Source organism: Xanthobacter sp. 126 (genome assembly GCF_000526175.1).
Classification (GTDB): Bacteria; Pseudomonadota; Alphaproteobacteria; order Rhizobiales; family Xanthobacteraceae; genus Xanthobacter; species Xanthobacter aminoxidans.
Window position 1 is genome coordinate 5377501 of sequence record NZ_JAFO01000001.1, and the last position, 94764, is coordinate 5472264.

At 68.0% G+C, this 94764-nt stretch carries 91 protein-coding genes and 1 pseudogene (1 of these 92 only partly in view); 51 read left to right on the forward strand and 41 right to left on the reverse strand.

Translation table 11 applies throughout. The features are described from left to right. From XAN126_RS0125430 to XAN126_RS28050, 6 genes are all read left to right on the forward strand, one after another. Positions 1–828: the 3' end of a M23 family metallopeptidase gene (locus XAN126_RS0125430; RefSeq protein WP_038192833.1), read on the forward strand. 1149 nt of this gene lie to the left of the window's left edge; the window shows 828 of its 1977 coding nt (coding positions 1150–1977); the start codon falls outside the window, past its left edge; it ends in the stop codon at positions 826–828. A 191-nt stretch (positions 829–1019) separates the two neighbouring features. Further along, positions 1020–1946, forward strand: coding sequence for a hypothetical protein (locus tag XAN126_RS0125435; RefSeq protein WP_024281361.1), 927 nt, complete (start codon positions 1020–1022; stop codon positions 1944–1946). A 177-nt stretch (positions 1947–2123) separates the two neighbouring features. Next, positions 2124–2915, forward strand: coding sequence for a hypothetical protein (locus XAN126_RS0125440; RefSeq protein ID WP_155982407.1), 792 nt, complete (start codon positions 2124–2126; stop codon positions 2913–2915). A gap of 118 nt (positions 2916–3033) precedes the next feature. Further along, complete coding sequence (locus tag XAN126_RS0125445) at positions 3034–3960, forward strand: hypothetical protein (protein ID WP_024281363.1); 927 nt, start codon at positions 3034–3036, stop codon at positions 3958–3960. 164 nt (positions 3961–4124) lie between these two features. Beyond that, entirely contained in the window at positions 4125–5402 is a 1278-nt protein-coding gene (locus XAN126_RS28045) for an ATP-binding protein (RefSeq protein WP_081762780.1), read from the forward strand. 2 nt (positions 5403–5404) lie between these two features. Continuing rightward, positions 5405–6046: an RloB family protein gene (locus XAN126_RS28050; RefSeq protein ID WP_081762781.1), complete on the forward strand. Its 642-nt coding sequence runs from the start codon at positions 5405–5407 to the stop codon at positions 6044–6046. Between the two features lie 147 nt (positions 6047–6193). Here XAN126_RS28050 and clpB read toward each other — a convergent pair whose 3' ends face one another. Then, positions 6194–8836, reverse strand: a complete 2643-nt coding sequence (gene clpB / locus XAN126_RS0125450) for an ATP-dependent chaperone ClpB (protein ID WP_024281364.1) — start codon at positions 8834–8836, stop codon at positions 6194–6196. A gap of 326 nt (positions 8837–9162) precedes the next feature. On the opposite strand from clpB, the gene XAN126_RS0125455 reads away from it, so the two are divergent. The 4 genes from XAN126_RS0125455 to XAN126_RS0125470 are packed head-to-tail and all read left to right on the forward strand — an operon-like array spanning position 9163 to position 11972. Beyond that, positions 9163–9984: an MOSC domain-containing protein gene (locus XAN126_RS0125455; RefSeq protein WP_024281365.1), complete on the forward strand. Its 822-nt coding sequence runs from the start codon at positions 9163–9165 to the stop codon at positions 9982–9984. A gap of 24 nt (positions 9985–10008) precedes the next feature. After that, a complete protein-coding gene (locus tag XAN126_RS0125460) occupies positions 10009–10356 on the forward strand; it encodes a hypothetical protein (RefSeq protein ID WP_029877743.1) in 348 nt (115 codons plus the stop codon). Positions 10357–10370: 14 nt separating this feature from the next. Continuing rightward, positions 10371–11114, forward strand: coding sequence for a pyrimidine 5'-nucleotidase (locus XAN126_RS0125465; protein ID WP_029877744.1), 744 nt, complete (start codon positions 10371–10373; stop codon positions 11112–11114). 15 nt (positions 11115–11129) lie between these two features. After that, a complete protein-coding gene (locus tag XAN126_RS0125470; RefSeq protein ID WP_024281368.1) occupies positions 11130–11972 on the forward strand; it encodes a hypothetical protein in 843 nt (280 codons plus the stop codon). A 195-nt stretch (positions 11973–12167) separates the two neighbouring features. Here the strand turns inward: XAN126_RS0125470 and XAN126_RS0125475 are convergent, their stop codons facing one another. Then, on the reverse strand, positions 12168–13526 hold the full coding sequence (locus XAN126_RS0125475; protein WP_029877745.1) for a sigma-54 dependent transcriptional regulator: 1359 nt from the start codon (positions 13524–13526) through the stop codon (positions 12168–12170). Next, positions 13523–15391 (reverse strand): ATP-binding protein, encoded by a 1869-nt coding sequence (locus XAN126_RS0125480; protein ID WP_024281370.1) that lies wholly within the window; start codon positions 15389–15391, stop codon positions 13523–13525. The genes XAN126_RS0125475 and XAN126_RS0125480 overlap by 4 nt, the downstream gene beginning before the upstream one ends. Positions 15392–15672: 281 nt before the next feature. Here XAN126_RS0125480 and XAN126_RS0125485 point away from each other — a divergent pair, with 281 nt between their 5' ends. From XAN126_RS0125485 to XAN126_RS0125495, 3 genes are all read left to right on the forward strand, one after another. After that, complete coding sequence (locus XAN126_RS0125485) at positions 15673–17037, forward strand: dicarboxylate/amino acid:cation symporter (protein WP_024281371.1); 1365 nt, start codon at positions 15673–15675, stop codon at positions 17035–17037. A 135-nt stretch (positions 17038–17172) separates the two neighbouring features. After that, the gene (gene chrA, locus XAN126_RS0125490; protein ID WP_024281372.1) at positions 17173–18432 is read left to right on the forward strand and encodes a chromate efflux transporter; all 1260 of its coding nucleotides are present in this window, start codon (positions 17173–17175) and stop codon (positions 18430–18432) included. Positions 18433–18579: 147 nt separating this feature from the next. Further along, positions 18580–19851, forward strand: a complete 1272-nt coding sequence (locus XAN126_RS0125495; RefSeq protein ID WP_024281373.1) for a methyl-accepting chemotaxis protein — start codon at positions 18580–18582, stop codon at positions 19849–19851. A gap of 24 nt (positions 19852–19875) precedes the next feature. On the opposite strand, the gene XAN126_RS0125500 is transcribed toward XAN126_RS0125495, so the two are convergent. Further along, the gene (locus XAN126_RS0125500) at positions 19876–20355 is read right to left on the reverse strand and encodes a cyclic nucleotide-binding domain-containing protein (RefSeq protein ID WP_024281374.1); all 480 of its coding nucleotides are present in this window, start codon (positions 20353–20355) and stop codon (positions 19876–19878) included. A gap of 47 nt (positions 20356–20402) precedes the next feature. Then, positions 20403–21089, reverse strand: a complete 687-nt coding sequence (locus XAN126_RS0125505; protein ID WP_024281375.1) for a response regulator transcription factor — start codon at positions 21087–21089, stop codon at positions 20403–20405. A 110-nt stretch (positions 21090–21199) separates the two neighbouring features. Between XAN126_RS0125505 and XAN126_RS0125510 the strand changes: the two genes are divergently transcribed. From XAN126_RS0125510 to XAN126_RS0125525, 4 genes are all read left to right on the forward strand, one after another. Then, on the forward strand, positions 21200–21751 hold the full coding sequence (locus XAN126_RS0125510; protein ID WP_029877746.1) for a L,D-transpeptidase family protein: 552 nt from the start codon (positions 21200–21202) through the stop codon (positions 21749–21751). A gap of 133 nt (positions 21752–21884) precedes the next feature. Next, positions 21885–22685 (forward strand): (Fe-S)-binding protein, encoded by an 801-nt coding sequence (locus XAN126_RS0125515; protein WP_024281377.1) that lies wholly within the window; start codon positions 21885–21887, stop codon positions 22683–22685. After that, complete coding sequence (locus XAN126_RS0125520) at positions 22682–24136, forward strand: LutB/LldF family L-lactate oxidation iron-sulfur protein (protein ID WP_024281378.1); 1455 nt, start codon at positions 22682–22684, stop codon at positions 24134–24136. Before XAN126_RS0125515 ends, XAN126_RS0125520 begins: the two co-directional genes overlap by 4 nt. Next, positions 24136–24819 carry a lactate utilization protein gene (locus tag XAN126_RS0125525; RefSeq protein WP_024281379.1) on the forward strand — a complete coding sequence of 228 codons (684 nt, stop codon included), beginning with the start codon at positions 24136–24138 and terminating at the stop codon, positions 24817–24819. Before XAN126_RS0125520 ends, XAN126_RS0125525 begins: the two co-directional genes overlap by 1 nt. A 43-nt stretch (positions 24820–24862) precedes the next feature. Here XAN126_RS0125525 and XAN126_RS28585 read toward each other — a convergent pair whose 3' ends face one another. Next, a complete protein-coding gene (locus XAN126_RS28585) occupies positions 24863–25000 on the reverse strand; it encodes a hypothetical protein (protein WP_155982408.1) in 138 nt (45 codons plus the stop codon). A gap of 424 nt (positions 25001–25424) precedes the next feature. On the opposite strand from XAN126_RS28585, the gene XAN126_RS0125535 reads away from it, so the two are divergent. Further along, positions 25425–26102, forward strand: coding sequence for a thioesterase domain-containing protein (locus tag XAN126_RS0125535; RefSeq protein ID WP_024281380.1), 678 nt, complete (start codon positions 25425–25427; stop codon positions 26100–26102). A gap of 103 nt (positions 26103–26205) precedes the next feature. Here the strand turns inward: XAN126_RS0125535 and XAN126_RS0125540 are convergent, their stop codons facing one another. The 3 genes from XAN126_RS0125540 to XAN126_RS0125550 form a co-directional block, all read right to left on the reverse strand. Next, positions 26206–26523: an AzlD domain-containing protein gene (locus XAN126_RS0125540; RefSeq protein WP_024281381.1), complete on the reverse strand. Its 318-nt coding sequence runs from the start codon at positions 26521–26523 to the stop codon at positions 26206–26208. Next, a complete protein-coding gene (locus XAN126_RS0125545; protein ID WP_024281382.1) occupies positions 26513–27223 on the reverse strand; it encodes an AzlC family ABC transporter permease in 711 nt (236 codons plus the stop codon). The genes XAN126_RS0125540 and XAN126_RS0125545 overlap by 11 nt, the downstream gene beginning before the upstream one ends. Before the next feature lie 146 nt (positions 27224–27369). Continuing rightward, the gene (locus tag XAN126_RS0125550) at positions 27370–28317 is read right to left on the reverse strand and encodes a LysR family transcriptional regulator (RefSeq protein WP_029877748.1); all 948 of its coding nucleotides are present in this window, start codon (positions 28315–28317) and stop codon (positions 27370–27372) included. Between the two features lie 154 nt (positions 28318–28471). Here XAN126_RS0125550 and XAN126_RS0125555 point away from each other — a divergent pair, with 154 nt between their 5' ends. The 11 genes from XAN126_RS0125555 (at position 28472) to XAN126_RS0125600 (ending at position 40950) form a co-directional block, all read left to right on the forward strand. Continuing rightward, positions 28472–29980 carry an FAD-linked oxidase C-terminal domain-containing protein gene (locus XAN126_RS0125555; RefSeq protein ID WP_024281384.1) on the forward strand — a complete coding sequence of 503 codons (1509 nt, stop codon included), beginning with the start codon at positions 28472–28474 and terminating at the stop codon, positions 29978–29980. A gap of 31 nt (positions 29981–30011) precedes the next feature. Next, complete coding sequence (glcE, locus tag XAN126_RS0125560) at positions 30012–31223, forward strand: glycolate oxidase subunit GlcE (RefSeq protein WP_024281385.1); 1212 nt, start codon at positions 30012–30014, stop codon at positions 31221–31223. 1 nt (position 31224) lies between these two features. Next, complete coding sequence (locus XAN126_RS28590; protein ID WP_155982409.1) at positions 31225–31929, forward strand: hypothetical protein; 705 nt, start codon at positions 31225–31227, stop codon at positions 31927–31929. Continuing rightward, positions 31929–33248 (forward strand): glycolate oxidase subunit GlcF, encoded by a 1320-nt coding sequence (glcF, locus tag XAN126_RS0125565; protein WP_024281386.1) that lies wholly within the window; start codon positions 31929–31931, stop codon positions 33246–33248. Before XAN126_RS28590 ends, glcF begins: the two co-directional genes overlap by 1 nt. 146 nt (positions 33249–33394) lie before the next feature. Next, positions 33395–34030 carry a thiamine phosphate synthase gene (gene thiE / locus XAN126_RS0125570; RefSeq protein WP_024281387.1) on the forward strand — a complete coding sequence of 212 codons (636 nt, stop codon included), beginning with the start codon at positions 33395–33397 and terminating at the stop codon, positions 34028–34030. 98 nt (positions 34031–34128) lie between these two features. Beyond that, complete coding sequence (gene aceB, locus XAN126_RS0125575) at positions 34129–35739, forward strand: malate synthase A (RefSeq protein WP_029877749.1); 1611 nt, start codon at positions 34129–34131, stop codon at positions 35737–35739. Positions 35740–36077: 338 nt separating this feature from the next. Beyond that, complete coding sequence (locus XAN126_RS0125580) at positions 36078–36980, forward strand: NAD(P)-dependent methylenetetrahydromethanopterin dehydrogenase (RefSeq protein ID WP_024281389.1); 903 nt, start codon at positions 36078–36080, stop codon at positions 36978–36980. Between the two features lie 91 nt (positions 36981–37071). Continuing rightward, positions 37072–38067, forward strand: coding sequence for a methenyltetrahydromethanopterin cyclohydrolase (mch, locus tag XAN126_RS0125585; RefSeq protein ID WP_024281390.1), 996 nt, complete (start codon positions 37072–37074; stop codon positions 38065–38067). A 1-nt stretch (position 38068) separates the two neighbouring features. Further along, a complete protein-coding gene (locus XAN126_RS0125590) occupies positions 38069–38965 on the forward strand; it encodes a RimK family alpha-L-glutamate ligase (protein ID WP_024281391.1) in 897 nt (298 codons plus the stop codon). Positions 38966–38983: 18 nt separating this feature from the next. Continuing rightward, on the forward strand, positions 38984–39934 hold the full coding sequence (locus tag XAN126_RS0125595) for an ATP-grasp domain-containing protein (protein ID WP_024281392.1): 951 nt from the start codon (positions 38984–38986) through the stop codon (positions 39932–39934). After that, positions 39931–40950 carry a hydantoinase/oxoprolinase family protein gene (locus XAN126_RS0125600; RefSeq protein ID WP_024281393.1) on the forward strand — a complete coding sequence of 340 codons (1020 nt, stop codon included), beginning with the start codon at positions 39931–39933 and terminating at the stop codon, positions 40948–40950. The genes XAN126_RS0125595 and XAN126_RS0125600 overlap by 4 nt, the downstream gene beginning before the upstream one ends. A 12-nt stretch (positions 40951–40962) precedes the next feature. Here XAN126_RS0125600 and XAN126_RS0125605 read toward each other — a convergent pair whose 3' ends face one another. From XAN126_RS0125605 to secB, 14 genes are all read right to left on the reverse strand, one after another. Next, positions 40963–41355, reverse strand: a complete 393-nt coding sequence (locus XAN126_RS0125605) for a cytochrome c family protein (protein WP_024281394.1) — start codon at positions 41353–41355, stop codon at positions 40963–40965. A 44-nt stretch (positions 41356–41399) separates the two neighbouring features. After that, complete coding sequence (locus tag XAN126_RS0125610) at positions 41400–42206, reverse strand: formylmethanofuran dehydrogenase subunit C (protein ID WP_024281395.1); 807 nt, start codon at positions 42204–42206, stop codon at positions 41400–41402. Further along, complete coding sequence (fhcD, locus tag XAN126_RS0125615; RefSeq protein WP_029877751.1) at positions 42203–43135, reverse strand: formylmethanofuran--tetrahydromethanopterin N-formyltransferase; 933 nt, start codon at positions 43133–43135, stop codon at positions 42203–42205. Before fhcD ends, XAN126_RS0125610 begins: the two co-directional genes overlap by 4 nt. Continuing rightward, positions 43132–44781, reverse strand: a complete 1650-nt coding sequence (locus XAN126_RS0125620) for a formylmethanofuran dehydrogenase subunit A (protein WP_024281398.1) — start codon at positions 44779–44781, stop codon at positions 43132–43134. Before XAN126_RS0125620 ends, fhcD begins: the two co-directional genes overlap by 4 nt. Next, on the reverse strand, positions 44778–46091 hold the full coding sequence (locus XAN126_RS0125625) for a hypothetical protein (protein ID WP_024281399.1): 1314 nt from the start codon (positions 46089–46091) through the stop codon (positions 44778–44780). The genes XAN126_RS0125620 and XAN126_RS0125625 overlap by 4 nt, the downstream gene beginning before the upstream one ends. A gap of 324 nt (positions 46092–46415) precedes the next feature. Next, positions 46416–46769, reverse strand: a complete 354-nt coding sequence (locus XAN126_RS0125630) for a hypothetical protein (RefSeq protein ID WP_024281400.1) — start codon at positions 46767–46769, stop codon at positions 46416–46418. Then, complete coding sequence (locus XAN126_RS0125635) at positions 46750–47460, reverse strand: hypothetical protein (protein WP_051460694.1); 711 nt, start codon at positions 47458–47460, stop codon at positions 46750–46752. Before XAN126_RS0125635 ends, XAN126_RS0125630 begins: the two co-directional genes overlap by 20 nt. Beyond that, positions 47457–48611, reverse strand: coding sequence for a pyrroloquinoline quinone biosynthesis protein PqqE (gene pqqE, locus XAN126_RS0125640; RefSeq protein WP_024281402.1), 1155 nt, complete (start codon positions 48609–48611; stop codon positions 47457–47459). Before pqqE ends, XAN126_RS0125635 begins: the two co-directional genes overlap by 4 nt. 17 nt (positions 48612–48628) lie before the next feature. After that, positions 48629–48904: a pyrroloquinoline quinone biosynthesis peptide chaperone PqqD gene (gene pqqD, locus XAN126_RS0125645; protein WP_024281403.1), complete on the reverse strand. Its 276-nt coding sequence runs from the start codon at positions 48902–48904 to the stop codon at positions 48629–48631. 1 nt (position 48905) lies between these two features. Then, complete coding sequence (gene pqqC / locus XAN126_RS0125650) at positions 48906–49727, reverse strand: pyrroloquinoline-quinone synthase PqqC (RefSeq protein ID WP_024281404.1); 822 nt, start codon at positions 49725–49727, stop codon at positions 48906–48908. After that, entirely contained in the window at positions 49724–50623 is a 900-nt protein-coding gene (gene pqqB / locus XAN126_RS0125655; protein ID WP_024281405.1) for a pyrroloquinoline quinone biosynthesis protein PqqB, read from the reverse strand. Before pqqB ends, pqqC begins: the two co-directional genes overlap by 4 nt. Positions 50624–50906: 283 nt before the next feature. Continuing rightward, entirely contained in the window at positions 50907–51602 is a 696-nt protein-coding gene (locus XAN126_RS0125660) for a response regulator transcription factor (protein WP_024281406.1), read from the reverse strand. A gap of 84 nt (positions 51603–51686) precedes the next feature. Beyond that, positions 51687–53297, reverse strand: coding sequence for a HAMP domain-containing sensor histidine kinase (locus tag XAN126_RS0125665; protein ID WP_024281407.1), 1611 nt, complete (start codon positions 53295–53297; stop codon positions 51687–51689). 182 nt (positions 53298–53479) lie between these two features. Then, positions 53480–53959: a protein-export chaperone SecB gene (secB, locus tag XAN126_RS0125670; RefSeq protein ID WP_024281408.1), complete on the reverse strand. Its 480-nt coding sequence runs from the start codon at positions 53957–53959 to the stop codon at positions 53480–53482. A 161-nt stretch (positions 53960–54120) separates the two neighbouring features. On the opposite strand from secB, the gene XAN126_RS0125675 reads away from it, so the two are divergent. Further along, positions 54121–54315 (forward strand): DUF1674 domain-containing protein, encoded by a 195-nt coding sequence (locus tag XAN126_RS0125675; RefSeq protein ID WP_024281409.1) that lies wholly within the window; start codon positions 54121–54123, stop codon positions 54313–54315. Positions 54316–54322: 7 nt separating this feature from the next. Here the strand turns inward: XAN126_RS0125675 and XAN126_RS0125680 are convergent, their stop codons facing one another. Then, positions 54323–55129: an undecaprenyl-diphosphate phosphatase gene (locus XAN126_RS0125680; RefSeq protein ID WP_024281410.1), complete on the reverse strand. Its 807-nt coding sequence runs from the start codon at positions 55127–55129 to the stop codon at positions 54323–54325. A gap of 352 nt (positions 55130–55481) precedes the next feature. Here XAN126_RS0125680 and XAN126_RS0125685 point away from each other — a divergent pair, with 352 nt between their 5' ends. The 10 genes from XAN126_RS0125685 (at position 55482) to XAN126_RS0125730 (ending at position 65793) form a co-directional block, all read left to right on the forward strand. Beyond that, a complete protein-coding gene (locus XAN126_RS0125685) occupies positions 55482–56171 on the forward strand; it encodes a glutathione S-transferase family protein (RefSeq protein ID WP_024281411.1) in 690 nt (229 codons plus the stop codon). Next, a complete protein-coding gene (gene queG / locus XAN126_RS0125690; RefSeq protein ID WP_029877756.1) occupies positions 56168–57316 on the forward strand; it encodes a tRNA epoxyqueuosine(34) reductase QueG in 1149 nt (382 codons plus the stop codon). The genes XAN126_RS0125685 and queG overlap by 4 nt, the downstream gene beginning before the upstream one ends. Positions 57317–57453: 137 nt before the next feature. Next, positions 57454–58842, forward strand: coding sequence for a tRNA (N6-isopentenyl adenosine(37)-C2)-methylthiotransferase MiaB (gene miaB, locus XAN126_RS0125695; protein ID WP_024281413.1), 1389 nt, complete (start codon positions 57454–57456; stop codon positions 58840–58842). A 131-nt stretch (positions 58843–58973) separates the two neighbouring features. Further along, a complete protein-coding gene (locus XAN126_RS0125700) occupies positions 58974–59972 on the forward strand; it encodes a PhoH family protein (protein ID WP_024281414.1) in 999 nt (332 codons plus the stop codon). A 3-nt stretch (positions 59973–59975) separates the two neighbouring features. Then, entirely contained in the window at positions 59976–60497 is a 522-nt protein-coding gene (gene ybeY / locus XAN126_RS0125705; RefSeq protein WP_024281415.1) for an rRNA maturation RNase YbeY, read from the forward strand. A gap of 24 nt (positions 60498–60521) precedes the next feature. Then, the gene (locus XAN126_RS0125710) at positions 60522–61490 is read left to right on the forward strand and encodes a hemolysin family protein (protein ID WP_024281416.1); all 969 of its coding nucleotides are present in this window, start codon (positions 60522–60524) and stop codon (positions 61488–61490) included. 83 nt (positions 61491–61573) lie between these two features. After that, positions 61574–63148: an apolipoprotein N-acyltransferase gene (gene lnt / locus XAN126_RS0125715; RefSeq protein ID WP_051460695.1), complete on the forward strand. Its 1575-nt coding sequence runs from the start codon at positions 61574–61576 to the stop codon at positions 63146–63148. A 99-nt stretch (positions 63149–63247) separates the two neighbouring features. Then, the gene (locus XAN126_RS0125720; RefSeq protein WP_024281418.1) at positions 63248–63655 is read left to right on the forward strand and encodes a helix-turn-helix transcriptional regulator; all 408 of its coding nucleotides are present in this window, start codon (positions 63248–63250) and stop codon (positions 63653–63655) included. Positions 63656–63762: 107 nt separating this feature from the next. Next, positions 63763–64956 carry a methionine adenosyltransferase gene (gene metK, locus XAN126_RS0125725; protein ID WP_024281419.1) on the forward strand — a complete coding sequence of 398 codons (1194 nt, stop codon included), beginning with the start codon at positions 63763–63765 and terminating at the stop codon, positions 64954–64956. Between the two features lie 90 nt (positions 64957–65046). Further along, on the forward strand, positions 65047–65793 hold the full coding sequence (locus XAN126_RS0125730) for a tRNA (guanosine(46)-N(7))-methyltransferase TrmB (protein ID WP_024281420.1): 747 nt from the start codon (positions 65047–65049) through the stop codon (positions 65791–65793). Positions 65794–65802: 9 nt separating this feature from the next. Here the strand turns inward: XAN126_RS0125730 and XAN126_RS0125735 are convergent, their stop codons facing one another. The 9 genes from XAN126_RS0125735 to hemE all read right to left on the reverse strand — a co-directional run bounded on the left by XAN126_RS0125735 (position 65803) and on the right by hemE (position 73315). After that, positions 65803–66669 (reverse strand): NAD-dependent epimerase/dehydratase family protein, encoded by an 867-nt coding sequence (locus XAN126_RS0125735; protein WP_155982410.1) that lies wholly within the window; start codon positions 66667–66669, stop codon positions 65803–65805. After that, positions 66666–67553, reverse strand: coding sequence for a lysophospholipid acyltransferase family protein (locus XAN126_RS0125740; protein ID WP_245272339.1), 888 nt, complete (start codon positions 67551–67553; stop codon positions 66666–66668). Before XAN126_RS0125740 ends, XAN126_RS0125735 begins: the two co-directional genes overlap by 4 nt. A 47-nt stretch (positions 67554–67600) precedes the next feature. Continuing rightward, on the reverse strand, positions 67601–68032 hold the full coding sequence (locus XAN126_RS0125745) for a Fur family transcriptional regulator (RefSeq protein WP_024281423.1): 432 nt from the start codon (positions 68030–68032) through the stop codon (positions 67601–67603). 106 nt (positions 68033–68138) lie between these two features. Further along, positions 68139–68615: a GNAT family N-acetyltransferase gene (locus XAN126_RS0125750; protein WP_024281424.1), complete on the reverse strand. Its 477-nt coding sequence runs from the start codon at positions 68613–68615 to the stop codon at positions 68139–68141. Next, positions 68612–69295 (reverse strand): tRNA (adenosine(37)-N6)-threonylcarbamoyltransferase complex dimerization subunit type 1 TsaB, encoded by a 684-nt coding sequence (tsaB, locus tag XAN126_RS0125755; RefSeq protein ID WP_024281425.1) that lies wholly within the window; start codon positions 69293–69295, stop codon positions 68612–68614. Before tsaB ends, XAN126_RS0125750 begins: the two co-directional genes overlap by 4 nt. A gap of 128 nt (positions 69296–69423) precedes the next feature. After that, the gene (locus tag XAN126_RS0125760; RefSeq protein WP_024281426.1) at positions 69424–69984 is read right to left on the reverse strand and encodes a NifU family protein; all 561 of its coding nucleotides are present in this window, start codon (positions 69982–69984) and stop codon (positions 69424–69426) included. 268 nt (positions 69985–70252) lie between these two features. Then, on the reverse strand, positions 70253–71524 hold the full coding sequence (gene rho / locus XAN126_RS0125765; protein WP_024281427.1) for a transcription termination factor Rho: 1272 nt from the start codon (positions 71522–71524) through the stop codon (positions 70253–70255). Between the two features lie 292 nt (positions 71525–71816). Then, on the reverse strand, positions 71817–72242 hold the full coding sequence (hemJ, locus tag XAN126_RS0125770) for a protoporphyrinogen oxidase HemJ (protein WP_024281428.1): 426 nt from the start codon (positions 72240–72242) through the stop codon (positions 71817–71819). Between the two features lie 26 nt (positions 72243–72268). Beyond that, positions 72269–73315, reverse strand: coding sequence for a uroporphyrinogen decarboxylase (hemE, locus tag XAN126_RS0125775; protein WP_024281429.1), 1047 nt, complete (start codon positions 73313–73315; stop codon positions 72269–72271). Between the two features lie 337 nt (positions 73316–73652). Here hemE and XAN126_RS0125780 point away from each other — a divergent pair, with 337 nt between their 5' ends. The 5 genes from XAN126_RS0125780 to dnaQ all read left to right on the forward strand — a co-directional run bounded on the left by XAN126_RS0125780 (position 73653) and on the right by dnaQ (position 77410). Further along, positions 73653–74507 carry a pyruvate, water dikinase regulatory protein gene (locus XAN126_RS0125780; protein ID WP_029877762.1) on the forward strand — a complete coding sequence of 285 codons (855 nt, stop codon included), beginning with the start codon at positions 73653–73655 and terminating at the stop codon, positions 74505–74507. A 123-nt stretch (positions 74508–74630) separates the two neighbouring features. Continuing rightward, positions 74631–75230, forward strand: a complete 600-nt coding sequence (locus XAN126_RS0125785; protein ID WP_024281431.1) for a Maf family protein — start codon at positions 74631–74633, stop codon at positions 75228–75230. Further along, entirely contained in the window at positions 75227–76075 is an 849-nt protein-coding gene (locus XAN126_RS0125790) for a shikimate dehydrogenase (protein WP_024281432.1), read from the forward strand. Before XAN126_RS0125785 ends, XAN126_RS0125790 begins: the two co-directional genes overlap by 4 nt. Positions 76076–76078: 3 nt before the next feature. After that, complete coding sequence (gene coaE / locus XAN126_RS0125795; RefSeq protein ID WP_024281433.1) at positions 76079–76678, forward strand: dephospho-CoA kinase; 600 nt, start codon at positions 76079–76081, stop codon at positions 76676–76678. A gap of 9 nt (positions 76679–76687) precedes the next feature. Continuing rightward, positions 76688–77410 carry a DNA polymerase III subunit epsilon gene (gene dnaQ / locus XAN126_RS0125800; RefSeq protein ID WP_024281434.1) on the forward strand — a complete coding sequence of 241 codons (723 nt, stop codon included), beginning with the start codon at positions 76688–76690 and terminating at the stop codon, positions 77408–77410. Positions 77411–77604: 194 nt separating this feature from the next. Here dnaQ and XAN126_RS0125805 read toward each other — a convergent pair whose 3' ends face one another. Continuing rightward, complete coding sequence (locus XAN126_RS0125805) at positions 77605–79617, reverse strand: thioredoxin domain-containing protein (RefSeq protein ID WP_024281435.1); 2013 nt, start codon at positions 79615–79617, stop codon at positions 77605–77607. Between the two features lie 138 nt (positions 79618–79755). Here XAN126_RS0125805 and mnmE point away from each other — a divergent pair, with 138 nt between their 5' ends. The 5 genes from mnmE to XAN126_RS0125830 all read left to right on the forward strand — a co-directional run bounded on the left by mnmE (position 79756) and on the right by XAN126_RS0125830 (position 85626). Continuing rightward, on the forward strand, positions 79756–81066 hold the full coding sequence (gene mnmE, locus XAN126_RS0125810) for a tRNA uridine-5-carboxymethylaminomethyl(34) synthesis GTPase MnmE (protein WP_024281436.1): 1311 nt from the start codon (positions 79756–79758) through the stop codon (positions 81064–81066). A gap of 102 nt (positions 81067–81168) precedes the next feature. Then, entirely contained in the window at positions 81169–83046 is a 1878-nt protein-coding gene (gene mnmG, locus XAN126_RS0125815; RefSeq protein WP_024281437.1) for a tRNA uridine-5-carboxymethylaminomethyl(34) synthesis enzyme MnmG, read from the forward strand. Between the two features lie 43 nt (positions 83047–83089). After that, entirely contained in the window at positions 83090–83746 is a 657-nt protein-coding gene (gene rsmG, locus XAN126_RS0125820) for a 16S rRNA (guanine(527)-N(7))-methyltransferase RsmG (protein ID WP_024281438.1), read from the forward strand. A 105-nt stretch (positions 83747–83851) separates the two neighbouring features. Next, positions 83852–84706: a ParA family protein gene (locus XAN126_RS0125825; protein ID WP_024281439.1), complete on the forward strand. Its 855-nt coding sequence runs from the start codon at positions 83852–83854 to the stop codon at positions 84704–84706. Between the two features lie 26 nt (positions 84707–84732). Then, complete coding sequence (locus XAN126_RS0125830; protein ID WP_024281440.1) at positions 84733–85626, forward strand: ParB/RepB/Spo0J family partition protein; 894 nt, start codon at positions 84733–84735, stop codon at positions 85624–85626. A gap of 105 nt (positions 85627–85731) precedes the next feature. Here XAN126_RS0125830 and XAN126_RS0125835 read toward each other — a convergent pair whose 3' ends face one another. Beyond that, positions 85732–86196 (reverse strand): MucR family transcriptional regulator, encoded by a 465-nt coding sequence (locus XAN126_RS0125835; RefSeq protein WP_024281441.1) that lies wholly within the window; start codon positions 86194–86196, stop codon positions 85732–85734. A 695-nt stretch (positions 86197–86891) separates the two neighbouring features. On the opposite strand from XAN126_RS0125835, the gene recR reads away from it, so the two are divergent. After that, positions 86892–87497 carry a recombination mediator RecR gene (gene recR / locus XAN126_RS0125840; RefSeq protein ID WP_024281442.1) on the forward strand — a complete coding sequence of 202 codons (606 nt, stop codon included), beginning with the start codon at positions 86892–86894 and terminating at the stop codon, positions 87495–87497. 28 nt (positions 87498–87525) lie between these two features. Here recR and XAN126_RS0125845 read toward each other — a convergent pair whose 3' ends face one another. The 6 genes and pseudogenes from XAN126_RS0125845 to XAN126_RS28835 form a co-directional block, all read right to left on the reverse strand. Then, positions 87526–88338, reverse strand: a complete 813-nt coding sequence (locus XAN126_RS0125845; RefSeq protein ID WP_245272340.1) for an outer-membrane lipoprotein carrier protein LolA — start codon at positions 88336–88338, stop codon at positions 87526–87528. 196 nt (positions 88339–88534) lie between these two features. After that, entirely contained in the window at positions 88535–90955 is a 2421-nt protein-coding gene (locus tag XAN126_RS0125850; RefSeq protein WP_024281444.1) for a DNA translocase FtsK, read from the reverse strand. A gap of 77 nt (positions 90956–91032) precedes the next feature. Further along, on the reverse strand, positions 91033–92262 hold the full coding sequence (locus XAN126_RS0125855; RefSeq protein ID WP_024281445.1) for an aminotransferase class I/II-fold pyridoxal phosphate-dependent enzyme: 1230 nt from the start codon (positions 92260–92262) through the stop codon (positions 91033–91035). 155 nt (positions 92263–92417) lie between these two features. Next, positions 92418–93419, reverse strand: coding sequence for a bifunctional riboflavin kinase/FAD synthetase (locus tag XAN126_RS0125860; RefSeq protein WP_024281446.1), 1002 nt, complete (start codon positions 93417–93419; stop codon positions 92418–92420). Positions 93420–93552: 133 nt separating this feature from the next. After that, positions 93553–94446, reverse strand: coding sequence for a TIGR01459 family HAD-type hydrolase (locus XAN126_RS0125865; RefSeq protein WP_024281447.1), 894 nt, complete (start codon positions 94444–94446; stop codon positions 93553–93555). A 108-nt stretch (positions 94447–94554) separates the two neighbouring features. Beyond that, a pseudogene (locus XAN126_RS28835) lies at positions 94555–94764 on the reverse strand (hypothetical protein); the annotation flags it as partial.

The following is a 94764-nucleotide window of genomic DNA, read 5'->3' on the forward strand; positions in this document are numbered from 1 at the left end:
GGCCCCGGCATCCGGCTCTATGAGAGCATCTACGAGACCGCGCTGCGCAACGACGTGCCGCGCAGCGTCATCGCCGACATCATCCGCGTCTATTCCTTCGACGTGGACTTCCAGCGCCGGGTGAAGCCGGGCGACAATTTCGAGGTGCTGTTCTCGGATGATCCGGGCGCCTCCAACGACGTGCTCTACGCCGCCCTCACCGTGAACAAGGAGACGCGGCGCTACTACCGCTTCCAGACCACGGATGACGGGCTCGTCGACTATTACGACGAGGACGGAAAGAGCGCGAAGAAGTTCCTGGTGAGAAAGCCCATGACAGGCGGCATCATGCGCTCGCCTTTCGGCTATCGCCGCCACCCCATCCTCGGCTATTCCAAGCTGCACACGGGCGTGGACTGGGCGGACGCCATCGGCTCGCCCATCTATGCCGCGGGCAACGGCACCATCATCTACGCCAACTGGAAATCCGGCTACGGCAAGCACACGGAAATCCAGCACGCCAACGGCTACGTCACCACCTATTCGCACCAGTCGGGCTTCGCCCGCGGCATCCGCGAGGGCGTGACGGTGCGCCAGGGCCAGCTCATCGGCTATCTCGGCAATACCGGCCTCTCCACCGGCCCGCATCTGCACTACGAAGTGAAGATCAACGGCAACTTCGTCGATCCCATGCGCATCCGCCTGCCGCGCGGCCGGGCGCTGGACGGCAAGTTCCTCGCCGAGTTCAGGAAGGAGCGGGAGCGCATCGAGGCCCTGCTCAGCCACGCCCCGGTCCCGCCGAAGGTGGCGAACGCCGGCTCTTCCAAGACGCGCGCCGCCAGCAACTGACCCGCCCTGTTCCGGGCCGCCGCCTCTGCGCGCGGGCCGGAACGCGCTTCATCAAAAGACCGCTGGACACACGAAATGGCGCCGCAGGCGGGGCCGCACTTCGCCACAAACAAAGCTTGACCTTGGGAACGGTTCAGCTACCGCTGCGACCGGTTGAAAGCCAAACCTTTCTCTCCCAGAGGACTGCCCCCATGAGCGGCCCCTTCCGTGGTTCGGTTCGTTCCCTCGCCTGCGCCCTCATCCTCTCCACCGCGCTGCCCGCGCTCGCCGCCGCCGACCCGCTGAGCGACTATGTCGCCGCGCGCGACAAGGCCACGGCCGACGCCCTCGCCGCCGCCAAGGCCGACAAGAGCGGCGACCCCGCCGTCATCAAGCGCGAAGAGGCCGCGCTCAAGGATCTCGGCAAGCGCATGACGGCCCTTGTCGGCCCGGTGAAGTTCAAGGGCCTCGGCTCGCCGGAATATACGCTGCGCGTGCTGACCTACGACGAGAACACCCCCGCGCACGATCTGGGCGGCATCCACTTCGCCGACAAGGATTTCAACACCCGCCTGGTGGTGGCGCCCGAAAGCATCTTCACCGCCTGGCTCGCCACCCGCGCCAAGGATCCGGATGCCCCGAAGGCCTTCGCCTCCGGCGTGAAGGCGGCGGCGGGCACGCCTGAATTCTACACCAACGCCGTTGGCTTCGACGGCGGCTTCTACCAGCCCTATGTCGAACTGCCCGTCGCCGCCGTGCCGGGAGAAACCGCCGTCGCCTGGCTCGGCCTCCAGACCGAGGAGCCCTCCGGCAACACCGCCCCCAACGAGGTCGCCATCGTGCGCATCGGCGGCGGCATGGCCATGGTGGGCGTCGCCATGGTGAAGCTCGGCGACAAGCCGATCCCCGCCTGCGACGCCATCTGGCAGCCCTTCAAGACCAAGGCCGACGCTCTCCAGAAGCAGGTGGAGAAGGACAACAAGGACCAGGACCCGCGCTGGGAGCAGATCACCAAGATCCAGGACGAGGGCTCCAACGCCTATCGCGACTGCTTCATCAAGGAGGCGCCGAGCCAGCCCTTCTTCGCCGCCGCGGTGAAGAAGGCGGAAGCCTTCCTCGCCACCGCGCGCGGGCAGTGAGACCCTCCCGCCCGCATCTGAGCGATCCCCATCATCCGAGGACCTGACATGAGCCGCCCCGACCGCTGCCGCCCGGCCGCAAGTGCCCTTCTTCTTGCAATGGGTTTCGCGATGGGTTTGGCCGGCAGCGCCGGGGCGGCGCCTGCGGATGACTATATCGCAGCACGGGACAAGGCCGTGGCGGCTCTGGCCGCCGCGGAGAAGGGGGGCGCGACCCCCGAGGATCTGGAGAAGCGCGATGCCGCCGCCCGCAAGGCGCTGGAGCAGAAGATGAGCGCGCTCCTCGGCCCGCTTCAGCTCAAGGGGCTCACGGCCAGCTTCTCCCCCTCCACTCTGCTGGATGGCAACATCGAATCCGGCGGGCCGGACGGCCTCCTGTTCGCCGACAAGGATTTCACCACCCGCGTGCTGGTCTCCCCGGAGCCGGTGTTCGCCAACTGGCTGGCGGCGCAGGCGAAGCACGAGAACGCCGCCCCGGCCCTCGGACAGGGGATCGCGGCGGCGACGGGCAGCGAGGAATTCTACACGCTCGCCATCGGCGCCGAGGCGGCCTTCTCCCGCTACATGGAGCTGCCGGTGACGGCCGCCGCGGGCGAGACCGCCTCGGCCGCCCTCGGCCTGTTCAGCCAGGACATATCGGCCAACACGCTGCCCGATGCCGTGGTCGTCACCCGGGTGGCGAACGGCCGGGTCGCCGTGGCCACCACCAATGTGAAGCTGGGCATCAAGTCCCTGCCCGTCTGCGACAAGGCCTGGAAGGCGACCACCGCGAAGGCCGAGGCGCTGCGCGCCGCCGCGGAAAAATCCAAGAAGCAGGACGATCCGCGCTGGGAAGAGGCGAACAAGGCCGACGTGGACGCCTCCAACGCCTTCCGCGCCTGCTTCGCCAAGGAGGCCCAGGGCCAGCCGGTCCTCGCCGCCGCGGTGAAGCGCGCCGAAACCCTGCTCGCCACCGCCCGGGGCCAGTGAGCGCATAGCCCGCGCGGTGCCGGTGGAAGACCGGGGACGCGGCGGGGCCATCCATTGATTTTTACCAATGGCGGCGCAGATTGCGCCGCCATTGTCGTTTCAGCACACGAGAGTCCCCATGACGCGCTCCGATCGCCGCCGCCCCCTCCTCCGGCTGGCTTCGGCCCTGCTCGCGGCGGGACTTCTCGCCGGCGGGCCGGCGCATGCGGGGCCGGCGGAGGACTATATGGCCGCCCATGCCAAGGCCCTGGCGGACGTGGCCGCGGCGGCGAAGGCGGGCAAGAGCGACGGCGAGCTGGACGCGCTCGGCGCTCCGCTGCTGAAAGATCTGGAAAAGCGGATGGTCGCCCTCATCGGGCCCATCGCCTTCAAGGGCACGCAGAAGAAGCCCATCTTCATGCCCTCCTCGCTCAACGCCGAATATCTGGAATCCAAGGAGCCGGACGGCCTGCTGTTCTCCGGCACCAACCTCACCACCCGCTATTTCGTCTCCCCCGAGCCGGTCTTCACCGACTGGCTCGCCGCCCGCGCCAAGGAGGAGGACGCCGACCCCGCGCTGCGCCTCGGCCTCAAGGGGGCCATGGGGACGGAGCCGTTCTATTTCGCCGTGCTGGGCACGGATGCCGCCTTCATCAAATACATGGACCTGCCGGTGACGGCCGGCGCGGGCGAGAGCGTCACTGCCGCGCTCGGGCTCTTCACCCAGTCGGGCCAGCAGAACGACCCGCCCAGCAGCATCGTCCTCACCCGCATCGGCGACGGCCGCGTGGTGGTGGGCACGGCGGACCTCAAAGCCGCCATCAAGCCCCTGCCGGCCTGCGAGAAGATCTGGACCGAGGCCAACACCAAGGCCACCAAGCTCGAGGACGCCGCCGGCAAGACCCGCAACGACGAGGACCCGCGCTGGAAGGAAGCCGAGCAGGTCCGCGAAGCCGGCGGCGACGCCTTCCGCGCCTGCTTCGTCAAGGCCGCCCCAAGCCTGCCGTTCTTCCCGGCGGCGGTGAAGCGCGCGGAGGAGCTGGTGCAGGCGGCACGGGGGAAGTAGGGGGGCGTCAGGCTTTCCAGTAGTCGGCCGCGCCTTGGGGCAGCGTCGCGACGACGCGATGGACTGATAAAAGCCGGACTGGCCCATTTTAAGTCTGGATTACGCGTCAAATTCGCATATAATTGGCTGAAATTTGATATGACCTCCATTTTAGGAGAAATTCCATGCTGCTACGGCTGAGCGCATCAAACTTCCTCTCTTTCTCCGAAGGACAGGAATTGTCCCTAGTGGCGAGCGGGCTAAAAGGCCCGGAAGAAGGCTTACTTCCGATACCCGGAACCGATCTCTTTGCGGTGCCAAGCGCTATAGTCTACGGCGCAAATGCTTCCGGTAAGACGAATTTCGTGAAGTCGCTTCGCTTTATGCGTGCAGCGATTATTGATTCGCACCGACTTGGCCGTCCCGAAGGGGGTGTACCACGCGTGCCCTTCAAACTCGACCCAACGAAGGCAACCGCTCCAACGGTTGTTGAAGCCGATTTCATAGTTGACGGCGTACGTTTTCAATATGGATTTGAATGCGACGATGACAAGTTTCTATCGGAATGGCTCTTTTCCTACCCTGAGGGAAAACGGCGCAGAATGTTTGAGCGCTCTGGCGGAAATGTTGAATTTGGCTCGTTCTTCAAAGGGCCGAAGAAAATTTTGGTCGACCTCATGCGGCCTAACAGCCTCTTCATTTCAACCGCAACCCAGAACGACCACGAAGAGCTTAGCAAGATAGTTTCATTTTTCCGAAACATAAAATTTAGTATAAACTTATCAGTTGCGAAGGAATTAATTAACAATACGTTCAAAAAAGACCAAATTGATAGTCGGACAATCGCATTTTTAACTGCAGTCGGGACGGGAATAACCGGGTATCGTCAGACTGACATTGAAATACCAGATACATTGAGGAATTTTTCTAAAGAATTTTCAGAGCTCGCGCGTAAGCATATGGGGGACTCCGTCTCAGTTGAAGATAACTTATCTGATCGATCTAGCGATGTGGCAATCGAACTCGCCCATGCGGGAGCGGGCGGCGAAACGTGCTATTTTGGGCTCGAAAGAGAAAGCTCGGGCACTCGCAGACTCATTCTATTGATGAACAACATTTTCAAATCTCTTGATAGGGGAAGTGTAATTGTTATCGACGAGCTTGATGCAAGCCTCCACACTCATGCGGCAGAGAAAATAATTTCTTTATTTTCAAATCCAAGTGTTAATAAAAATGGCTCTCAGCTGATTACAACAACCCACGATACAAATTTACTAAATTGTTCATGCCTTAGGCGAGATCAAATTTGGTTTTGTGAAAAAGATTATATAGGATCGTCTCACATATTCCCTCTATCCGATATAAAATCCCGACAAACTGATAATTTCGAGCAAGGCTATCTTGAGGGCAGGTATGGTGCCATCCCGTATTCAGGCAACCTAACATCGCTTTTTGGAGCTTGACGATGCCCGGTGACCGATCACTGAAAAGGCGAGCCGCCTCTCGAAAGCCTAAGATAAAATTCATAATCTACAGCGAAGGCAAAAATACAGAACCCGGTTATTTCTTAGCTCTTAAGAAGAATTTCTTGGGCACCCTCGTCGATCTCGAGATAATCGAGGCCGCGGGGACACCGGCGACGATCGCCGAGAAGGCTCGCCTTCGAGCGAAAGCCTTTTCACGGATCAAAAATCGACAATCCTCATTTGAGGAAAATGACGAAATCTGGGCGGTATTTGATCGGGATGAGCACCCGTTCATAGATCAGGCGCTTCAAATCTGCTACGAATCAAAAGTTAATGTAGCTTTTTCCGACCCATGCTTCGAACTTTGGCTGATATTGCACCATCGAAACTTTGACCGACCAGATGATAGGCATCAAGTTCAGTCCGAATTGGCCAAAATTTGCACAGATTACGATAGCAGACGACATAAAACGACCGACTGCGACAAATTAATGCCTTATTTAATTGATGCAGAAAATAGAGCTTCGACTCAATTATCTCGGCGCGAAGAAGAGGGAGATCCACCGAGACGCCCTTTTACAACGGTTTTTAAACTCACCCGGAACATGCGGAAGGCGCATGACGATTATTGCAAACGTTGAATGCCGAACTGATTAATAGCGAGCTTGATACCACCTCTATATATCCATCTATTTTCTAGTTCTATGCATTTTTCCAACAATTCGAACAAATAACCCCCGGCGCTCGCACGCCGGGGGTCCGTCCTCACACCCTAAACCCCAATCCCCTCAGGCCGCCTGATCCACCTTGGCCGCCTCGCTGGTGAAGGTCAGGTGGCCGTCGGCCAGACCCACCTTCACCTTGGCGCCGTCGAGGATCTCGCCGCCGAGGATCTTCTCGGCGAGGGGGTCCTGCACCAGCTTCTGGATGGTGCGCTTCAGGGGGCGCGCGCCATAGGCCGGGTCGTAGCCCTTGTCGCCGAGGAAGTGCCGCGCCTCGGGCGAGATCTCGATGGTGATCTTGCGATCCTCCAGCAGCTTGCGCAGCCGGCCCATCTGGATGTCCACGATGGTGTCCATCTGGTCCCGCTTCAGGCGGTGGAACATGACGATCTCGTCGATGCGGTTGATGAATTCCGGGCGGAAGTGACGCCGCACGGCCCCCATCACCAAATCGTAGGCCTCCTCGTCGGACACCACCTCGTCGCCCTCGTGGCCCGGCACCTTGAAGCCCATGGGCTGGCGCGGGTCGGCGAGGAATTCGGCGCCGAGGTTGGAGGTCATGACGATGAGCACGTTGCGGAAGTCCACCGTGCGGCCCTGTCCGTCCGTCAGGCGCCCGTCGTCGAGCACCTGCAGGAGGACGTTGAACACGTCCGGATGCGCCTTCTCCACCTCGTCGAACAGCACCACCTGATAGGGCCGGCGCCGCACGGCTTCGGTCAGCGCTCCGCCCTCGTCATAGCCCACGTAGCCGGGAGGCGCGCCGATCAGCCGGCTCACGGAGTGCTTCTCCATGTATTCCGACATGTCGATGCGCACCATCGCCGTCTCGTCGTCGAACAGGAACTCGGCCAGCGCCTTGGTCAGCTCCGTCTTGCCGACGCCCGTGGGGCCGAGGAAGAGGAACGAGCCGATGGGCCGGTTCGGGTCCTGCAGGCCGGCGCGGGCGCGGCGCACGGCGGTGGAGACGGCGGCCACCGCCTCCGACTGGCCCACCACGCGCTTCGCCAGCTCCAGCTCCATGCGCAGCAGCTTCTCGCGCTCGCCTTCGAGCATCTTGTCCACCGGCACGCCGGTCCAGCGGGAGACGACGCCGGCGATGTGGCTGGGCGTCACCGCCTCTTCCACCATGCCGCCGCCGGCCCCGCCCGCCTTCTCGATGTCGGCGAGCTTCTTCTCCAGCTGCGGGATCACCGAATAGGTGAGCTCGCCGGCCTTCTGGTATTCGCCCTGCCGCTGCGCGGTGGCGAGGTCGGCGCGCGCCTGGTCGAGCTTGGCCTTGACGGTGGTCGCCTCGCCCAGCTTCTCCTTCTCCGCCTTCCACTTGGAGGTGAGGACGGAGGCCTTCTCCTCGAGATCCGCCAGCTCCTTCTCGGAGCGCTTCAGGCGGTCCTTGGAGGCGCTGTCGGTCTCCTTCTTCAGGGCCTCCTGCTCGATCTTGCGGCGCATGATCTCGCGGTCGAGGCTGTCCAGCTCCTCGGGCTTGGAATCCACCTGCATGCGCAGGCGCGAGGCCGCCTCGTCCACAAGGTCGATGGCCTTGTCGGGCAGGAAGCGGTCGGTGATGTAGCGGTTGGAGAGAACCGCCGCCGAGACCAGCGCCGAGTCGGTGATGCGCACGCCGTGGTGCAGCTCGTACTTCTCCTTCAGGCCGCGCAGGATGGAGACGGTATCCTCCACCGTGGGCTCGGAGACGAAGACGGGCTGGAAGCGACGGGCGAGAGCCGCGTCCTTCTCCACGTGCTTGCGATACTCGTCCAGCGTGGTCGCGCCGACGCAGTGCAGCTCGCCGCGGGCAAGGGCGGGCTTCAGGAGGTTGGACGCATCCATGGCGCCGTCGGTCTTGCCTGCGCCGACGAGGGTATGCATCTCGTCGATGAAGAGGATAATGCCGCCCTCGGCCGCCTCCACCTCGGAGAGCACGCTCTTCAGCCGCTCCTCGAACTCGCCGCGATATTTCGCGCCGGCGATGAGGGAGCCCATGTCGAGGGAGAGAAGGCTCTTGTCCTTCAGGCTCTCGGGCACGTCGCCGTCCACGATGCGGCGGGCGAGGCCCTCCACAATGGCGGTCTTGCCAACGCCGGGCTCGCCGATGAGCACGGGATTGTTCTTGGTGCGGCGCGCCAGCACCTGGATGGTGCGGCGGATCTCCTCGTCACGGCCGATGACCGGGTCGAGCTTGCCGTCCCGCACGGCCTGGGTGAGGTCGCGGGCATATTTCTTCAAAGCGTCATAGGCGTTCTCGGCGGTGGCGCTGTCCGCGGTGCGGCCCTTGCGCAGGGCCTCGATGGCCGCGTTCAGGGTCTGCGGGGTCAAGCCCGCCTTCGCCAGCATCTTGCCGGCGTCGGTGTCCTTCTCGATGGCGAGGGCCAGCAGAAGCCGCTCGACGGTGACGTAGCCGTCACCCGCCTTCTTGGCCGCCTGCTCGGCGGTCTCGAACACCTTGGCGAGCTGCTGGGACACGTAAACCTGCCCCGAGCCGCCCGACACCTTCGGCAGCTTCTTCAGCGCCGCTTCCACCTCGGCGCGCACCAGCACGGGATTGCCGCCCGCGCGCTGGATGAGGCCCGAGCACAGGCCCTCGGGATCGTCCATCAGCACCTTCAGGAGGTGCTCCGGCGTGAACTGCTGGTTGCCCTCCCGCACCGCCAGCGACTGGGCGGACTGGACGAAGCCTCGCGCGCGCTCGGTATAGATTTCAAAATTCATCTGTCTCTCCTCCTTCCCGCGCCCGGTACCTTCCAAGAAGCATAGGGGGCGCGGCGGGACACGGTCCCGGCATCCCCGGCTACCGTCGCGCAGGCGGAACAAACCTGCGCCGTGCCTCATGTGGGTGTGGCCCCGCGGCAACGGAAGGGGGTGACGAAACGAATTCGAGCCGGCCGGGCCGAACCGCGCCGCCACCGCCCTCCGCTGTGCCGAGGCTAGGTCCGGCGCGCCGCCATCGCCTTGATCCAGGTGAAATTTTCGCCACCCTTGACCGGGCCTGCCCGGCGTGGGACGCGGGAGCCTCCGGACCCGAAGGAGCGCCCCGCATGCCTGTGCCGTCCGTCTCTTCCGCCCCCGCCATCCCGGCCGCCGAGCTGCCCCCCGCCACCGTCACCGCCCTCTACCGCCATCCGGTGAAGGGCCTGTCGCCCGAGGCGCTGGATGCCGTGGAGCTGACCGCCGGCGCCTACTTCCCCAATGATCGCCTCTATGCGGTGGAGAACGGCCCCAGCGGCTTCGATCCGGCCGAGCCCTCCTACCGGCAGAAGACCGCCTTCCTGATGCTGATGCGGGACGCCCGCCTCGCCGCCCTCGCCTCCCGCTATGACGCGGCGACGGCGACGCTCACGCTCTCCCTCGACGGCCACGAAGTGGTGGTGGCGAACCTCTCGACGCCCGAGGGCCGGGCGGAGGTGGAGGCCTTCCTCACCTTCTATATGGCCGAAGAGGCGCGCGGCCCGCTGAAGCTGCTCACCGCGCCCGACGACTTCCGCTTCACCGATTCCCTGCGCTCGGGCTTCCTCTCCTTGCTCAATCTGGAAAGCGTGCGCGACCTCGGCGCGCGGATGGAGGCGGAGCTGGACCCCCGCCGCTTCCGCATGAATTTGCATCTGGAGGGCTGGCCGGCCGGCGCGGAGCTGGAGCTGTCCGGCGCCCGGCTCGATGTGGGCACGGCGCGCATCGCCATCCTCAAACGCACCGAGCGCTGCGCGGCGGTGAACGTGAACCCCGCCACCGCCGCCCGCGACCTCAATGTGGTGAAGGGCCTCGTGTCCGCCTACGGCCACGCTGACTGCGGTATCTATGCCAAGGTGGTGCGCTCCGGCCGGGTTCAGGTGGGCGACACCATCCGCCCCGCCGCCGACTGATCCAACGCTCCCGGGAGAACCGTCATGCGCCTGAAGTCCGCTGTCCTCGCCGCCACCCTCGCCGCGACCCTCATCGTTCCCGCGTCCGCCGCGAGCTTCTCGTGCAACGGTGTCACCGCGCCGGACGAGGTGGCCATCTGCAAGAGCTGCGAGCTCGCCCAGCTCGACGTGAAGATGGCGACGCTCTACGGCGTCATCACCAAGATGGTCGGCATGGGCCAGCGCGGCGCGATCCAGGACGACCAGCGCGCCTGGCTGGTGGAGCGGGCCGCCTGCAAGGCCGACGCGGCCTGCATCTCCGCCGCCTACCAGACCCGCATCCGCGCCATCGAAGGGATGCTCTCCGACATCTATTCCCGCGGCCCGTTCTGAGGCATGGTCCGCCGATGATTTTGCCTTCTCCCGCAGCGCTTTCATCGGCGGCTTTCGATCGCGTCGACACCTGGGTGTTCGACCTCGACAACACTCTCTATCCCGCCCAGCACGACCTCTGGGGCCAGATCGACGCCCGCATGAAGGCGTACATCTCGGACCTTCTCGGCATCGCGCCGGAGGAGGCGTTCCGCATCCAGAAGGACTATTACCGCCGCTACGGCACCTCCCTGCGCGGGCTGATGATCGAGCACGGGGTGGAACCCGCCGCCTTCCTCGCCCATGTGCACGACGTGGACCTCTCCACGCTCGATGCCTCCCCCCGTCTCGCGGCGGCCATCGAGGCGCTGCCGGGCCAGAAGCTCGTCTACACCAACGGCTCCGAGCGCCACGCCCGCAACGTGCTGGAAAAGCTCGGCATGGATGCGCACTTCACCGCCGTCCACGACATCGTGGCCGCCGAATTCCACCCCAAGCCCACCGAGGAGGCCTACGAGCGCTTCCTGCGTGCGCACGGGGTGGAAGCGACCCGCGCCGCCATGTTCGAGGACCTCGCCCGCAATCTGGAAGTGCCGCACCGCCTCGGCATGGTGACGGTTCTGGTGGTGCCCCCCGGCCAGACGGTGGCGGCGCGAGAGAGCTGGGAGTTCGAGGGCCGCGAGGACGCCTATGTGAACCACGTCACGGAAGACCTCGCCGGCTTCCTCGAAACGGTGGCCCGCGACCTGCCCCCGCCGGCGGCGGCCGATCCGGAGTAAAGGGAGGACCACGCCATGGCCGGCGCCACCCGCAGCATCCGCACCCTCACCCCGGTCGAGGTGGGCACCGCCGTGGACTGGGCCGCCCGCGAGGGTTGGAACCCCGGCCTTGCCGACGCCGCCGCCTTCCTCGCGCAGGACACCCACGCATTCCGCGGCCTCTTCCTCGACGGCGCGCTGGGCGCGGTCATCTCGGCAACGCGCTATGCGGGCGGCTTCGCCTTCATCGGCTTCTACATCTGCCGTCCGGACCTGCGCGGCGAGGGCCATGGCCTCGCATTGTGGCAGGACACCTTCCGCACGCTCGACGGACCGGTGGGGCTGGATGCGGTGGTGGAGCAACAGGGCACCTACGCCCGCGACGGCTTTAAGCGCGCCTACGCCAATTTCCGCTTCGGCGGCATGGCGCCGGAGGCCGCGCCCCACCCGCGCGTGGTGGACATCACCCCCGCGCACCTCGATGCCGTGACGGCGCTGGACCGCGCCTGCTTCGGCTTTCCCCGGCCGGATTTCCTAAAAGTCTGGCTCGCCCCGCCGCACGGGCGTGCCTGCGTCTTCGCGGATGACGGCTCGGTGAAGGGCTATGGCGTCATCCGCCGTTGCCGGACGGGATGGAAGATCGGCCCGCTCTTCGCCGACGACGCGGCGGTGGCCGGCGCGCTCTTCTCCACCCTCGCGCGCACGGCGGCGGGCGATCAGGTGTTCCTCGACATTCCCGATCCCAACCCCGCCGCCCGCGCCCTCGCCGAGGGGGCGGGGCTCGCCCCAGTGTTCGAGACCGGCCGCATGTATCGCGGCACGGGGCCGGATCTGCCGCTCGATCGCATCTTCGGCATCACCACATTCGAGCTGGGGTAGGGGCGGGGGGCCTCACGGCTTCTTCGCAACCGTCATCGCCCGCCTTGTGCGGGCGATCCACCGAGGAGCCAAGAGGGGTACTGGCCTTCCGGCACCGGACGGGCGGCAGGGTGGATCCCCCGGACGAGCCGGGGGATGACAAGCATCCCGGGGGGCTCCCGATGTCGGGCAATGGCCCGCCTGCACTCCACCCCCTCACCGCCCGCCGCGATAGGACGCCTGGTCGATGCCGTGGCGGCGGAGCTTGTCGTAGAAGGTCTTGCGGGGGATGCCGAGGGCGGCCACGGTGGCCTGCACGTCGCCCTTGTGCGCCTCCAGCGCGGCGCGGATTTCCTGCGCCTCGAAGGCGTCCACCCGCTCCGGCAGGGTGCCCTTGCCGCCGCCGGCCTCGGCCGGAACGGAGGCAGGCTCCGGCTCCACCAGCCCCAGCGCTACGCGTTCGGCATAATGCACCAGCTCGCGCACATTACCCGGCCAGTCGTGTTCGGCGAGATGACGCAGCACGCCGGCGTCCAGCTCCGGCGGCGGCCGGTTGAAGCGCTCCGCCGCGCGGGCGAGGAAGTGGCCGAACAGCAGCGGAACGTCGCCCCGCCGGTCGCGCAACGCCGGGATGCGCACCGAGGCGACGTGCAGGCGGTAATAGAGATCCTCGCGGAAGCTGCCCTGCCGCACCAGCGCCGGCAAATCCACCTTGGAGGCGGCGACCACTCGGATGTCTACCCGACGCGTCTCGTTGGTGCCCAGCGGGGCGATCTCGCGCGCCTCCAGCACGCGCAGCAGCTTCACCTGGAGGGCCGGTGACATGGCCTCGATCTCGTCGAGGAAGAGCGTGCCGCCATGGGCGTGCTCGATGCGCCCCACCCGCTTCTTGAGCGCCCCGGTGAAGGCGCCGGCCTCATAGCCGAACAGCTCGCTCTCGATCACCGTCTCCGGCAGGGCGCCGCAATTCACCGCCACCAGCGGACGGGTGGCGCGGCGGCTCCAGCGGTGGAGGGCGGTCGCCACCACCTCCTTGCCGGAGCCGGTCTCCCCCTCCACCAGCACATCCACGTCCGCATCGGCGATCTGGCGCAGCATCTGCCGCAGCCGCGCCATCACGGCGCTGGTGCCGAGCAGCGGCAGGTCGTCCTGGGTGGTGGCGACGGCGCGCTTCAGCTCGCGGTTTTCCAGCACCAGCCGGCGGCGGTCGAGGGCGTGGCGGATGCTGGCGACGAGGCGTTCGGAGGCATAGGGCTTGGCGAGGAAGTCGTAGGCGCCCTCGCGCATGGCATCCACCGCCATGGCGATGTCGCCGTGACCGGTAATCAGGATGACCGGCAGGTCCGCATCGCGCGCCCTCAGCCGGCGGAACAGCTCCAGCCCGTCGATGCGCGGCATGCGCACGTCGGTGACGACGACGCCGGGGAAGTCCGCGTCGATCACCTCCAGCGCCTCCAGCGCCGAGCCGTAGCCGGCGACCGTGAGGCCGGCGAGCATCAGCGCCTGCACGTTGGCCGCGCGCAGCGCCGGATCGTCGTCGATGAAGGCCACGTCCACCGCGTTGCTTTCCGTCATGCCGTGCCGGCTCCGGTGTCGAGTCCCTGGGCGCGGGGCAGGGTGACGGTGAAGACGGCGCCGCCGTCATTCTCCACCTTCAGCGTGCCGCCGCACTCGGCGATGATGTCCTTGGAAATGACGAGGCCCAGCCCCAGCCCCTGTGGCTTGGTGGTGTTGAAGGGCAGGAAGAGCGCGCCCAGCATCTCCTCCGGCAGCCCGGGGCCGTTGTCGGCGACGGTGACGACCACCGTGTCGGGCCGGGTCTCGACGCGGATGCGGATTTCCCCGTCGCGCCGCGTGCCGATGGCCTCGGCGGCGTTCTGGATTAGGTTCACCAGCACCTGCTCGAGGCGCATGCGGTCGCCCGTCACCGCCACGTCCGGGCGGTCGAGGGCGAGGGCGAGGGCGATGTCGGTCTGCAAGAGGCGGTAGCGCATCAGCAGCAGCGCGCCGTCGATGACCGGGGCGAGCGCCACCGGCTCGATGCGGGCGGCGGACTTGCGGGCGAAGGCGCGCAGCTCCCCGGTGATCGCGCCGATGCGCTCCGTGAGGGCCGCGATGGTATCGAGATTGGCGGCGGCGGCGGCGGGCTCGCCGCGATCGAGGAAGGCGCGGGAATTCTCCGCGAAGGTGCGGATCGCCGCCACCGGTTGGTTCACCTCATGGGCGACGCCGGCGGCGATCTGGCCGAGCACCGCGAGCTTGGAGGCCTGCACCAGTTCGTCCTGCAAGGCGTCGAAGGCGAGGCGGGCGCGGCGGCGTTCCTCCATCTCCGTCACCAGTTGCGCATTGGCGGCGGACAGCTCCGCCGTGCGCTCGACGACGCGGGCCTCCAGCGCGCGCCGCGCCTCGGCTTCCCGCGCCAGCGCCCGGACGCGGCGGCGGCGGCGGGTCCACCACACGCCGGCCGAGCCAAGGCCGACGACACCGGCAAGCGCCGCCGAGGCACGGGCTGCCGTGGTGGCGAGGCGCGTGGTGGCTGATGTGGGGGCGAGCACGGTGAGCGTCCACGAGGTGGAGGGCACGGGCATGTCCACCGCCACGAAATCCTGCGTCGCGTTTCGGCCGGGCAGGCGCAGGCGCAGCACGCCGCCTTCCTCCGGCGAGGGGCCGAGATCGAGGCGCGTCAGCGGCGAATCGCCGAACTGGAGGCTCTCGCGGATGGCGTCGCGCTCCACCGGATCGAGCGCCACGGTGGTGCGGAAGCGGAAGGCGGGCTCCGAGGCGATGAGCACGATGTGCCGCTCGTCGGTGACGAAGGTGGGCTCGGCGAAGCGCCGCCATTCGGCCTCCAGCCCGTCGAACTCGGCCTTCAGAACGAGGACGCCGAGCACCCGGCCCTGCGCCTCCACCCGCTGCGCCAGATAGAGGCCGGGCTTGCGGCTGACCGTGCCGAAGGCGAAATGCTCCGCCCGCCCATCGGCCAGCGCGATGCGGAAATAGGGGCGGAAACCGTAGTCGGAGCCGAGGAAGCTCTCCGGGGTCCGGTAGTTGCTGGCCGCGACCGTGTGGCCCTCGGCATCGATGAGATAGATGACGCCGGTGCGGGCCTGCTCGGCGAGGGCATCAAGCCGCTGGTCGAGGGCATCGAGGCGGGCCGGGTCGGGGGCCTCCAGCGCGCCGCGCACTTCCGGGTCCTGCGCCAGCACCACGGGCAAAGAGCGCTGCTTGTCGATCTCGCTGCGCAGAACCGCCACCCGCAGCGCCGCCGCCGTCTCGGCGGAGGCCGCCACCTGCGCCACCGCCCAGCGCCGCGCCGCATAGTCCGCCACCCGGTCGAGCCCGACCATCAGCGCGAGCGCGGCGAGCGCCGCGCCGCCCACGGTCAGCAGGCGCCGGCGGGAGGGGCGATCAGGGCTCGGCGGGACGCCCGGCTCGGCCACGGGGGCTCTCCTGGTGTGCGGATTTCCGCACAGGTTTTGCCGGCAATGTGCGCCTCACCGCACGCGGAGTCGAGAGGGGCGGCGGGGCCTCGCGGAAAAAACCTTGCGAATCAAATTGTTGCGCGTGCTCCGCGTCCCGCTCTGAACTGGCATGCGCCTTGCGCAGGGGGAGGCGTCGAGCGGCGCGCTGCGCCGGCCCTTAACGAAGCATCCGATCCCGAAGTGCCCAGGCCAGAGCGGCCGCAAGAGGCACCAACGGCCCGGCGGAGGAAGGTCCTGAGATGGCCCACGCTATACCGGCGCATCCCGCGCCCCATCACCACTATCCCCGCAAGTTCTACCACCACCTCTATTTCCAGGTGATCGTGGCGATCGTCGCCGGCTCCCTGCTCGGCCACTTCTATCCGGACTTCGCCGCCAGCCTGAAGCCGCTGGGCGACGCCTTCATCAAGCTGGTGAAGATGGTGATCGCGCCGGTCATCTTCCTCACCGTCGTCACCGGCATCGCCGGCATGCGCGACATGGGCAAGGTCGGGCGCGTGGCCGGCAAGGCCATGATCTACTTCCTCACCTTCTCCACGCTGGCCCTCATCATCGGCCTCATCGTGGCAAACGTGGTGCAGCCCGGCGCCGGGCTCAACATCGATCCCAAGACGCTGGATCCCAAGGCCGTCGCCACCTATGCGGCGAAGGCCCATGACGCCTCCATCGTCGGCTTCCTGATGGACATCATCCCGGCGACGCCGGTGTCGGCCATGGCCAATGGCGACATCCTGCAGGTGCTGTTCTTCGCCGTGCTGTTCGGCATCGCGCTCGGCGGCGTGGGGGATCTCGGCACCCCGGTGCTCAAGGTGCTCACCTCGGCCTCGCACGCCATGTTCCGGCTGGTGGCCATCGTGATGAAGGCGGCGCCCATCGGCGCGTTCGGCGCCATGGCCTTCACCATCGGCAAGTACGGCATCGGCTCGGTGAAGAACCTCGCCTTCCTGATCTTCACCTTCTACCTAACGGCGGCGCTGTTCGTGTTCATCGTGCTCGGCCTGGTGGCGCGCTACAACGGCTTCTCCCTGTGGAAGCTGCTGCGCTACATCCGCGAGGAACTGCTCCTCGTGCTCGGCACCTCCTCCTCCGAAGCGGCCCTGCCCGGCCTGATGCTGAAGATGGAGCGCGCCGGCTGCGCCAAGTCGGTTGTCGGCCTCGTGATCCCCACGGGCTATTCGTTCAACCTCGACGGCACCAACATCTACATGACGCTGGCGGCCCTGTTCATCGCCCAGGCCACCGGCATCCACCTCTCGCTGGAAGAGCAAGTGCTGCTGCTGCTGGTCGCCATGCTGTCGTCCAAGGGCGCGGCGGGCATCACCGGCGCGGGCTTCATCACGCTGGCGGCGACGCTCTCGGTGGTACCGTCGGTTCCCGTGGCGGGCCTTGCCCTCATCCTCGGCATCGATCGCTTCATGTCCGAGTGCCGCGCGCTCACCAACTTCGTCGGCAATGCGGTGGCCACCATCGTGGTCGCCCGCTGGGAAGGCGAGCTGGACAAGGCGAAGCTCCTGCGCGTGCTCGACGGCGAACCCATCTCGCTGGAAGACGAGTTCGACGAAGGCCTCATCTCCACCGCCCCCGGCGTGAAGGCCGTCGCCTGAGGCCACCGCGCGCTGCGCGACACCGGTCCTCCCCAGCTGCCCGCCTCTCCGGAGGCGGGCTTTTTTGTTTGCCGCGCCGCGCTTGACCGGTCGGGGCGGCGATGACATCCAGACCCTGAGGATCAGGAGCTGACCATGGCGGATGAAGCGGTCGAAACGCCGGAAGAGAAGTCGGCGGGCTCTGTCGGCGAGGTGTTCCGCGCCTTCCTGAAGCTGGGGCTCATGTCCTTCGGCGGCCCCATCGCCCATCTCGGCTATTTCCGCGCCGAGCTGGTGGAACGCCGCCGCTGGATCGACGACGCCGGCTATGCGGACCTCGTGGCGCTCTGTCAGTTCCTGCCCGGCCCGGCCTCCAGCCAGCTCGGCTTCGCCCTCGGGATCATCCGGGGCGGCGGCTTTCTCGGCGGGCTCGCGGCCTGGGCCGGCTTCACCCTGCCCTCGGCCATCCTGCTCGCCGCCCTCGGCCTGCTCTCCTCTTATGTGGGCACCGCCGCGCTCTATGGCGGCGTCATCGGCGGCATCCTCCATGGGCTGAAGCTCGTCGCCGTCGCCGTGGTGGCGCAGGCGGTGTGGGGCATGGCGCGGACGCTGACCCCAGACCAGCCGCGCGCCGGCATCGCGCTGAGCGCCATCGTCATGGTCACGCTGGCGGCCGGCAGCTTCGGGCAGGTGGCGGCCATCGCCATGGGCGCGATCGCCGGGCTGTTCCTGTGTCAGGACGAGAACCCGCAGGCCGGGAGCGCAACTGCGACGCCCCCCGTCAGCCACCTGCCGGTGCCCCTCAAGCGGCGGACGGGGGCCATCCTGCTCGCGGTCTTCGCCTTGCTGCTGGTGCTGCCGCCCCTCTTCAAGGCGGCGTCGCCCTATATCGGCGTGTTCGAGTCCTTCTATCGCTCCGGCGCCCTCGTGTTCGGCGGCGGTCATGTGGTGCTGCCGCTGCTGCAGGCGGAAGTGGTGACCACCGGCTGGGTGCTGCCCGGCCAGTTCCTCGCCGGCTACGGCCTCGCCCAGGCGGTGCCCGGCCCGCTCTTCACCTTCGCCGCCTGGCTCGGCGCGGTGATGGCTCCGCCGGCCGGCGGGGTGACGGGCGCGACGGTGGCGCTGGTGGCGGTGTTCCTGCCCGGCCTGCTGCTGGTGACGGGCATGCTGCCCTTCTGGAGCACGCTGCGCGGGCTGCCGCTGGCGCAGGCCGCCATGCGCGGGGCCAATGCGGCGGTGGTGGGCATCCTCGGCGCGGCGCTCTACACTCCGGTCTTCACCGGTGCCGTGCAGAGGCCGATGGACTTCGCCGCCGCCATCACCGGCTTCCTGCTGCTCACGGTGTGGAAGGTGCCGCCGCTGGCGGTGGTGGTGGTGCTGGCCGTGCTCGGCCCGTTCCTGACCGGGCTCTATTAGGGCCTTCGCGCGTCGGCACCCGCGCCGACCTCAGGCTCGCGCAAGCCTCGCCCGGCATGCTGCGGCGACGTCCCCGATCCGCGCACAAGACCGGCGGAGCGCCATGCGCATCCGCGGCAGGGGACGCCCGGAGGAAGCAAGGCACCCATGGCGACATCCAGCACGGCACCGAAGTCCTCCGTCGCGGGGCCGCCCGCATCCGTCAGCGGCCTGCGCGATATGGAAGCGCTCGGGCCGGCCGTGGACATCTCGGCCAACCTCAACGAAATCCTGTGCCTGATGGCCTGGTCCAACGGCAATGCGCGCAAGCTCGCCGGCGAGACCACCTCGGCCTCCTCCGCCGTGGCGCAGATCGCCGCCACCATCGAGACCATCGCCCAGCTCGGTGCCGATGCGGGGAAAGAGACCGGGGACGCCCTGCGGCTCGTCACCTCCGGCGCGGCCAAGACGCGCACCGCCGGGCAGGCCATGAGCGGCATTGCCGAAGCGTTCGGCGAGCTGGAGGCGCGGCTCGCCCACCTGAATTCCGCCACCCAGTCCATCGGCGGCTTCGCCACCTCCATCGGCTCCATCTCGCGGCAGACCAAGCTGCTCGCGCTGAACGCCACCATCGAGGCGGCACGGGCCGGCGAGGCGGGACGCGGGTTCGCGGTGGTCGCGGCCGAGGTCAAAGCCCTGTCCGAGGAGGCCTCGCGCACCACCGACCTCATCCGCGATCAGCTCCAGGCCTTGTCCGTGGTGGTGAAGGACATGCTCGACGCCATGGGCGCCGGCGCCACCCGGGTCGAGGAGGGGCGCGCCATCGTCGAATCGGTGATGACCGACATGGACGGCATCGAGACCCGCGTCAGCGCCTCCACCGACGGGGTGGGACGCATCGCCGTGATGCTGGGCGAGCGGCGCGCGGCCTTGCGCGACCTTTCCGACCGGCTCGGCGAGATCGCCCGGCTCGCCAACCAGAACGAGACCGATTCCGCCACCGCCGCCGGCCTCCTCGGCCGCGCCGATGCCATCGCCGGCGACCTCATCTCCCGCGCCTCGGCCGGGGCCGGCGCCGCCGCGGCAGTCCGCCGGCTCAAGTCCGATCACATGGCGTGGAAGCGGAGCCTCGCCGAATGCCTCGCCGGCGTGACCGCCGCCGATGTCCGCGGATTTCAGGCGCGCAACGCCCCGCTCGGGGGCGGCTTTGCCGGGATTGACGGGGCGGCGGTCGAAGATCCGGCCATGCTGTCCCAGCTGGCGGCGCTCGGCCGGCAGCTCGCGGCCTGCGGCGAGCGGATCGTCGCGGGCACGGCAAGCGGCGACATGGGCGCGGCCATCGACGCCTACATGACCATGGATGCCCTCTCGGCCGACGCCCTGACGCAGATGGCGCGCTTTACGCCCCGCCGATCGAAGGGCGTATCCGCCGCGGCCTGAAGCGGCGGCCTTGGGCCGGACCCGTCAGCGCCGGCGGCGCTGACGGTGCTCTTCCAGCTTCACCCGCACGCCGTCGAGGGCGCGCAGCGTGCCTTCCAGCCGGCGGGCGATGGCGCGGCGGAACTTGGCCGTGACCTCGGGATAGCGCTCCAGAACCTTGGTGAACGCCTCGCGCGGCAGGCGGATGACCACTGTCTCCTCCCCCGCGACGGCGGTTGCGGGCCGTGGGGTCGGGATGATGAGGGCGGTCTCGCCGATGAGCGCGCCGGCCGTCACCTGCTTGAGCAGGCGCGGGGCACCGGGAATCCGCTCGTCGAGCATCCGCAGCCGGCCGGACACCACCACATAGGCTCCATCCGACGTCTCGTTGGCGCGGAACAGCACGTCACCCTCGGCGAGCCGCATCTCCTCGGCGCTCTGGGCGAGCAGGCGCACGGCGCCGTCGCTGAGCAGATCGAAGGTGGCGACCCCCCGGAGCAGCGCGATGTCCCTGTCGATGCTCACGGACGACTTTTCCTCAAGTGGCTGTGCATGATGGTGAGGCCCGGCCGTCAGGGCACGAGCTTGTAGCCCCCGGCCTGGGTCGCAAGAAGGGTGGGATTGGAAGGATCGGGCTCGATCTTCTGGCGCAGGCGATAAATGTGGGTTTCCAGAGTATGCGTGGTGACGCCGGAATTATAGCCCCACACTTCCTGCAGCAGCGTTTCCCGCGGCACCGGATTTTTCCCGGCCCGGTAGAGATAGCGCAGGATGGCCGTCTCCTTCTCGGTGAGGCGGATCTTGGAGCCGCGCTCGGTGAGGAGGAGCTTGGCGCCCGGCCGGAAGGAATAAGGACCGATGGCGAACACCGCATCCTCGCTCGCCTCGTGCGACCGCATCTGGGCGCGCAACCGCGCCAGCAGCACCGCGAAGCGGAACGGCTTCACGATATAGTCGTTGGCGCCGGCCTCCAGCCCCATGATGGTGTCGCTGTCGGTGTCGTGGCCGGTCAGCATCAGGATGGGCGCCTTGAAGCCGTTGCGGCGCATCTGGCGCACAGCATCGCGCCCGTCCATGTCGGGCAGGCCCACGTCCATGATCACGAGGTCGATGGCCCCGTTCTTCGCCTGCTCGACGGCGCCGCCGGCGGTGTCCGCGCCCACGGGCTCGAATTCGTCCTGGAGCGCGAGCTGCTCGATCAGCGCATCGCGCAGCTCCGGGTCGTCCTCGACCACCAGGATTTTCCACGCATTGGGCATCAATTCCTCCTGCGCCCTTGCGGACGCGCGAATCGCGCAAGTAGAGCATGGACATGGCTCTGCGCAAATTTCCATCCGGGAACAGCTGTGGAGAGGTATCACACTAAGTCATGAGGCAGGCTAATCCTGTGGGCATCTCCCGCATCGCCGTCAGCCGCCGCCCCGGCACCCGCCATCAGGGGATCTTGCGGGCAGGCGGACTGTCGATCCCGGTGGCGCTGGGACGCTCCGGCATCGCCGCCGACAAGCGCGAAGGTGACGGGCGCACCCCCGCCGGGCGCTGGCGCATCCTCGCCCTTCTGTACCGGCCCGATCATGGTCCGCGCCCCGTCTCCCGGCTTCCCACCCGTCCCCTCCGCCCCGCCGACGGCTGGTGCGACGACCGGGCGGACCGGCGCTACAATTGCCCCGTCACGCTGCCGCTCGGCGGCGCGCGCAAGGTGTCGCACGAGAAGATGTGGCGCGACGATGCCCTGTACGACCTGGTGCTGGTGATCGATCACAACCAGCGCCCCCGCGTCGCCGGGCGCGGCTCTGCCGTGTTCGTGCATCTCGCCCGGCCGGGGTTCAAGGCGACAGAGGGCTGCGTCGCGCTGCCCCGGGCGGACATGACGCGCCTCCTGGCGCGGCTCAAGCCGGGGGCGGTCATCGACATCGCGTGACGGGCGGGGTGCGAGGCGGATCGCGCACGGGCCTTTGCTCCGGGCCGTCATTTCACCGCCCCGGTCGCGGTGCTATAGAGCCGTTCCAATCAGAGGCGGGCGCTCCCGCGCCCGATCCAACGCACGGGGCATCATGACCGCGCACACTTCGCCCGATGGGGCGCGCCACCCGCGGGTGGGCCTGTTCTGCACCTGCCTCGTGGACACCATCCGCCCCTCGGTGGGCTTCGCCGCCGCCAAGCTGCTGGAAGATGCCGGCTGCGAGGTGGACGTACCGCCGCAGACCTGCTGCGGCCAGCCCGCCTTCAATTCCGGCGACCGCGCCACCACCCGGGCGCTGGCGGAAGAGATGATCACGGCGTTCGAGACCTTCGATTACGTGGTCGCGCCCTCCGGCTCCTGCGCAGGGATGATCAAGACCCACTATCCCGAGCTGTTCGCCGGCGAGCCGGACTGGGCGCTGCGGGTGGACCGCTTCTGCGCCAAGGTGCATGAGCTGACGTCCTTCCTCGTGGACGTGCGCGGCGTCACCTCCGTCGAAGCAGCCTATGACGGCACCGTCACCTATCACGACAGCTGCTCGGGCCTGCGCGAACTGGGCGTGAAGGCGCAGCCGCGCCAGCTCCTCGCCTCGGTGGAGGGGCTGGCGCTGGAGGAAATGAAGGACGCCGACACCTGTTGCGGCTTCGGCGGCACCTTCTGCGTGAAATATCCCGACGTCTCCAACGCCATCGTGGAGAAGAAGTCTGCCAACATCGCCGCCACCGGTGCCGGCACGCTACTCGCGGGCGATCTCGGCTGCCTCATGAACATGGCCGGCAAGCTCCAGCGCGAGGGCCGCGCGGTGCGCGCGCTGCATGTCGCCGAAGTGCTCGCCGGCATGGGCAACGCGCCCGCCATCGGCGAGCCGGCCGCCCGGGAGGCGAAACGATGAGCGTCGAGATCACCACCCCCCGCTTCAAGGACAATGCGAAGAAGGCGCTGGCCGACCTGCCGCTGCAGGGCGCGCTCTCCAAGGTCGGCCCCGGCTTCATCGGCAAGCGCGCGGCGGCGGCCGAGAAGCTGCCGGAGTTCGACGCCCTGCGGGACTCGGCGCGCGACATCAAGAACCACACGCTGGCTCACCTCGACCTTTATCTCGAGCGCTTCGAGGCGAAGGCAAAGGAAGCCGGCGGCCATGTGCATTTCGCCGTGGATGCGGCGGACGCGCGGGCCATCGTCACCGACATCTGCAAGCGCCTCGGCGCGCGGACGGTGACCAAGGGCAAGAGCATGATCTCGGAAGAGATCGGCCTCAACGACCATCTCGCCGCCGCCGGCATCCAGCCGGTGGAGACCGACCTCGGCGAGTATCTCATCCAGATCCGCGGCGAGGCGCCGTCCCACATCATCGCCCCGGCCATCCACCTCAACAAGGATCAGGTGGAAGCGGACTTCCGCCGCGTCCACGCCCACCTGCCCCCCGAGCGCGACCTCTCCGAGCCCACCTCGCTGCTCGCCGAGGCGCGGGGCGAGCTGCGCCAGAAGTTCCTGGCGGCGGACGTGGGCATCACCGGCGCCAACTTCCTGGTGGCGGAGACGGGCACCTCCATTATCGTCACCAACGAGGGCAACGGCGACCTCACCCAGACCCTGCCGAAGGCGCACATCGTGCTCGCGTCGCTGGAAAAGCTGGTGCCGACGCTGGAGGACGTGAGCCAGATCCTGCGCGTGCTCGCCCGCTCGGCCACCGGGCAGGACATGAGCGTCTACACCACTTTCTCCACCGGCCCCCGCCGCCCCGGCGATCCGGACGGGCCGGGCGAATATCACGTGGTGATCCTCGACAACGGCCGCTCGTCCATGCTCGGCGGGCAATTGCGCGAGGTGCTGCGCTGCATCCGCTGCGGCGCCTGCATGAACCATTGCCCGGTCTATCATGCGGTGGGCGGGCACGCTTACGGCTGGGTCTATCCCGGCCCCATCGGCTCGGTGCTCACCCCGGCGCTCATCGGCGTGGAGAAGGGGCGCAACCTGCCCAACGCCTCCACCTTCTGCGGCCGCTGCGAGGAGGTGTGCCCCATGCGCATCCCCCTGCCCAAGCTGATGCGGCACTGGCGCGAGAAGGAATTTGAGCGCCACCTGACCCCGGCGACCCAGCGCTTCGGCCTTTCCGTGTGGGGCTTCTTCGCCCGGCGCGGCTGGCTCTACCGGCCGGCGACGCGGCTTGCCATGGGCGCACTTTCGCTTCTGGGGCGGACCAAGGGCCGCTTCGCCTCCCTGCCGCTGGCCGACGGGTGGACGCAGCACCGCGATTTCCCGGCGCCGCAGGGCGGCACCTTCCAGGCCCAATGGCGCGCCCGGCAGGCCGAGCGGCGCGCGGCTTCAGGACGAAGGGTGCACTGATGAGTTCGCGCGACACCGTCTTCGCTTCCATCCGCGCCGCGCTGGGCGTGACCTCTCAGGAGGCGCCGCGCCGGCAGGCGGTGGCCGACCGCATCGCCTCGCATCCGCGCGGCGTCATCCCGGCGCGCGGGCAATTGCCGGAGGCCGAACGCCTCGCTCTGTTCCGCGACATGGTGATCGGCGCGGCGGCGTCCATCGATCACCTGGCCTCCCCGGCCGAGGTGCCGGAGGCGATCGCCGCCTATCTCAGGTCGCGCAACCTGCCCATGACCATCCTGCGCGGCGCGGACGACCGCCTCGCCGCTTTGCCGTGGGAGCGCGCGCCGGCCCTCGACGTGTGGATCGGCCCCTCGGACGGGCGCCAGCTCGCCGGCCTCTCCCACGCCTTCGCGGGCATCGCCGAATCCGGGACGGTGGTGATGCTCTCCGGCCCGGAGAACCCGTCCACCCTCAACCTGCTGCCCGACCACCATCTGGTGGTGGTGGATGCGGCGGATGTGGCGGGGGACTACGAGACGGTATGGGACCGCATCCGCGCCCGCTATGGCGAGGGCGTGCTGCCGCGCACGGTAAACTGGATCACCGGCCCGTCCCGCTCGGCCGATATCGAGCAGACCCTGCTGCTCGGCGCCCACGGCCCGCGCAGCCTGCATGTGCTGCTGGTGGGCGGACCGACGCGCTGAGGGGATCGGGCGGGTGTCAGCCGCGAAGGCGCGCCCGGCCGGACTATTCGGACAGGCGCGATGCCCAGATGCCCACGGCCACGCCCAGCGGCACGGCCAGGAAGATCGCCAGTGCGATCGTCAGGAAGCCGCCGAACAGGCAGCCCATGACGGCGCCGGAGATGGCCGAACACACGGCCACCAACAGGATTCCGCCGGGTGGACGACCCGGCTGGGCCTGAGGGTCCGGCGGCAAGGGCTGGGCCGGCTCGGCCTTTCCCCGACGTAAGCCGACCTGGTAGAAAACGGGCCATGACGGCGCCAGCGCACTGGTCTGCGCGCCACCGGCTGTCCCGATCGCGAGAGCTCGCACGACTTCGTCCTCACCTGACTGAAGGGAAGTAAATTCGAGGCTACCACAACTTCAACGATACAGTACACTGAGTTCCTCGCAAAACGCGAATTTACCTCCACGGCCGGCGTGATGCAGGCGCGACACGGGGCGGGAAAAAACGTCACCCCTGACCGCGCGCATGTACCGGATAAGCAATCCGGTATTGCCCGTCCGTCATTTTGGCGGCAGTACTCGGTCACTTTTCAGCAATGGTGAGACAATGAAAGTTGGCTTGCGCTTCGTCCGGGCGCTGTTTGCAGCGGTCGTCGTCCTCTGCGTCGCCCAGCCGGCGCTGGCCCAGCAGAACCGCGGCCACGTCTACCTTTTGCGGGGGCTCGCCAACGTCTTCTCACTGGGCATGGACGACCTTGCCAAGAAGCTGAACGCCCGCGGCATCCCCGCGACGGTGCACGAGTACGGCCAGTGGGCGTCCCTCGCCGACGCCGCCGCCGCAGAGAGCCGGGCCACCGGCAATTCCCCCATCATCATCGTCGGCCATTCCCTCGGCGCCGATGCGGCGGTGGAGATGGCCGAGCGCCTCACCGCGCTGGGCACCCCGCCCAAGCTGGTGGTGACGTTTGATCCGGTGGGCGTGACCCAGGTGGGCGCCTCGTCCGGCTATTTCGTCAACTACTACCAGTCCAACAACGGCTACGGTAAGCGCCTGACGGCCGGCCCGGGTTTCCACGGCAACATCGTCAACCGCAACCTGAACGCCATCGGCGGCATCGACCACTTCAACATCGAGAAGTCGCCGCGCCTCCATGATGAGGTGATCACCCAGGTGCGCTCCATCACCACGCCGCGGCCGAAGCCCAAGCCCAAGCCGGCGGACCCCTCCGTCACCCCCGCCGCACCGGCCACCGCCCCCGGCACCCAGGCCGCGGCGAAGCCCGGCGCGCCGGGCTGAGGGACGGATTTTCGGATGAGGAATCAGCGGCGGGCTTCGGCCCGCCGTTTTCGTTTGGGGGTGTTGTATCGAACCCGCCCCGGCAAGCGAGGAAGGAAGGACGTCAGCCCCAGAACGCTCTGATGCCCGCCGCCATCGCCATGGCGACGACCACGGCGAGCAGGTCGCTGCGGGTCAGGCGGCTGACGACCAGCGCGGCGGCGAGGCCGCCCAGCATGCCCATGTCGCCCTTCACCGCGCCCTGAACGGCGCCGGGCACCAGCAGCGCGACGAGGACCGCGCCGGGCAGGCAGTCGAGCACGCGGCGCACGCGGGGCGTGACCGGCACGAGCCGCATCAGCCAGAAGCCGCCGGCGCGGTTGAAGGCGGTGGCGGCCGCCATCACGAGGATGGCGGTGAGGGTGCCGGCATCAACGGTCATCGTCGGTGAACCCGCCTGCGAGCGCGCCCGCGACGGCGCCGATCACGATGAACCACCAGCCCGGCAGAACGAACGACACGGCGGTGGAGACGAGGGCCGCCACGCCCCAGCCCACCGCTTCGCGCTTGCCCTTCCAGTTCGGGAGCAGCATGGCGATGAAGAAGGCCGGCACCACGAGGTCGATGCCCACCGCCTTCGGATCGGGAATGCCGCCGCCCACCAGATGGCCGGCCGCCGTCGCCAGCACCCACACGAACCAGGTGATCAGGCCCGAGCCGACGAAAAAGCCGGCATCGCTGCCGCCCTCGGCCCGGTAGCGCAAGGCCCCGGCCCAATTGTTGTCGGCCATCATCAGCAGCGCCGGATAGGACTTCCACGCCGGCAGCGAGCCGAGCCAGGGCCGGAGCGAGGCGCCCATCAGCACGTGGCGCATGTTCACGGTCATGGTGAGGAAGCCGAGTGCCAGCAGGGAGCCGGCGGTCCAGTGCTGGGTCCAGCCTTCCAGCGCCACCATCTGGGCGAGGCCGGCGAACACCAGCGCCGAGGAGAGAGTCGCCTCCAGCAGGGTGAAGCTCTTCTGGATGGAGGCGGCGCCGAAGGCCATGCCGAAGGCGGCGATGCCGGGCATCAACGGCAGCATGGCGCGGGCGCCTTCCGCCATGCCGGCGAGGGTGAGGGGAACAGGAGGGGGCTTGGTCATCTGGAGCGGGGCAATCAACAGTCACGTCGCGGCAATGCCGCCCTTATGAACGCGCCCACCGGAAAGGCCAACCCGATTTCCGCATCTGGTATCATCCCCCGGACAAGCCGGGGCATGACAATTCCGAAAGAGACGCCCCGCTCCCCTCAGCCCTGCGGCTCCGGCTCGAACAGGCGCGAGAGGCCCTCGTCCCAGGGCGGGATGCCGCCGTGGCCCTGGCCGTAGAGGGCGGCGAGGTGGTCGATGAAGACGCGCACCTTCTGCGGCAGGAAGCGGCGGGAGGGATAGACCGCGAACAGGCCCACCCGGTGGGAGGCGCGCCAGCGCGGCAGCACCACCTTCAGCGCGCCGGAGCGCAGTTCTGGTCCCACGTCCCAGGTGGAGCGCAGCGCGATGCCCACCGAAGCCAGCACCGCCTCCCGCACCACCTCGTTGGAATTGGTGCGCAACTGGGAATGCACGCGCAGCGTCACCGGGCCGTCCGGCCCCTCCAGCTTCCACGGGTCCTGCCCGTGGGTGGCGATGAGGATGTGCGAGGCGAGTTCAGAAATGTGCTTCGGCTCGCCCGCGCGGGCGAGATAGTCCGGCGTCGCGCACAGCACCCGGTGCACCGGGGCGAGGCGGCGGGCGACGAGGCTGGAATCGTCGAGGTCGGCGATGCGCACCGCCACGTCGAAGCCCTCGCCCACGATGTCCACGAAACTGTCCGACAGTTCGAGGTCGATGGTGAGGTCGGGGTTCGCCTCCATGAGCGGCAGGAGATTGGGTGCGATGTGCAGCCGGCCGAACGAGGTGGGCGCCGACACGCGCAGCAGGCCCCGCGCCTCGGTGGATTTGCGGGCGAGCTGGCTTTCCGCCTCCTCAATGGAGGCGAGGATGGTCACGACGCGCTCATAGAAGCCCTGTCCCGCCTCGGTGAGCGCCACCTTGCGCGTGGTGCGCTGGAACAGCCGGGCGCCGAGCCGCTCCTCCAGCCGCTGCACGCGCTTCGACACCACCGGCGGGGACAGCCCCATCTCCCGCCCGGCGGCGGAAAGGCTGCCGGCGGTGACGATGCGCGCGAAGATTTCAAGGTCGCCCAGATTGCCGATCATCGATCGACGCTCCTCCTGGCCGGGGGACATGCGCCGGCCGATTGTTTTGTCTTCGGGCCGCGACTTTATCCGTCAGGGAAAGAATGGGCGACGTTTTTTCCCGAATGAACCGATTATAGTTCCTCCAACAAGAACGGCTCAAAGGGACGCCGACATGACGGGAACCACTCCGGGCCTCAGGCTGCCGGAAGCGGATGCTCGGGTGCTCGCCCGACGGGAGGACATCATCGCCGCGCTCCGGGCCATCGTGCCCGGCGAGGGCGTCATCGCCCACGAACGGGAGATGCGGCCCTACGAATCCGACGGCCTCACCGCCTATCGCCAACTGCCCCTCGTGGTGGTGCTGCCGAGCACCACGGAGCAGGTGGCCGCCGTTCTCAAATATTGCCATGACAACGAGATCCGCGTGGTGCCGCGCGGCTCTGGCACCTCGCTCTCGGGCGGCGCGCTGCCGCTTCAGGATGCGGTGCTGCTCGGCATGGGCAAGTTCAACCGCGTGCTGGACATCGACACCGCCAACCGCGCCGCCGTGGTGCAGCCGGGAGTCACCAACCTCGGCATCTCCAAGGCGGTGGACCATCTCGGCTTCTATTACGCGCCCGACCCCTCCTCGCAGATCGCCTGCTCCATCGGCGGCAATGTGGGTGAGAATTCCGGCGGCGTGCACTGCCTGAAGTACGGCCTCACCACCAACAACGTGCTGGGCGTGGAGATGGTGCTCATCACCGGCGAGGTGGTGCGCCTGGGCGGCAAGCATCTCGATGCCGGCGGGCTCGATCTCCTCTCCGTCATCATCGGCTCGGAGGGGCTGCTGGGCGTGGTGACGGAAGTCACCGTGCGCCTCCTCAAGAAGCCGGACACCGCCCGCGCGCTGCTCGTGGGCTTCCCCACCTCCGAGGATGCGGGCGAGTGCGTGGCGCGGATCATCGGCGGCGGCATCATCCCGGCCGCCATCGAGATGATGGACCGCGACGCCATCGCCGCCGCCGAGGCCTTCGTGAACGTGGGCTATCCCCTGGATGTGGAAGCCCTCCTCATCGTCGAGCTGGACGGGCCGGAGGCCGAATGCGCCCATCTTCTGGACGAGGTGACGCGCATCGCCGAGGGCTGCAATTCGGTCACGCTGCGCGTTTCCACCAGCGAAGCGGAACGGCTCGGCTTCTGGGCCGGGCGCAAGGCGGCCTTCCCGGCGGTGGGGCGCCTCTCGCCCGATTACCTCTGCATGGACGGCACCATCCCGCGCCGCCAATTGCCCTATGTGCTCTCGCGCATGCGCGAACTCTCGGTGCAATACGGCCTGCGCGTCGCCAACGTGTTCCATGCCGGTGACGGCAACCTGCACCCGCTCATCCTCTATGATGCGAACGCGCCGGGCGAGCTGGAGGCGGCGGAGAATTTCGGCGCCGACATCCTCCGCCTGTGCGTGGAGGTGGGCGGCGTGCTCACCGGCGAGCACGGCGTGGGCGTGGAGAAGCGCGACCTCATGCCCACCATGTTCAACGAGGTCGATCTCGCCCAGCAGCTGCGGCTGAAATGCGCCTTCGACGACAAGAGCCTGCTGAACCCCGGAAAGGTGTTCCCTACCCTGCACCGCTGCGCCGAAATGGGCCGCATGCACGTGTCGGGCGGCGCGCTGCCGTTCCCGGACCTGCCGCGCTTCTGAGCGTGCGCCTCCCCATATCCAGGACCCAGACATGAGCGACATCATCGCAGCGCGCGACGAGCAGGAGGTCGCGGAGGCGGTCCGCGACGCCCTCGGCGCCGGCAAGACGCTGGAAGTGCGCGGCCACGGCTCCCAGCAGGCCCTCGGCCGGCCGAGCCAGACCGACCTCACCCTCGACCTCTCCGCCCTCTCGGGCGTCACCCTCTACGAGCCGGAGGAGCTGGTACTCTCCGCCCGCGCCGGCACGCCCCGCGCCGACATCGAGGAGATGGTGGCGGCGCGCGGGCAGATGCTCGCCTTCGAGCCCATGGACACCGGGCCGCTGCTCGGCGGCACCGCCGGGCGGGGCACGATCGGCGGCATGTTCGCAGTGAACCTCGCCGGTCCCCGCCGCATCAGCCACGGCGCGGTGCGCGACCATGCCCTCGGCATCAAGGCGGTGTCGGGGCGCGGCGAGCCGTTCAAGTCCGGCGGGCGGGTGGTGAAGAACGTCACCGGCTACGACCTGCCCCGCCTGATGGCCGGGGCCTTCGGCACGCTGTGCATCGCCACCGAGATCACGCTCAAGGTGCTGCCGCGTCCGCCCATGGAGGAGACCGTCATCGCCCGAGTCGCCTCTCCGTCCGAGGCGGCGGCGGCGCTCTCGGCGGCCATGGGCTCGTCCTGCGAGGTGTCCGGCGCCGCCTTCCTGCCCGAAGGCGTGGCGGGCCGCCTGCCCGGCCTGTCCGGCTCGCCGGCGCTGGTCGCCCTGCGCATGGAGGGCGTGCCGCCCTCCGTCTCCGCGCGGCGCGCCATGCTGCTGAAGGTGCTGGCCGGCATCGGACGGGCCGAAGTGCTGGAGACCGAGACCTCCCGCCCCCTGTGGCAGGCGGTGCGCGACGTGATCCCCTTTGCCGGCTCGGGCGAGCGGGCGGTGTGGCGCCTCTCCACCCAGCCGAAGGTCGGCCCGGAGCTGGCGGCGAAGCTCGCATCCGACCTCGGCGGCGAAGCCTATTGCGATTGGGCCGGCGGCCTCATCTGGCTGTGCCTGCCGGGCGAAGCCTCCCATGCGGACGACGTGCGCGCCGCCCTCGCCCCCTTCGGCGGCCACGCGACGCTCATTCGCGCCAGCGCGGCCGAGCGCGCCCGCACGGCGGTGTTCCAGCCCCTCGACGGGGCGCTGGCGGCGCTGACCAAAAGGGTGAAGGAGAGCTTCGATCCCGGCCTGGTGCTCAATCCCGGCCGCATGCATGCGGGGATGTGAGATGGCCATCTTCACTGAATTGCTAAAAGCGATCGCCCCCATCATGTGGGCTGGTCTCGCGATTTACGCATTCTACACGTTGAAATCTACCATAATAAGTCTACTTAAATCTCGCGCGATTAGCATAAAGGTCGCTGGAACCGAAATTAACCTTCCAGAAGCAACCGAAAAAATCGGACAAGCGGTCGCAGATATACAATCAAAACTTGCGGAATTGCCCATACCGAGTACAAACATTTCGCTACCTCGCTCTGAAGAAATAAATTCGCAGAATGAGTCCGCAACTTCTTCGATGACACAACAACTAGGTGTGCCCATCCGCCCGCCCACAGCCCGCATCCTCTGGGTTGACGACCAGCCTTTGAACTATGCGTTCCTTATCGAGCGCCTGCGCGGCGAAGGCCATCTGATCGATACAAGTACTACAACGGAAGATGCCATTCATAGACTAAATAGTTATCAATACGATGGAATCATCTCAGGACTCTGGGAAGGCGGAAGCAATGTAAAATCATCTATATCTACAATTGATTTTGTCATAACTGTGCGTGAATCAAATATTATATTACCGATTTTGATATTTGCAAATTCAAGAGGGATTGAATTGTGGCATAAACTTTACAATTCCGGAGTCAATATCGTCACAAATTCGGGGATTGACTTGATGCGCTTCGTTAACACCTGCGCTGTGGCGAGACAAAACTAATGCAGACCCATTTCTCCCTCGCCCAGCTCGCCGATCCGCATGTGGAGGCGGCCAATTCCATCCTGCGCAAGTGCGTGCATTGCGGCTTCTGCACCGCCACCTGCCCCACCTACGTGCTGCTCGGAGACGAGCTGGATAGCCCGCGCGGGCGCATCTACCTCATCAAGGACATGCTGGAGAATGACCGGCCGGCGACGCAGGAGGAGGTGAAGCACATCGACCGCTGCCTCTCCTGCCTGTCCTGCATGTCCACCTGCCCCTCGGGCGTAAACTACATGCACCTCGTGGACACCGCCCGCGTCCATATCGAGAAGACCTATTCGCGCCCCGCCCCCGACCGGATGATCCGGGAGGTGCTGGCCAGGGTTCTGCCCTATCCCGACCGCTTCCGCCTCGCCCTCATGGGCGCGCTCGCCGGCAAGCCGTTCGCCGGGCTGTTCGCCAGGGTGCCGGCGCTGAAGCCGCTCGCCGCCATGCTGCGCCTCGCCCCGGGCCTGCCCCATGGCCGCGCGGCGGACGACAAGGGCGGCGTGCATCCCGCCCACGGCACGCGCCGGGCGCGGGTGGCCCTGCTCAAGGGCTGCGCCCAGCCGGTGCTGAACCCCGGCATCGACGAGGCCGCCATCCGCCTCCTCACCCGGCAGGGCGTGGACGTGGTGCGGGTGAAGGGCGAGGGCTGCTGCGGCGCGCTGGTCCATCACATGGGCCGGGAGGAGGAGGCGCTCAATTTCGCCCGCAACAATGTGGACCTGTGGATCAAGGAGATGGAGACCGAGGGGCTCGACGCCATCCTCGTCACCACCTCCGGCTGCGGCACGCCCATCAAGGACTATGGCTACATGCTGCGCCTCGACCCCGCCTATGCGGAGAAGGCGGCGCGGGTCTCGGCCATCACCCGCGACATCAGCGAGTTCCTGCCCACCCTCGACCTGCCCAAGGCGGAAACGCCGCGCGACATGCGCGTCGCCTACCATTCCGCCTGCTCGCTCCAGCACGGGCAGAAGGTGAAGACGCCGCCCATGGACCTGCTGCGCCGCGTGGGCTTCGAGGTGGTGGAGCCGTTCGATCCGCATCTGTGTTGCGGCTCGGCCGGCACCTACAACATGCTCCAGAGCGAGATTGCCGGGCAGCTCCGGGACCGCAAGGTGGCGACGCTGGAGGCGCTGGCCCCCGACGTGATCGCCGCCGGCAATATCGGCTGCATGACGCAGATCGGCTCCGGGACCGGCATTCCCATCGTCCACACAGTGGAGCTGCTGGACTGGGCCACCGGCGGCCCCACCCCCGCTGCTTTGGCCGGACGGGCGAAAGCGGCCTGAGGATTGTTGCCGGAATGGCAAAGACGCATGTGCGATGCGGTCAATAGACCTTCGTCGCATGCGACGTTTCGCACCGAAGCGCATTGAGATAAGGGAGCGGGGCGGCTTACGCTGCGCCGCAGCACGCCCGCACCCGTGAGCCAAAGATGTCCCGTCCCTTCGACCTGACCCTGTACCTCGTCACCGACCCGCGCCTTGTCGCGGCGCGGGGTCTGGTCGCGACCGTGGAGGCGGCAGTGAAGGGCGGCGCCACCATCGTGCAATTGCGCGATCCCGACGCCCATGGCCGCGCGCTGGTGGAGCAGGCCCGCGCGCTGAAGGCGCTGCTGGCGCCGCTCGCCATCCCGCTCATCATCAACGACCGGGTGGATGTGGCGGTGGCGGCGGACGCCGACGGCGTGCATCTCGGCCAGGACGACATGGCTCCCGCCGACGCCCGCGCCCTTCTGGGACCGGAGCGCATCCTCGGCCTCTCCGTGGGTACTCCGGCGGAATTCGCCGCCTCCGACATCGGCGCCGTGGATTATCTCGGCGTCGGCCCGGTGAAGGCCACCGGCACCAAGAAAGACGCCGGCGCCGCCATCGGCGCGTCCGGCGTCATGGCGGTGCGGGCGCTCACCCGCCTGCCCATCGTCGGCATCGGCGGTATCGACGGTGCCCTCGCCGCCGAGGTCATCCGCGCCGGAGCGGACGGGGTGGCGGTGGTGTCCGCCATCTGCGCCGCCCCCGATCCCGAACACGCTGCACGCGCGCTTCTTTCGGCCGTCACGGCCGCGCGCTGACCCCATCCATCCCGCCCCGGGGCTGCCACGGCCTCGAGACGGTTCCCGCCTGCGGCGACGCCACGCGCTTCAGGCTTCTCACAAGGAGACCCGACATCATGTCGTCCCCTGCCCTGAAGACTGCCCCGGCCGCGGGCATCGAGATCACCGGCGCGCTCGGCCCCCGCTTCGACGAGATCCTGACCCCCGAGGCCCTGGCCTTCGTCGCCGACCTGCACCGCGCCTTCAATCCCACCCGCAAGGCCCTGCTCGCCCGCCGCGCCGAGCGGCAGGTGCAGTTCGACGTCGGCGAGCTGCCCGACTTCCTGCCCGAGACCAAGGCGGTGCGTGACGGCGACTGGACCATCGCCGACCTGCCCGCCGATTTGCTCGACCGCCGCGTCGAGATCACCGGGCCGGTGGACCGCAAGATGATCGTCAACGCGCTGAATTCCGGCGCCAAGGTGTTCATGGCCGACTTCGAGGATGCCTCCTCCCCGGTGTGGGCGAACATGATCGAGGGCCAGATCAATTTGAAGGACCGCTGGGCCGGCGCCATCGACTTCGTCGACGCCAACAACGGCAAGTCCTACAAGCTCGGCGCCACCCCGGCCGTGCTCATCATCCGCCCGCGCGGCTGGCACCTGCCGGAAGCCCATGTGCTGGTGGACGGCGAGGAGGTCTCCGGGTCGCTGTTCGACTTCGGCCTCTATGTCTTCCACAACGCCAAGGCGGCGCTGGCGCAGGGCTCCGGCCCCTATTTCTACCTGCCGAAGACCGAGAGCCACCTCGAAGCCCGGCTGTGGAACGAGGTGTTCGTCGCCGCGCAGACCGCGCTCGGCCTGCCCGTCGGCACCATCAAGGCCACCGTCCTCATCGAGACGCTGCCCGCGGTGTTCGAGATGGACGAAATCCTGTTCGAGATGAAGGACCACATCGCCGGTCTGAATCTGGGCCGCTGGGACTACATCTTCTCCTTCATCAAGCGCCTCGGGAAGAACGACCGCTTCCTCACCCCCGACCGTAGCCGCATGGTGATGAGCGAGGCCTTCCTGAAGGCCTACGGCATCCTGCTGGTGCGCACCTGCCACCGCCGCAACGCGTTCGCGATGGGGGGCATGGCCGCGCAGATCCCGGTGAAGGGCGATGCGGAAGCCAATGCCGCGGCCTTCGCCAAGGTGAAGGCGGACAAGGAGCGCGAGGCCAATTCGGGCTGCGACGGCACCTGGGTGGCCCATCCGGACTTGGTGCCGGTGGCCATGGAGGTGTTCAACCGCCTGATGCCCGCCGCCAACCAGCGCGACGCGAAGGGCAGCGACGTGGCCGTGAGCCGAGACGATCTGCTTGAGGTCCACACCGGCACCCGCTCGGAGGCCGGCCTGCGCGAGAACATCCGCGTCGGCGTGCAGTACATCGAGGCGTGGCTGCGTGGCCGTGGCGCGGTGCCGCTCTACAACCTCATGGAAGATGCGGCCACCGCCGAGATCAGCCGTGCTCAGGTGTGGCAGTGGATCCATCTCGGCGCCACGCTGGACGACGGCCGCACCGTGACACCCGAGCTGTTCCGCGCCCTGCTGGACGACGAGATGGCGAACCTGCGTTCGGTGCTCGGCCCGGAGGTCTATGATTCCGGTCGCTTCCCCGAGGCCATCAAGCTGTTCTCCGACATGACGCTGGCCGACAGCTTCGAGGAATTCCTCACGCTGCCCGCCTACCGCCTGATCGCCTGAGGGCTTTCCCTTCCGGCACCCGCACCGCAGTCATCGCCCGCCTCGTGCGGGCGATGACACTTACGTGTCCCTGCGGCTGCATGTCCCTTTTCGGCACCATCGCAGCGCAGCGGCCCGCAAGCCGCCGCACTGCGCCCTCCCGCGCAAAATGCCTCCCGCATCGCAGCAACGATTCCTGCCACGCGGGAAACGGCAGGGCTTGCGCCGTCCCTCCACATGATTAAACAATCCCTCCATTGACTTGCGTGCGGGGAAACAACCGCGGCGTTCCTTGAGCTTGCTCTGAAGCTTAGGGGCGAAGCCACCCGCTTATGTTTCCCTTGGCACGGAGCTGACCCATGGCGGAATCCGCCTCTATTCCCCCCATCCTCCACATCGTGACTCCGCTCGCGCATGTGAGCCCATTCGACGTGAACATGGCGGCCGACGCCGGCTATCTCACCATCGCGCAATATTCGCGGGTGAAGCTGGAGGAAGTGCGCGACCTGACGCAGGACATGATGTTCTCGCGCGCCCCGCAGGCGGCGCCGCGCACCGGCCTGTTCATCGGCGGCAAGGACGCCGCCCTCGCCTTCGACATGGCGGCCGAGGCGAAGGCCTCCATCTTCCCGCCCTTCGAGATTTCCATCTTCCCCGATCCGGCCGGCTCCTTCACCACCGCCGCCGCCATGATCGCCAAGGTGGAGCAGGCGCTGGTGAAGGTCCGCGCCGACGGCCTCAAGGGCGCCAAGGTGCAGATCTACGGCGCCACCGGCGTGGTGGGCTCGGTGGCCGCGGTGATCGCCGCCAGCGCGGGCGCGGACGTGACCCTCGTCAGCCATCGCGAGGTCGCGGCGGTGGAAGAGAAGGCGCGGGACATCAAGACCCGTTTCGGCCTCGACGTCTCCTGCACCGCCGCCGTCACGGATGCGGACAAGGCGGCGCTGGTGCCCGCCGCCGAGGTCATCCTCGCCACCGGCAAGGCGGGCGTGCAGATCCTCAACGCCGCGCACCTCGAAGCCGCGAAGAACCTCATCGTGGCGGCGGACGTGAACGCCGTGCCCCCCGCCGGCATCGCCGGCATCGGTGCCCATGATGCGGCGGCCCAGCTGCCCCACGGCATCGGCATCGGCGCGCTCGCCATCGGCAATCTCAAATACGCGGTCCAGCACACCCTGCTCAAGCGCATGTGCGAGACCACGACGCCGCTCTTCATCGACCTTCCGGTGGTGTTCGAGCTGGCGAGAACCCTGGACGCCTGAGCCCCATGCGCACGATCATTTCTTCTCCCCGCCGGCTCCGCGCCTGCTGCGCGGGGACCGCCGCCGTTTGCCCCGCGCGAGAGGTGCGGCCATGACAACTTCCAACGCCCTTGCTGCCGACACTGCCCCCCTGCCCGGCGGTATCAGCCTCGCCCATCAGGTCGCCCCCCTCGTGGAGGCACTGGTGGCCGACGCCACACAGCTGCGGCTTGCCGTCTCCACCGGCCCGCTCGGCTGCCGCATCGTCGATGCCGGCATCTCCGTGCCCGGCTCGCTGGAGGCCGGACGCCGCATCGCCGAAATCTGCCTCGGCGGCCTCGGCAAGGTGGCCCTCGTGCCCGGCGGGCGCTTCTCGCCCTTCGACACGCTGGTGAGCGTCACCACCACCGATCCCGTCACCGCGTGCCTCGCCAGCCAGTATGCCGGCTGGAGCCTGTCGCACGGCGACTTCTTCGCCCTCGGCTCCGGCCCCGGCCGGGCCATGGCGGCGGTGGAGCCCCTGTTCGCCGAACTCGGCTGCCGCGACCATGGCGATCATGTCGCCTTGGTGCTGGAGACCGGCGTCGCCCCGCCCGCCGAGGTGGTTCAGGAAGTGGCGAGCCGCTGCGGCGTGGCGCCCACGGCCGTCACCTTCATCCTCACCCCCACCTCGTCGCTGGCCGGCACGGTGCAGATCGTCGCCCGCGTGCTGGAAGTGGCGCTGCACAAGGCGCACGCGCTCCACTTTCCGCTGGAGCACATCGTGGACGGCATCGGCTCCGCCCCCGTGGCGCCGCCCTCGCCGGACTTCCTCACCGCCATGGGCCGCACCAACGATGCGGTGCTCTATGGCGGCGACGTGCAGCTCTTCGTGCGCGGGTCGTCCGAGGCCGCGCAGGATCTCGCCAAGCGCCTGCCGTCGCTGGCCTCGCGCGACTATGGCCGGCCGTTCGGCGAGATCTTCGCGGGCTATGACTGCGACTTCTACAAGGTGGACCCGCTGCTGTTCTCCCCCGCCCGCGTGACCGTGACGGCCATGGAGCAGGGCACGAGCTTCACCGCCGGCGGCTTCGACGCCAACCTCATCGCCCGCTCCTTCGGGGTGTGAGGTGGCCGGCTTCGTGATCTTTGCCGAGCGGGTGGACTGGCACACCCGCTCGCTGGTGGCTGCCCTGAAGGCGCGGGGCGTGAAGCCCCGCATCGTCTCGCTGCGCGCCTGCGGCTTCGCCGTGGGCGAGACGGCGCACGGCCTGCTTTTGCCCGGCTTCGGCGACGATCTGCCCGAGGCCTGCTTCGTGCGCTCGGTGCCCGCCGGCACGCTGGAGCAGATCACCCACCGGCTCGGCGTGCTGCACGCGCTGGCCGCGCTGGGGGTGCGGGTGATGAACGATGCCCGCGCCATCGAGCGTTGCGTGGACAAGAGCGCCACCACCTTCCTGCTCGCCCATGCCGGCCTGCCGACGCCGCGCACCCTCGTGCTGGAAGAGGCCGCCACCGCGCGCATGCTGGTGGACTCAGCCCCCGGCGACAGCGTGCTGAAGCCCCTCTTCGGCGCGCAGGGCCGCGGGCTGGAGCGCATTCCCCCCAAGGGCGCGCTGCCGGAGCCCGAGGCGGTGGGCGGGGTCTATTACCTGCAGGATTTCGTGGCGGCGCCGGCCCAGGGCGGGCCGGATGCAGTTCACGAGGATTTCCGCGTGTTCGTGGTCGGCAACCGCGCCGAGGCGGCCATGGCCCGCCGGGCCAAGGGCTGGATCACCAACATCCACCAGGGCGCCACCGGCGCCGAGGTGGCGGCCGAGGGGCTTCTGGCGGATTATGCGGTGCGCGCGGCGGCGGCCGTGGGCGCCAGCTATGCCGGCGTCGATCTCATCCGCGATGCGGAGGGGCGGCTGAAGGTGCTGGAGGTGAATTCCATGCCGGCGTGGCACGGCCTGTTCGACGCCACCGGCCGCAACATGGCCGAGCCGCTGGCCGCCTGCCTCGTGGGCGAGACGGTGAGCGCCTGACCGGCGCCGGAGACCGACATGCGCGTTCTGGTGCTGGAGTATGTGACCGGCGGCGGCATGCGCCGCGAGGCGCTGCCGCCGAGCCTCGCGGCCGAGGCGGCGCTGATCCGCGACGCCATGCTGGCCGACCTCGCCGCGCTGCCGTCGCCGCCCGAGATTCTCACCACCTGCGACGAGCGCCTCCCCCTTGAAGGCGCGATCCCGGTGGGGCTCCATGCCAGTGCCTGGGTGCTGTGGCGGACCCTGGCCGACGACGCCGACCTCATCTGGCCGGTGGCGCCGGAGACCGGCGGCATCCTCGCCGATCTCGTGCGCATGCTGGCGGCGACGGGCAAGCCGGTGCTGGCCTCCACCCCCGAGGCCATCCTCATCTCCACCAGCAAGCTGGAAACCGCCCGCCGCCTGGCGCTGGCGGGCGTGCCGCATATCCCCACCTATCCTCTGGCAGAAGCGCCCGAGATTCCCGGCGCCCGAATCACCAAGCCGGACGACGGCGCCGGCTGCGACGCCACCTTCCTCTGGCCGGCTGGCGTGCCCGCCGCCCCGGAGGCGACGGAGGGCATGGTGATCCAGCCTTACGTACCGGGCGAGGCGGCGAGCCTCACCGTGCTGGTTGAGAAGGACGATGCCCGCCTCCTCTGCGTGAACCGCCAGCACATCGCCGTGCGCGACGGCCGCCTCTCCCTGTCCGGCCTCACCGTGGGCGCGCAGGCGGATGACGGGCGGCTTGCTTCCTTGGCGCGGGACGTGGTCGCCGCCTGCCCCGGCCTCGACGGCTTCATCGGCATCGACATCATCCTGACCGCGGCGGGACCGGTGGTGGTGGAGATCAATCCCCGCCTCACCACTGCCTATGCCGGCCTCCGGCAGGCGCTCGGCCTCAACCCCGCCACCCTCCTCCCCGCGCTTGCGGCGGGAGCGGATGAGGCGCCCCTTCGTCCCGCGACCGTGGAGCTGGCATTGGCATGAGCGACCTCCTCATCGGCTGGGACGTGGGCGGCGCCCACCTCAAGCGGGCGGTCCTGGGACCGGACGGCACGATGGTATCTATCCACCTTGCCCCCTGTGCCCTCTGGCAGGGTCTCGACCGGCTGCGGGAGGCGATGGCGACCATGCCCCCCGTGTCGGGTCGCTCCGTGGTGACGATGACGGGCGAACTCGTCGACCTGTGGCCTGACAGGGCAACTGGCGTCATCGATATCGCCACCGAACTGGGGGGGTTACTGGGGGCTGACACCCGCATTTATGCGGGCAGAGCCGGCTTCGTCAGTCTCTCCGAAGCCCATCTGAATACCGCCGACATCGCTTCGGCCAACTGGCATGCCACCGCGGCGGCGCTGGCCGCTATAGCGGGCGACGGGATCCTCGCGGACATCGGATCGACCACCACCGACCTCATTCCCTTTGCCGGCTCGCAACTTTGCTTTCGCGGCTATTCGGATGCCGCGCGGCTGGAGACCGGGGAGTTGGTCTATACCGGCGCGGCCCGCACGCCGGTGATGGCGCTGGCGCCGGCCCTGCCGTTTCGCGGGCGGCTCGTGCCCCTCATGGCGGAGTATTTCGCCACCACGGCCGACGTGCATCGGCTGTCCGGCGAACTGCCTGAAGGCGCCGACCTCCACCCCGCCGCCGATGGGGGCGACAAGACGTGCGACGCCAGTGCCCGCCGGCTTTTGCGGATGGTGGGGCGCGATCTCGCACCCTCAACCATGGAGGAAGCAAAGGCCCTCGCAGCCGCTGCGGCGGAGGTGCAGATGCACCGTCTCCACATGGCCCTGGCCCAGGTCTCCTCCGCCGGAGGTGTCGCGCCCGATGCCCCTCTGATCGGGGCTGGCGTGGGTCGTTTTCTGGTGGGGCGGCTGGCGCAACGGACGGGGCGCGCCTACCGTCATGCCGGACTGCTGCTCGCCGGTGACACCCGCCTCGCGGGCCTTGCGGCCGACTGCGCCCCGGCCGTGGCCGTGGCGCGTCTCGCATTCAATTAGCCGGCTATATCGTCACTTGCTGCCGTCGGGCTTGAACTGGGCGAGGAAGGCGATGAGGTCCGCCCGCTCCGACTCGCTCTTGACGCCCGCGAATGCCATTTTCCCCTTCGGTGCCAAATGCTTGGGGTTCTCGATATAGTCGTTGAGGGTGGCCACGTCCCAGACCTTGCCGGCGGCGGCGCCGTCCTTGATGTCCTGGGAATAGGCGTAGCCCTCGAAATGCCCCCACTTGGCGCCGACGATGCCGTTGAGCGGCGGGCCGACCTTCACCTTGGCATCCGGGCCAATGGCATGGCAGGCCATGCATTTCTTGAAAACGGTCTCGCCCTTAGCCACGTCCGGATCGGCATAGGCCGAGCCGGTTGCGGCGGCGAGGAGGAGAGCGGAAACGAACAATGTGCGCATCGGGGCGTTCCTCTTCTGGTTTCTTGATCTGATATTTCGCCGGCTCAGCTCAGGACGAGAATTTCGCCTTCGCCGCCGGCCAACCGGTTGCCGACAAGGCGCACGGCCCGGCCCGAAAGTTCTCCTCCGAACAGCAAGGCCAGCTCCGGCACCCGCCGCGCCAGCAGCCTCAAGGCCACGAAATCCTGCAGTCCCGCCTCGGCAAAGCCAAGCGCCAGAGCCTCCGGCGCGGAGGAAACGAGGATGGAGCCGCGCTTCATGCCACGTCCGGCACCGGGACCGAGCCGGCCCGCCACAGCAAGTGTGCCGGCTAATAGACCATCCGCCGCACCCGCCCCGGCATCGCCAGCAACCAGGATCAGGCCACCGCGCAACCGTGCGCCGAGGCCATCCCCGACCCGTCCGGCAATGGAGACGACCCCGCCCCGCATGCCCTGACGCTCTCCGGGCCTAGGTCCGCCGACATTTTTGCCGGCATTGCCGAAAACCTCGATCCGTCCGCCGGTTAGGCCAGTCGCCAGCCCGTCGCCGACGTCGCCGGAAATCACCAGGCGCCCGCCGCTCATGCCCGCGCCGGCAGCCGCGCCGACGCTGCCCTCCACGCGGATCTCACCCGCGGCGAGGCCCGCGCCCACATAGTCGAGCCGGGGGTCACCGGAAAGAACCAGCGCATCGCCTTCGCTGGCGGCGACTTCAAACAGGTCACCGACCAGAGCGACGCCCGTGCCGAAGGGAACCGTGCGCGCGGCGATCTCGGCTGCGCTCGCACCTGCAAATGCAGCGGGCAGAAGGCTCGATGCATCAACCCGCGCGGCGAGCGGGGCCGTCAATGTCAGGCGGAAGCCACTCATCGTACCGCCTCCTGCGCCATCAGTTGGTGCAGCTTGAAATGGAAGGGCCCGAGGTTGCCGCCATAATTGCCGGCATCCACCGCCACCACTCCTCCCGCGGCGCCAAGGCCGCACACCGCCGTGATGCCCGCGCGCATGCTGTCCGCCACCTCGCCCTCGCTGAGGCCGTCGATGACGATCTCCAGCACACTCTCAACTTCAGCTGGCAAAGCAGTTTTGGCGATGCCGCGCAGCGTTGGGCAGTAGGCGTCATTGGAGGAGGCGATCAGGCCGGCATATTTGGAGCCGACCTTGGAGCCGGACCGCACCACCCCGCCCGGGAAGGGCATGATGGCCCCGCGCACCTGTCCCATGGCCTCGACCGCCGCCTCCGCCGCCGCCAGCGCCGCCGGGCGCGAGCGGGCGAGGATGAGGAAATTGCCGCCGCCCACCGCCGCCGCCGTGGAGCCGACGATCTCGTCGCAGACGAACTCGCCTTCCATCACCGGAATGCGCCAGATCCTGCTGCCGCCGAGGTTTTTCGACATCTGGTGGCCGTCACCGAAATAGCGCAGCGCCTTACCGAGCGGCACCGCGGCGCCGCCTTCCAGACCGGAATAGAGCGCCGAGGTGGGCGAGGTGAGTACGCATTGCCCAGCCCGGAGCGGCACGATCTTCTTCAGGTCCTTGAGTGACATGGCGAAGATGAGCACGGCGTAGCCGGGCCGGCCGTCCGGGGTCTCTTCGGCCGGAATCTCGCGTTCGATAGCCGCCTCACAACCGCAGCCGATCACCGAGGTTGCGAACCCCGTAAGGCTCGCCGCAGCGGTGTGCGCCCAGCGCGGCGTATCGGCGGTGATGATGAGGCGGGTTCCCGCCATGGGAAACGCTTCGGCGAAGCTGTCGCGGATCTCGACGCCATTGATGAGGAGGGGGGCTGGTGCGCTCACGGCTTCAGCTCCACGATTTCAGGCCCCTGGCCGCCACGGATCTCCCCGTCGGCGATCTGGTAATGGCTGGATTTCAGGCCCACCGCCTCGTCGAACCAGCGCTCCAACCTCTTGTCCATCAAGGGGTCGGAGGGGGGATGCACCGCATAGGTCCGCCCCTCTGTGAGGGCGACGATCTCGCCGTTCACCACCACCACCTCGCCGTCCTTCATCACGATGCGCGGGTGGGCGAACATGGCTTCCCGGTCGGGCTGGTCCTCATAGAGCACCACGTCCGCCCGTGCGCCCGGGCCCAAGTGGCCGCGATCCTTGAGGCCGAGGGTACGGGCCGGCGCGGCGCGGGTGACGACGGCGATCTCCTCCAGCGTGTATTCGCGGGAGATGCTTTCGAGCCGAGTATGGGACCGCGCAGCCTTGTGAATCTGCCTGAGGTGATGGTCCCGGAAGGGCTTGTCCATCAACAGGCGGATGAGGTGCGGGTAGGAGGTGAAGGGGCCGCCGTTGGGATGATCGGTGGTGAGGTAGACCCGCCAGGGATCCTCGATGAGCAGGAACAGCTCCAGACCGATCGCCCATTGCAGCGCGTTCACGAAGGACGTGTCGCGATAGTTGAACGGCACCACGCCGCAGGCCGCGTCCATCTCGATATCCATGCCGATCCACTTCTTGGGATCGGCGATATTGTGGTTGCGGTACTGCGACATGAGGTCGGCCGAGGCGGTCACCGTCTGGCCGAACATGATCTGTCCCACGTCCACCGAGATGTGCGGCATGGCGTTCACCGCCTCCGCGATCTCGGCCGCGCCGGAGGAGAAGTGCCGGTCACCCTCGGCGCCATAGGAGTGGAACTGGATGTGGGTGAGATGGAGGGGGAAGCCCTCCGTCGCGCCCATGGTGGCGAGCGTGGTCTTCACATTGCCGGGAATGCCGAGGTTGCAGCCGTGCAGATGGATCGGGTGGGGCACGCCCAGCTCCGTCACCGCCCGCTGCAGCGTGTTGAGGATACGGCGGGGCGTCAGCTCGTAGAACGGGCCGGCCTCATCCAGATCGAGGTTGCGGCCGTTGAACTTGAAGGCGTTGATGCCGCCGGGATTGACGATCTTGATGGCGCAGCTCTGGGTCGCCTTGAGCATCCAGGCCACATAATCGTTGATCGCCTGCTGCCCTTCGCCCATCGCGATGAGGCGCAACAGGAAGTCATCATTGCCGAGCACCAGGAAGCCACCGGTGTCGATGTTCGGGATGTCCGCCATCTCGAGATGCGCATGGCGGGCATTGGCACCCACGACCGCCGGCTCGAACACCGCCGTGTAGCCCATCTGCGAATAGCGACAGCCGGTGGCGTGGGTGGTCGGCGCGGCGCGCCCGCCACCGCAGCCGCAGAAATCGCCGAACGGCTCGGGGAACAGCGCCCGGTCCTCGTTCATGAGGAGACGGCCGAGGTTCACCTTGCCGCCGGCGATGTGGCTGTGCAGGTCGATGCCGCCAGCTAGCACGATGCAGCCGGAGGCGTTCACTACCTCCTCGCTGCCGCCCGGCCCCGGATCGGCGATGATGCGTCCATCCTCAAGCACCACGTCGCGGACCTGATCGATGATGCCGTTGGCGGGATCGAACACCCGCCCGCCGGTGACGCGCTTTCTCATGCGCCCCTCCCGAAATTGGCGAGGATGGCGGAAGCCGCCTCGGCGAGGCTCGGAAGCTCGGCCGGGCGAAGGCCCTGGAGCGGCAGGCAGACGACTGAATCCATGCGGAAGACATGCCCCGGATGATCGACGCCGGGCGTTCCGACGGGGATGAACACGTTCGGCTCGCGGGCAAACGACGTGTCTGGATGGGCGAGTGCGATCACCGGGCCGGCGCTGAATTCGGGCGGTGGATCGGGCCGGAATGCGCTGGCATGGAGCAGCAGGTCGCCGTCCTTCAGCGCCGCGGCGGTGGCGTAGAGATCGGGCGCATGGCGTGCGGTTCCGGCGCCGATCGCCGTGCGCAGGGGATAGCCGAAGCGCCAGAGCGCGAGCTGGTGGGCGCCGGTGACGTTGTCGCGTCCGCCCAAGGGCAGCACTGCGGCGCGGGTGGTCGGCGACAACAGATCCACCGCCTCCGAGGCCGAGCCGGCGACAGCGGCGGCATCCGCCTGCAGCAGGGTCGCGGCGTTCCAGGTGAAGACGCTGTAGCGCGCGGCGCGGAGCAGGTCGGCAAGCTCCGCCAGCGAGGCTCCGGCTGTGCCGGGCAGCACGTCCACGGCGCCGATGTCACGGCCCGCCAGGGCCGACGCCAGCAGCGCGGCGGCGGTGGCAACCTGCTCGGGCGGCAGCAGGATCTCGCTCAGCTCATGGCCGGCGAGGACCTTGCGCGAAGCGTCCGAGAACGGCGCACCGATCATCACCACACGCCGGCCGGAAGGCGCAAACAGGGGGGCGGCGTCGCCGCCTTCGCCCGTGCGCACCGGCATGATGCGCTCGAACAGGCGGCCGAAGCTCGCGGCGGGATCATCGCCGAACACCACCAGCAGGTCGCACCGGTTGCGCACCTCGGCGAGGGTCGCGGCGATCCAGCCGCGGCGGGCGAGGCGGTCGAGATTGGCGAACAGGCCGCCGGACGCGGAATGGTCGATGCTCGCCCCCGCCACCATGGCGATATCGTAGAGCCGCCGGTGCCCTTCGAGATCGGTGCCTAGGCCGGAGAAGACGGAGGACCGCGCCGCCTTCAGATGGGCGGCCGCGGCGGAGGCCGCTTCGGCGAGGCTGGCCGGCGCGCCATTGACGCGGGGAGAGGGCGGAGGCGCATCGCCACGCGCCAGCAGGCGGGCGGCATCGGCGCAGGCCTTGCGCGGTGTCACCGCGCGGCCGGCGACGGACACCTCGATGTCGTCGCAGCCGAGGCCGCAGAAGCCACACACCACGTCTCGCACGATGCGGGGAGCACCGGCTTCGGTCGTTTCACCCGATGACATGAGGCTCACCCCTGCGCGGAAGAAAGGCCGCGCGGCAAGGCCGGCAGACAAAGGGCGCGCGGCGGCGCGAAGCCGGCTCCAGAACGTGGGACAAGTGGAGAGAGAACGGAACTCAAGCGGTAACTGGCCATGGCTTTGCCTTGGGGATTGACGGACCCAATCAAGACGCCGCGGCGGTTGCCCGCTTGTCGTTGCAGTGCGCTTCGGAAAAATCCGTGCGCCATGCGTCTGTTCTTGGCGGGGAAGCTAACACAGTGAAGCGGGGCCGAAAACCCGTCACATGTGCGGCGCCTGCGAGAATGATTTGTGCGACGCGAAATCGCTCTACTTGAAGCAGGTGATTTCTGCTTCTGCCTGCGCCCGGCGCAGTTCTGCAATCGTGTCGTCATATTGGGGCGTGTTGCGGAAGATATTGGCCGCCTGTCCCACGCCTTGCCGCATGGAAAGGATCGTCTCGGCCGCGACATAGTGATCGTAAGGCAGGATCGAGGCGAGGGTGTCCACCGAGCAGGAACACCGGGCCATGGCCTCCCGGGTCTGGCCGTTGGCCGCCATGCAGCCGAACACGTAATCGACGCGGGCGGAGGTGGGGTAATCGTTGTCGCTGGCAGTCGCCGCAGCCGCCGCCCCGCCGAGGGCGAGCAGCAGGGCGCCGGCCTCAATGGCTCGTCGGATCATAGGCGATGCTCTCCTCCCACAAGGTGCCCCCTGGCGCGTCGGCCTTGATGTCCATGCGCACGATCTGGCCCGGCACGTCCGGCGACACCTCGAATGTATAGGCGAGGGTATCGAGCCCCCGCATCCGCACGGCATTGGGATCGCCCTTGAACGGCGTCACCGTCACGCGCCAGCCCTTCACCGTCTGGCCGCCGACGGTGAGATCAGCCGCCGTCACGGTTGCGGCGTCGCGCAAGGCGGTGCGGATGGCGGTCTTGAAATAGCGCGGATTGCCCTTGAGCCGGCCGGCAAGGTCCCCGAGGTGGTTCTCCAGGAACAAGAGCAGCATGGGATTGGTCGTCACGCCCTCGAACGGGCCGGCGGCGTGGTGGCGCTCGGGCGTGAAGAAATCGACCCTGACGTCGCGGGCGTCGCCGCTGCTGCTGGCGCTCGCCGCGATCATCAGCACCACGCGATCCTCGAAGCTCGCGCCGAGTTCCGGATCGGCCACCTTGCGGGAATATTTGTAGGTGAGCGTCTGGCCCGCCTTGGTGTTGGCCAGCTGCGGGGCCTCGAACAACAGCGTCGCCGCATCCGGGGATGCGGCCGGCGCCTCGGCCGCGCTCGCCGCCTGGGGCATGACGAGGGCGCCGCCCGAGAACAGGGCGGCCGTGAGGACGAGCCAGAGGCCCAACGCGTGACGCAGGCTCACGATGCGGCTCCTTCGGGCGCCTTCTGTGGCGCTCCGCCGATGGTACGATAGATGTAATCTGGAGCAACCGCCGCCGCTTCCTCGGTCGCCAGCGCCTCGACGCGGGCATGGAAGGGCGAGAGCGAGCAGGCGGGGTCGGTCGCTGCCGCATCGCCGGCCAGCGCCATGGCCTGGCAGCGGCAGCCGCCGAAATCCATCTCGCGCCGGTCGCAGCTGCGGCACGGCTCGCGCATCCAATCGGTACCGCGGAAGGCGTTGAACGCCGGCGAAGACCGCCAGATGTCGCCGAGCGCGCGGTCGCGCACGGACCAGAATTCGAGGTTCGGGATGCTTTCCGCCGCATGGCAGGGCAGCACCCGGCCGGTGGGGGTGACATTCAGCGTGCGCCGGCCCCAGCCGCCGGAGCAGGGCTTGGGATAGCGGGCGTAATAGTCCGGGATCACCATGTCGATGACGAGGATGCCCTCAAGGCGCCGGCGTGCCTCCTCCACCAGCGCCACCGAGCGATCCACGTCGGGACGGGCGGGCATCAGCGCGGCGCGGTTCACATAGGCCCAGCCATAATACTGGGTGTGCGCCACCTCCAGCCGGCGGGCCTTCAGCGCCACGGCGAGGGCGATGATGTCCTCCACCTCATGAATGTTGCCGCGATGAATGACGGCATTGAGCGTCAGCGGCAGGCCGAGGTCCGTGACCTTCCGGGCAAATTCCAGCTTCGCCGCATGGCCGCCCTTGTAGCCGCCGATGCGATCCCCGGTCTCGGCACTCGCGCCCTGCACGGAGAGCTGGACGTGATCGAGCCCGGCCTCCGACAGCGCGTCGATCATGCCGGAGGCGCGGCCGATGCCGGAGGTGATGAGGTTGGTGTAGAGCCCCTCGGCGGCGCAATGGGCGGTCAACTCCACCAGGTCCGGGCGGGCGGTCGGTTCGCCGCCGGAGAGATGGACGTGGAGGATGCCCAGCGCGGCGGCCTCGCTCAACACCCGCTTCCAGGTGGAGGTGTCGAGCTCCGCCTCGCGGCGCTCCAGCTCCAGCGGATTCGAGCAATAGGGGCAGCGGAGCGGGCAGCGATGGGTCAGCTCGGCGAGGATGCCGATGGGATGGCCGACCGGAGGCGTCGCCACGGGCTGCGGGGGCTGCCTCGTCTCCATCTGGGCCACGGCTTCGCTCATGTCTCGATCACCCGGCGCGCGATCAGGCCGCCGATCATGTCCTTGACGTCATCGGCGATGACCTCGCGCTTCTCGTCGTAACGGGCGGCGAGGGCATCCACGATCTCGGAGCAGGTGCGCTTTCCGTCCACCAGCTCCAGCACGGCGGCGGCGGTCTCGTCGATGTCGAACGCCCGCTCCGGCGCCAGCAGCACATGGCGGGCGCGCACCTGATCGTATTTGAGCTTCACGCCCCGCGGCAGGCGTGGGACGTCGGTTTCCTCGGCGCGCATCTCATTCCCCGACGATGGCGACGCCCGGTCGCCAGGCACCCGGCGCGGGCCAGCCCGGCGCCACATAGGCGAGATAGAGCGCGTCGAGCTGCGCCCACAGCACCTCGGTCTTGAAGGTGAGGGCGCGGATAACGGCGCGCTGCTCGGCGGCCGTGCGGGCGTGCTGCTTCACATATTCGAGGGCGAAGTCGGCATCCTTCGGCGCCTGGTCGAGGCGGCGACGGAAATAGGCGACGACCTTCTCGTTGATGAAGTCATAGTGCTCCAGCATGCCCGAGATGCGCTCGGCATGGATGCCCGGCGCGAACAGCTCGGTGAGGGAAGAAGCCACCGCCTCCAGCAGCGTGTTCTCGGCGACGAAGCGCACATAGGCCTCCACCGCGAACTTGGTGGCGGGCAGGGCCCCTTCCTTGGAGACCACGTAGGCCCGGTCGAGGCCGAGGCCGTCGGTGAGCACCAGCCAGCGCTCGATGCCGCCCGAATCCTCGCCGAAGCCGTCATGGTCGGTGATGCGGTGCAGCCACTCCCGGCGCAGCTCGCGGTCGTCGCAGCGGGCCATCAGCGCCGCATCCTTGCGGGGGATGGCGGACTGGTAGCAGTAGCGGTTGAGCGCCCAGGCGCGCACCTGATCCCGGTTCAGCCGGCCGGAATGCAGCAGCTTATGGAAGGGGTGGAGGTTGTGATAGCGCGTCGCGCCCACCGCGCGCAGCGCCGCCTCCAACCCCTCCGGCGACAGGGGCTCCTGCGGCGAGGGCAGGGCGGGGAAATCGGTGGGAAGATCGGCGGCCTCGGCCAGCACCCGGACGGCGGCTTGCGCGCTCATAGGGAGAACTCCATTCCGTCCCGGGCGACCGTCCAGCCAGCCGCTTCCACGGCGCGGTGCTCGTCAGAGCCATCGATCAGCGCGGGATTGGTGTTGTTGATATGGATGAACACCCGACGCGCCACCGGCAGGTCGGCGAGAAGCGCCACCGTGCCGTCCGCGCCGGACATGGACAGGTGCCCCATGCGGGCGCCCGTCTTGGTGCCGATCCCGGCCGCGATCATCTCGTCGTCGCGATAGAGCGTGCCGTCGAAGAACAGCAGGTCGGCGCCGGAGATGCGGTGACGCAGCGCGTCCGTCACGGCGGCGCAGCCGGGCACGTAGACGAGGCGGCTGCCGGCCGAGGTAATCGTCACGCCCACCGTCGAGCCTGATTCCTCGCCGATGACGAGGGAGGCATCCTCGCGCCAGAGCGGCACCTTGCCGGGCACGGTGAAGAATTCCATGGTCAGCCCCGGAACCGGCGAGAACGGGACTTCGAACGAAACCGGCTCCCGGCGCACCAGCGCCTTGGAAACCACGTCGAAGACCTGATTCTGTTCGATCAGCGCGAGCGTGTCGGCCGTGCCGTACACCTCGAACGCCTGCTGCTCCCGCAGCGTCAGCAAACCGGCTATGTGGTCCACGTCACCATTGGTGAGGACGACGGCGCGAATGGGGCTGTCGCGGCCATCCACCCGGGGCTGAAGTGCCCGGGTCGCGGCGATCTGGGCCCGAAGATCGGGCGAAGCGTTGAGGAGCACCCACGAGGCGCCGTCCTCCGAGACGGCGATGCTCGACTGGGTTCGGGGCGTGACCCGTGGATCACCCTTCCAAGCCAGTTGGCACACCGGACAGCGGCAGTTCCACTGGGGAACGCCGCCGCCGGCCGCTGAACCGAGAACGATCACCTGCATGACGCGACGGACGCTCCTGCCAATCGTTCGCGGCTCCCGACCTCCGTCGATCAGAAATCGGCCGGCAGGTAAGCGGTGACTTCCATGCCGACGCAGACTTCGCAAACCTGAGGCTTGTTCCAGCGCATGATGCTTTCCTCCTGAGTTCTCTCACAACCTTCATAAGAAGATCATAAGAAATTGAAGTAACGAGGTTTTTCGCTACAACGGAGTCAAATATTGGCAGCCGAATCGGTTCCCGCAAGTGAAATCTTTTGCTGCATTGCAATACTTCTAGAGCTCATCAATGAGCTGACGGTGCGGAGAGGTCGAGCATGAAGCCGCGCCCCCGCACGGTCGCCACCTGGGGGCCGCCGGCCCGGCCCACCGGCGCGAGCTTGGTGCGCAGGTAGCCCACATAGACGTCCACCACGTTGAGCGAGGCGCCGCCCTGGCTGGCCCAGAGCCGGTCGAAGATCTCGCCCCGGGCGATGGGACGATTCGGGCTGGCCATGAGCAGGGCCAGGAGATCGGCCTCGCGCTCGGTGAGCCGCACATGCACCTCGCCGAACTTGGCGGTGCGGGTGGAGGGGTCGAGCACCAGCCGCCCCGCCATGACGCGGTCGGAATGGCTTTCGCCGAGGCGATGCAGGAGATGGGTGCGCAGCCGCGCCACCAGCTCGCCGAAGACGAACGGCTTGACGATGTAGTCGTCCGCCCCCGCGCCGAGGCCTTCCGCGCGATCGTGCACCTCGTCCTTGGCGCTGAGGAACAGGATGGGGCCGGAATGGCCGGCGCCGCGCAGCGCCCGGCACACGTCGATGCCGGAGCCGTCCGGCAGCATCATGTCGAGCACCACGGCGCAGGGATTGTACTGGCGCGCCGTCTCGAGGGCCTCGTCGGCCCGTCCCACGACGGTCACGTCGAACCCCTCGGCGGAGAGGCCGCGGCTCAGCATGGCGCCGATGTCGCTGTCGTCTTCCACCACCAGGATGTTCATGGTTCCTCCTGTGCCCGTTCGGGCTGTCCCGGACCGCGGCGCGGCCCGCAGGGCCTGTCGGAAATGCCGACGTTTGGCTGCCGGTCAGATCGCGGGGCCGGTCTCTGCCGCGGGTTCGCCCGCCCCGGCCGCTGCGGCCTGCGGCAATGCGATCACCACCCGGGTGCCTCCCGCCTCGCCGTCCTCCAGTGTGATACGTCCGCCGTGCCGCGTCACCACCCAATCGGCGAGGGCGAGCCCCAGGCCGAAGCCCGAGGCATCGCCGAGCCGGCCGCCGCGTGCGAAACGTTCGAACAACCGGGCACGGGCCTCGGGCGGAATGCCGCATCCATCGTCCGTAATGCTGATGATGTCGACCGCATGCCCCTCCGCATCCGCCCGGTGCCCGACCGAAACGGTGACGCGGGTGAGGGGGCGACCGTGACGCAGGGCGTTGTCGATCAGGCCTTCCACCACCTGCCGGAGCCATTCGCGATCCGCATGCACGACAAGGCCCGGCTCCGGCGCGTGAAGCACCAGCGCGACGCCCTGTCGCCGCGCCACCGGCTCCAGCCCCGCCACGGCATCGGCCAGAAGGGGCGCAAGGGGGGTGTCCTGGAACACCAGCTCGATCTCGCCGCTCTCGGAACGGGCGACCCGCAGCAGATCCTCCACCCGGCGGTGGAGCATGCCGGCGCGCTTGCGGATGGTGGTGAGCACCGCGCGGCTCACCGACTCCGGGATGGCAGGCGCCCGCTGGGTCACGTCGCATTCGCCGATGATGACGGTGAGCGGCGTGCGCAATTCATGGCTCACATCGGTGAAGAAGCGGCGCCGGGACGCATCGATGGCGCCAAGACGGGCGTTTGCCTCGGTGAGGTCCGCGGTGCGGTCCGCCACCGTCTTCTCCAGTCCCGCCCGGTCCTGCGCCACCTTTCGCTCGCGGCGCGCCAGGAGGGCGGCCATGCGGTTGAAGCGGGCCATCAGCACGCCCAACTCGTCCCGCTGGCCGATGGCGAGGCGGGCGGAGAGATCGCCGCGGCCGATGGCGGCGGCCGCGCGGTCGATCTCCTTCAGCCGGCCGAGCAGCGGCTGGGCCAGCGCCCGATACAGCACCAGCGCGGCGGCAAACACCGCCAGCGCAATGGCCACCGCGCCGATCCGCAGCCGATCCGCCAGCGCCACCGCCTCCTCCCGAGCAGCCGTGACGCCGCGACGCTCGCTTTCCACCAGCAGGGAGAGCGTCGGCCCGGCCGAGGCGGCGAAGGCGTTGAGGGAACCGCGCACCCGGTCGCCCCGGCGCACGGTATCCGGATCACGGGTCGCGGCGGTGATCTGCCGGTCGAGGGAGATGAAATCGGCCCTGAGACGGGCCAGCAGGCGTTCCTGCGGCCTGAGGCCGCTCGACGCGTCGGGCGCCGCCTGGACCGCCTTCACGGTCGAGGCCTCGAGCAGGGCCGAAACGCGCGAACGCGCATCCTCAAGCCGGCCGGCGCCCGCGGTGGGGCTTTCGGTGGCGGCAATGGCGGCCAGGCCGTACTCGGAAAGGCGGGCGGAAATCTCGGTCAGCACATCGAGCCGCTGCTGGGCCGACACCGCCGCCTCCAGCGCCCCGTCCACGGCGCGCAGGGCGATGAGCACGCTGAAGCCCGCAAGCACCGCGAGAATCGCTGTGGCGCCCGCCAGCGCGGCCAGCTTGAAACGGATGGATCGCATCGCCGCGCCCGGAATGCCTCCCGCGCCCCCGCGGCGCCACCACTGGCGCTGCTCCGGCGCGGCGGAGCCTGCCACAATGACGGGCGCGGGCAAAAGGAAAAGGACCGCACGAAAAAGCCCGCCGCCGCAGGCGTCTGGCGCTGCGGCGGCGGGCTCTGTCGAAGATCAGGTCAGGGCGAGGCTCAGGCCTGACCGGCCTGGAGACGCTCGGCTTCCGCCTGCAGACGCTGCTGGTAGAGCGCGGCGAAGTCGACCGGATCGATCATCAGGGGCGGGAAGCCGCCGTTGCGCACCGCGTCGGCGATGATCTGGCGGGCGAACGGGAAGAGCAGGCGCGGGCACTCGATGAGCACCACCGGCTGCAGGCTCTGCTCCGGAATGTTGAGGATGCGGAACACGCCGGCATAGACCAGCTCGAAGGCGAACAGGGTGTTGCCTTCAATGCTGGCGCCGCCGTCGATCTTCAGCTCGACCTCAAACTCGCCATTGCCGCCCGGCTTGGCGTTGACGTGGATCTGGATGTTGACGTCGGGCTGGCTCGGAGGAGCGGCGAGGGAGCGCGGCGCATTGGGATTCTCGAAGGAGAAATCCTTGATATATTGCGCGAGCACATTCAGCGACGGCGCCGCATTCGGGTTGGGGCCGCCATTCTGCGAGGCCATGCGCATCTCCATCCGTGGGGTGTTGGGTCGGCCCCGCGGGCACGACCGGAAAGCGCGGCGCTGCTAGCATGCTTTCCGCGGTGGGTGCAAGGTTGCGAACGGGTGAGGTAGGCCGATCCTCAACCGGAAGGATGCCTCGCGCCGCGTTTGGAGACGGGACCATGGACGAGGACAAGACGGAGCCGCGCAAGCCCCTGAGCGAGGCGGCCAAGCGCGCGCTGGCGGAGGCCGAGGCCCGTCGTGCGGCCATCGACGCCGCGCAGAAGGACCGGCCGAAGGAGATCAACGGCCGGGACGGCCCGGAGCCGGTGCGTTACGGCGACTGGGAAGTCGGCGGCATCGCCACCGACTTCTGAGGCTGCCTCAGCCGACCAACGCGAGGCCGATGAGGCCGGCGATGCCCACGGCTATGCGCCACCAGCCGAATGGCGCATAGCCGTGCTTCGACACGAAATCGAGCAGCGACTTCACCACCACCACCGCCGCGCAGAATGCCGCAACGAAGCCGATGACGATGAGCAGGCCATCGTCCATCGAGAGGTTGCCGCGGTTCTTGTAGAGGTCGTAGGCGAACGCGCCGAACATGGTGGGCAAGGCGAGGAAGAACGAGAATTCCGCCGCCGCCCGCTTGTCCACCCCCATCAGCATGGCGCCGACGATGGTCGAGCCGGAGCGCGACATGCCCGGGATCATGGCCAGGCACTGGAAGAAGCCGATGATGAGCGCGATGTGCCAGGGCAGGCCCATGGCGTTGTTGTAGCGCGGCGCCGGCACCACCTTGTCGATGAACAGGAGGATGATGCCGCCGAAGATCAGCGTGCCGCAGATCAGCACCGGCGTCTCGAACAGCACGCTCTTGATGAAGCCGTGCGCCGCCGCCCCGATCACGGCCGCCGGCAGAAAGGCGATGAGGACGCCGATGACGAAGCGCCGCGCCCCCGGATTTGTGGGCAGCTGCTGGGCGACGCGCAGGAAGCGCTGGAAATAAACGGTGAGGATGGCAAGCACCGCGCCGAGCTGGATCAGCACCTCGAAAGTGTGGCCATTGCTCTCGAAGCCGAGGAAATGCCCGGCCAGCAGGATGTGGGCGGTGGAAGAGACGGGGATGAATTCCGTCAGCCCTTCCAGCAGGCCGAGAACGAGCGCTTCGAGCATGTCGCCGAGAGTCATGGGTGAGAAAATCCGGGAGGCGGGAACGAGACGGGCGCCATCCTCTCCGCTTGCCTTCGCGGGTGCAACGTGGTGCGCCGCAACGGAAGGGGAGGGCCGAGGCCGCCGGCGCTTTTCAGGCCAAGCTGTGGCCGCGTCGCAACAGCCCGGCAAATAACCTCAGGGCAAGGGATTGCTGCCTTCACCGCGTCGTTAACGATCCGCTCACCATGATCGAAATGCGAAATGCGACAGCGACAGGGCGTCGGCCCGCGCTGGAGCAGGGAGGAACCAATCGGAAAGGTTCGGCTTCTAATCATAGGACACGCCGGGTGCCTCGCCCCCTCCCTTCGACCCCCGGCGAAATCGGCCCATGTACCTGCATCATCATCCCTTCTGCCCACATTCCCGATTCGTCCGCCTGCTGCTCGCCGAGTACGGCCTGGAGCCGGAGCTGGTGGAGGAGCGCGTGTGGGAGCGACGGCCGGGATTCCTCGCGCTCAATCCGTCGGGGGAGACGCCGGTGATCGTGGAGGAGATGGCAGCTTCGGTGCCGGGCGCCTTCATCATCGCCGAATATCTCGATGAGACCAGGGGCCTCGCCCTCGGCACCCACCGGCTTCTTCCGGAGGATCCGGCCGGCCGCGTGGAGGTGCGCCGGCTGACCCAGTGGTTCAACGAGAAGATGTATGTCGAATCGACCGAGCCGCTGGTGCGCGAGCGCATCCACAAGCGCTACATGACGCGCGAGCAGGGCGGCGGTTCGCCGGATGCCACCTCGCTGCGGATGGCACGCGCCAATCTGCGCTATCATCTGAAATACATCGGCTGGCTGGCCAAGGCGCGCAAATGGCTCGCCGGCGAGAAGCTGAGCCAGGCCGACCTTGCCGCCGCCGCGCATCTCTCGGTGGCCGATTATCTGGGCGATGTACCGTGGGACGAGGACGAGCACGCGAGGGACTGGTACGCGCGGATCAAGTCGCGCCCGACCTTCCGCGCCCTGCTCACCGAGAGCATCCCGGGAATGCCCCCCTCCAAGACCTACGCGGACCTCGATTTCTGACCGACGCGGGCGAGCTGGAGGAGATCGTCCGCCGCCTCGCCCGTGAGGAAGGGTTCGATGCCGTCGGCATCGCCCGGCCCGAGGCTGGTGTGTCCGCCGGAGAACGGCTCCGCGCGTGGGTCGCCGATGGCGCATACGGCGACATGGGCTGGATAGCGGAGACGCTGGACCGCCGCGCCGATGCCCTGACGCTGTGGCCGGACATGCGCAGCGTCATCCTGCTCGGCCTCAATTACGGCCCTTCGGAAGACCCCCGCGAAGTGCTGGCGCAGAAGAGCGCCGGCGCCATCTCGGTCTATGCGCGGGCCGAGGACTATCACGACATCATCAAGCCGAAGCTCAAGCGCGTCGCCCGCGCGCTGCTGGCAGAGGCTGGACAGCACGGTGTCACCGCCGACGTGAAGGTGTTCGTGGATACCGCGCCGCTCATGGAGAAGCCGCTCGCCGCCGCAGCCGGGCTCGGCTGGCAGGGGCGGCACACCAATCTGGTCTCGCGGGAGTTCGGCTCCTGGCTGTTCCTCGGCGCCATCGCGACAACATTGGAGCTTGGGCCGGACGCGCCGGAGAAAGACCATTGCGGCTCCTGCCGCGCCTGCCTCGATGCCTGCCCGACCGCAGCGTTTCCCGCGCCCTACGTCATCGATGCACGGCGCTGCATCTCCTACCTCACCATCGAGCACAAGGGGCCGATCCCGGCCGAGCTGCGTCCGCTCATGGGCAACCGCATCTATGGCTGCGACGACTGCCTCGCCGCCTGCCCCTGGAACAAGTTCGCCCAGATGGGTCAGGAAGCGAAGCTCGCCGCCCGCGCGGAGAACGACGCCCCGCCGCTGGCGGAACTGGTGGCGCTGGACGACGCCGCCTTCCGCGCCCGCTTCCCAAAAAGCCCGATCAAGCGCGTGGGGCGCGACCGCTTCGTGCGCAACGTGCTGATCGCCATCGGCAATTCGGGGGATGCCGACCTGCTGCCGCAGGTGGAGGCGCGGCTGGAGGATGAATCCGCTCTGGTCAGAGGTGCTGCGGTGTGGGCGTTGGGGCAGCTTTCGGATGCCGCAGCGGTCACGCGGCAAGCCGCCCAACGGGTACCTGTGGAGACCGATCCCGCGGTCCTCGCCGAGTGGAGGGCAGCCGCATCAGCCGACTGAGACCCGCCGCCCATTTCCATCCGCCGGGTTTGCCGGTAGGATCAAAACCTCACGGAACCATCAAGGGGGCGACAAGAGCTGGCGTCACGATCGCGTCGCGCCCACACGCGAAGATCGACGGCGACAGAACAGGCGACATGCACGAGCCCCGCAAGCTTTATGTGAAGTCCTTCGGCTGCCAGATGAACGTCTACGATTCCCATCGTATGGCGGACACGCTGGCACGCGAGGGATATGTGGAGACGCAGGACTCGGCCGAGGCCGACCTTGTGATCCTCAACACCTGCCATATCCGCGAGAAGGCCGCCGAGAAGGTGTATTCTGAACTCGGGCGCCTGAGGAAGCAGAAGCAGGAAGCCGGCTCCGACACCATGATCGCCGTCGCCGGCTGCGTCGCCCAGGCCGAGGGCGCCGAGATCATGCGCCGCGCGCCGGTGGTGGACGTGGTGGTCGGCCCCCAGAGCTACCACCGCCTGCCCGAGCTGCTCGCCGAGGCGAAGACCGGCAAGCGGGTGGTGGACACCGAATTTCCCGCAGACGACAAGTTCGATCACCTGCCCGCGCCCACCCGCGCCGCCACGCGCTCGCGCGGTCCGGCGGCGTTCGTGACGGTCCAGGAGGGCTGCGACAAGTTCTGCACCTTCTGCGTGGTGCCCTACACCCGCGGCGCCGAAGTCTCCCGCCCGGTCACGAAGATCCTCGATGAGGCCGCCCGCCTCCTAGATCAGGGCGTGCGCGAGATCACCCTCATCGGCCAGAACGTCAACGCCTTCCACGGCGAGGGGCCGGACGGAAAGGTCTGGAGCCTCGCCCGGCTGATGGAGCGGCTCGCTGAGATGGAGGGGCTGGCTCGCCTGCGCTACACCACCTCCCATCCGCGCGACATGGGCGACGACCTCATCGCCGCCCACCGCGACCTGCCGCAGCTGATGCCCTATCTGCACCTGCCGGTGCAGTCCGGCTCCGACCGCATCCTCGCGGCCATGAACCGCAAGCACGGCCGCGAGCTGTTCCTCTCGCTCATCGAGAAGATGCGCACTGCGCGGCCGGACCTCGCCCTCTCCTCCGACTTCATCGTCGGCTTCCCCGGCGAGACGGACCGCGACTTCGAGGACACGCTCGATCTGGTGCGCGAGGTCGGCTTCGCCAGTGCCTATTCCTTCAAGTACAGCGCGCGCCCCGGTACCCCCGCCGCCGAGCACGAGGGACAGGTGCCGGAGGAGGTGATGGCCGAGCGCCTCGCGGAGCTGCATCGCCTGCTCGAAGCGTCCAAGACGGCCTTCGACGCCGCCTGTCGTGGCCGCACCTTCGATATCCTGCTGGAGAAGCCCGGCCGGCAGCCGGGCCAGCTCATCGGTCGGTCGCCCTACCTGCAAAGCGTGGTGGTGAATGATCCGCCCGCCGGCATCGGCGAGCTTCTCACCGTCACCATCACCGATGTCGGCCCGAACAGCCTTGCCGGCGTTCCGGCCGAGACGCCCCTTTCCCCCGCTTTGTCCCGGCCGCTTGCGGCCATGGAGGCCTGAGCTTGCGCAGATCCGGCAGCGACAACCGTGATCGTCCCCTGGCGGCCGCAGCGCCGCAGGCTTCCCCCGGCCCCGCCCGTGCGGCGGTCACGGCTCCGTGGGCCGATCCGGACGAGCCTCCGGCGGCCCATGTGGTGCTGGCCTTCGACGACAACCGGCTCGCCACCCAGCTGTTCGGCCATTACGGCCGCAACCTCGCCCTCATCGAGCGCAAGCTGGGGGTGAAGGCGGATTCGCGCGGCAATCACGTGACGCTGGGAGGCGAACGCGATGCCTGCGAGCAGGCCCGCGCCGTGCTGGAGCACCTGTACGAAGCGCTGCGCAAGGGCCGCGACATCAGCCAGGGCGATGTGGACGGCGCCATCCGCGAAGTCACCTCGCAGGGCTCCCTGTTCGATTTCGACCCGGCCGAGCAGCGCCAGTCGTTCGACGAGATCCATCTGCGCCGCCGCCCGGTGCGCGCCCGCACCGCCGCGCAGGATGCCTATATCCGCGCGCTGAAGCGGCACACGCTCGTGTTCGGCAACGGCCCCGCCGGCACCGGCAAGACCTGGATCGCCGTGGCCTACGCCGTCCATCTGCTGGAGCGGCGGATGGTGGACAAGATCATCCTCTCCCGGCCCGCCGTCGAGGCCGGCGAACGCCTCGGCTTCCTGCCCGGCGACATGAAGGAGAAGGTCGATCCCTATCTGCGGCCCATCTACGACGCGCTCTACGACCTGATGGACCGCCCCTTCGTGGAGCGGGCCCTGCAGTCCGGCGAGATCGAGATCGCCCCGCTCGCCTTCATGCGCGGGCGCACGCTTTCCAACGCCGCGGTGATCCTGGACGAGGCGCAGAACGCGACGTCCATGCAGATGAAGATGTTCCTCACGCGCCTCGGCGAGAACTCCCACATGATCGTCACCGGCGACCCGAGCCAGACCGACCTGCCCGGCGGGCAGATCTCCGGTCTCGCCGAGGCGGTGCGGCTGCTGGAGGGCGTCGAGGGCGTCGGCATCTGCCATTTCAAGGCTGAGGACGTGGTGCGCCACGAACTGGTGCAGCGCATCGTCTCGGCCTACGAAAAGCTCGACGCGGCCAAGATCGAGGCCGCCTCCGCCCGCCTCGCCGGCAAGGCGGGGAGCTGAGCCATGGCCGCGCCCGCCCCGCTTCCGCAGGCTCCCGAGATCGACGCGGACATCGACGTCGCCGTGGAAGCCGAAGGCTGGTCCCTCATCGCGGACGCCGAGGCCGTGGCCATCCGGGCCTGCCGGGCCGCGCTGGCCGCCTGCGCCGAGGACGTACCGGAGTCGTGCGAGGTGGCCATCACCCTCACCGACGACGCGCGCATCCGCGTGCTCAACCGCGACTGGCGGGACATGGACAAGGCGACCAACGTCCTGTCCTTCCCCCAGCCGGACCTGCCGGACGACGTGGACGCCCCCCAGCCCCTCGGCGACATCATCGTCGCGCTGGAAACGCTCAGCCGCGAGGCCGAGGCGGAGGACAAGGCGCCGGCCGACCATCTCGCCCATCTGGTGGTGCACGGAACGTTGCACCTCATGGGCTACGACCATCTCGAAGACAACGAAGCAGAGGAAATGGAGGCGCTTGAGCGCGACATCCTCGCGGGCCTTGGGATCGCCGATCCCTATGGCCTGCCCCAGGACTGACGTGAAGGCGGCTTGATAACGACCATGTCCAACATCGACCAGCCGACCGAGACCAGCTCTTCGGAGCCGCAAAGTTTTCTCGATCGATTGCGTGCCCTCCTCGGCACGTTCCGCCCGCACGGCTCCCTGCGCACCGACCTCGTGGAGGTGCTCGCGGCGGCGGAGACACCCGAGGAGGAGGGGGAGTTCACCCCATCCGAGCGCAAGATGCTGCGCAACATCCTGCACCTGCGGGAGGTGGGCATCGGCGACATCATGGTGCCCCGCGCCGAGATCGTCGCCGTGCGTAAGGACGCGCCGCTGGGCGAGCTGCTGAAGCTGTTCGTGACCGTCGGTCATTCCCGGCTCGTCGTCTACGACGACACGCTGGATGACCCCGTCGGCATGGTCCACATCCGCGACCTCATCGCCTTCCTCGCCGGCGACCTCGCCTCGGAATCGGGCAAGATCGACCTTGGCAAGGTCAATCTCGACGCGACACTGGAGACCGCCGGCCTCATCCGCCGCATCCTCTATGTGCCGCCCTCCATGCCGGCAGTGGACCTGCTGGTCTCCATGCAGGCGGCGCGCACCCACCTCGCCCTCGTCATCGACGAATATGGCGGCACCGACGGCCTCGTCTCCATCGAGGACGTGGTGGAGGAGATCGTCGGCGAGATCGAGGACGAACACGACGAGGCGGCCGAGACGCTGCTCACGCGCCAGCCCGACGGCAGCTATCTCGCCGATGCCCGCACGCCGCTGGAGGCCGCGGTAGAGGTGCTCGGCACCGGGTTCGCTTCGGAAGAGGCGATGGAGGAGGTGGACAGCGTCGGCGGCCTCGTGGTGCGCATCGCCTCCCGTGTGCCCAAGGCCGGCGAGGTGATTTCCCTGCCGGGCGGCTTCGACGTGGACGTGGTGGATGCCGATCCCCGCAGGCTGAAAAAGCTTCGCATCATCCCGCCCCGGGATCTCGACGGCTCCGCCGCCGGGCACGCCGCGTCCGACGCCTGACCTTCCGCGTGACTTTTCCCTCCAAGGTCGCCCCCCGCCGCGCCGTGCCCACGACAGGCCTGTCGTGGCGCGGGCGCATCCTGATGCTGCGCTTCCTCACCGGCTGGCGCCGGCGCTTCGTCGCCTGGACGGCGGGGGCGGTCGGCGCCCTCGCCATGCCGCCATTCGATCTGTGGCCGGTGCTGGCGCTCAGCTTTCCGGTCCTCGTGCTGCTCCTCGACGGCTGCCGTGGCGATCTCAGGACCCGTCTCGTGGCGGCCGCGGGGGTCGGCTGGTGGTTCGGCTTCGGCTATTTCCTCGCCTCCCTCTGGTGGATCGGCGCGGCCTTCCTGGTGGAGGCGGACGTGTTCGGCTGGCTGCTGCCGTTCGCGGTGGTCTCCATGCCGGCGGGGCTGGCGCTGTTCACGGCGTTCGGAACGGTGGTGGCGCGGCTCCTGTGGTCGAAGGGCGGCCTCAGGCTGTTCGCGCTCACCTTCGGCCTGACGCTGGCGGAATGGCTGCGCGGCCATGTGCTCACCGGCTTTCCCTGGAACACCTACGGCTATGCGGTCTCCGACGATCTGCTGCTGATGCAGGCGGCGTCCGTGGTCGGCGTTTGGGGCCTCACCTTCTTCTGCGTGCTCCTGCTGTCCACGCCGGTCCTGCTCCTGAACCCCGGCCGCCGGGGTCTTGTCGCCGGCGGCGCGGCGGCGCTGGTCATCGCGGGGACGGCGCTGTGGGGTGGCTACCGGCTGTCCGTGACGCCGCTCGAGACCGTGCCCGGCGTGGCGCTCCGGGTGATGCAACCGAACCTCTCGCAGGACAAGAAGTTCGCCTATGACCGGCGCGAGCAGATCCTGAAAGACTATCTCGCGCTGAGTGCACGGAAGAGCGAGACCTATTCGGGCGGGCTCGCTGACGTCACGGTGCTGATCTGGCCGGAATCCTCCTTTCCCTTCATCTATGAGCGCGAACCCTGGGCGGCCGAGGCCATTGCTGCGGCCCTGCCGCTCAACGTGACGCTGGTGACGGGCGCCGTCCGCTACGATTTCCCTCCGCCGGGCCAACGGTCGCCGTTCTTCAACTCGATCAGGGTGATGGACCATCGCGGGCGGGTGCTGACCAACACCGACAAGGTTCATCTGGTGCCATTCGGAGAGTATCTGCCGTTCCAGGCGGAGCTCGAGGCCCTTGGTCTCGAACAACTTACGCGTGTGCGAGGTGGATTCTCTTCCGGCGCGGAACTCCGCGCGCTCCAGATCCCCGGACTGCCGCTCGCCTCTCCGCTTGTATGTTACGAAATTATCTTTCCTGGAAAGGTAGTTCCCCAGGGTCCACGCCCGGCCTGGTTGCTCAATCTCACGAATGACGCGTGGTTTGGCCTGACCCCCGGTCCCTACCAGCATTTCGCGCAGGCCCGCATGCGCGCAGTAGAGGAAGGGCTTCCGCTGGTCCGCGCGGCGAACACGGGGATTTCTGCAATCGTTGATCCAATGGGACGTATTGTCGCATCTCGTGACCTCGGGCAGGAGGGTCTGGTGGATGGTCCCCTGCCAAAGCCGCTGCAAACGGTTTCCGTTGCAGCCAAGCTTGACCGTATATTGATCCCCGGGCTTCTGGCTGCTGCTCTGGCGCTAGCTTCCGTACCGCTTTGCGGTTGCAATACACGCAGAGGTTGATCGACGCGTTCCGATTGTATGCCTATGTTCGCCGGCAATCAGGGCAGCCTTCGCGCAGCGAAGTATTGAGTAATCTTTTCCGACATAGCCGGAGAGACCATGGTCAAGAAGGCGCCGAACCCTATTGATAAGCACGTTGGCTCGCGTGTCCGCATGAGGCGGATGATGGTGGGAATGAGCCAGGAGAAGCTGGGCGAGCATCTGGGCATCACCTTTCAGCAGATTCAGAAGTACGAGAAGGGTACGAATCGCATCGGCGCAAGCCGGCTTCAGCAGATTTCGACCACCCTTGGTGTTCCCGTCGCCTTCTTCTTCGAAGGTGCCCCCACCGTTGGACCCGAGGGCGAAGGTTTCTCCGAGGAGCAGTCCCCGGCCTACGTCTCCGACTTCCTCGCCACGTCCGACGGACTGACGCTCACCCGGAACTTCATGCGGATTTCCGACGCCCGCGTGCGCCGCCGCATCGTCGATCTGGTGATCGCCATCGCCGGTGAAACCGAGGCGTGAAGCGTTCGTTTTGGCGAACGTTTTCGCACTGACGACCTTGACCGCCCGCCGCTGCGTTGCCAGAAAGGGCGGCCGCAGCGTGGCGCGGGCGTAAAAGGGGCCGTCATATGGCGCGTCAATCGTATCTTTTCACGAGCGAATCTGTTTCCGAAGGTCATCCGGACAAGGTCTGTGACCGGATTTCCGACGAGGTGGTCGACACCTTCTTCCGCGCCGCGGAAGCCGAAGGCTGGGACCCGAGCCAGGTTCGCGTCGCGTGCGAGACGCTCGCCACCACCAACAAGGTGGTGATCGCCGGCGAGACCCGTGGTCCGTCCTCGATCACCCGCGACCTCCTGTCCCACGTCGCGCGCCTTGCCATCAAGGACATCGGCTACGAGCAGGCCGGCTTCCACTGGGAGACGGCCGACATCGACGTGCTGCTGCACGCCCAGTCGGCGGACATCGCGCAGGGCGTGGATATCGCCGGCAACAAGGACGAGGGCGCCGGCGACCAGGGCATCATGTTCGGCTATGCCGTGCGTGAGACCCCGGAGCTGATGCCCGCTCCCATCTATTATGCCCACAAGATCCTGAAGGTGCTGGCGGAAGCCCGCCACTCCGGCGAGACCCACGCCCTCGGCCCCGATGCCAAGAGCCAGGTCACCGTCCAGTACGAGAACGGCAAGCCGGTCGGCGTCACCCAGATCGTACTGTCGACTCAGCACCTGGATGAGCACCTCACGTCCCATGACGTGAAGTCCATCGTCGAGCCCTACATCAAGAAGACCCTGCCGGACGGCTGGGTGACCGACGCCACCGTCTGGCACGTCAACCCCACCGGCAAGTTCGTCATCGGCGGCCCCGATGGCGACTGCGGCCTCACCGGCCGCAAGATCATCGTGGACACCTACGGCGGCGCGGCCCCCCACGGCGGCGGCGCCTTCTCCGGCAAGGACCCGACCAAGGTGGACCGCTCGGCCGCCTATGCCGCGCGCTACCTCGCGAAGAACGTGGTCGCCGCCGATCTCGCCGACCGCGCCACCATCCAGCTCGCCTACGCCATCGGCGTGTCCGATCCGCTGGCGGTCTATGTGGACCTGCACGGCACCGGAAAGGTGGACGAGGCGAAGCTTGAAAAGGTGCTGCGCGAGGTGATGAACCTGCGCCCCCGCGGCATCCGCGAGCATCTCGGCCTCACCAAGCCCATCTATGCCCGCACCTCTGCCTATGGCCATTTCGGCCGCGCGCCGGAAGCGGACGGCGGCTTCTCCTGGGAGAAGACCGATCTCGTGGACGCGCTCAAGGCTGCGGTGGCCTGAGCCCTCAGGGCTGCCACCGTCGCATCTTGACCCATCTGTGTTGACCCACCGGCCGGATTGCCCTGCAGTCCGGCCGGTGCCTTTTTCAGCATGACCCCCATGAGCCAGCAGCCGAGCGAACCCCCAAGCCAGTCCGCGCCCCTCCCCGCCGCCGCCACGGACTTTGAGGCGCGTGGCGCCTTCTATGGCCGGCGCATCGGCAAGACGCTGCGTGGGTTGCAGCAGGACGCCCTCACGCATCTGCTGCCGCGCTTCAAGGTCGATCTCGACGCGGCGTCCGTTCCCGCCAGCCTTTTTCCCGAACCGAGGCAGGGATATTGGCTGGAAATCGGCTGCGGCTGCGGCGAGCATCTGATCGACCACGCGGTCCGACGGCCCGACATGGGCTTCATCGGGGCCGAGCCCTTCCTCAACGGCCTTGCGCGGACGCTGGTGGATCTCGACGCCCGCAGTCTCGCCAACGTGCGGGTCTTCGACCTCGACGCGGCGCTGCTGCTCGACCGGCTGCCCACGGCGAGCCTCGATGGCGTCGATCTCTTCTATCCTGACCCGTGGCCGAAGAAGCGGCATTGGAAGCGGCGCTTCGTGCGTCCCGACAATCTCGACAGGCTGGCCCGTGTCATCCGCCCCGGCGGCGTGTTCCGCTTCGCGTCCGACGTGCCGCATTATGTGGGCTGGACCCTCGCCCACGTACGGGCGCATAGCGCCTTCACATGGACGGCGCAGCGGGCCGACGACTGGCGCAAGCCCTATCCGTTCTGGCCGGGCACGCGCTACGAGGCCAAGGCCATCACGCAGGGCCGCGTGCCCACCTACCTCACCTTCGTGCGGCGCTAGAATCCGTGCTCACGCGCCCGCCGCGTAGAGCGCGGATAGCCCCTCGCGGTAGGTGGGATAGCGCAGCGTCACCCCCAGCTCTTCCTTGAGCCGGGCATTGCCGACGCGCTTGTTGCCGGACCAGAAGGAGAGGGCCATGGGGCTCATCTCCCGCGCCGCCTCATCGAAGGGAATCGCCGGCGGTGGGTCCGTCCCCAGCAGCTCCGCAGCATAGGCAATGGGATCACCGGGCGGGGCGGGCAGGTCATCTGTGACGTTGATGATGCCGTCGTAACGGTGCGCAATCGCCGCCCGGATGGTGCAGACGATATCGTCCACATGGATGCGGTTGAACACCTGCCCCGGCTTGTCGATGCGCCGGGCCTCGCCCGCGCGCAGCTGAACCAGCGCGTTGCGCCCGGGACCGTAGATGCCGGCAAGGCGCAGCACCGCCACGCGGGCGCCGTGCGTGCGGCCGAAGGCCTGCCAGTCCGCTTCCGCTTTCAGCCGCCGTTCGAGGCGCGCGCTGCCCGCGCGCGGCGGGGTCGCCTCGTCCACCCAGGCCCCGTCATGGTTCCCGTAGACCCCGAGCGTGGTGAGATAGACCACCTGCCGCAGGCGGCCGGCGGCCAGGGTTTCCGCGGCGCAACACAGGATGGGGTCGCCCCGATCGTCCGGTGGAGCGGACGCCAGCAGAATCTGGACATCGGCCAGAGCCGCCGCGAGACCATCCCCAAGCGTCCTGCCATCGAAGGCGAAAGCCTCCACGTCGGGCGGAAAGGCGGAGAGGCGCGCTGTATCCCGTGCTGTGCCGATGACGCGGCCAAACGCCGCGCGGTCCTCGGCCAACAGGTGCCGGGCGCAATAGCCGAAGCCGATGGCGGCGAGCGAGATCATGACCGGTTGATGCCGGAGGTGCGGGCGTCCGGCAAGGGGCCCGACGCGTCAGCATCTGCCGCTCGGCCGGCGAGGGCGCTGGAGCACAGCCGGCGCACCGTCGCCTCGCTCTCGCGCGTCACGCTTTTGCGGTCATGAGCGGCATCGAGCCGCACCGGCGCGCCGAAGGTGACTTCCACGTCGATGGCGCCATGGCGCAGCACGTCCATCAGATGCGGGGCCAGCTCCATATCGCCGAACCAGGCAGCCACGGGCCGATGGCTACGGCCCATGGGCAGGCCCTGAAGCCGGACATAGGACACGGCGAGGGGCTGCACCGCCACCTCCGCCCCGGCGGCGAAGGCCTCGCGCGCGGCGCCCACCAAAGCGGTGCGGAACGGCAGCACGCGGTTGCCGTCGCTCGACGTGCCCTCGGCGAACAGCACCACGGGGTCGCCATCAGCGAGACGATCGGCAATCTCCCGGTTCACCGCGCCGGTGGCATGGCGGCGCTGGCGATCGACGAAGACGGTGCGCTGGAACTTGGCGAGAAGGCCGATGAGCGGCCAGCCGGACACCTCGCTCTTGGCCACGAAGAACAGGGGCGTGAGCGAGCCGACCACGGGGATGTCGAGCCAGGAGGCGTGATTGGCGAGGATCAGCAGGGGGCGGTCCGCAGCCGGCGTGCCGCGGACATGGACCCGCACGCCGATGAGCCGCAGCAGGATGCGATGATAGAGCCGTGGAATGTGGCGGCGGGCATCGAGACCGAGCTTCAACGAGATCCACTGAAGGGGAATGCCGACCAGCGTCACCGCCCCGACCACGCTGAGCACGCCGGCAAGCCGCAGGCGGTCCATCAGGCGCGAAAGGGCGGGCTGCTCCGGCCCGAGGGGCGGCAACAAATGACCGTCGCTGGAAGCGGGCGCCGATGGTCGCCCGCCGGGAGGCGTCACTGCTTCTCGTCCTCGTCGAGCGGCACCGCATAAAGCTCGAGGCGGTGGCCACGGAGCTTGAAGCCGAGTTCGCGAGCGATCTGCTCCTGCAGCGCCTCGATCTGCTCGGAGCGGAATTCGATGACCTGACCGGACCTGAGATCGATCAGGTGGTCATGGTGCTCGTCGGGCATCTGCTCGTAGCGGGCCCGGCCGTCGCCGAAATCGTGCCGCTCGATGATGCCAGCGTCCTCCAGCATCTTCACGGTGCGATAGACCGTGGAGATGGAGATGTTGTCGTCGATGGCCACGGCGCGGCGGTGCAGCTCTTCCACGTCGGGATGATCCTGCGCGCCGGACAGCACGCGGGCGATGACCCGGCGCTGCTCGGTCATCCGCATGCCCTTGGCGAGGCAGGCTTCCTCAATGAGGCTGATCTTTCCGCTCAAGCGGGACCTCCGCGACGACCCAGGGACATTCCTCTGCCTTATCGCGCCGCCGCTTCCGCGCCGCAAGGGGGCGGACAAAGGCTTGCCAAGGCTCACTTGCCGAAGCTCAAAAGTCGCGGCGCAGCAGCAGCGCATCGGCACCGCCCGCATAATAGCCCCTGCGCCGGCCCACCTCGCCATAGCCAAGGCGCGCATAAAGCGTGCGGGCGGCGGCATTGCCTTCCTCCACCTCCAGGAAGGAGGTCGAGACGCCTTCCGCGGCGAGGCGGGCCAGGTGGAAGGAGACCAGAGCCCGGCCAACGCCCCGGCGGCGGCGGTCGGTGACGACGGCGACGGTCAGGATTTCCGATTCGGGCGTCACGCAGTGGGACAGGATAAAGCCCATCGGCGGCTTGCGGGGCCCAAGCGTCGCCACATGGGCGCGCACGGCGCGGTCGGCAAGCAGCCGCTCGAACTCGTCAGCGTCCCAGCCGCGCGCGAAGGCGCGGGCGTGGATGGCGGCAAGATGGGGGATATCCGCCGCCGTCGCGGCCCGCAGCAGTGGCGGGCGGGGCGGGAACAGACGGTCGAGCAGGCGTTTCATCGGCGGGCGATGCGGGCCTTGTCCTGCGGCTTGGCATCGGGGGGCCGCAGGTAGAGCGGGCGCGGCTCGGCCGCTTCGGGATCGGCGACGGAACCGAGACGGGCAACCCATGCCACGTCGGGGGCCGGCGTATCGTCGACCAGCTCCGGCAATTTTTCAGACGGCGGCCAGGCATCGGCCACGAGATTGGCTCCGGAGCCCACGATCCGCACCGCACCGATGGCCACGGAGCGCGCCGCCTCCCGCACGCTGGTGATGCGCGGGGCGATCAACGTCCGTCCGCCGACACCGAACATCTGGAGGAACACATGGCCGTGGCGGGCATCGATGGCGGACACCACCGGGACGGCATCGTCATGGGCAAGATAGGGTGCGGCGAGGGCCGCCAGCGTCGTCACGCCCACAACCGGCCGATTAGAGGTGAGGCCGAAGCCGCGGGCGGCGGACAGGCCCACCCGAAGCCCGGTGAAGCTGCCGGGTCCCACCGTGACGGCAATGCGGGCGAGATGCTCAAAATCGATGCCGGCGGAGCTCATCACCTGCTCCACCAGGGGGATCAGCGTCTCCGCATGGCCCCGCTCCATGAGCAGCGAATCGCCCGAGACGATGCTGTCCGTCTCGGTGTCGAGCACCGCGGCGGAGCAGGCGGCAAGCGCCGTGTCTATGGCGAGGACATACATGAACGCGGGCACCCCGATCGCCGCCACGATCAACCGAAACCGTGGCGGGGGGAAGCGACCCGGCACGCTCACTTTCGGGAAAGGTTAATGAGACCGTTCCCGAATACCGTCAAACCGGGTCCGCGTCGTCAGACCGCCCGGACTTCCGCCACTTCCGGCACGAAATGCTTCAACAGGTTCTCGATGCCGTTCTTGAGCGTGGCCGTCGAGGAGGGGCAGCCCGAGCAGGAGCCCTTCATGTTGAGGAACACCACACCATTCTCGAAGCCGCGGAAGGTGATGTCGCCGCCGTCATTGGCGACCGCCGGACGCACGCGCGTCTCCAGCAGCTCCTTGATGGTGGCGACGATCTCGCCGTCCTTCGCATCGAAGAACTCATCGCCGTCGCTGACATCCGGCTTCACGCCCTCGGACAGAACCGGGGCGCCGGACATGAAGTGCTCCATGATGGCGCCGAGAATGGCCGGTTTGATCTGCGGCCACTCGCTGTCGGCCTTGGTCACGGTCACGAAGTCCGAGCCGAGCATCACCGCCGACACGCCGCGCACGTCGAACAGGCGTTGGGCGAGCGGGGAGAGATCGGCATCCTCGGCCGAGCGCAGATCGAGAACGCCCTCCCCCAGCACCGAACGGCCGGGCAGGAACTTCAGGGTCGCCGGGTTCGGCGTGGTTTCCGTCTGGATGAACATGGCCAATCCTCAAAAGAAACGGTGCGGGGAAAACCCGCCGGTTTCTCTCAAGATAGGGAGGACGCCGCGAAACGGGAAGGGAGCTATCCGGGATCGTCCCGAATTGACACGCCCCGCTCCAGCTTCGCCGAACAGGGGCGGAACGAAAGGCGCGCGAATCACGCGCCAGACTCGGTTGGCCATTCGTTCCCGGGAGAACCCGGCCGGGGCTTGGCCCGGCCGGGCCAAGGGAGCTGAACGCTCGCGGACGAGCGCTCAGCTATTCTGCTCAGGTATTCATGGAGTCGAAGAAGTCCTGGTTGGTCTTCGTCTGCCGCAGCTTGTCGAGCAGGAACTCGATGGCGTCCACGGTGCCCATCGGATTCAGGATGCGACGCAGGACATACATCTTCTTGAGCGTGTCGGCGGGAACCAGCAGCTCTTCCTTGCGGGTGCCGGACCGGGTGATGTCGATAGCCGGGAACACGCGCTTGTCGGACACCTTGCGATCCAGGATGACTTCCGAATTGCCGGTGCCCTTGAACTCTTCGAAGATCACCTCGTCCATGCGCGAGCCGGTCTCGATGAGGGCGGTCGCGATGATGGTGAGGGAGCCGCCTTCCTCGATGTTGCGCGCCGCGCCGAAGAAGCGCTTGGGCCGCTGGAGGGCGTTGGCGTCCACGCCGCCGGTCAGTACTTTGCCGGAGGACGGCACCACGGTGTTGTAGGCGCGGCCGAGGCGGGTGATGGAATCCAGGAGGATCACCACATCGCGGCCATGCTCGACCAGGCGCTTGGCCTTCTCGATGACCATCTCGGCCACCTGCACGTGGCGCACGGCCGGTTCGTCGAAGGTGGAGGAGACCACCTCGCCCTTCACCGAGCGCTGCATGTCGGTCACTTCCTCGGGCCGCTCATCGATGAGCAGCACGATCAGGAAGCATTCCGGATGGTTGGCGGTGATGGACTTGGCGATGTTCTGCAGGAGCACCGTCTTGCCGGTACGGGGCGGCGCCACGATCAGGCCGCGCTGGCCTTTGCCGATGGGCGCCACGATGTCGATGATGCGCGGCGAGAAGTCTTTCTTGCTGCCGGTCGGCTCATCGTGCTCCAGCTTCAGCCGCTCGTCGGGATAGAGCGGCGTCAGATTGTCGAAATTGATCTTGTGCCGCGACTTCTCAGGGTCCTCGAAATTGATCGTGTTGACCTTGAGCAGCGCGAAATAGCGTTCGCCCTCCTTGGGGCTCCGGATCTGACCCTCGACCGTGTCGCCGGTGCGCAGGCCGAAGCGGCGGATCTGGGAGGGGGAGACATAGATGTCGTCCGGACCGGGCAGATAATTGGCCTCAGGAGAGCGCAGGAAGGCAAATCCATCCTGCAGCACCTCGACGACGCCCTCGCCGATGATCTCCGTCTCGGTGGCGGCCAGCTGCTTGAGGATCGCGAACATCAGCTCCTGCTTGCGGAGCGTGCTGGCGTTTTCCACCTCATTCTCCTCGGCGAAGGCGAGGAGCTCGACGGGGGTCTTGGACTTGAGGTCTTGAAGTTTCACTTCCCGCATAAGGGAAAGCCTCGATGGGTATTGGGGGGCCGGGGGCCGATCGGTCAGGATCGGGGTCGGCTCGTGGGGGGAAGGACGGGATCGCAGGTCTTCAGGGGAAGCCGGGGGCACGCAGCTCGCCGCCTGACGCGCCGGCCGGACCAAGACGGCTCCACCAGGACAGCGTCTTCAAGACGACGCCACGAGCGGATGCCGGACCGAAAGGAAGCGCGTTCGCCTGCGTTTGGGAAAGCACGCGCAAGATAGGCGTGCCTTCAGGGGTGCGCAAGTCCCCCTAAAGGCGTGGGTCGGATCAAAACGGTTTGACCACCACCAGAATGACGATGCCGATCATCAGCAGCGTCGGCACCTCGTTGGCGATGCGGTAGAAGCGCGCCGGCCGGATGTTCCTGTCCTCGGCGAATTCGCGCACCCAGCGCACGAGGAAACCGTGCATGGCGGACATGGCCAGCACCAGCGCGAACTTGGCGTGAAACCAGCCCGCCTTGTACCAGCCGCCCTCGTACACGAGCCACAGGCCGGCGAGCCAGGTGACGATCATCGCCGGGTTGACGATGGCCTTGAGCAGGCGGCGCTCCATGACCTTGAAGGTCTCCGACTGCACCGAGCCGATCTCGGCCGCGCAGTGGTAGACCATGAGGCGCGGCAGATAGAGCATCCCCGCCATCCACGCGATGACGGCGATGATATGCAGTGCCTTGATCCACTCATAGAGCATTGAAACAAAAGCCTTATCTGTCCCGGTCAGCGGGCGCGGCGCACCAGCTCGACGAACTTTTCCACATGCTCCAGCGGCGTCTCCGGACGGATGCCGTGGCCGAGGTTGAAGATGTGGCGCACCCCGTCGAAATCGGCGCGGATGCGCTCCACCTCCTCCTCCAGAGCGGCGCCGCCGGCGATCAGCCGCAGGGGATCGAGATTGCCCTGGAGCGCCACGTCGTCGGAAAGCCGCTGGCGTGCCGCACGGCGATCAGCCGACCAGTCGAGACCGATGCCGTCGATACCCACGTCGGCGAGCGCCTCCAGCGCCTCAAGGGTCGCCCCCTTCGGAAAGGCGATGATCCGGACATAGGGATGCTTCGCCTTGAGCCCCGCGACGATGCGGCGCAGGGGTTCGGCGCACCAGCGCTCGAAAGAGGCCGGGTCGAGCACGCCCGCCCAGGTGTCGAAGATCTGCACCGCGTCGGCACCGGCTTCCACCTGTCCGGACAGATGGGTGATGGAGGCCTCCACCAGCCGGTCGATCAGCTCCTGGAACAGCTCCGGTTCACGCAAGGCGAGGAGGCGCGCCGGCGCCTGATCGTCCGTGCCCTGGCCGGCGACCATGTAGGTGGCCACGGTCCACGGTGCGCCGCAGAAGCCGATCAGCGCCGTCTCGGTGGGAAGCTGGGCCCGCACGTCGGCGATGGCCTCATAGACCGGCCCCACCTTGGCCGGATCGAGCGTTTCCGACAGCGCAGACAGCGCCGCGCGATCCGCGACCGGTGTCAGGCGCGGACCTTCGCCGGCCTCGAAACGCAATCCCGTGCCGAGCGCATGGGGGATGACGAGGATATCCGAGAAGATGATGGCCGCATCGAAACCGTAGCGGCGGATGGGCTGGAGCGTCACCTCGGCGGCGAGGCGCGGCGTGTAGCAGAGGGTCAGGAAGTCGCCCGCCTCTGCCCGCACGGCACGGTACTCCGGCAGATAGCGTCCGGCCTGGCGCATCATCCAGAGCGGAGGCGGGTCCTGGATCGTGCCGTCGAGAACCGAAAGGAAGCGCGATCGCGTGGCTGGAGAGCGGTCCATCCCGTTCCTTCAATCAAAGAGAGATATTTTTAAAAGAGAGAGTCTTTGTTGTCTTAACGGTTGATTAACCAGTTGCCGGCTCGTCGACAACCGATCCACAGCGGAACCCATAGCCGACACGCGACTTGCCGCGGATGCGAAGCCGGCGAAAGGCCGGTTAACAAAGGATTAACGCACCCCCTGCGGAAACCCGTCCACATCGACGCACAGGGCGGGACGGGAATCCCTCCCGTGGGGTGATCGTGTGGATGGATTTCGGACTTATCCAGAGGCCGCCCTTGCAAGGGGCCAGAACGCGTGCCTTCCTCAACAGCCTTCCACAGGAGCGGTGGACAAAGTGACTCAGTCGAAGCCTGGCGAGGCCTATTTCCACCTCCACCTCGTGTCGGACGCCACGGGCGAAACCCTGATCAATGTTGGTCGGGCGGCCAGCGCGCAATATGCGAACGTGCTGCCCATCGAACACGTCTACCCGCTGGTTCGTTCCATGAAACAGCTGGAGCGGGTGCTGATCGAGGTGGAGGCCAATCCCGGCATCGTCCTCTTCACTCTGGTGGACAAGGACATCCGCAGCCGTCTGCGCTCGCGCTGCGAAGAGCTGGGCCTGCCGCATCTCTCGGTGATGGCGCCCGTGGTTCGGCTGTTCCAGTCCTATCTCGGTGGTGAGCCGACGCCGCGCGTGGGCGGCCAGCACGCGCTGGATGCCAGCTATTTCAAGCGCATCGACGCGCTCAACTTCACCGTCATGCATGACGACGGGCATCTCACCGAAGACCTCGAGCATGCCGACGTGGTACTGCTCGGCGTGTCGCGCACCTCGAAAACGCCGACCTCGATCTATCTCGCCAACCGCGGTATCAAGGCGGCGAACATCCCCCTCGTGCCCAACGTCCCGCTGCCGCCCAACATCGAGAAGCTGAAGAAGCCGCTGGTGGTTGGCCTCGTCGCCAGCCCCGAGCGCATTGTAGAGATCCGCCAGAACCGGTTGCTGGGGCTCAATGCGGTGGAGACCGGATCGTCGACCTATACCGACCGCGAGGCGGTTTCCGAGGAGCTGGCTTTCTCCCGTCGCCTGTGCGCGCGCAACGGATGGCCGCTGATCGATGTCACGCGTCGCTCCATCGAGGAAACCGCGGCCAACATCCTCAGCCTCTACAGCGATCACCGACGCCGCTCCATCGCTGAAACCTGAGGCCGCCAAAAGCTGAGGCGTGGCGCCCGATTGGGCCGCGCTTTGGTTTGCATCGCGGACGCAGGCGTGAGATCAGCGCAGTGCGTCATTTTTTGACGGCAGCGCAACAGAGGAGAGACGATCGTGTGGCGTGGCGAACAGCCGCTCGTGCTCGCGTCCAAGAGCGCGACCCGATTGACCCTTCTCGTGCATGCGGGCGTGCCTGTGGAAACCGTGGCCGCCGATGTGGACGAGCGCGCCCTTCAGGAGGCGGCCGGTGACACGGACCCGGCCGGCATTGCCCTTCTGCTCGCGCGGGCCAAGGCGCTGTCGGGATCGAAGGCCGCGCCGGGACGCCTGGTGCTTGGCGCCGACCAGACCTTGGCGCTGGGGCCGAAGATCTACCACAAGCCGGCCTCGGTGGAGGCTGCCCGCAACCAGCTGTTCGAGCTCGCGGGCCAGACGCACGCGCTCCATTCCGCCGTTGCGGTGGCGAGCGACGGCGTGGTGCTGTTCGACACGGTGGTGAGCGCTTTCCTTACCATGCGCCCGCTGACCGAAGAGACGCTGGCGTCCTATCTCGCCGCCGCCGGTCCCCGTGTGCTGACATCGGTCGGCGCCTATCAGCTGGAATCGGTGGGGGTGCATCTCTTCACCCGCGTGGATGGAGACCACTTCACCATTCTCGGCCTGCCGCTGCTGCAGCTTCTACCCTTCTTCCGCGAGCAGGGGCTGCTGCCATGACGGTTCGGGCCTGTGTCACCGGCCAGCCCGTCACCTATTCCCGCTCGCCGCTGCTGCACGGCTATTGGCTGAAGGCCTATGGCATCGACGGCGCTTACGAGCGCGAGGAGGTGCCGCCGGAGACGGCGGCGGACTTCTACCGGAGCCTTGCCGCGCGCGGCTATGCCGGCTGCAACGTCACGCTGCCCAACAAGGAGATCGCCTTCTCCGTTCTCGACGAGGCGGACGAGAGCGCCGCCGCCTTGGGTGCGGCCAATACCCTCTGGCTGGAGGGAGGAAAGCTCCACGGGGCGAGCACCGACGGATATGGCTTCATCGCCAATCTCGACGCCTCCGCTCCCGGCTGGGACGGCGCGCGCAACTGCGCTCTGGTGATCGGCGCCGGCGGTGCCTCGCGCGCGGTGGTTCATGCGCTGGTCGGCCGAGGCTTCGACCGGGTGGTGCTCGCCAATCGCACGCTGGAGCGCGCCGAGACGGTGGCATCCCTCTTCGGGCCGCGCGTGCGCCCGCTCGCCTTCGACCGCATCGCCGAGGTGATGGGCGAGGTGGATATCCTCGTGAACTGTACCTCGCTGGGCATGAAGGGATCGGACCCGCTGACGCTCGATCTTGGCCGGCTGCGCCCCGAGGCGGTGGTCAGCGACATTGTCTATGTGCCGCTCATGACACCTTTGCTCAAAGCTGCGTCCGCCGCCGGCTTCCGCACGGTCGATGGGCTGGGCATGCTGCTGCACCAGGGCGTGCCCGGCTTTCGCCGCTGGTTTGGCGTGACGCCCGAAGTGACGCCGGAGCTGCGGGCGGTTCTGGTGGAAGACCTTCGCGCCAAGGGGCAGCTGGAGGCCTGAAAGATGTGGGTGCTCGGCCTTACCGGCTCCATCGGCATGGGCAAGTCGGCCACCGCGCGGATGTTCCGGGCGCTGGGCGTGCCGGTGCATGATGCCGATGCTTCGGTCCACGCGCTCTATCGGGGTGCGGCGGTGGCACCGGTCGAGGCGGCTTTTCCCGGCGTGGCCCGTGACGGTGTCATTGATCGTGCGGCGCTGGGCGCCTGGGTGCTCGGTGACGCGGAGGCAATGAAGCGGCTGGAGGTCATTGTCCATCCTTTGGTGCGTGAAGCCGAGACGGCCTTTCTCACCAAGGCGCGGGAGAGCGGAGCGCGTCTCGCTGTTCTGGACATTCCGCTCCTGTTCGAGACGGGCGGAGACAGACGGGTGGACGCCGTAGCTGTGGTCAGCGCGTCGAAAGCTGTGCAACGCGAGCGCGTGCTCGCCCGCGCGGGCATGACGGACGAGAAATTCGCGACCATTCTCGCCAAGCAGATGCCGGACGGCGAGAAGCGCCATCGTGCCCATTTCGTCATCGATACCGGGCGCGGGTTTGCCGCTGCCGAGTATCAGGTGGCCGGCATCGTGCGCGCTTTGTCGGGGCCGGGTCGGCGGAAGGGGTGAGGGGAAGCCATGCGCGAGATCGTGCTCGACACCGAGACCACGGGCCTCGAAGCCTATGGCGGCGATCGGCTGGTGGAAATCGGCTGCGTCGAGATGGTCAATCGCATCCTCACCGGCAACGTCTTCCACGTCTATATCAACCCCCAGCGGGACATGCCGCAGGAGGCGTTCAACGTTCACGGCCTGTCGGCGGAATTTCTGTCCGACAAGCCAATCTTCTCGCAGGTTGCTGATGAATTCCTGGAGTTCATCCAGGAAGATACTTTGGTCATCCACAACGCTGCGTTCGACATCGGCTTCCTGAATGCCGAGCTGGAGCGCCTCGGCCGCCCGTCCATCGCCCGCGACCGGGTGGTGGACACGCTGGCGCTGGCCCGTCGCAAGCATCCCGGCGGCGGCAATCGTCTCGACGACCTGATGAACCGCTACGGCATCGATTCGTCGCGTCGGGTGAAGCATGGCGCGCTTCTCGATGCCGAGCTTTTGGCCGAGGTCTATAGCGAACTGCTTGGCGGCCGGCAGGCGACCCTCATCGGCCTCGTGGAGGAAAGCACCGAGGCGCCGCGCCTTGTGGTCGAGGCGCGCGCGGCGCATCCCCGCCCCGTTCCCCTGCCCGCGCGAATCAGTTCGTCCGAATCGGAAGCTCATGCCGCCTTCGTCGCGGCACTGGGTGAGAAGGCGATCTGGCTGAAGTATGCCGACGCGCCCGCAGCGGAGAGCACGGCGAGCTGAGTCGGTGACGTCTGCAGCCAGAAATGATTTTTACAACCGAATTTCAATCAAAAGTTGATCGATTGGGAAGGTCTCTGGCGGCAAAATCGTCCTCGGTCCAGCTCATTGGTCATCCGGTTTTCCCCACCCGCTGGTGACTCTCCCAAGCGATTTTAGAGGGTGGGGTCTCCCGGTGGCGCCTCGCAATGGGGCTTTCAGCCCAAAATCGCCGCCACTGCGACCTTTACCCTGTCCGGCTCGGTCACGGGCAGTGAACAGCGCTCTCCGACGCACACGAAGGCCGCTCCCTCCTCCCGGGCGGACGCGATCCGGGCTGCGGTGACGCTCCCGACGGGAGCCGCCACGCCTTCGGCGCGCACCACGACCCGGAGCGGGAACGGGACCTTGAGCGCAGCCTGGGCCAGCGCCTCCCCTTTCGCACCGGTGGTGACGATCTCGGCGAGGCCGAGACGCGTGGCGATGGCGTTCAGGGTGGCGCCATGGGCGAGCACGTTGCGCGCCGCCGCGCCCGACAGGCCGGTGAGAATGCGGTCCGCGCGCATGCGCAGACTGTCATCGCCAGTCAGGGCCGCAAGCCGGATGAGGGCATCGGCGGCGACCGCATTGTAGTTCGGCACTGCCTCGTCATGGGTCGCGGAGGGCCGAACGATGAGGCTGTCCCCGTCGTCCGCGGTGAGGAAGTAGGTTCCCGTCGCGGGGTCCAGATGGTGCTGTTCCAGCGCATCGAGGAACCCGGCCGCCAGCCGGAAGGGCGCCTTGTCCCCCGTCGCCTCGGCCAGCGCGATGCCGGCGCGGGCCATGGCCGCGAGGTCGGAGGCAAGGCCCGGCGTCACCATCTTGTCCCCGCACCAGGAGTGCGCGAGCCGCCCGTCCCTCACCATATGCGCCGTCACCGCGCCGAAGGCCGTGCGTGCGAGACCGACCCATTCCTCCTCGCTCAGGAAGGCACCGGCGCGGGCGAGCGCGGCGATCATCAGCCCGTTCCAGTCGGCCAGCACCTTGTCGTCCCGCCCCGGCCGCACCCGCCCCGCCCGGCGCGCGAGCAGCTTTTCCCGCAGGGGCACGAGCCGCGCCTCGTCCTCGGGGGAAATCACGCCGGCATCGGTGCGGTTGAGGATGTTTCCTTCCTCCCAGTTGCCGGCCTTCGTCACGTCGTAGATGCGAGCGAAGAACGCTGCATCCTCAGCCCCCAGCACTTCCTCGATCTCCGCCAGCGACCAGACGTAGAAGCGCCCCTCGTGCCCCTCCGAATCGGCATCGAGGCTCGCCGTGAAGGCGCCGGAGCGGGCCAGCATCTCTCGTTTCAGCCAGCCCACCGTCTCGCGGGCGCGCCGGAGGAACAGGGTGTCGCCGGTGTCGGCATAGGCGAGCGCCAGTAGCTCCAGCAGCAGCGCGTTGTCGTAAAGCATCTTCTCGAAGTGCGGGACGAACCAGATCTCGTCCACCGAATAGCGGGCGAAGCCGCCGCCGAGATGATCGTAGATGCCGCCCTCGCACATGCGGTTCAGCGTGAGCGCGACCAGCGCCTTCATGGCATCGTCGCGATTGCGGGTGCCGGCGCGCCAGAGGAGTTCGAGCAGGCCCGACTGGGGGAATTTCGGAGCACCCTTCAGGCCGCCATGCACGGGATCGATCAAGGGCACAAGGCGCCGGGCGGCATCGTCGAGATCGTCGATGCCGATGGCGACGCCTTCCGTCGGCTGGGCGGCTTTCTTCAGCCGGGCGAGGATCGCCTGCGTGTTCTTCTCCACCTTCTCCGGGCTCTCGGAGAACACGGAAGAGACCTGCTGCAGAACCTCGGTGAAGCCGGGCCGGCCATAGCTCGCCTTGGGGGGAAAATAGGTGCCGCCCCAGAATGGCCGGCCTTCGGGATCGAGGAACATGGTGAGCGGCCACCCTCCGCTCTGCCCGAGTTGCTGGAGCGCGGACATGTAGATCTGGTCCACGTCCGGCCGCTCCTCCCGGTCCACCTTGATGTTCACGAACAGCGCGTTCATCAGCGCCGCGATCTCGGGATTCTCGAAGCTCTCGTGGGCCATCACATGGCACCAGTGGCAGGCCGCATAGCCGACCGAAAGGAGGATGGGCTTGCCGGTGGCGCGCGCCTCGGCGAACGCCGCCGCCCCCCATGGCCACCAATGCACCGGATTGTCCTTGTGCTGGAGCAGATAGGGGCTCGTCTCGCGGGACAGGCGATTGAGGCTCATGTCGGAAATCCTTCGGCTCTGGCCGGCTTTGAAGGCAACGTGATCGCAGGATAAAGGTTCGGGCGAAGAAACGGGGTGCGGGGCGTCTGGTCCAGGACGCCGTGCAAATCCGCAGCCATCTGCCTGGAGGATCAGGCCATGTCCGGTGAAACCGCCAGCGATACCATCTTCGCCTTGTCTTCGGGCCGACTGCCTGCCGGCGTCGCCGTGCTCCGCCTTTCGGGGTCGGAGGCCGGCGCTGCGGCGCTGGCGCTCTCAGGCACCCTGCCCCCGCCGCGTGTGGCCCGCTATTCAGCCCTTCATCATCCCGCGACGGGCGAGGAGCTGGATCGCGGACTGGTGCTCTTCTTCCCCGGCCCGGCGAGCGCCACGGGGGAGGATGTGGTGGAGCTGCATCTTCATGGCGGGCGCGCGGTGGTGGCGGCGGTGCTGCGCGCCCTCGGCTCGCTTCCGGGCCTTCGCCCGGCCGAGGCCGGCGAATTCACCCGGCGGGCCCATGCCAACGGGAAGCTGGACCTCGCGGAGGTGGAGGGCCTAGCCGATCTCATCGCTGCCGAGACTGAGGCCCAGCGCCGGCAGGCCATGGCGCTCGCCTCCGGCACTCTCTCCCGCCGCGTGACGGGTTGGCGGGAGGGCCTGGTCTCCGCCCTCGCCCTTCTGGAAGCGGGCATCGATTTTTCCGACGAAGCGGATGTGGCGGAGGATATGGTCCGACCGGCGCTGGACCTCATCGGCGGCCTCCATCGCGAATTGCTTGCGGCGCTGGCGGATGCGGCGCGTGGCGAGCGGGTGAGGGATGGACTTGTGGTGGCCATCGCCGGCCCGCCCAATGCGGGAAAATCGTCCCTGCTGAATCGCCTCGCCGGGCGGGATGCCGCCATCGTCTCCCCCATCGCCGGCACGACGCGCGACGTTCTGGAAGTGCATCTGGAACTCGCGGGCCAGGCGGTGACACTGCTCGACACGGCCGGCCTGCGCGAGACGGCCGACGCCGTGGAAGCAGAGGGCGTGCGCCGGGCGCTCGCGCGTGCCGAGGTCGCGGACGCGGTGCTCTGGCTCAGCGACGAGGGGACTTCGCCGCCCGCCGCCTTCGCCACCGCCATATGCGTGCGGACGAAGATCGACCAGGGTGGGACCGTACCCCAGGGCTTCATCGGCCTCTCCACCGTCACCGGAGACGGGGTCGAGGATATTGTCGCGGCCATCGCGGCGCGGGCCGAGGCGCTGTGCGGCCGAGAGCCGGCACTGGTGACGCGGGAGCGCCAGCGGCTCGCTCTGGAAGATGCTGCCCGCCATCTGGAGCGGGCCATGCGCGCGCATGGCGGACATGAGGAGCTGCGAGCCGAGGATGTCCGCCTCGCGGTGCGGGCGCTCGACCAGACCATCGGCCGGGTGGATGTGGAGGACGTGCTCGATCGCCTCTTCAGCACCTTCTGCATCGGCAAATAGACGCCGGGCCGGCGTGTTTCACGTGAAACATTCCGCCCAGCCTTGACGGCGCCCAATAAGGGGCGTTTCCAGAGGGGCAATATCCCTCTGTCCCGGACCACCATGAACGGAACGCCCCACCCGCTCGCCTTCGATGTCGTCGTCGTGGGCGGCGGACATGCCGGATGCGAAGCCGCCGCCGCCGCGGCGCGGGTCGGCGCGCGCACTGCGCTCGTCACCCACGCGCAGGCCACCATCGGCGCCATGTCCTGCAACCCCGCCATCGGCGGTCTGGGCAAGGGCCATCTGGTGCGCGAGATCGATGCGCTGGACGGATTGATGGGCCGGGTCGCGGACCAGGGTGGCATCCAGTTTCGCGTTCTCAATCGCCGCAAGGGCCCGGCCGTGCGCGGGCCTCGCGCGCAGGCGGACCGCAAGCTCTATGCCCGCGCCATGCAGCAGGCTCTGGCCGAACAGCCGGGGCTGGACGTGGTGGAAGGCGAGGCCGACGACCTTCTCGTGAAGGATGGCCGCGTGGCGGGGCTGCGCCTCGCCGACGGGCGGGAGCTCGCCTGCGGCGCGGTGGTGCTCACCACGGGCACCTTCCTCAATGGCTTGATCCATCTCGGCGAGGATAGCTACCCCGCCGGGCGCATGGGCGAAAAGCCGGCGCTCGGCCTCTCCCCTGCCCTCTCGCGTCTCGGCTTCGCGCTCGGCCGCCTCAAGACCGGCACGCCGGCGCGGCTCGATGGCCGGACCATCGATTGGGCGAGCCTTGAGATGCAGGCCGGCGACGATCCGCCCGAGCCCTTCTCCGCGCTCACTACCAGGCTGCCCAACCCCCAGGTGGAATGCGGCATCACCCGCACCACCGACGCGACCCACGAGCTGATCCGGCAGAACCTCTCCCGTTCCGCCATGTATTCCGGGCGCATCGGCAGTACCGGGCCGCGTTACTGCCCGTCCATCGAGGACAAGATTGTCCGCTTCGGTGATCGCGACGGCCACCAGATCTTCCTGGAGCCGGAGGGGCTGGACGATCCCACCGTCTATCCTAATGGCCTGTCCACCTCCCTGCCGGCCGATGTGCAGATCGCGTTCCTGCGCACCATTCCCGGTTTGGAGCAGGTGGCGGTGCTGCGGCCGGGCTATGCCATCGAGTACGACCATGTGGACCCGCGCGAGCTTGCGCCGACGCTGGAGACGAAGCGCGTGGCGGGCCTCTTCCTCGCCGGCCAGATCAACGGGACCACGGGGTATGAGGAGGCTGCGGCGCAGGGCCTGCTCGCGGGGCTTAATGCGGCCCGCCGCGCGGGCGGGTCGGACGGCGTCGTGCTCGACCGGGCCGAGGCCTATCTCGGCGTGATGGTGGACGACCTCGTGACACGCGGTGTCAGCGAGCCCTATCGCATGTTCACCTCCCGCGCCGAATATCGGCTGACCCTGCGGGCCGACAATGCCGACCAGCGCCTGACCATCCGCGGTGCTGCGCTTGGTCTGGTCGGTGCCGAGCGACTGGCGCATTTCAACGCGCGCACGCACACGCTGGAGGCGGGGCGCGCCCTCACCCGCAGCCTTTCCCTCACGCCGACAGAGGGGGCGCGACACGGCCTTGCCTTGAACCGCGACGGTCAGCGCCGCAGCGCCTTCGACCTTCTCGCTTACCCCGACATCGACATGGCGCGGCTCGCGATGATCTGGCCGGAACTCTCCGCGCTGTCGCCGACAATCGCCGAGCAGGTCGAGATCGACGCCAAGTACGCGGTCTATCTGGAGCGGCAGGCTGCGGACATCCACACGCTGCGGAAGGACGAGGCGCTCGCGCTGCCGGAGGAGCTGTCCTATGCCGATCTGCCCGGGCTCTCGAACGAGCTGAAGCAGAAACTGGAGCGGGTGCGCCCCCGCACCGTGGGACAGGCGGGGCGCATGGAGGGAATGACTCCGGCCGCGCTCGCGCTCATCGCCACCCATGCGCGTCGGGCGGGCGGACGCTCCGCATGATCGGTTCGTTCGGGCTGTGGATCACGGGGATGGAGGCTCGCCGATGAAGGGGGCTGGCGCGGGAGGCGACGACGCGGCGCGCGCAACGGTCGAGGGGCTGGTTTCACGTGAAACATTCCGCCGCCTCGACCTCATCGCCGAGCTGCTGCGCAAGTGGCAGAAGACCATCAATCTCGTTGCCCCTGCGACCGTGCCGGAGGTGTGGAGCCGGCACATCGCTGATTCGTTGCAATTGATTAACCATGTTCCGGCGGACGTCGCGCGGTGGGTGGATCTGGGGTCCGGCGGCGGATTCCCCGGTCTCGTGATTGCCGCCGTTCTGGCGGAGCGGCCGGGCGCTGATGTCCATCTGGTGGAGAGCGACACCCGCAAGTCCGCCTTCCTGCGCGAGGCGGCGCGGGTGGCAGAGCTGCCGGTGCGGGTCCACGCCCAGCGAATCGAGCAGATTGCGCAGGCACTTGCGCCGGGAACGCAGGTGGTGTCCGCGCGAGCGCTGGCGCCCCTGCCCAAGCTTCTGGAGCTGGCGGAGCCGTTCCTCTCCGCCGGTGCGCTCGGGGTGTTTCCCAAGGGCCGCGACGCCGAACGCGAATTGACCGAAGCCCGTAAAGGCTGGACACTCGATTGCGATCTTCGCGCCAGCGTCAGCGACCGAGAGGCGCGGGTTCTTCTCGTGAGGAGCGCAAGGCGCAGCAGCAAATAGCCACCCCGCCCGGAAGGCGCGCCCCGTCGGGCCGACGCCGCCGGGTGGACGTTCTCATCCGTGGGGTCACGCCCCGCGGAACCAGATCCAAGGGGACCACGGGCCATGAGCCAGGCTGATTATTCCTCGGGAGCCGATCTTTCCCTGCCAGCCGGCGCGCCGCGCGTGCTGGCTCTCGCCAACCAGAAGGGCGGCGTGGGCAAGACCACGACAGCGATCAATCTCGGCACCGCGCTGGCGGCCATCGGCGAGACCGTGCTGGTGGTAGACCTCGACCCCCAGGGCAACGCCTCCACGGGCCTCGGCATCGATCGCCGCTCCCGCAACGTCTCCACCTATGACGTGCTGGTGGGTGAAGCCACCATGCGCGAGACGGTGATGCCGACCGGGGTTCCGCAGCTCTATGTGGCGCCCTCCACCCTTGATCTGTCCGGGCTGGAGCTCGAGATCGCCGCCGAACGCGATCGCGCCTATCGCCTGCGGGACGCACTCCGGGCGCTCGCGGCCGATCCCGAGGCGCCGCGCTTTTCCTATGTGCTGGTGGACTGCCCCCCGTCCCTTTCGCTCCTCACCGTCAACGCCATGGCGGCGGCGGACGCGATCGTGGTGCCGTTGCAGTGCGAGTTCTTCGCGCTGGAAGGCCTCTCCCAGCTGATGAAGACGGTGGAGCAGGTGCGCGTGGGGCTGAACCCCAGCCTCACCATCCATGGCATCGTGCTGACCATGTATGACGGGCGCAACAACCTGTCGGAGCAGGTGGTGCAGGACGTGCGGCAGTTCATGGGTGACAAGGTCTATGAGACCATCATTCCCCGGAACGTGCGCGTCTCGGAAGCGCCCTCCTACGGCAAGCCGGTTCTGCTATACGATCTCAAGTGCTTGGGGTCACAGGCTTATTTGCGGCTCGCGTCGGAGGTGATCCAGCGCGAACGGGCGGCACGGGCAGCGGCAGCGGCCTGAGGGAAGACCAGAGGGACCGGACGAAGATGGCGGATGAACAGCGCTCCCGGCTCGGGCGGGGGCTTGCCGCGCTGATCGGCGAGATGGGGGAGCCGCAGGCGGCACCGACGCGCAGCTCGGGCACGCGTGGCGGCCCGCGCCGCGTGCCCATCGAGCAGGTGAAGGCGAACCCGCGCAACCCGCGCCGCGCCTTCCTGGAGGAAGGGCTGGAGGATCTCACCGCCTCCATCCGCGAGAAGGGCATCATCCAGCCCATTGTGGTGCGGCCGCTGAAGGGATCGGACGCCTTCGAGATCGTCGCCGGCGAACGCCGCTGGCGGGCCGCCCAGCGGGCGAGCCTGCACGAGGTGCCGGTGGTGGTGCTGGACCTCAGCGATCGCGAGGCGCTCGAGATCGCGATCATCGAGAACGTCCAGCGCGCCGACCTCAATCCAGTGGAAGAGGCGCAGGGCTACGAAGCCTTGATGGATGAGTTCGAATACAACCAGAACGAGCTTTCCAAGGTCATCGGCAAGAGCCGCAGCCACATCGCCAACACGCTGCGGCTGCTGAAGCTGCCGGAAGCCGTGAAGGGGCATCTTGCGGAGGGGCGGCTCAGTGCCGGCCATGCGCGGGCCCTCCTCGCCGTTTCCGATCCCGAGAAGGTGGCCCGAGAGGTCATCGCCAAGGGCCTGACGGTGCGGGATGTGGAGGCCCTGTCCAAGGCGAAGACGCCCCCTGCACCGGTCACGGGGCGCAGTTCGCCCGCCCCTGCCCCCGAGCGCAAGAGCGCGGACACCCGCGCGCTGGAGAAGCGGCTGGCCGATGCCCTGGGGTTGGCCGTCAGCCTTGAGGGCAAGGGCGAAGCGGGTGAGCTGCGCATCCGCTATGCGAGCCTCGACCAGCTCGATGAGATCTGCCGCAAGCTCGGACTGGATTGACGTTTACAGGATTGGACAAAGAAAAAGGCCGGGCATCTGCCCGGCCTTGTTTCGTTGAGATCCCGGCCGCGTCTTCTTGTGAGGACGCGGCCAAATCTGAAAAAATCAGGCAGCAGCCTTGCGACGGGTGGTCTTCTTCGCAGGGGCGACGGGCGCCTTCTTGCGGGTCTGGCCGAGGCCCATGTTCTTGGCGAGTTCGGAGCGGGCCGCAGCATAGGCCGGGGCGACCATGGGATAATCCTTCGGCAGGCCCCACTTCTCGCGGTAAGCTTCGGGGGTCATGCCGTAGCTGGTGCGCAGGTGCCGCTTCAGAGACTTGAACTTCTTCCCGTCTTCCAGGCAGATGATGTATTCCGGCGTCACCGACTTCTTCAGCGGGACGGCCGGCTTCTGCTCTTCCACCTGCGGCGCGGCCGGGGTGCCGAGCTGGCCGAGGGCGCGATAGACGGACTCGATGAGACCGGGAAGCTCGGTGGCCGCGACGCTGTTGTTGCTCACATACGCGGCGACGATGTCCGCAGTGAAGTCGATGAAGCTCGGCGACGGAGTATTGGACGCGGAGTCGCTCACGGGAGTCCCTTTCTGTTCTTCGCTATGGCGCGCGGACAATGCGGGAAGCGGCTGGAATGCGACCGGTTCAGGATGAGCCTCGGACACATGCTCCGCCGGGGCTGACGCCGCATCGGCTGACTAAGTTTCACGGTTAATCTATAGCACCTCGTCTTATAAATACAATCGGGTCCCAAAAGTTCTTCAAAAACCAGCAATAGAGCGGGTTTGCGGCTGTCGAGGAGGCGCCGTGGCGCGTTCATCGCGACGAGATGATCCTTGGCAGATCAGCGAATCGATGGGCCGACAGATGAAAACAACGGACCCTGGAAGTGTTCCCGGCTCGCCGGCGCTCAAGGCCGTGCGTCCATAGCCGGGGAGATACTAGGGGGAGGTCGCCACGCCGTGTTCTTCTACGGCGTCCGCGACAAGTACATGCGTCGATTTGTACAACTATCGGCTGCGATGGAGGCCGAGGTTTCCCCCACGTCGGCCCCCTGCCCCGACTGCTTTGGCGAAACGAACCGCGGTCTTGAGCTTGTCGCTAGCGTCGGGCCCGACGTCCTGCCGTTTACGCTGGCGCGGCGGGGCGAACCGCGTTAGGTGGGGCGGGTCCGCTCCGGCCAAGGGGCGGCTTCAGGTCTGCGGTTCGGCACGGTTCTCCGGAGCGGCGCCGAACGCCCCAGGGTCTCCCGCGAGGCGGGGACGAGGATGCCATGCCACGCGCCGTCGCCGGCCCCGAGATCGAGCGTCTGATCCAGCTTCTGTCCCGGCTGCCCGGCCTCGGCCCGCGTTCGGCGCGCCGGGTGGCGCTGCATCTCATCAAGAAGCGCGAGGCGCTGATGGCGCCGCTGGCTACCGCCCTGGGCGACGCGATCAGCAAGATCGTGACCTGCCACACCTGCGGGAATGTGGACGTGACCGACCCCTGCACGGTCTGCACCGATCCCACACGGGACGCGCGCATGCTGGTGGTGGTGGCTGACGTGGGCGACCTCTGGGCGCTGGAGCGTGCCGGCGTCCTCAATGCCCGTTATCATGTGCTGGGAGGCGTGCTGTCGCCGCTGGACGGGGTGGGGCCGGACGACCTCAACATCGCGAGCCTTGTCACCCGCGTGCACGATCAGGACGTCACGGAAGTCATCCTGGCACTGGGCGCCACGGTGGACGGGCAGACGACCGCCCATTACCTGACCGATGTGCTGCGCGACACCGGAGCTCGTGTCACGCGCCTTGCCCAGGGTGTGCCCGTGGGCGGCGAACTCGATTATCTCGACGAGGGAACACTCTCCGCCGCCATCCGCGCACGCACGCAGATGTGATCGGCGGGCGGGCAGTCGTCCCCAGCTTTCACTGCAGCATCCGCTCGAAATTGATGACGAAGAGCTTCGGGTCGGGGCGCTTGTTCACCTGGATGTTCGACAGGGACACCTGCGTGTCATAGCCCTGCGGGTCGGTAACGACCCACTGCTTGAGGGCCGAGGTCTTGGCATCGAACAGGATCAGAAGCCGGTAGGTGCCGAACATGGGCACGGTCTCCTGCATCACCACCGTCACGAAGCGGTCGTCCTGGAAGATGCCCGTCACATGCGGCTCAGCCCCAAGGTCGATGCGCTCCGCGAGCAGGAAGCGCAGCGGCGTCTGTGACAAAGGCGTGATGTCCTGCGTATTCAGGTTCCGATCACGGACCGCCACCGACTGGCCGTTGGAAATCAGCTCCACCGGGCTCGGCGCATCGTATTCGAAGCGCACGCGGCCGGGCTTCTGCATGTAGAAGTCGCCCGTGCGCTTGGAGCCGTCGGGGTCGATCTGGGTAAAGGTGCCGGTCATCGACTGCACCGAATTGAAGTAGTTGGTGATGCGGTCCACCGTCGCCTTCGGCGCGCGGCCGTCCGCCGGCTGGGCCACGGCCGGGGCGGCCTGGCCGGGCTTCTGGCCCTGTATGCGCAGGAGGTCGGCGGGGGGCTGCACCGTTTGCGCGACGGCCGGGCCGGCCGCAGCCAATCCCAGCGCCAGCAGCAGACCGGCGGCGCCCACGCGGCGCGCCTTCGCCGACGGGACGAGGGTCTCGCGCTGGGCGCTGCGGGCAAGGCGGGTGGCGGCGGAGCGGATGAGCATCATGAGCATCTCTGGCGCGGGGCGTGTCGCTGGCAGGAAGGTCATTCCCGACGCTCCGATCCCACCCCGCGCGGGCTGATCGGATGGACAGGGGTCTAATACGCAACTTGCGGCCGGGCTATGGCGAACCTGTGGCCTTGCCGATGCCCGGGGAAACCGCCCAGCGCCGCTTCTGTTCCGGTTGGGCCGAAGCTTCAACCGGAACCGGGAACCGCTCAGGCGGGAAAACGACGCGGCACGCTCATTCGGCTGCCTGCTCGGGCAGCAGGATCTCGCGCTTGCCGGCGTGGTTGGGCGAGCCGACGAGGCCCTCGTTCTCCATGCGCTCGACCAGCGAAGCGGCGCGATTATAGCCGATCTGGAGCCGGCGCTGGATATAGGAGGTGGAGCATTTGCGGTCGCGCATCACCACCGCCACCGCCTGGGAATAGAGGTCCATGCCCTCGTCTCCCATGCCGCCCTTGTCGAACACGGCGCCGTCGCCGTCCTCGTCCTCCGCATCCTCGGCAGTCACCGCCTCCACATAAGCGGGGGCGCCCTGGGCCTTGAGGTGCTTCACCACGCTCTCCACCTCCTCGTCGGAGACGAAGGGGCCGTGGACGCGGCTGATGCGGCCGCCGCCGGCCATGTAGAGCATGTCGCCCTGGCCCAGCAGCTGTTCCGCGCCCATCTCGCCAAGGATGGTGCGGCTGTCGATCTTCGAGGTCACCTGGAAGGAGATGCGGGTGGGGAAGTTCGCCTTGATGGTACCGGTGATGACGTCCACGGAGGGGCGCTGCGTCGCCATCACCAGATGGATGCCGGCGGCGCGGGCCATCTGGGCGAGGCGCTGGATGGCGCCCTCGATGTCCTTGCCGGCGACGAGCATCAGGTCGGCCATCTCGTCGACGATGACGACGATGTAGGGCAGGGGCTCGAGGTTCATCTCCTCGCGCTCGTAGATGGCTTCGCCGGTCTCGTGGTCGAAGCCGGTCTGCACCGTGCGGGCGATGGATTCGCCCTTCTCGCTGGCGTCCCTCACCCGGGCGTTGAAGCCGTCGATGTTGCGCACGCCGAGCTTCGACATCTTCTTGTAGCGGTCTTCCATCTCCTTCACCGCCCACTTCAGCGCCACCACCGCTTTCTTCGGATCGGTGACGACGGGGGCAAGAAGATGGGGGATGCCGTCATAGACGGAGAGCTCCAGCATCTTGGGATCGACCATGATGAGCCGGCACTGTTCCGGCTTCAGCCGGTAGAGCAGGGACAGGATCATGGTATTGATGGCCACCGACTTGCCCGAGCCGGTGGTGCCGGCCACGAGCAGATGCGGCATGCGGGCGAGGTCGACGATCACCGGATCGCCGCCGATGGTCTTGCCCAGTGCGATGGCGAGCTTGTGCCCGGTGTCGCCGAAATCCTTGGTGGCGATCAGCTCGCGCAGCAGCACCTTTTCGCGCTTCTGGTTCGGCAGCTCGATGCCAATGGCATTGCGGCCCGGCACCACGGCGACGCGGGCGGAGATGGCGCTCATGGAGCGGGCGATGTCGTCGGCGAGGCCGATGACGCGGGACGACTTGATGCCGGGCGCCGGCTCCAGCTCGTAAAGAGTCACCACCGGACCGGGGCGCATCTGGCCGATCTCGCCGCGCACGCCGAAATCCTGCAGGGTCGTCTCCAGCTCGCGCGCGGTCTCGGACAGCGCCTCCGGGCTCATGGCGGGGGCCTTGGCGGGGGGGGCGGGCGTCAGCAGGTCGAGCGAGGGGTGCTGGTAGCCGGCGCGGCGGCCACCGCGCCGAGCCGCGCGGCGGCGGGCGGCGGGGCTCTCGGTGGCAGCATCCAGCGGGGCATCGGGAACGTCGTGGGGCGCGGGGGCGCCGGCACCCTCCAGACGCGGCTCCTGACGCTCGCCTGCCCCTTCCGCCCGGCCGGCCGACGGGGTAGGGGCGGGAACGGCGCGGCGGGTGAGCCCGGCACCGGAGAGGCGCGCCTTCCAGGAGAGGAAGGTGTGGGTGAGGGCGCCGAGGGAAACGGCGGTGCCGTCGTCCTCCTCGTCCTCGTCGCCCACCTCGCCCGGCAGCTCGGAGGCGGGGGCGAGCTTCAGGGGCGTGCGCCGGCCGCCGCTCAAGGCGAAGAACAGGCCTGCGGCCCCGATCGCGAGGCCGGCGGCGCCGATCAGCATGGAATCAAGGGCGGCAAGCGCGCCGCCGCGCATCACGCCGAAAGCGCGGGGAAAGAGATCGCCCAAGGCGCCGCCGAGGCCGGTGAGGCCCGGCCAGTGGTCCGGTTGCGGAATGGCGCCGAGGAACGCGGTGGTGCCCAGCACCCCGATGAGCCAGCAGGTGGTGCGCAGGCGTTCGCGCGCGAACGGGCGGTGGGTGACGAGCCGCCAGCCGGCATAGAGCGGCGGCAGCAGCACGGCCAGCGCTGCGAGCCCGAACAGCTGGATTAGCAGATCGGCGATGATCGCGCCGGGCCGTCCCAAGAGGTTCGTGACCGGCGCATGCGTGGCGTTGGACAGGCTCGGGTCGGCCGCGGACCAGGTGCCGAGCGCGACGAAGGAGATCAGCGTCGCGAGGATCAGTCCGGTCCCGACGATCTCCCGCCCGCGACGGCGCACCACCAGCCGGATGCTCTCCGGGATCAGTTCGAGCCGGGGCATATGGTGGTGGGGCGCGTCCATCCGGCTGTTGATGACGGCATCGGCGGAGGCGGCTGCCTTCGGGCGTCGGCGGGCCATGGGCATCGGCGCGGCTCCCTTCAGAGGGCAGCGACGAGGCGCTTCAGCACCTCCTCGCAGGTGGGCAGATCCTGGACCAGCGCGACGCGCAGGAATCCGGCGGAGGGGTTGGTGCCGGTGAGGTCGCGGCGGGCGAGATAGCCCCCCGGCACCGTGCGCAGGCCCTGCTCGCGCCACAGCTTCACCGCCGCCGCCTCGCCGCCCGTGAGGTGGTCGTCGGCAAGGTGGGACACGTCGAGCCAGAGGAAGAAGCCGCCGCCGGGCCGCTCATAGCCGAAGCGGCCGGCAAGCATCCGGTCGGCGAGGTCGAACTTCGCGGCATAGAGGTCACGGGAGCGGGTGACGTGGGCCTCGTCCTCCAGCGCCGCCACGGCCACCGCCTGCAAGGGTTCCGGCACCTGTGGCGCGGCCACCCAGCGGAAGGCGAGGAAGTCCTTCAGGAAGGCCGGATCGCCGGCACAGAAGCCGCAGCGCAGGCCGGGCAGGGACGAGCGCTTGGAGAGGGAATTGAACGCCACGACGCGGGTGAGGTCGGTGCCAGCCACTTCGAGAATGCCGGCCGGCTTTTCCGAGCCGAGATAGATTTCCGAATAGCACTCGTCCGAGAACAGGAACGCACCATTGCGCCGCGCCAGCTCCAGCGCCTTGCCGAGATAGTCGGCGGACGCGATGGCGCCCTGCGGATTGGCGGGGGAGGCGATGTAGATGGCCACCGTCCGCTTCAGCAGGTCCGAATCGAGCGCGTCGAGGTCCGGCAGCCAGCCGCTTTCCTTCGTGGTCGGCATCACGACCGCCTCGCAGCCGGCGGCCTCCGCACCCGCGGCATAAGCGGCGTAGAAGGGATTGGGCAGCAGCGTGGCCGGCTTGCCGTTGGCGCCCTTCGCCGGATCGGTGAGGCGTTGCGCGACGATGGCGGCGGAGAACAGGCCCTCGCGGGAGCCGTTCAGCGCCAGCACTTCGCGGTCGGCATCCAAGGGCTTCGCCAGCTTGTAGCGCTGCGCCAGCCAACGGGCGGCGGCGGCGCGGAAGGTGGGCGTGCCTTCGGCGCGGGGGTAGCGGCCGAAGCCTGAGAGATTGCTGGTGAGAACCGGGCCGACGAAATCCGGCATGGCGTGCTGCGGCTCGCCCACGGCGGCGCTCAGCGGCTGTCGCCCCGGCTCGATCCCCGCGAGGAGGTCAGCCAGCCGGATGAAGGGCGAGCGGCGGTCTTCCGGGGGAGCGGCAAGGGGAGCGGCAGGTGCGGGTGGCACGGCTTTGCGGTCTTTTCTGGCGGCTTTCGTCATCCGCCCCAGAATGGGACCAGCCGGTTAAGGTGTGGCTAACTTAACCCGGCGATCCGTCAGACTTCGCGCCTGGAGCACGCGCCGATCCGATTGCCTCGCAATCAGATCGGATCACGCGTTCTCTATTTGGAGTAAGAGGGCGATTCACCGAGCGGATTGCGAGGCAATCGGATCGGATCGCGCTCCAGCACCTCGCGCGCCTGCTGCGCATCGGCCCTGATCTGCGCGACGAGCGCGTCGATGCCGTCGAATTTCAGCTCGGGCCGGATATAGGCGTGGAATTCCACCTCGATGGACTGGCCATAGAGATCGCCGGAAAAGTCGAACAGGTGCACTTCCAGCAGAGCCCGGCCATTGTCGAAGGTGGGACGCCGGCCATAATTGGCCACCCCGTCAAACCGGCCGGCGGGCGTCATGGCGCGCACCGCATAGATGCCGAAGGCCAGCTCCAGATCCTGCGGCAAGGCGAGGTTGGCGGTGGGAAAGCCGATGGTGCGGCCGCGCTTGTCGCCGTGGATCACCTCCGCCGTCACCGCGAAGGGGCGGCCCAGCATGTGGGCGGCATGGCCCACCTGCCCCGAAGCCAGCGCCCGGCGCACGGCGGTGGAGGAAATCGCGTCGTTCTCATCGCGCATGGGCTCGACCACGGTCACCGCGAAGCCGTGCCGCTCGCCCGCCTCCTTGAGGAAGGCGGGAGACCCGGCGCGCTGGCGGCCGAAATGGAAATCGAAGCCGACCGCCACGCCGGCCACGCCGTAGCGACCGACCAGAACCTCGCGCACGAAGTCCTCGGCCTCCATGGCCGCAAGGGCGGCGTCGAAATCGAGCACGATGGCGCCCTGAAGTCCGCTCTCGGCGATGCGGCGCAGTTTCTCGGCCGCCGGAGTCAAGCGGAAAGGGGCGGTGGCGGGATTGAAGAAGGTGCGCGGGTGCGGCTCGAAGGTGAGCGCCAGCGCCGGCCCTCCCGCTTCGGCCGCCATGGTCCGCGCCGCGGCGAACACCGCCTGATGGCCGCGATGCACGCCGTCGAAATTGCCGATGGCGATGACGGGGCGCTTGAGCGCCGGCGGCAGGGGCTCGGGGCCGTGGACGAGCACGAAGTCAGGAGGAAGGGACACGGTCATCGGCGGGCGCAAGCCTTGCCTTGGTGTTCGGCGGGACGCCCGGAACCTCGATGGCACCGGGACAGGATATTCGGCCTTTGAGATCGGTCAAACCGCGGGCAAATTCAAGGAACCGAATGTCGCCCGGTCGCCGCTACCAGGCGAGACGGGGCATGACGCCGCGCGGATGGGCGTGGCCGGTGAAGAGGTCGGCGAGGGATTCGGTATCGGGAACGGCACCGTCGATGGACTTCAGCTCCTGCGCATGGATGCCGCCGGAGATGAACAGGCTGTCGAAGCCCGCATCGTTGGCGCCGGCGATGTCGGTGCGCAGCGCATCGCCGATGCCGAGCACGCGGGCGTGCTCCACCGCCTCGCCGCGGATCACCTCGGCGCGGGCGAAGGCGGTGTCGTAGATGGGCCGGTAGGGCTTGCCGCACCAATAGGCCTTGCCGCCGATCTGCTCATAGGCCTGGGCGATGGCTCCGGCGCAGAAGATCAGCTTGTCGCCGCGCTCCACCACGAGGTCGGGATTTGCGCAGATGAAGGGCAGCTCGCGCGCCTTCATGGTGGCGAGGGCGTCGGCGTAATCCTCCGGCGTCTCCACATCGTCGTCGAGAAGGCCGGTGCAGACCACGAGGTCCGCGTCCGCGAGGCCGGTGAGGGTGAGGTCCAGACCGTCGAACGTGCCCACGTCCCGCGCGGGGCCGAGGTGGTAGACGCGGGCGCCCGGCCGCGCCTCCAGCATGTCGCGCGTCACGTCGCCCGAGGTGACGACGGCGTCATAGGCGGTGCGCGGCACGCCGAGGCCGTCCAGCATGCCCATGATGAAGCGGTTGGGACGCGGCGCGTTGGAGACCAGCACCACCGTGGCGCCGCCCGCCCGTACCTTCGTCAGCGCCTCGCAGGCGGCGGGGAAGGCGGCGACGCCGTTGTGCAGCACGCCCCAGACGTCGCAGAGGATCAGGTCGTAGTCGCCCGCGAATACGGAGAGGCCTTCCACCAGCGGCGGGGCGTGCAGGGGCGTGCGGGTGCCGGTCTCGGCCATCGATCTCTCCATTGTGCAGCGCACAAGTGCCACGGAAGGCCTTGAATCACAAGGCCGGCCGCCGGCTCCGGGCGGATTGCGGGGCGGCGGACGAAGCCGGGGCGGGGGTCAGGGATGCCCCTTGCCGGGATGGCCTCCGGGATGTCCGCCGGGATGTCCGCCCATGTGGCTTCCCGCATCATGGGGGTGTCCGCCGCCGTGGGGGTTGCCATGGGGGTTGCCATGGGGGTTGCCGTGCGGATGGCCGCCGCCCTTGGGTGGCTCCTTCTGCGCCATCGGCGTGGTGGACTGCGTGCGGGCCTGGATGCCCGGCAGCGC

Coding starts and splice junctions, on each gene's coding strand:
- XAN126_RS0125540 (WP_024281381.1), bottom strand. CDS start 26,523: ATGACCGTTGATGCCGGCACCCTCACCGCCATCCTCGTGATGGCGGCC.
- clpB (WP_024281364.1), bottom strand. CDS start 8,836: ATGAATTTTGAAATCTATACCGAGCGCGCGCGAGGCTTCGTCCAGTCC.
- XAN126_RS0125850 (WP_024281444.1), bottom strand. CDS start 90,955: ATGGACGCGCCCCACCACCATATGCCCCGGCTCGAACTGATCCCGGAG.
- XAN126_RS0125600 (WP_024281393.1), top strand. CDS start 39,931: ATGAGCGACCTCCTCATCGGCTGGGACGTGGGCGGCGCCCACCTCAAG.
- XAN126_RS0125475 (WP_029877745.1), bottom strand. CDS start 13,526: ATGACGGAAAGCAACGCGGTGGACGTGGCCTTCATCGACGACGATCCG.
- XAN126_RS0125495 (WP_024281373.1), top strand. CDS start 18,580: ATGGCGACATCCAGCACGGCACCGAAGTCCTCCGTCGCGGGGCCGCCC.
- chrA (WP_024281372.1), top strand. CDS start 17,173: ATGGCGGATGAAGCGGTCGAAACGCCGGAAGAGAAGTCGGCGGGCTCT.
- XAN126_RS0125595 (WP_024281392.1), top strand. CDS start 38,984: ATGCGCGTTCTGGTGCTGGAGTATGTGACCGGCGGCGGCATGCGCCGC.
- pqqD (WP_024281403.1), bottom strand. CDS start 48,904: ATGCGCGCCGAGGAAACCGACGTCCCACGCCTGCCGCGGGGCGTGAAG.
- XAN126_RS0125550 (WP_029877748.1), bottom strand. CDS start 28,317: ATGATCGGCAATCTGGGCGACCTTGAAATCTTCGCGCGCATCGTCACC.
- rho (WP_024281427.1), bottom strand. CDS start 71,524: ATGCGGGAAGTGAAACTTCAAGACCTCAAGTCCAAGACCCCCGTCGAG.
- XAN126_RS28050 (WP_081762781.1), top strand. CDS start 5,405: ATGCCCGGTGACCGATCACTGAAAAGGCGAGCCGCCTCTCGAAAGCCT.
- XAN126_RS0125845 (WP_245272340.1), bottom strand. CDS start 88,338: ATGACCTTCCTGCCAGCGACACGCCCCGCGCCAGAGATGCTCATGATG.
- glcE (WP_024281385.1), top strand. CDS start 30,012: ATGAGCGACATCATCGCAGCGCGCGACGAGCAGGAGGTCGCGGAGGCG.
- XAN126_RS0125465 (WP_029877744.1), top strand. CDS start 10,371: ATGATTTTGCCTTCTCCCGCAGCGCTTTCATCGGCGGCTTTCGATCGC.
- XAN126_RS0125760 (WP_024281426.1), bottom strand. CDS start 69,984: ATGTTCATCCAGACGGAAACCACGCCGAACCCGGCGACCCTGAAGTTC.
- secB (WP_024281408.1), bottom strand. CDS start 53,959: ATGGCCTCGCAGAATGGCGGCCCCAACCCGAATGCGGCGCCGTCGCTG.
- mch (WP_024281390.1), top strand. CDS start 37,072: ATGACAACTTCCAACGCCCTTGCTGCCGACACTGCCCCCCTGCCCGGC.
- XAN126_RS0125525 (WP_024281379.1), top strand. CDS start 24,136: ATGAGTTCGCGCGACACCGTCTTCGCTTCCATCCGCGCCGCGCTGGGC.
- XAN126_RS0125610 (WP_024281395.1), bottom strand. CDS start 42,206: ATGAGTGGCTTCCGCCTGACATTGACGGCCCCGCTCGCCGCGCGGGTT.
- thiE (WP_024281387.1), top strand. CDS start 33,395: ATGTCCCGTCCCTTCGACCTGACCCTGTACCTCGTCACCGACCCGCGC.
- XAN126_RS0125520 (WP_024281378.1), top strand. CDS start 22,682: ATGAGCGTCGAGATCACCACCCCCCGCTTCAAGGACAATGCGAAGAAG.
- XAN126_RS0125830 (WP_024281440.1), top strand. CDS start 84,733: ATGGCGGATGAACAGCGCTCCCGGCTCGGGCGGGGGCTTGCCGCGCTG.
- XAN126_RS0125555 (WP_024281384.1), top strand. CDS start 28,472: ATGACGGGAACCACTCCGGGCCTCAGGCTGCCGGAAGCGGATGCTCGG.
- XAN126_RS0125515 (WP_024281377.1), top strand. CDS start 21,885: ATGACCGCGCACACTTCGCCCGATGGGGCGCGCCACCCGCGGGTGGGC.
- XAN126_RS0125710 (WP_024281416.1), top strand. CDS start 60,522: ATGTCCAACATCGACCAGCCGACCGAGACCAGCTCTTCGGAGCCGCAA.
- coaE (WP_024281433.1), top strand. CDS start 76,079: ATGTGGGTGCTCGGCCTTACCGGCTCCATCGGCATGGGCAAGTCGGCC.
- XAN126_RS0125680 (WP_024281410.1), bottom strand. CDS start 55,129: ATGACTCTCGGCGACATGCTCGAAGCGCTCGTTCTCGGCCTGCTGGAA.
- metK (WP_024281419.1), top strand. CDS start 63,763: ATGGCGCGTCAATCGTATCTTTTCACGAGCGAATCTGTTTCCGAAGGT.
- XAN126_RS0125435 (WP_024281361.1), top strand. CDS start 1,020: ATGAGCGGCCCCTTCCGTGGTTCGGTTCGTTCCCTCGCCTGCGCCCTC.
- XAN126_RS0125825 (WP_024281439.1), top strand. CDS start 83,852: ATGAGCCAGGCTGATTATTCCTCGGGAGCCGATCTTTCCCTGCCAGCC.
- XAN126_RS0125455 (WP_024281365.1), top strand. CDS start 9,163: ATGCCTGTGCCGTCCGTCTCTTCCGCCCCCGCCATCCCGGCCGCCGAG.
- XAN126_RS0125625 (WP_024281399.1), bottom strand. CDS start 46,091: ATGTCATCGGGTGAAACGACCGAAGCCGGTGCTCCCCGCATCGTGCGA.
- XAN126_RS0125630 (WP_024281400.1), bottom strand. CDS start 46,769: ATGATCCGACGAGCCATTGAGGCCGGCGCCCTGCTGCTCGCCCTCGGC.
- pqqC (WP_024281404.1), bottom strand. CDS start 49,727: ATGAGCGCGCAAGCCGCCGTCCGGGTGCTGGCCGAGGCCGCCGATCTT.
- XAN126_RS0125730 (WP_024281420.1), top strand. CDS start 65,047: ATGACCCCCATGAGCCAGCAGCCGAGCGAACCCCCAAGCCAGTCCGCG.
- recR (WP_024281442.1), top strand. CDS start 86,892: ATGCCACGCGCCGTCGCCGGCCCCGAGATCGAGCGTCTGATCCAGCTT.
- XAN126_RS0125505 (WP_024281375.1), bottom strand. CDS start 21,089: ATGCCCAATGCGTGGAAAATCCTGGTGGTCGAGGACGACCCGGAGCTG.
- XAN126_RS0125605 (WP_024281394.1), bottom strand. CDS start 41,355: ATGCGCACATTGTTCGTTTCCGCTCTCCTCCTCGCCGCCGCAACCGGC.
- XAN126_RS0125510 (WP_029877746.1), top strand. CDS start 21,200: ATGAGGCAGGCTAATCCTGTGGGCATCTCCCGCATCGCCGTCAGCCGC.
- dnaQ (WP_024281434.1), top strand. CDS start 76,688: ATGCGCGAGATCGTGCTCGACACCGAGACCACGGGCCTCGAAGCCTAT.
- tsaB (WP_024281425.1), bottom strand. CDS start 69,295: ATGTATGTCCTCGCCATAGACACGGCGCTTGCCGCCTGCTCCGCCGCG.
- XAN126_RS0125470 (WP_024281368.1), top strand. CDS start 11,130: ATGGCCGGCGCCACCCGCAGCATCCGCACCCTCACCCCGGTCGAGGTG.
- XAN126_RS0125485 (WP_024281371.1), top strand. CDS start 15,673: ATGGCCCACGCTATACCGGCGCATCCCGCGCCCCATCACCACTATCCC.
- mnmG (WP_024281437.1), top strand. CDS start 81,169: ATGAACGGAACGCCCCACCCGCTCGCCTTCGATGTCGTCGTCGTGGGC.
- XAN126_RS0125545 (WP_024281382.1), bottom strand. CDS start 27,223: ATGACCAAGCCCCCTCCTGTTCCCCTCACCCTCGCCGGCATGGCGGAA.
- XAN126_RS0125750 (WP_024281424.1), bottom strand. CDS start 68,615: ATGAAACGCCTGCTCGACCGTCTGTTCCCGCCCCGCCCGCCACTGCTG.
- XAN126_RS0125735 (WP_155982410.1), bottom strand. CDS start 66,669: ATGATCTCGCTCGCCGCCATCGGCTTCGGCTATTGCGCCCGGCACCTG.
- XAN126_RS0125660 (WP_024281406.1), bottom strand. CDS start 51,602: ATGAACATCCTGGTGGTGGAAGACGACAGCGACATCGGCGCCATGCTG.
- XAN126_RS0125620 (WP_024281398.1), bottom strand. CDS start 44,781: ATGAGAAAGCGCGTCACCGGCGGGCGGGTGTTCGATCCCGCCAACGGC.
- pqqB (WP_024281405.1), bottom strand. CDS start 50,623: ATGCAGGTGATCGTTCTCGGTTCAGCGGCCGGCGGCGGCGTTCCCCAG.
- XAN126_RS0125675 (WP_024281409.1), top strand. CDS start 54,121: ATGGACGAGGACAAGACGGAGCCGCGCAAGCCCCTGAGCGAGGCGGCC.
- XAN126_RS28045 (WP_081762780.1), top strand. CDS start 4,125: ATGCTGCTACGGCTGAGCGCATCAAACTTCCTCTCTTTCTCCGAAGGA.
- XAN126_RS0125445 (WP_024281363.1), top strand. CDS start 3,034: ATGACGCGCTCCGATCGCCGCCGCCCCCTCCTCCGGCTGGCTTCGGCC.
- XAN126_RS0125720 (WP_024281418.1), top strand. CDS start 63,248: ATGGTCAAGAAGGCGCCGAACCCTATTGATAAGCACGTTGGCTCGCGT.
- XAN126_RS0125685 (WP_024281411.1), top strand. CDS start 55,482: ATGTACCTGCATCATCATCCCTTCTGCCCACATTCCCGATTCGTCCGC.
- XAN126_RS0125790 (WP_024281432.1), top strand. CDS start 75,227: ATGACGGTTCGGGCCTGTGTCACCGGCCAGCCCGTCACCTATTCCCGC.
- XAN126_RS28590 (WP_155982409.1), top strand. CDS start 31,225: ATGGCCATCTTCACTGAATTGCTAAAAGCGATCGCCCCCATCATGTGG.
- lnt (WP_051460695.1), top strand. CDS start 61,574: ATGCTGCGCTTCCTCACCGGCTGGCGCCGGCGCTTCGTCGCCTGGACG.
- aceB (WP_029877749.1), top strand. CDS start 34,129: ATGTCGTCCCCTGCCCTGAAGACTGCCCCGGCCGCGGGCATCGAGATC.
- hemE (WP_024281429.1), bottom strand. CDS start 73,315: ATGGACCGCTCTCCAGCCACGCGATCGCGCTTCCTTTCGGTTCTCGAC.
- miaB (WP_024281413.1), top strand. CDS start 57,454: ATGCACGAGCCCCGCAAGCTTTATGTGAAGTCCTTCGGCTGCCAGATG.
- mnmE (WP_024281436.1), top strand. CDS start 79,756: ATGTCCGGTGAAACCGCCAGCGATACCATCTTCGCCTTGTCTTCGGGC.
- XAN126_RS0125580 (WP_024281389.1), top strand. CDS start 36,078: ATGGCGGAATCCGCCTCTATTCCCCCCATCCTCCACATCGTGACTCCG.
- rsmG (WP_024281438.1), top strand. CDS start 83,090: ATGAAGGGGGCTGGCGCGGGAGGCGACGACGCGGCGCGCGCAACGGTC.
- XAN126_RS0125665 (WP_024281407.1), bottom strand. CDS start 53,297: ATGCGATCCATCCGTTTCAAGCTGGCCGCGCTGGCGGGCGCCACAGCG.
- XAN126_RS0125865 (WP_024281447.1), bottom strand. CDS start 94,446: ATGGCCGAGACCGGCACCCGCACGCCCCTGCACGCCCCGCCGCTGGTG.
- pqqE (WP_024281402.1), bottom strand. CDS start 48,611: ATGGAGACGAGGCAGCCCCCGCAGCCCGTGGCGACGCCTCCGGTCGGC.
- hemJ (WP_024281428.1), bottom strand. CDS start 72,242: ATGCTCTATGAGTGGATCAAGGCACTGCATATCATCGCCGTCATCGCG.
- XAN126_RS0125805 (WP_024281435.1), bottom strand. CDS start 79,617: ATGAGCCTCAATCGCCTGTCCCGCGAGACGAGCCCCTATCTGCTCCAG.
- XAN126_RS0125860 (WP_024281446.1), bottom strand. CDS start 93,419: ATGACCGTGTCCCTTCCTCCTGACTTCGTGCTCGTCCACGGCCCCGAG.
- XAN126_RS0125460 (WP_029877743.1), top strand. CDS start 10,009: ATGCGCCTGAAGTCCGCTGTCCTCGCCGCCACCCTCGCCGCGACCCTC.
- ybeY (WP_024281415.1), top strand. CDS start 59,976: ATGGCCGCGCCCGCCCCGCTTCCGCAGGCTCCCGAGATCGACGCGGAC.
- glcF (WP_024281386.1), top strand. CDS start 31,929: ATGCAGACCCATTTCTCCCTCGCCCAGCTCGCCGATCCGCATGTGGAG.